Annotated in this window: 96 protein-coding genes (1 of these 96 running past the window's edge); 63 read left to right on the plus strand and 33 right to left on the minus strand. The window is 47.1% G+C overall.

From position 1 onward, the window contains the following. Positions 1 to 135 precede the first annotated feature (135 nt). On the minus strand, positions 136 to 1,095 hold the full coding sequence (locus HB364_RS27510; RefSeq protein ID WP_167291647.1) for a rhomboid family intramembrane serine protease: 960 nt from the start codon (positions 1,093 to 1,095) through the stop codon (positions 136 to 138). 74 nt (positions 1,096 to 1,169) lie between these two features. Next, a complete protein-coding gene (locus HB364_RS27515) occupies positions 1,170 to 1,718 on the minus strand; it encodes a GNAT family N-acetyltransferase (protein ID WP_208420118.1) in 549 nt (182 codons plus the stop codon). Positions 1,719 to 1,778: 60 nt separating this feature from the next. Here HB364_RS27515 and HB364_RS27520 point away from each other — a divergent pair, with 60 nt between their 5' ends. From HB364_RS27520 to HB364_RS27540, 5 genes are all read left to right on the plus strand, one after another. Continuing rightward, entirely contained in the window at positions 1,779 to 2,762 is a 984-nt protein-coding gene (locus tag HB364_RS27520) for an aldo/keto reductase (protein WP_167291648.1), read from the plus strand. Between the two features lie 35 nt (positions 2,763 to 2,797). Beyond that, positions 2,798 to 3,904: a calcium:proton antiporter gene (locus tag HB364_RS27525; RefSeq protein WP_167291649.1), complete on the plus strand. Its 1,107-nt coding sequence runs from the start codon at positions 2,798 to 2,800 to the stop codon at positions 3,902 to 3,904. A gap of 196 nt (positions 3,905 to 4,100) precedes the next feature. After that, entirely contained in the window at positions 4,101 to 4,592 is a 492-nt protein-coding gene (locus HB364_RS27530) for a hypothetical protein (RefSeq protein ID WP_167291650.1), read from the plus strand. Positions 4,593 to 4,608: 16 nt separating this feature from the next. Then, on the plus strand, positions 4,609 to 7,680 hold the full coding sequence (locus HB364_RS27535) for a sensor histidine kinase (protein ID WP_167291651.1): 3,072 nt from the start codon (positions 4,609 to 4,611) through the stop codon (positions 7,678 to 7,680). Positions 7,681 to 7,682: 2 nt separating this feature from the next. After that, the gene (locus HB364_RS27540; RefSeq protein WP_167291652.1) at positions 7,683 to 8,432 is read left to right on the plus strand and encodes a LytR/AlgR family response regulator transcription factor; all 750 of its coding nucleotides are present in this window, start codon (positions 7,683 to 7,685) and stop codon (positions 8,430 to 8,432) included. 30 nt (positions 8,433 to 8,462) lie between these two features. Here HB364_RS27540 and HB364_RS27545 read toward each other — a convergent pair whose 3' ends face one another. After that, positions 8,463 to 8,786: a PQ-loop domain-containing transporter gene (locus HB364_RS27545; protein WP_167291653.1), complete on the minus strand. Its 324-nt coding sequence runs from the start codon at positions 8,784 to 8,786 to the stop codon at positions 8,463 to 8,465. Positions 8,787 to 8,885: 99 nt separating this feature from the next. Here HB364_RS27545 and HB364_RS27550 point away from each other — a divergent pair, with 99 nt between their 5' ends. After that, complete coding sequence (locus HB364_RS27550; protein WP_167291654.1) at positions 8,886 to 9,701, plus strand: helix-turn-helix domain-containing protein; 816 nt, start codon at positions 8,886 to 8,888, stop codon at positions 9,699 to 9,701. 75 nt (positions 9,702 to 9,776) lie between these two features. Here HB364_RS27550 and HB364_RS27555 read toward each other — a convergent pair whose 3' ends face one another. The 6 genes from HB364_RS27555 to HB364_RS27580 all read right to left on the minus strand — a co-directional run bounded on the left by HB364_RS27555 (position 9,777) and on the right by HB364_RS27580 (position 21,327). After that, positions 9,777 to 10,961, minus strand: coding sequence for a DUF3179 domain-containing (seleno)protein (locus HB364_RS27555; RefSeq protein WP_167291655.1), 1,185 nt, complete (start codon positions 10,959 to 10,961; stop codon positions 9,777 to 9,779). Between the two features lie 49 nt (positions 10,962 to 11,010). Then, positions 11,011 to 13,242, minus strand: coding sequence for a CRTAC1 family protein (locus HB364_RS27560; protein WP_167291656.1), 2,232 nt, complete (start codon positions 13,240 to 13,242; stop codon positions 11,011 to 11,013). Positions 13,243 to 13,325: 83 nt separating this feature from the next. Continuing rightward, positions 13,326 to 13,862: a hypothetical protein gene (locus HB364_RS27565; protein ID WP_167291657.1), complete on the minus strand. Its 537-nt coding sequence runs from the start codon at positions 13,860 to 13,862 to the stop codon at positions 13,326 to 13,328. A gap of 161 nt (positions 13,863 to 14,023) precedes the next feature. Continuing rightward, positions 14,024 to 16,387: an ABC transporter permease gene (locus HB364_RS27570; RefSeq protein WP_167291658.1), complete on the minus strand. Its 2,364-nt coding sequence runs from the start codon at positions 16,385 to 16,387 to the stop codon at positions 14,024 to 14,026. A gap of 137 nt (positions 16,388 to 16,524) precedes the next feature. Then, a complete protein-coding gene (locus HB364_RS27575) occupies positions 16,525 to 19,461 on the minus strand; it encodes a golvesin C-terminal-like domain-containing protein (RefSeq protein WP_167291659.1) in 2,937 nt (978 codons plus the stop codon). Positions 19,462 to 19,782: 321 nt separating this feature from the next. Further along, complete coding sequence (locus HB364_RS27580; protein WP_167291660.1) at positions 19,783 to 21,327, minus strand: TlpA family protein disulfide reductase; 1,545 nt, start codon at positions 21,325 to 21,327, stop codon at positions 19,783 to 19,785. Positions 21,328 to 21,493: 166 nt separating this feature from the next. On the opposite strand from HB364_RS27580, the gene HB364_RS27585 reads away from it, so the two are divergent. Beyond that, positions 21,494 to 23,107 (plus strand): Na+/H+ antiporter, encoded by a 1,614-nt coding sequence (locus HB364_RS27585; RefSeq protein WP_167291661.1) that lies wholly within the window; start codon positions 21,494 to 21,496, stop codon positions 23,105 to 23,107. 343 nt (positions 23,108 to 23,450) lie between these two features. Here the strand turns inward: HB364_RS27585 and HB364_RS27590 are convergent, their stop codons facing one another. Further along, positions 23,451 to 23,909, minus strand: a complete 459-nt coding sequence (locus HB364_RS27590) for an ABC transporter permease (RefSeq protein ID WP_208420119.1) — start codon at positions 23,907 to 23,909, stop codon at positions 23,451 to 23,453. Between the two features lie 93 nt (positions 23,910 to 24,002). Between HB364_RS27590 and HB364_RS27595 the strand changes: the two genes are divergently transcribed. Together HB364_RS27595 and HB364_RS27600 are read left to right on the plus strand one after the other, a co-directional pair. Beyond that, positions 24,003 to 24,461, plus strand: coding sequence for a DUF6934 family protein (locus tag HB364_RS27595; RefSeq protein ID WP_167291662.1), 459 nt, complete (start codon positions 24,003 to 24,005; stop codon positions 24,459 to 24,461). A gap of 9 nt (positions 24,462 to 24,470) precedes the next feature. Continuing rightward, positions 24,471 to 24,626, plus strand: a complete 156-nt coding sequence (locus tag HB364_RS27600; RefSeq protein ID WP_167291646.1) for a hypothetical protein — start codon at positions 24,471 to 24,473, stop codon at positions 24,624 to 24,626. Positions 24,627 to 24,699: 73 nt separating this feature from the next. Here the strand turns inward: HB364_RS27600 and HB364_RS27605 are convergent, their stop codons facing one another. The 4 genes from HB364_RS27605 to HB364_RS27620 all read right to left on the minus strand — a co-directional run bounded on the left by HB364_RS27605 (position 24,700) and on the right by HB364_RS27620 (position 29,270). Beyond that, positions 24,700 to 25,365 carry a 3-keto-disaccharide hydrolase gene (locus tag HB364_RS27605; protein WP_167291663.1) on the minus strand — a complete coding sequence of 222 codons (666 nt, stop codon included), beginning with the start codon at positions 25,363 to 25,365 and terminating at the stop codon, positions 24,700 to 24,702. A gap of 391 nt (positions 25,366 to 25,756) precedes the next feature. Further along, complete coding sequence (locus HB364_RS27610) at positions 25,757 to 26,974, minus strand: T9SS type A sorting domain-containing protein (RefSeq protein ID WP_167291664.1); 1,218 nt, start codon at positions 26,972 to 26,974, stop codon at positions 25,757 to 25,759. Between the two features lie 17 nt (positions 26,975 to 26,991). After that, a complete protein-coding gene (locus tag HB364_RS27615) occupies positions 26,992 to 28,755 on the minus strand; it encodes a glycoside hydrolase family 88/105 protein (RefSeq protein WP_167291665.1) in 1,764 nt (587 codons plus the stop codon). A gap of 281 nt (positions 28,756 to 29,036) precedes the next feature. Continuing rightward, a complete protein-coding gene (locus tag HB364_RS27620; RefSeq protein ID WP_167291666.1) occupies positions 29,037 to 29,270 on the minus strand; it encodes a T9SS type A sorting domain-containing protein in 234 nt (77 codons plus the stop codon). A gap of 240 nt (positions 29,271 to 29,510) precedes the next feature. Between HB364_RS27620 and HB364_RS27625 the strand changes: the two genes are divergently transcribed. Beyond that, on the plus strand, positions 29,511 to 29,936 hold the full coding sequence (locus tag HB364_RS27625) for a DUF6157 family protein (RefSeq protein ID WP_167291667.1): 426 nt from the start codon (positions 29,511 to 29,513) through the stop codon (positions 29,934 to 29,936). Positions 29,937 to 29,949: 13 nt separating this feature from the next. Here the strand turns inward: HB364_RS27625 and HB364_RS27630 are convergent, their stop codons facing one another. Both HB364_RS27630 and HB364_RS27635 read right to left on the minus strand, forming a co-directional pair. Beyond that, positions 29,950 to 30,861 carry a TolB-like translocation protein gene (locus tag HB364_RS27630; RefSeq protein ID WP_167291668.1) on the minus strand — a complete coding sequence of 304 codons (912 nt, stop codon included), beginning with the start codon at positions 30,859 to 30,861 and terminating at the stop codon, positions 29,950 to 29,952. Positions 30,862 to 30,884: 23 nt separating this feature from the next. Further along, on the minus strand, positions 30,885 to 31,700 hold the full coding sequence (locus HB364_RS27635; RefSeq protein ID WP_167291669.1) for a hypothetical protein: 816 nt from the start codon (positions 31,698 to 31,700) through the stop codon (positions 30,885 to 30,887). A gap of 1,326 nt (positions 31,701 to 33,026) precedes the next feature. Between HB364_RS27635 and HB364_RS27640 the strand changes: the two genes are divergently transcribed. The 8 genes from HB364_RS27640 (at position 33,027) to HB364_RS27675 (ending at position 45,683) form a co-directional block, all read left to right on the plus strand. Continuing rightward, positions 33,027 to 36,377, plus strand: a complete 3,351-nt coding sequence (locus tag HB364_RS27640; RefSeq protein WP_167291670.1) for an RHS repeat domain-containing protein — start codon at positions 33,027 to 33,029, stop codon at positions 36,375 to 36,377. A gap of 17 nt (positions 36,378 to 36,394) precedes the next feature. Continuing rightward, complete coding sequence (locus HB364_RS27645; protein WP_167291671.1) at positions 36,395 to 40,846, plus strand: DUF6443 domain-containing protein; 4,452 nt, start codon at positions 36,395 to 36,397, stop codon at positions 40,844 to 40,846. 8 nt (positions 40,847 to 40,854) lie between these two features. Then, positions 40,855 to 41,532: a hypothetical protein gene (locus tag HB364_RS27650; RefSeq protein WP_167291672.1), complete on the plus strand. Its 678-nt coding sequence runs from the start codon at positions 40,855 to 40,857 to the stop codon at positions 41,530 to 41,532. An 8-nt stretch (positions 41,533 to 41,540) separates the two neighbouring features. Next, complete coding sequence (locus tag HB364_RS27655) at positions 41,541 to 42,038, plus strand: hypothetical protein (protein WP_167291673.1); 498 nt, start codon at positions 41,541 to 41,543, stop codon at positions 42,036 to 42,038. Positions 42,039 to 42,067: 29 nt separating this feature from the next. Then, on the plus strand, positions 42,068 to 42,577 hold the full coding sequence (locus HB364_RS27660; RefSeq protein WP_167291674.1) for a hypothetical protein: 510 nt from the start codon (positions 42,068 to 42,070) through the stop codon (positions 42,575 to 42,577). Between the two features lie 785 nt (positions 42,578 to 43,362). Then, a complete protein-coding gene (locus tag HB364_RS27665) occupies positions 43,363 to 44,049 on the plus strand; it encodes a hypothetical protein (protein WP_167291675.1) in 687 nt (228 codons plus the stop codon). Positions 44,050 to 44,800: 751 nt separating this feature from the next. Next, positions 44,801 to 45,160, plus strand: a complete 360-nt coding sequence (locus tag HB364_RS27670; RefSeq protein ID WP_167291676.1) for a hypothetical protein — start codon at positions 44,801 to 44,803, stop codon at positions 45,158 to 45,160. After that, on the plus strand, positions 45,111 to 45,683 hold the full coding sequence (locus HB364_RS27675) for a hypothetical protein (protein WP_167291677.1): 573 nt from the start codon (positions 45,111 to 45,113) through the stop codon (positions 45,681 to 45,683). Before HB364_RS27670 ends, HB364_RS27675 begins: the two co-directional genes overlap by 50 nt. Positions 45,684 to 45,768: 85 nt before the next feature. Here HB364_RS27675 and HB364_RS27680 read toward each other — a convergent pair whose 3' ends face one another. Next, the gene (locus HB364_RS27680) at positions 45,769 to 46,317 is read right to left on the minus strand and encodes a hypothetical protein (protein WP_167291678.1); all 549 of its coding nucleotides are present in this window, start codon (positions 46,315 to 46,317) and stop codon (positions 45,769 to 45,771) included. Between the two features lie 555 nt (positions 46,318 to 46,872). Between HB364_RS27680 and HB364_RS27685 the strand changes: the two genes are divergently transcribed. The 19 genes from HB364_RS27685 to HB364_RS27775 all read left to right on the plus strand — a co-directional run bounded on the left by HB364_RS27685 (position 46,873) and on the right by HB364_RS27775 (position 70,414). Beyond that, complete coding sequence (locus HB364_RS27685; protein WP_167291679.1) at positions 46,873 to 50,013, plus strand: SusC/RagA family TonB-linked outer membrane protein; 3,141 nt, start codon at positions 46,873 to 46,875, stop codon at positions 50,011 to 50,013. A gap of 23 nt (positions 50,014 to 50,036) precedes the next feature. Then, positions 50,037 to 51,638 carry a RagB/SusD family nutrient uptake outer membrane protein gene (locus tag HB364_RS27690; RefSeq protein WP_167291680.1) on the plus strand — a complete coding sequence of 534 codons (1,602 nt, stop codon included), beginning with the start codon at positions 50,037 to 50,039 and terminating at the stop codon, positions 51,636 to 51,638. A gap of 29 nt (positions 51,639 to 51,667) precedes the next feature. Next, positions 51,668 to 52,357 carry a hypothetical protein gene (locus tag HB364_RS27695; RefSeq protein ID WP_167291681.1) on the plus strand — a complete coding sequence of 230 codons (690 nt, stop codon included), beginning with the start codon at positions 51,668 to 51,670 and terminating at the stop codon, positions 52,355 to 52,357. A gap of 44 nt (positions 52,358 to 52,401) precedes the next feature. Then, positions 52,402 to 53,385, plus strand: coding sequence for a DUF5007 domain-containing protein (locus tag HB364_RS27700; RefSeq protein ID WP_167291682.1), 984 nt, complete (start codon positions 52,402 to 52,404; stop codon positions 53,383 to 53,385). A 528-nt stretch (positions 53,386 to 53,913) separates the two neighbouring features. Next, the gene (locus HB364_RS27705; RefSeq protein WP_167291683.1) at positions 53,914 to 54,723 is read left to right on the plus strand and encodes a polysaccharide biosynthesis/export family protein; all 810 of its coding nucleotides are present in this window, start codon (positions 53,914 to 53,916) and stop codon (positions 54,721 to 54,723) included. Positions 54,724 to 54,730: 7 nt separating this feature from the next. Beyond that, positions 54,731 to 57,130: a GumC family protein gene (locus HB364_RS27710; protein WP_167291684.1), complete on the plus strand. Its 2,400-nt coding sequence runs from the start codon at positions 54,731 to 54,733 to the stop codon at positions 57,128 to 57,130. A gap of 76 nt (positions 57,131 to 57,206) precedes the next feature. Further along, positions 57,207 to 58,262 carry an NAD-dependent epimerase gene (locus HB364_RS27715; RefSeq protein WP_167291685.1) on the plus strand — a complete coding sequence of 352 codons (1,056 nt, stop codon included), beginning with the start codon at positions 57,207 to 57,209 and terminating at the stop codon, positions 58,260 to 58,262. 28 nt (positions 58,263 to 58,290) lie between these two features. Continuing rightward, a complete protein-coding gene (locus tag HB364_RS27720) occupies positions 58,291 to 59,535 on the plus strand; it encodes a UDP-N-acetylglucosamine 1-carboxyvinyltransferase (protein ID WP_167291686.1) in 1,245 nt (414 codons plus the stop codon). Positions 59,536 to 59,538: 3 nt separating this feature from the next. Beyond that, entirely contained in the window at positions 59,539 to 60,063 is a 525-nt protein-coding gene (locus HB364_RS27725) for a serine O-acetyltransferase (protein WP_167291687.1), read from the plus strand. 11 nt (positions 60,064 to 60,074) lie between these two features. Then, positions 60,075 to 61,379 carry an oligosaccharide flippase family protein gene (locus HB364_RS27730; RefSeq protein WP_167291688.1) on the plus strand — a complete coding sequence of 435 codons (1,305 nt, stop codon included), beginning with the start codon at positions 60,075 to 60,077 and terminating at the stop codon, positions 61,377 to 61,379. Continuing rightward, positions 61,376 to 62,233, plus strand: a complete 858-nt coding sequence (gene murB / locus HB364_RS27735) for a UDP-N-acetylmuramate dehydrogenase (protein ID WP_167291689.1) — start codon at positions 61,376 to 61,378, stop codon at positions 62,231 to 62,233. Before HB364_RS27730 ends, murB begins: the two co-directional genes overlap by 4 nt. Before the next feature lie 27 nt (positions 62,234 to 62,260). Then, on the plus strand, positions 62,261 to 63,439 hold the full coding sequence (locus HB364_RS27740) for a glycosyltransferase family 4 protein (RefSeq protein ID WP_167291690.1): 1,179 nt from the start codon (positions 62,261 to 62,263) through the stop codon (positions 63,437 to 63,439). 5 nt (positions 63,440 to 63,444) lie between these two features. After that, positions 63,445 to 64,725 (plus strand): hypothetical protein, encoded by a 1,281-nt coding sequence (locus HB364_RS27745; protein ID WP_167291691.1) that lies wholly within the window; start codon positions 63,445 to 63,447, stop codon positions 64,723 to 64,725. Further along, positions 64,725 to 65,780 (plus strand): glycosyltransferase family 4 protein, encoded by a 1,056-nt coding sequence (locus HB364_RS27750; protein ID WP_167291692.1) that lies wholly within the window; start codon positions 64,725 to 64,727, stop codon positions 65,778 to 65,780. The genes HB364_RS27745 and HB364_RS27750 overlap by 1 nt, the downstream gene beginning before the upstream one ends. 25 nt (positions 65,781 to 65,805) lie before the next feature. Further along, positions 65,806 to 66,951, plus strand: a complete 1,146-nt coding sequence (locus HB364_RS27755; RefSeq protein ID WP_167291693.1) for a prenyltransferase/squalene oxidase repeat-containing protein — start codon at positions 65,806 to 65,808, stop codon at positions 66,949 to 66,951. Next, positions 66,938 to 67,447, plus strand: a complete 510-nt coding sequence (locus tag HB364_RS27760; RefSeq protein WP_167291694.1) for an acyltransferase — start codon at positions 66,938 to 66,940, stop codon at positions 67,445 to 67,447. The genes HB364_RS27755 and HB364_RS27760 overlap by 14 nt, the downstream gene beginning before the upstream one ends. A 1-nt stretch (position 67,448) precedes the next feature. After that, the gene (locus HB364_RS27765) at positions 67,449 to 68,027 is read left to right on the plus strand and encodes an acyltransferase (protein ID WP_167291695.1); all 579 of its coding nucleotides are present in this window, start codon (positions 67,449 to 67,451) and stop codon (positions 68,025 to 68,027) included. A gap of 30 nt (positions 68,028 to 68,057) precedes the next feature. Then, positions 68,058 to 69,101, plus strand: coding sequence for a DUF354 domain-containing protein (locus HB364_RS27770; RefSeq protein WP_167291696.1), 1,044 nt, complete (start codon positions 68,058 to 68,060; stop codon positions 69,099 to 69,101). A gap of 8 nt (positions 69,102 to 69,109) precedes the next feature. Continuing rightward, complete coding sequence (locus tag HB364_RS27775) at positions 69,110 to 70,414, plus strand: UDP-glucose dehydrogenase family protein (RefSeq protein ID WP_167291697.1); 1,305 nt, start codon at positions 69,110 to 69,112, stop codon at positions 70,412 to 70,414. 120 nt (positions 70,415 to 70,534) lie between these two features. On the opposite strand, the gene HB364_RS27780 is transcribed toward HB364_RS27775, so the two are convergent. Beyond that, positions 70,535 to 71,080 carry a hypothetical protein gene (locus HB364_RS27780; RefSeq protein WP_167291698.1) on the minus strand — a complete coding sequence of 182 codons (546 nt, stop codon included), beginning with the start codon at positions 71,078 to 71,080 and terminating at the stop codon, positions 70,535 to 70,537. 322 nt (positions 71,081 to 71,402) lie between these two features. Here HB364_RS27780 and HB364_RS27785 point away from each other — a divergent pair, with 322 nt between their 5' ends. The 10 genes from HB364_RS27785 to HB364_RS27830 all read left to right on the plus strand — a co-directional run bounded on the left by HB364_RS27785 (position 71,403) and on the right by HB364_RS27830 (position 80,964). Continuing rightward, on the plus strand, positions 71,403 to 72,785 hold the full coding sequence (locus HB364_RS27785) for an undecaprenyl-phosphate glucose phosphotransferase (protein WP_167291699.1): 1,383 nt from the start codon (positions 71,403 to 71,405) through the stop codon (positions 72,783 to 72,785). 167 nt (positions 72,786 to 72,952) lie between these two features. Then, on the plus strand, positions 72,953 to 74,218 hold the full coding sequence (locus tag HB364_RS27790) for a dihydroorotase (RefSeq protein WP_167291700.1): 1,266 nt from the start codon (positions 72,953 to 72,955) through the stop codon (positions 74,216 to 74,218). A gap of 10 nt (positions 74,219 to 74,228) precedes the next feature. After that, positions 74,229 to 74,777: a DUF4199 domain-containing protein gene (locus HB364_RS27795; RefSeq protein ID WP_167291701.1), complete on the plus strand. Its 549-nt coding sequence runs from the start codon at positions 74,229 to 74,231 to the stop codon at positions 74,775 to 74,777. Next, positions 74,755 to 75,723, plus strand: a complete 969-nt coding sequence (locus HB364_RS27800) for a glycosyltransferase family 2 protein (RefSeq protein ID WP_246228638.1) — start codon at positions 74,755 to 74,757, stop codon at positions 75,721 to 75,723. The genes HB364_RS27795 and HB364_RS27800 overlap by 23 nt, the downstream gene beginning before the upstream one ends. Further along, on the plus strand, positions 75,723 to 76,874 hold the full coding sequence (locus tag HB364_RS27805) for a glycosyltransferase (protein ID WP_167291702.1): 1,152 nt from the start codon (positions 75,723 to 75,725) through the stop codon (positions 76,872 to 76,874). The genes HB364_RS27800 and HB364_RS27805 overlap by 1 nt, the downstream gene beginning before the upstream one ends. A gap of 11 nt (positions 76,875 to 76,885) precedes the next feature. Then, entirely contained in the window at positions 76,886 to 77,905 is a 1,020-nt protein-coding gene (locus tag HB364_RS27810) for a GHMP family kinase ATP-binding protein (RefSeq protein WP_167291703.1), read from the plus strand. Positions 77,906 to 77,928: 23 nt separating this feature from the next. Next, a complete protein-coding gene (locus HB364_RS27815) occupies positions 77,929 to 78,504 on the plus strand; it encodes a D-sedoheptulose-7-phosphate isomerase (RefSeq protein ID WP_167291704.1) in 576 nt (191 codons plus the stop codon). 20 nt (positions 78,505 to 78,524) lie between these two features. Then, the gene (locus HB364_RS27820; protein WP_208420121.1) at positions 78,525 to 79,238 is read left to right on the plus strand and encodes a nucleotidyltransferase family protein; all 714 of its coding nucleotides are present in this window, start codon (positions 78,525 to 78,527) and stop codon (positions 79,236 to 79,238) included. Between the two features lie 74 nt (positions 79,239 to 79,312). After that, positions 79,313 to 79,870 carry a D-glycero-alpha-D-manno-heptose-1,7-bisphosphate 7-phosphatase gene (locus tag HB364_RS27825; RefSeq protein ID WP_167291705.1) on the plus strand — a complete coding sequence of 186 codons (558 nt, stop codon included), beginning with the start codon at positions 79,313 to 79,315 and terminating at the stop codon, positions 79,868 to 79,870. A gap of 83 nt (positions 79,871 to 79,953) precedes the next feature. After that, positions 79,954 to 80,964 (plus strand): hypothetical protein, encoded by a 1,011-nt coding sequence (locus tag HB364_RS27830; protein ID WP_167291706.1) that lies wholly within the window; start codon positions 79,954 to 79,956, stop codon positions 80,962 to 80,964. Positions 80,965 to 81,128: 164 nt separating this feature from the next. Here the strand turns inward: HB364_RS27830 and HB364_RS27835 are convergent, their stop codons facing one another. The 4 genes from HB364_RS27835 to HB364_RS27850 all read right to left on the minus strand — a co-directional run bounded on the left by HB364_RS27835 (position 81,129) and on the right by HB364_RS27850 (position 85,394). Beyond that, complete coding sequence (locus HB364_RS27835; RefSeq protein WP_167291932.1) at positions 81,129 to 81,776, minus strand: PH domain-containing protein; 648 nt, start codon at positions 81,774 to 81,776, stop codon at positions 81,129 to 81,131. A gap of 103 nt (positions 81,777 to 81,879) precedes the next feature. Beyond that, positions 81,880 to 82,950 (minus strand): hypothetical protein, encoded by a 1,071-nt coding sequence (locus HB364_RS27840; protein ID WP_167291707.1) that lies wholly within the window; start codon positions 82,948 to 82,950, stop codon positions 81,880 to 81,882. A 33-nt stretch (positions 82,951 to 82,983) separates the two neighbouring features. Then, entirely contained in the window at positions 82,984 to 84,777 is a 1,794-nt protein-coding gene (lepA, locus tag HB364_RS27845; RefSeq protein ID WP_167291708.1) for a translation elongation factor 4, read from the minus strand. A gap of 116 nt (positions 84,778 to 84,893) precedes the next feature. Further along, positions 84,894 to 85,394, minus strand: a complete 501-nt coding sequence (locus HB364_RS27850) for a hypothetical protein (protein ID WP_167291709.1) — start codon at positions 85,392 to 85,394, stop codon at positions 84,894 to 84,896. 316 nt (positions 85,395 to 85,710) lie between these two features. Between HB364_RS27850 and HB364_RS27855 the strand changes: the two genes are divergently transcribed. The 4 genes from HB364_RS27855 (at position 85,711) to HB364_RS27870 (ending at position 88,697) form a co-directional block, all read left to right on the plus strand. Then, complete coding sequence (locus tag HB364_RS27855) at positions 85,711 to 86,922, plus strand: T9SS type A sorting domain-containing protein (protein ID WP_167291710.1); 1,212 nt, start codon at positions 85,711 to 85,713, stop codon at positions 86,920 to 86,922. 114 nt (positions 86,923 to 87,036) lie between these two features. Further along, positions 87,037 to 87,294 (plus strand): acyl-CoA-binding protein, encoded by a 258-nt coding sequence (locus HB364_RS27860; RefSeq protein ID WP_208420122.1) that lies wholly within the window; start codon positions 87,037 to 87,039, stop codon positions 87,292 to 87,294. Positions 87,295 to 87,306: 12 nt separating this feature from the next. Beyond that, entirely contained in the window at positions 87,307 to 87,855 is a 549-nt protein-coding gene (locus HB364_RS27865) for a hypothetical protein (RefSeq protein WP_167291711.1), read from the plus strand. Continuing rightward, positions 87,840 to 88,697, plus strand: a complete 858-nt coding sequence (locus tag HB364_RS27870) for a hypothetical protein (RefSeq protein ID WP_167291712.1) — start codon at positions 87,840 to 87,842, stop codon at positions 88,695 to 88,697. The genes HB364_RS27865 and HB364_RS27870 overlap by 16 nt, the downstream gene beginning before the upstream one ends. Here the strand turns inward: HB364_RS27870 and HB364_RS27875 are convergent. Continuing rightward, complete coding sequence (locus tag HB364_RS27875) at positions 88,629 to 89,693, minus strand: hypothetical protein (protein ID WP_167291713.1); 1,065 nt, start codon at positions 89,691 to 89,693, stop codon at positions 88,629 to 88,631. The two genes, HB364_RS27870 and HB364_RS27875, sit on opposite strands and share 69 nt — an antisense overlap. A gap of 15 nt (positions 89,694 to 89,708) precedes the next feature. Beyond that, positions 89,709 to 91,169 (minus strand): oligosaccharide flippase family protein, encoded by a 1,461-nt coding sequence (locus HB364_RS27880; protein WP_167291714.1) that lies wholly within the window; start codon positions 91,167 to 91,169, stop codon positions 89,709 to 89,711. A gap of 62 nt (positions 91,170 to 91,231) precedes the next feature. Here HB364_RS27880 and HB364_RS27885 point away from each other — a divergent pair, with 62 nt between their 5' ends. The 9 genes from HB364_RS27885 (at position 91,232) to HB364_RS27925 (ending at position 100,051) form a co-directional block, all read left to right on the plus strand. Further along, on the plus strand, positions 91,232 to 92,335 hold the full coding sequence (locus HB364_RS27885) for a methyltransferase domain-containing protein (RefSeq protein WP_167291715.1): 1,104 nt from the start codon (positions 91,232 to 91,234) through the stop codon (positions 92,333 to 92,335). Beyond that, positions 92,316 to 93,449 carry a glycosyltransferase family 4 protein gene (locus tag HB364_RS27890; RefSeq protein ID WP_167291716.1) on the plus strand — a complete coding sequence of 378 codons (1,134 nt, stop codon included), beginning with the start codon at positions 92,316 to 92,318 and terminating at the stop codon, positions 93,447 to 93,449. The genes HB364_RS27885 and HB364_RS27890 overlap by 20 nt, the downstream gene beginning before the upstream one ends. 115 nt (positions 93,450 to 93,564) lie before the next feature. Beyond that, positions 93,565 to 94,170, plus strand: coding sequence for a hypothetical protein (locus tag HB364_RS27895; protein WP_167291717.1), 606 nt, complete (start codon positions 93,565 to 93,567; stop codon positions 94,168 to 94,170). A gap of 41 nt (positions 94,171 to 94,211) precedes the next feature. Continuing rightward, positions 94,212 to 95,513, plus strand: coding sequence for a radical SAM protein (locus tag HB364_RS27900; protein ID WP_167291718.1), 1,302 nt, complete (start codon positions 94,212 to 94,214; stop codon positions 95,511 to 95,513). A 108-nt stretch (positions 95,514 to 95,621) separates the two neighbouring features. Continuing rightward, positions 95,622 to 96,521 carry a DMT family transporter gene (locus tag HB364_RS27905; RefSeq protein ID WP_167291719.1) on the plus strand — a complete coding sequence of 300 codons (900 nt, stop codon included), beginning with the start codon at positions 95,622 to 95,624 and terminating at the stop codon, positions 96,519 to 96,521. Next, the gene (locus HB364_RS27910; protein WP_167291720.1) at positions 96,518 to 97,282 is read left to right on the plus strand and encodes a sulfite exporter TauE/SafE family protein; all 765 of its coding nucleotides are present in this window, start codon (positions 96,518 to 96,520) and stop codon (positions 97,280 to 97,282) included. The genes HB364_RS27905 and HB364_RS27910 overlap by 4 nt, the downstream gene beginning before the upstream one ends. A gap of 37 nt (positions 97,283 to 97,319) precedes the next feature. Further along, complete coding sequence (locus HB364_RS27915; RefSeq protein ID WP_167291721.1) at positions 97,320 to 97,712, plus strand: hypothetical protein; 393 nt, start codon at positions 97,320 to 97,322, stop codon at positions 97,710 to 97,712. A gap of 93 nt (positions 97,713 to 97,805) precedes the next feature. Further along, on the plus strand, positions 97,806 to 98,672 hold the full coding sequence (locus tag HB364_RS27920; protein ID WP_167291722.1) for a hypothetical protein: 867 nt from the start codon (positions 97,806 to 97,808) through the stop codon (positions 98,670 to 98,672). Positions 98,673 to 98,761: 89 nt separating this feature from the next. Further along, positions 98,762 to 100,051 carry a bifunctional folylpolyglutamate synthase/dihydrofolate synthase gene (locus HB364_RS27925; protein ID WP_167291723.1) on the plus strand — a complete coding sequence of 430 codons (1,290 nt, stop codon included), beginning with the start codon at positions 98,762 to 98,764 and terminating at the stop codon, positions 100,049 to 100,051. Positions 100,052 to 100,142: 91 nt separating this feature from the next. Here HB364_RS27925 and HB364_RS27930 read toward each other — a convergent pair whose 3' ends face one another. From HB364_RS27930 to glgB, 7 genes are all read right to left on the minus strand, one after another. After that, positions 100,143 to 100,706, minus strand: coding sequence for an NUDIX hydrolase (locus HB364_RS27930; RefSeq protein WP_167291724.1), 564 nt, complete (start codon positions 100,704 to 100,706; stop codon positions 100,143 to 100,145). A 121-nt stretch (positions 100,707 to 100,827) separates the two neighbouring features. Then, positions 100,828 to 101,547: a (Fe-S)-binding protein gene (locus HB364_RS27935; protein WP_167291725.1), complete on the minus strand. Its 720-nt coding sequence runs from the start codon at positions 101,545 to 101,547 to the stop codon at positions 100,828 to 100,830. A 54-nt stretch (positions 101,548 to 101,601) separates the two neighbouring features. After that, entirely contained in the window at positions 101,602 to 102,102 is a 501-nt protein-coding gene (gene ribH, locus HB364_RS27940) for a 6,7-dimethyl-8-ribityllumazine synthase (RefSeq protein ID WP_167291726.1), read from the minus strand. Between the two features lie 14 nt (positions 102,103 to 102,116). Further along, positions 102,117 to 102,827 (minus strand): tetratricopeptide repeat protein, encoded by a 711-nt coding sequence (locus HB364_RS27945; RefSeq protein ID WP_167291727.1) that lies wholly within the window; start codon positions 102,825 to 102,827, stop codon positions 102,117 to 102,119. Between the two features lie 39 nt (positions 102,828 to 102,866). Then, on the minus strand, positions 102,867 to 103,814 hold the full coding sequence (pdhA, locus tag HB364_RS27950) for a pyruvate dehydrogenase (acetyl-transferring) E1 component subunit alpha (protein WP_208420130.1): 948 nt from the start codon (positions 103,812 to 103,814) through the stop codon (positions 102,867 to 102,869). Between the two features lie 584 nt (positions 103,815 to 104,398). Next, entirely contained in the window at positions 104,399 to 105,439 is a 1,041-nt protein-coding gene (locus tag HB364_RS27955) for a tetratricopeptide repeat protein (RefSeq protein WP_167291729.1), read from the minus strand. 35 nt (positions 105,440 to 105,474) lie between these two features. Continuing rightward, the gene (gene glgB, locus HB364_RS27960; RefSeq protein WP_317170726.1) at positions 105,475 to 107,424 is read right to left on the minus strand and encodes a 1,4-alpha-glucan branching protein GlgB; all 1,950 of its coding nucleotides are present in this window, start codon (positions 107,422 to 107,424) and stop codon (positions 105,475 to 105,477) included. 368 nt (positions 107,425 to 107,792) lie between these two features. Here glgB and HB364_RS27965 point away from each other — a divergent pair, with 368 nt between their 5' ends. Both HB364_RS27965 and HB364_RS27970 read left to right on the plus strand, forming a co-directional pair. Next, positions 107,793 to 110,585 carry a TonB-dependent receptor gene (locus tag HB364_RS27965; RefSeq protein WP_167291730.1) on the plus strand — a complete coding sequence of 931 codons (2,793 nt, stop codon included), beginning with the start codon at positions 107,793 to 107,795 and terminating at the stop codon, positions 110,583 to 110,585. A 93-nt stretch (positions 110,586 to 110,678) separates the two neighbouring features. Further along, the gene (locus tag HB364_RS27970) at positions 110,679 to 111,419 is read left to right on the plus strand and encodes a GLPGLI family protein (RefSeq protein ID WP_167291731.1); all 741 of its coding nucleotides are present in this window, start codon (positions 110,679 to 110,681) and stop codon (positions 111,417 to 111,419) included. 93 nt (positions 111,420 to 111,512) lie between these two features. Here the strand turns inward: HB364_RS27970 and HB364_RS27975 are convergent, their stop codons facing one another. Both HB364_RS27975 and HB364_RS27980 read right to left on the minus strand, forming a co-directional pair. Further along, positions 111,513 to 113,378 carry an alpha-amylase family glycosyl hydrolase gene (locus HB364_RS27975; protein WP_167291732.1) on the minus strand — a complete coding sequence of 622 codons (1,866 nt, stop codon included), beginning with the start codon at positions 113,376 to 113,378 and terminating at the stop codon, positions 111,513 to 111,515. 67 nt (positions 113,379 to 113,445) lie between these two features. Next, entirely contained in the window at positions 113,446 to 114,828 is a 1,383-nt protein-coding gene (locus tag HB364_RS27980) for an MFS transporter (RefSeq protein WP_167291733.1), read from the minus strand. 202 nt (positions 114,829 to 115,030) lie between these two features. On the opposite strand from HB364_RS27980, the gene HB364_RS27985 reads away from it, so the two are divergent. After that, positions 115,031 to 115,343: the 5' portion of a hypothetical protein gene (locus HB364_RS27985; RefSeq protein WP_167291734.1), read on the plus strand. It continues 3,023 nt past the right edge of the window; 313 of the gene's 3,336 nt are visible here — the first part of the coding sequence; it begins with the start codon at positions 115,031 to 115,033; its stop codon lies beyond the right edge, outside the window.

Below are 115,343 nucleotides of genomic sequence, written 5' to 3' on the forward strand. Positions count from 1 at the left end.
CTGCTTCAAAAAACTTCCATCCTTAGTTATTCCCCCAGAATTTTATTCTTCCAGGAGCTTCCTTCTATTACACACCATATATCGTCCTAAAATGAAAAAAGACCGTCTCATTCTTTTGAGACGGCCTCTTCGCTTTTATTGAGCGGGCAGTATTTCTAACATTTCCCTTGCCCATGTATTATTGGCATCTTTGATTATTATCTGTTCACAAATGGCACGAGCCTCTTTCAATTGCCCTTTTTTCTGAAGCTCATGCGCTTGCTCCTCTAATTTATGTACTTCAAGTTGTTTCAGGTTGACTTTAGCAAATTCATTGTTGGCATCTCTTTCAAGAATTACTTTATACAGCCTGACGGCTTCATCGAGTTTTTGCTCCTGGTGCAGGTTGTAAGCCCTATAAGCAAGCCAGGAAGTGGAAAATGGGCTCCAGAAAACGGTGGAGGTGAGCACAACTATCAAGCTTATTGCCAGCGCCCATTGGGTTAATTTGTTGTACTTTGACAGATACGCCAGCGCCATACCCCATAACAAACCGCCTATAAGCATTCCGGTAGCTAAATTCCAGGTGTTTGTTCTTGCAAGGACAAAACAAAGAATTATCCAGCCAAAAAGAGTAATAACGGCCACCCGGTTAAGGTAATCTTTATATTCCGGGGTAAGTTTACCCTTAATGTAGATATATCCGAACAAAGCATAATCAACGCCTGCGAGACCTATACCTGGTGAGTCGGAAAAGGAAAGCTGTACTACTGAGCCAACAAAAGCAGCGGTCACGATCAGTAGTATATAAAAGGGCTTACCGCTCTCAAATTCAATTTTCTTTCCCAATACCCAAAACCAATAGAGGTTAAACCCTATCTGCCAGACTTCAAGGTGTAAAAAAGCGGAAGTAAAAAGTGACCATATACCTCCGTTAAAAATGTCAGCAGAAGATAGCGCGCCCCATTTCCCGTATGCTTCCCAGGTGTTTTTATTTTCTTCGAAATTAATACCAACATAAAGAATAACACATAGCAAACAGCAGGCAGCGGTAACAAGCGGGAAATACTTCCTGAATGGATTCGTATCCGGTATTACATCAAAGGTTTCTATCATGTTCAGGGGTTATTGCCCGTAAATATACACAAGCCGGCCGTTACTGCAATATGCCCGTTACATAGGAAGATAACTTAACAGGCGGCGGCACCAATCCGTTTCCAGTAAATGATCGTGCCGGTAAGGCCGCCATGCGGCTTCAGGGCGAAGTCGGGGATCACACCCGTTCTTTGGAAACCTAATTTGTCATAGAGCCCGGCAGCCCCTTCCTCTTCTGCTGTATCCAGCGTCAGCAGCGTTCGGCCATTGTCAATGGCCAACTGTTCGGCCACCTCCATCAGTGAGCGGGCAATGCCCCTGCCACGATAGCTTACCCGGGTCATCATCTTTGCAATCTCTCCACGGTGCGGCTGATTGGGCGGACAGTCGAGCAATAAGGTAACGGTTCCCACCAGCAGGTCGCCATCAAAAGCGCCCAGCACAATACGTTCACCACGGTCGGCTGCCGCCAGGGAAGCTGTCCAGAAGGCAGTGGCTGCCTCCGGCGCCAGTGGGTGCATAAAACTCACAGAGCCACCATGGGCCACTGTTTCAATGATCAGTTCGGCCAGCGCAGCAACAACAGGCGGTTGATTAGTAAGACGTATAATATTAAACTTTGGAGGCATATAGTTATTTCTCATAATAAAGATAGTACCGGATGTGGAAAAGAAGGGTTTATATTTACAAGCTAAAAATCAGTAATGAACTATAGAACATTCAAAGAGGCACAGGTAGCTGAGGTTGGACTGGGCACCTGGCAATTGGGCAGCGCCGACTGGGGAACGATCAACGAAGCTGAGGCCTTCAGCATTTTACAAGCCTATACCGATGCAGGCGGTAATTTTATTGATACGGCCGATGTATATGGTATGGGGGTGAGTGAGACCATTATTGGCAAATTCCTGAAAACAGTTAAGAAAGATATCTATGTAGCCACCAAGTTGGGCCGCCGCGGCGATGCACCCAATGGCTGGCCGCAGAACTTCAGCTACGATGCCATGAAACGGCATGCAGAGGATTCCTTACAGCATTTGGGCGTGTCGCAATTGTTCTGCGAACAACTGCATTGCATACCTACGGAGGAAATGCGCAGCGGCAAGGTATTTGACCACCTGCGTAAGTTGCAGCAGCAAGGATTGATCCGGCATTTCGGCGCCAGCGTGGAGACCTCAGAAGAAGCGCTGATCTGCCTGGAGCAGGAAGGCCTGGCATCCCTGCAGATCATCTTCAACCTGTTCAGGCAGCATGTGGCCGATGAAGTGTTTGCCCGGGCACAGGAAAAAGGCGTAGCCATCATTGTACGCGTACCTTTGGCCAGTGGCCTGTTAAGCGGCCGGTTCACCACTGATGCTACTTTCCCTGGTAAAGACCATCGCAACTACAATGCCAATGGTGAATCCTTCAATGCCGGCGAGACCTTCTCGGGCGTTGAATTTAAAGAAGGTGTACGCCTGGCCAATGAAATGAAGGGTATGCTACCGGACGATCGCATGGCCCAATGGGCTATCCGCTGGATATTGGACCATCCCGGCGTCACTACGGTCATTCCCGGCGCTTCCAAAACCAGCCAGGTACACAGCAATGTAGCCGCTTCCGCCCTATCACCTTTATCAGCCTCTACCCACCAGCAATTAAGAAAACTGTATGATGAACAGATCCGGCAGCAGATAAGAGGACATTTTTAAAATACGGCCGCAATAATCTATTAAAACGGGAACTTATGGCGCACCCAAAGTATTTACATCCCCGCCTGAAGATTGCATTGCCTTTATGGACTGCTATTTGTCCAATCATCGGGTTGGTGTTATTACTTCTTCTCAGGGAAGAACATGCTGGTATTGTTGATGCGCTGATGGGTATAGCGCTCATCAGTGTAGTATTGTCGGCCGTGCACCATGCGGAAGTGGTGGCCCATAAAGTAGGAGAACCTTATGGAACGCTCATTCTTGCATTGGCCATTACTGTGATCGAGGTTTCGTTGATCGTCACCATCATGTTATCCGAAGGGGAGCAAGGGTCTACATTAGCCCGGGACACGGTTTTTGCCGCCATCATGCTTATTCTTACCGGCATCATTGGTTTATGCCTGCTACTGGGAGGCTTTCGCTACAAGGAACAATTATTTGTGAAGCAAGGGGTCAGCGCTTCGCTGGTAACGCTCTCTGCCATCTCTATATTAACCCTGGTATTGCCCAATTACACCACCAGTGTATTGGGCCCTGTTTATTCTACCAGCCAACTCCTGTTTGTGGCACTTGTTTCTTTGGTTTTGTATTTGAGCTTCGTTATGATACAGGCTGTTCGTCACCGGGACTATTTTCTCCCGGAAGATAATTCCGGTGAAGAGGACATCCATGCTGAGCCACCATCCAATCTTACCGCCATTACCAGTTTGGCATTACTGCTCCTGGCCCTGGCAGTAGTAGTGATCTTGTCGAAAAAACTGTCGCCTGCCCTGGAAAAAATTGTATTGGGCCTGGGCGCTCCCAAAAGCCTGGTTGGCGTTATCATCGCTACCGTGATCCTGTTGCCGGAAGGATTAGCCGCCATCCGGGCTGCCCGGAAAAACAGGCTACAAACAAGTTTGAACCTGGCCCTGGGCTCGGCGCTGGCCAGCATCGGCTTAACCATCCCTGCCGTTGCTGTTGTAGGATACTTTACCGGTTTTACGATTACCCTGGGCATTGATACCAAATCCACCTTATTATTGGTGCTTTCCCTGTTCACCATCAGCATTTCATTTGGCGCCGGCCGCACCAATATTTTACAGGGCATCGTATTACTGGTGATCCTTGCTACTTATTTATTCACGACAGTGGTTCCTTAACAGCAGATCAGGAGGCATTTTTGATTCACCCCCCCCTTGCAGATATACAGGAAAAACTGCAGTTATCCGTTAAATCAGGCAGCTAATAAATGGGACAGCAACGAATCGCTGTCCCCTCCTTGTTTATTTATTTTTACGGATGTCAATGACAGGGTATACCTGTTACCAACAGTCCTTAAACTAATAAACATTGTACATGAAAAAGCTGCATTTTACCATTTCCTTTTTTTGCTTTCTGATTATTACCGCTCTTTCCTGTAAGAAAGAGTGCCCTGCCCCACCAACGCCCCCGGCGCCTGTTATTAAAACAGTAGAAGAATTGTTGACAGCTAAAAGCTGGCAACTACAGGAAGCGCGGTTTCTCCAGGATAACAGTCTCACCTACTACAAACGGGGTGAAACAAGCAATGGAAATATTTATGATGTTGATTCCATACGCTTCAATGCCAATAACACAGGCTGGTATCGTAATAGCGGCGGCACCAGTACCTTCAATTGGAACTTCCTGGATCCGCAGAAAACAAAGTTGCGTCTTTTCTATTCAGCCGCCAATTTCACGGTAAACTGGGAAAATGTGCACGTAACGGATTCCACGTTCAGGTATGCGGAATATTACACCATACCCGGATCATCCACTATAAGCATGGGAGCATTCTACCGTATACCAAGGCAGGGAAACGGACAATAATTGCTATTTTGCGATGATGCGCAGGCAATGTCTTTTTCCCCTTTCTTTTTACAGGCAGGTTACTACCCTGGCCAGGAGGGCCGGATACAGGTTATGTACAGGCTGGTTATTAATACCGGTACTCCTGGCTGGGTGGAAGCCTGTTTTTTCCCAGGAGCTTGCTTATAAGCAATACACAACCAAAGACGGTCTGCCAGGGTCTGCTGTATACCAGGCGCTGCAGGATAAGGAAGGATTCCTTTGGTTTGCCACCAACCAGGGAGTAGGCCGGTTCGATGGGAGCTTATTCAAATATTTTTCGAAAGAAGATGGCTTGCCCGATAATGAAGTGATTAAACTGTATGCAGATAAGCATAACAATATCTGGTTTATTAGCCTGTCTGGAATACCTGCTGTTTTTTACCAGGGAAAGATCAGGCAGATAAACTGCAAAGGAGTCGTGGCCATTGCAGAAGATCCATTTACAGATACTATTTACCTCATCAGTGTCCGGAATGAAAAACAGGCCTCTTCGTATGGCTATTACCAGTCGGCCAACACCCCCGGCAACTGGCATTTTACCGGTACTTTCCGGGAAGCGCCCAATAACAAACCAGTAGAAGGTTGGCCTATTCTGAGGGCCTCCTTACCTTCCGGAACAGCTTATTATTTTTCCTATATTGATGGCTTCACCAACCGGCTGACCATCAGGAATTCCACATCAGCAACCTCCTTTTTATTTACCAATAAAGGCAACAGCAGTGGTCTCTTTCCATTCATAAGCTATGCTTTTTCCTGTCCGGCAGCCAATAAGAAAGGGATCATTTTTGCCAGTGCAGATTCTTTGTATTTCGCTGGCGGGAATTATATACAAGGGCTTCTTTCGCTGCAAAGCCTCGGTTTGAACCTTCAAAAGGATGATGATATCAGTTCCCTGTTTTGCGAAAACGACAGTACGTTGTGGCTGTGTACCAGGCACCGGGGACTGATCAAAATCAACCATTTCATGGAATCACGGCGAACCATGGAATACCTTTTTCCGCAGGCTTATTGTACCAGCATCGTAAAAGATGCAGAGGAAGGATATTGGGTCACCACCATGAATGATGGTGTTTATTACCTGCCCAACCAGGATTTTTTCAACCTGAATAATATACCCGCTATCAATAGGAAAGACATTAAATGCATCAGGAACCTGCAAGACAAACGATTGGCCATTGGATCGGGCGACGGCACGATTGCCACTATTACACCTGCCTCCCTGCAAATAAAGGTGGCAACAGCCTGGTCAAAACAACATAAAAACAATCGCATCCTGGACCTATGGCCTTTCGGGCATTCCCTGTTGGCCGGTAGCGATAAAGGGCTTTTCCGCATACAGGAAAGAGCATGGCAGGAGTTTAGCAGCATCGGTATACGTGGTGGAATTAAAGGGCTGCATCCTGTATCGGACGGCAATGTACTGGTAAGCCATGCATCAGGCGCTACGCTGATCAATTGGGACGCCCAAAAGGCAACCCGCCTTTTTGCTTCCCGGACTACTTGTGTAGCTGTAGTCAACAACCAATATTACTGGGGTACCCAGCATGGCTTATATACCTGGGCCAACAATTCAACCATATCGCTGGGAGAATGCTATCCCTCCTTATCAGGCATCATCAACCATATTGATATAGCACCAGATACCGCACTCTGGCTATCCACACAGGAAGGCATTGTCATCCTGAAAAACAATCATATTCAAACCATAAAAAAAGAGCAGGGATTATTGAGCCATATGTGCAGGCAGGTACTGTTCAATGATACAACGGCCTGGGTGGCTACCGACAAAGGCATTACACGGATAGACTATCAATGGCGCGGGCCTGCATTTGATTACATCATTTCCAATATTACGGAAGAAGACGGGCTTGTTTCCAATGATGTAAACCAAACAGCCATCGAAGGCAACTATGTATGGGCCGCCACTGCTAAAGGCATTTCCTTTTTTTCCAAAGATTATGTGAGCCGGTCTTTTTCTCCGCCTCATATCTATGTAAACAGCATGGAAGCAGGCAACAAAACAATTCCCGTTTCTGACACGGTGATCATGGAGTATCCTGACAACAACTTACAGATAGAGGTATCAGCCATTTCATTTCGCAGTGGCAAAAATATACAGTATGAGTACCGGTTGAACGGGCAAGACAGCAACTGGCGAAAGACCACGAACAATATGATCGAGTTTGCCGCTTTGCCATTTGGAGAGCTGATATTTGAAGTACGCTCTATTAACCGGTGGGGAGATAAGAACATCCATCCCAGGCGGATTCTGATCATCAAAAACCCACCATTCTGGAAAACCGGGAGGTTCCTTGTTTCCCTGTATATCCTGAGTATTACCCTGTCAGGCGCCGGCTTCTACCTCTTTTACCGCAACCGGCAGCGCAAAAAAGAACAGCTATTCCAATTAACTAAAAAGATGCATGAGCTGGAGATGCAGTCCCTGCGGTCGCAAATGAATCCCCATTTTATCTTTAACTGTCTCAGTTCCATTCAACGTTATATCCTGCAATCAGATACAGCCAATGCGAATCTTTATTTGCATAAATTCTCGGCCCTGATCCGGAAAATACTGCATTACAGCAGCGTCAGCACCATATCACTGGAACAGGAAATAAAGATGCTGGAACTATATCTTTCACTGGAAAAAATGAGGATAGGCGATAAGATGGATTACCAGATCATATTGTCGGATGAGCTACAGTATGATAACCTGTATATTCCGTGTATGATCATTCAACCCTATGTTGAAAATGCTGTAAAACATGGCATTTCTCCTCTATACAACCAAAAAGGAATGGTAACCATCCGTTTCAGACAAACACCAGGAACAGTGGAATGTATTATCGAAGATAATGGTCCGGGCATGGAGACCTCGCCAGGCAAAAAAACTCCCCTTACCGGAGAATATTCTTCTAAAGGCACCAGCATTACGGAAAACCGGATTAATGCTATTAACAGCCTTCAACCGGATAAAATAATACTGAACATTGTCAATAAAAGCCAACTCGATCCCTCCACCACCGGGACCATTATTCAATTATCATTTCCTGTTATAACAGATTAACCATGCCTATTAAGACCATTATTATTGAAGATGAAGAAAGCAGCCTGGTAGTACTGACCGATTTCATTCAACGGTTTGCCAGCGACCTGCAGGTATTGGGAACCGCCGGGCATGTAAATGAAGCCATCGAATTATTAGAAAACAACAGCGCCGACCTCGTTTTCATGGATGTGCGCCTGGCAAATGGCACCAGCTTTGAAGTGCTCAGAAAGTTATCTTCCCGGAACTTTACCCTGATCATGATTACTGCTTATGATAATTATGCGCTGGAAGCCTTTAAATATGCCGCTATAGATTACCTGTTGAAGCCTATTGGCATACCTGAATTTGAAGAGGCTATAGCAAGGGCCAGAAAAAACCTTTCACAGAAAATTGACACTAACACCATTGACACCCTGCTTTATAACCTGGGACAGCAAAACAAACAGGACAAAAGGATAGGGATTGCCACTATTAACGGTTTTGAGTTTATAGACGCAAAAGATATTACCTGGTGTAAATCGGAAGGCAATTATACCGTTTTTCATTTGACCAATAGATCTAAAATAACCTCTTCAAAAAGCCTGGGCTTCTATGATGAAATATTAAATGCCAGCCATTTCTGCCGCATCCATCATGGCACCATTATTAACCTGCAGATGGTTAAAAGCTATATAAAGGGTAAAAGCGGGCATGTGGTTATGACAGACGGTACCAGGCTGGAAATCTCCCAACGCCGCAAAAGCGACTTTTTAGACAAGTTCCATTACTGAATCCCGGTCATAACCACTATACCGGCATGCTTATCTCCTCCATCCCATCATGTACAGGAAATAGCCCCATTTCCTGGAATAGGTGCGGTAGGGTGTTTGTAAATGATAGGGAGAATTGACAAATAGAATGAGTGTAAAGACAGTCAACAGGATATTCATTACACTATAACCGAATATGAGGCGTTGCTGATCGAGCCAGCCGAATACGCACCAGCATAAGGTAACCGACAAGATTAGGATCAATAATACCAGGGATAAATTACGCGCCTTCTTTTTCCGGGCAAGGCGGATCATTTGGGGTACTAACAAGAGGCAGATGAGCGAATTGGCCATAATGGCAAACACGGTGTCCATAGTTATTGGTTGTTTAGGGGGTGTATAAAGGGCTAAGGTCTAATTCTTCTATTCCGTAATTCTTTGTAACTTCATCCTGTACCGGAACCATTAAACGCCATGCAATACAAACAAATACCAGCGCCGGAACACCTGAAAGCGTATGTCCGTTATTTCTGGACGCTGGAAGCGCCTCCTGAAAGCAACGCTCCCCAATCTTTCCGCACTATTGCCGATGGCTCTCCGGGACTTATTTTCCACCAGGTAGAACAGGGCTCCTTTTATCAAAATGAAAAGCTATTGCCCGACATCTTTTTGTATGGACAGGCTACTACCCATGCTGAGATCCGTGCTACCGGAAAACTGCGCGCGGTAGGCATTTTCTTCCATCCCAATGCGTTGAAATCCGTATTTGGACTGAATGCAGGTGAGCTTACCGACACCTGTGTGGATGTTAATATCCTGACTGCCCCTGATGGCATTTCCCTTTCTGAACAACTGGTGAATACGCCATCCATCAACCACCAGATTGATCTGCTGTCCTCCTGGTTGCATACCCAGGCCGGCAGAAATTATACCCGGAATAACGATATCATGCAATATGCCGTATCGGCTATTGCCCGGTCGAAAGGAAACATTTCATTGAAAAAGGTACAGATGGAGTTGCTATTAACCGAAAGAAGCTTTGAACGTAAATTCAAAGAATATATTGGGATCTCTCCTAAGTTATTTTCCAGGATCTGTCGTTTCCAGGCTTCTTTGCAGCAGCTAAAGAGTAACGATTACCAGAAGCTGTCAGATATTGCTTTTGAAAATGAGTACTCCGATCAGTCTCATTTCATCAGGGCTTTTAAAGAATTTGCAGGATTCTCCCCTTTTCAATACCAGAAACAGGTGGCTGAGGTGTTCGAAAATTTAACCGCTCCTATAAAATGAGTAAATACCCCTTTTTATTGTAGACCAGGTCATTAAGAACCCCAGGGTCTGACTATAATCATACAAGCTTCCCCGTTATTGGTACCGTTCTGTTCCGGGATGAAAGGTGGACCAGGAGTGCCAGAATTCCTGGTATGACTGAACAGGCAATAGTTGCTGGCCCTTTAGCGGCCCTTCTATACATACCCCGTTCATGTTCCAGGCGGACTGTGTATTCAAATCCCGGAAAATGTCTTCCCCCCTGCCCTTCACAAATTGCAGGTACTGCCCATCCAAACGCCGGTTCCATATATGAAAAGTAGTCGTATCGCTTTCCAGCAGCAACAATACCGGTAAGCCCGGCAGGGAATCCTGGATCACTTCTTTACGCACCAGGTCATTCCAGTCATACGCTTTCGCCCACTTGCCATGTACAATGCCCACCACCCAGGACTTGAATTGCCAGGAACCCGAATCCCTTTTTTCCAGGTGATTGTCAATGGTGCCTTTATCAAAATCAGCCAGGTGTTCATATTGCAGCTTAAAAGAAGTGTCGGGCTGCAAAACTCCGGAGTTGGGATAAGCGGCCATCCAGGCAGCCAGGGTGGCCTGTGTAGAGGGGATTTCAGCTAGTTTCCTGCCTTTTAACGGCCCTGCTATAGCTTCTCCGCTAACCTGCCGCCACCAGCTTTTAGTAGTGGCATCTTCAAATAGCGCATTAAAATGATCCATCCCCACCAAACGGAACGTTTCTTTTTGTCCATTGACAACCGGGCTAAAAACCCGCCCCGTTCGGCAAACCGTACAATAGGTCACCATAATGGGCGTATTACCCAGGGAATCCTGCACCTGGTGATGATAACCGATAAGCTGGATGGGATAAGCTTTTGATTCGCCATTGACCGTAACACCGATCACCAGCTTATCACCAGGTATATTGTTGGCTGCAGCACGGGCAAAGGTGATATCGGTAGGCTGATAAAACATTTTATCGGCCAGGAACCGGAAATTAAAAAAGTAAAAGATCACGGCATACAAGGCCAGGCCACTCACCAGCAATACCTTTTTCCAGGTCTTCGCCTGTTTGAATATATGTATTACCGGGTATACAATCAGCAATAGACCAACAATCCGCAACCAGCCTATATTGTTATGAAGCCAGTAGGCGATACCAATGGTATTGCTTTGCTGACTTCCCGGAAAAGGCATGATCAAATAAACCCGTACTATTTCGGTGGAAAACAGCAACAGTAATCCCACTGCTAAAAGAAGTTGTTTCATGCAGTAATGCTTATAAGTGATGTTAAGGACCGTTTATAGGATCAGGTTATTAAAAGCTGCTTGTAGGAGCACAGCCAACTGCATTGGCGCCACCAAGGGTAAAATCCACTTTGGTCAGAGTAGTCTTCACCAACGTATTACTGCCTTGCCTGATACGGATGTTGCCATTGGCCGCTATATCCCTGAACACCTGCACCGTTTGACTACCCGGCCATTTGATCTCAATGCTCTGGATACTGGTAGCTGTGCCAATGCCAATATGCTGCATCAGGGGATTAGCGCCAAAGCTGCCGCCGGAATTAACATCCCGGTAAACAGACCGCACCACGCCCTGCTCACTAAACGTAACCTTTATTTTGGCGCCTATGGCTGCCCGGTTGCACTGCACTCCTTCCAATGAGATATTGATCCAGCGATTATCATTTTGCCCGGGATTTACATAGAGAGAATTCTGGTAAGCATCCCCCGCAAAAGCGCCCCCCATATCAATATAAATATCCTGGTCGCCATCATTGTCAAGATCGGCAAAAGCAACGCCATGGCCTTTTTGCAGGTTGCCCACCCGCGCAGCCGTGGTAACATCCACAAACCCGCGCCCCTGTATATTTTTAAACAGCTTGTTAGGCACCAGCGACTGGTAATCGGGATTGCCCGTTCCAAAGTACATATCCAGGTAACCATCATTGTCTATATCCCCAAAATTACAGCCCATGGCAAACACTACTTTTTGCACGCCTGCCTTCTCTGATACATCTTCAAACGTTCCGTCGTGCTTATTCCTGTACAGGAGGAGCTTCCCGGAATTACCAACAGGCATCCCCAACGCTTCACCGGCAGCATACCAGGCCAGCGACCGGTCAAACTCATAGCCTGATACCAACAGGTCGAGCCAGCCATCATTGTCATAGTCCCAGAACCAGGTGGGAAAGGTACGCGTGGTATTGCCGGCCAGACCTGCCTGCGCCGTTACATCGGTAAACGATACGGTCTTATCTTTTACTCCCTCATTCTTCAGCAACGCTTTCCGGCCACTCAGGCAGGAAATGAAAATATCCGTCAGCCCATCATTATTATAATCGCCCGACGTGACACCCTTCACAAAATCAATCATCTTACAACCGGCTTTCTCCGCCACTTCTGTAAAAGTACCGTTCCCGTTATTCATATACAGCTCACAGGGATTGGGATCTTTTTTATCCGATGTTTCGTTGCCAATGAATACATCCAGCCAGCCATCATTGTTAAAATCGGCCCAGGTCGCTGTTTGGGTAGGATGAAAGGAAAGCAGGCCGCTTGCTTTGGTAACATCGGTAAAAGTACCATCGCCATTATTCTTCAGCAGGGAATTGGGCTCCTTGCCAAATTTCCCTTTCCAGGCGCCCCGCAATACAAAAATATCTTTGAGACCGTCATTGTTGTAATCAGTTTGCATAATATTCAGGCCGCCTGTAAATGCTTTCAGGCCCGATACTTCAGAAATATCGGTGAAGGAACCATTGCTGTTGTTGCGGCAATAATGCATCCCCTGGTCCAACGACCAACTGCTGGTGACGATATCGAGGTAACCATCATTATTGAAGTCATCTACAATATTGCCGCCGGCCATATTGTTCGTATTAAGTCCCATTTGTACCGCCACATCAACAAAGGGTTTTACGCCGGCGGAGGCGCCGGTATCCAATCCCTTGATCAGCCAGGCAGCCGGAACGTTATCCGGGTAGCCTCCGGTGGTCATATAAGCAATATTGAGCAGCCACCTGGATTCGAGGTCGTTGGGATCATATTGCAGCAGGCGCTCAAACTGTTCAATGGCTTTTTCCGATCCCCATTTATCACCATGAACGCCTTTACCGGCGATGGGGAATACACAGGATTCACCTGAGTGATCTTTAACACAATTCCGGCGCTCTCCTATCCGCATACTGGTAATGGCGAGCTGCTTCATCACGGCCACTTGCGGGCCCTGTCCATGGTTGGATAGCTTGTTCAATACATTCTTACTGATCTCCATGGCTGTGTCCTCTTTACCCAGCTCCAGCATGGCATTGGCCTTCAGGTATTCCACGTAAACGGCTTCCCGCAAACTGGGCGCTGTAGCCAGCATGGAGTCGTAAAAGTGCAATTTGGCCTCCGGGCAAAAATTATTGTAGGGCGAATAGGCAGATTGTGCAACAGTGGATAGCAGGCTGATCATTTCTTTATTGGAAGAAACACTGTTACCGCAGGAATTCAGCAGCAGGAATACGGCAACCATGGTTGCCATCTTGGATAAGGCATGCATAACATACGTTTTATTGCTAACACGAATTTCTTCGCAGGGTCTCCCAGCGGGGACCCTGCGGCATGAGTTCACACATTAAGCACTCAGGCTCTCGGAGGCTTGTAATTATCAGCAATAAAGGAGTTGATCAGGGAAGCAACGATACAACCTGAGCGGTGTGTTGCCGGCGAGGCAGGTAATGTAAAATAATAACCGGTTACAGGTTGCTGGTACTCGTTGATGATATTGACCTTCTTGATCAGGGAGCGGTCATTGTTATCGCCGGAAGGAATACCATTTACCTGTTTGGCATATTCATTCCGGGCGGTATAAAACTGTGTCTTGTTGGTATTGGGCAGGCATAGCAGGTACAACGTGTCACCACACATCTTCCTTTTCACGTAACTATAATAAATACCGTTGAGTTCCATTTCACCATCTACCCGCTCATAATCATTCCAGGTAGCCGCATACGGCAAGGGTAAATGCACCTTTACTTCTATCAGTTCATCATCGCGGTATTGCCGGGCATCTAATTGCTGTACGATGCGCTTATCGGATTGGACGACCAAATACTCAAATAAGAGGGAATACCCTGCCAGATTGAACAGGTGTACCGTAAGCAGTAGGATGGCCAGCAATTGTTTCAGGAGAAAAGTTTATTGAATATAGCAAAAAATAAGCATATAGCCTGATTTTTACCCCGGTCGTCTCCATACAAATAACCCCGGGGGCTACCCGGGGTTGGCTAAATTCTAACCTATAAACGGACAAACAAAAAGACGCACGATATAACAGGCTACTACTCAGTGCGCAGGCTCTTGACCGGGTTGGCCAGTGCGGCCCTGATGGCCTGGTAGCTTACCGTAGCAAGGGCGATCAATACGGATAATAATCCCGCCAGGGCAAATACCCACCACTGAATCGTGATCCGGTAAGGATAATCACTGAGCCAGGCATGCATGGCCCACCAGGCCACAGGTACGGCGAGGAGGAAAGATATCAGTACCAGCATCAGGAAATCTTTAGACAAAAGGGCTGCCAGGCCGGACACGGAAGCGCCCAGCACCTTACGCACACCAATCTCTTTCACCCTGCTTTCGGCCATATAGATGGCAAGGCCAAATAAACCAAGGCAGGAGATAAAAATGGTAAGACCGGCAAATAGTCCCGCCAGGGTGCCTATGCGCTGTTCATCTTCAAATTTTTGGGCATACTCTTCATCCACGAACTTATATTCAAAAGGATATTCCACATTGTATTTCCTGAAAATGCTTTCGGCTGTTTTTAAATTCTTTTCAGTGGTGTTATTGGAATTAAGCCGGATGAGGATGGTAAAGAACCAGGCCTTGCCACCCGCGATCAACATAGGCCGGGTAGGCTGATAAGGATCAGTTAAAATAAAATCCTTGATCACGCCTACAATATGCCATTCCTGCCCATTGTCCTTTACGATCTTGCCAATGGGGTTCTTAAACTTCATCACCTTCAGGGATGATTCATTAATGATCATACCGGTTGAGTCGGTAGGGAACTTTCGCAGGTCAAAATCACGGCCCTGCACAAACTGCAGTCCGGCTGTTTTGCCCAGGTCCTGGTCGGCATTATACCGGTAAAAATCTGTTTTATCATTGGGGTCTTTTCCCTCCCACTCCTGCCCCCATCCATCACTCCAGCTTTGCGTAATGGGAGCACTGGTCTTGGTAACAGAAGAGGCTGCACCGGTAGACAGCAATTCATTCCTGATGAGCTCGAAGTTCTTTTCAATATCGCCGGTAAAAACATGGTAAATGAGGCTGTTCTTATTATAGCCCGTATGCCTGTTCTGCGCATAATCAATTTGCTGCTTTACAATAATGGTGCAAATGATGAGTATAATGGCAAAAGTGAACTGCAATACCACCAGTACTTTACGGGGAGCCACCAGCGCCTGTGTCTTTTTGAAGGTGCCTTTCAACACCTTTACAGGTTTAAAAGAAGACAGGAAAAAAGCCGGGTAACTGCCCGCCAGCAAACCCGTAAACAATACGAAACCGAGACCGACCAGCCAGAACCAGGGACTGCCATAAGGTACATAAAGCTCTTTATCGGTGAGCTTATTAAAGCCGCCCAGGCTGAGCTGTACCACAATAATGGCAAAGAATCCGGCGATCAATGACAGCAGCAGGGATTCCCCTATGAACTGACCGATCAAAGAGATCTTCTGCGCGCCTACCACTTTGCGGATACCTACTTCCTTGGCCCGCTTTTCACTGCGGGCAGTACTGAGGTTCATAAAATTGATGCAGGCGATCAGCAGAATAAAAGCAGCGACAATGCCAAACAGGCGCACAAAGGTGATGCGGCCACCGCCATCTTCCTTGCCATTGGTGAAGCTGGAATACAGCCTCCACTTGCTCATGGGATACAGGAACATTTCCCATTTGGGTTCATCCTTTGCATAACGTTGCTTCATCACTTTGACTTTGGGCGCCGCGGAAGCCAGGGTTGCATTCGGCTTCAGCAATACATAGGTGCGGGTGCTGTTATTGCCCCAGTTCTCGTCATCATCACCCGTAAAACGCTTATAGGCCCAGGGCACCAGGTATTCAAACCTGAACCGGGTATTATTGGGCAGGTCTTCTAAAATACCGGTTACAGTAAAGTTCTCCTTATTGTCAATTTTGATGATCTTGCCCATGGCATCTTCCTTGCCAAACAGCTTCTTCGCCAGCTTTTCCGTCAGTACAATCGAATGCATATCCTTGAGCACTACCGTGGGGTTACCTTTCAGCAGGGGGAAGCTAAAGATCTGCAGGAAGTTAGAATCCACCATCGTGCCCCGTACGGTCAACTTCTTATCGCCTACCGTAAATAAAAAATTGCTGCCCCAGTCTACCCTTGCCGCCATTTCTACTTCCGGCAGGTCTTTCTCCAAAGTCCGGGCCAGCACCTTGGGGGTGGTATTCCAGCAGTTCAGTTCCCCGCTGAACTCGGCCCGGTTCCAGGCTTCATAAATGCGGTCTTTCTTTTCATGAAACTGGTCATAGCTCACCTCATTTTGTATCCACAATAAAATGAGGATGGCGCTGGCCATGCCCACTACCAGTCCGGCTATATTAATACTGGAAAACCCTTTGCTGCGCATCATATTACGCCAGGCGATACGGAAGAAGCTTTTTATCATAATCCAGGTTGGCTTTTTTGTATGGACGCATGGGGAGGGGAAATGTTACAGGCAGGGCGCCTCTTTTTTTAACTTTTAATGCCAAAAGCCTTTGGCGATGAACCAAAGGCTTTTGACTTTAATGAGTTATTCTTTATTTACCTCAACAACACCTTAAACGTCTGCACATTCCCCGATTGGGGATATACCGACAGCCAATACATGCCTTTACCCAATCCGGTAGCAGGGATCTTTACTTCCCCTGCCTGCGCAGCAGCATGATGGGAACGATATATTACCTGCCCCTGTCCGTTTGAAAGGATCACATTATAGGCAGGCGCATTGGCCACCCGCAACCGTATCGTGGATATTGCGGGGTTTTCCAGTACATAGAACATACGGGGTTTCTCTATAACAGCAGGCTTGCTGGTCAACAGGGCGGCATTGCTTTGCAGGTACGTGACCGACTGACAAATGAGGTTATTCCTTACCGTCTCATTGGTAATGGCCTCAATAGGAAAACCGAAATACAACACCTTGAAAGCGCCCTGGTAACCAATACCGGCACCGGCGCCGCCGGAATAATTCAATACGATTTCCGATCCGCCATTGATATTGAGCACATCGGCATAATCCACATCATAATAGCCATTCACTCCATTGCCAAAAGTGCCGGAACCGCCGGTCAGCAGGTTGGCCGTGCCGGCAAAATTATAAGTAGCTGCATCGTCACTTACATACACAGCTTTCAGGTAATTGTTATAAAAATCAAGGTCTACGTTGGGAGAAGCCGCACGGCCAATATCCCAGCCAATCTCAGCACCGGAGATCAACAGGCGGCCACCGGCATTGAGGTAATTTTTGATCAGTTGTTTTTCGGTGGCATTCAGTGTTTGTTCTATCGTGCTTTCTTCACCAGCAAACCAGTCAACCCCGGTATAATTGGCAAGCGTCACGGAGCCTGCTGACACGGCATCGCTCTGTACACCATCGAAGGCAATACCACAACTGGTAAACCCATTGCCATGCTCCACCATATAACTGTAATTGTTCATCTTATCCAATACCATCCTGCGCACATTGCCCAATGCCGCGCTTTCGTATTTTAACAGCATCGCAGCGGCATCCAGGCGACTGAAGCCATCTACGAGCAGATACTTATCTGTGGCCCCTCCTGTGGGCGTACGGGCTGCTACCACACCGGAAGGGAAAGATTCTCCACCGGCATTGAAGGCCGTTATTTTAAAGTAATAAGTTTTACCCGCCACACCACTAAATGTATAGGAGGTGGTAGTTACTTCCACCGGGTTGTCGAAACCACGGCCATTTTCGCTGATGTATACGCGGTAACCCGTGGCGGCGTGTCCATAAATACCACCTGTTACAGGCGCTGTCCAGTTGAGCTGTATTTGTGCGGAGCTTGTATTTTTTGCCATTACACGGGTGGGCTCTTCCGGCAGGAATACCAGTGGTATGCCATCCTCATAGCGGAAATATTTAACGATGCCTTTATACATAGCGCGGGCAGCTATCCGGCGGAATTCAGGGGCCCGGAGATCAGTAGCATCAGCCGCCAGGTCATGAAAGGCCAGTTCCACCAGCGTGCCGGGTATCTCATACAGCTCCCGCAGCTCACCAAAGTTGGCTGTTTTTACGCCGCGGTCTGTCCAGGTAGACCGCCATCCGGCCCGCAGGTCGGTGATGATCTGTTTATGGATGCTGTCGCGCAATTGGGTGCTTCCCGCTGTAATGGTAGGATTTGATCCTGCTCCGTTATAACGATAAGTCTCCGTACCGGTGCCACCACCGGCATTGGTATGCAAAGCCACGTATACCGCATCATTTACTTCTGTTGACACGCCTTTGCTCACTTCCCACTCCGCATACGTTGGCCGTACGGTTACATCTTCCCGGCAAACGGGATTGCCCTGGAATTGTGCATACTGACGGGCTGATTCCTCAAACCTAGGCCTGCCGCTGGCAGAACCTCCATTCAGGCAATCCGGGTCGCCACCAACACCTCCTCCCAGCCGCACGGCATCGGCGATAACAGCCTGGCCCGCATCGGCCGATTGGTTGCTGATGGTGATATTATAATTGCCGCCGGCAAAAAAGTAAAACTGTCCCAGGTATATCCAGGTATCGCCATGCACTTCCTCATTCACGGTATAAGTAGCAGTACCGCCTGCATGGGTAACGGAATAACGCGCATCCGTAACACGGTTGGCGCCACTGATAAAACGTACCGATACCCAGTATAAGCCACTCGTTGTAACAGTAGGTTTGAAGATAGCGGTGGCTGTGGAAGTAGCAGCGGCTGTACTGAAACGATAAGTACCGCCATAACCGGCGATGGAACCGTTGGACCAGGTGCCTGTTTCGGTATAGGCCGGAGATCCCTGGTCGTTATTCACGATGATCTCATTGGTGTTCACATCCCGTTCCCGCACGCTCCATACATGGGCGCCTGCATTCATCAGGTAATGTAACAGGTAATAGTCCACAGTTTCGGCTGTGATAAAATCCTCCACTACCTGGTTGGTAGTGCCCCGTTGTGTAATAAAACCAGTGCCGGTATTATGCCATCCGTGGCCGGGACTAAGCCATACCGTTTTGCCGGTTAAAGCGCCGGTAACGCCGGGTTTACCGCCGCCGGGGAATACCCGGGCAAGGGGACTTGTCACCTTGCCTGCCTTATCTGGGAATGGATCATAATTCTTTACGGCCCTGTACTTTTGTAGCGGCGGCGCCTCTACAAAATAATCCAGCGCTTTCCAGGTACCGGATGTTTTTTCTCTGGCCAGTAATTGAATGTTTTCTGTATTGGTCTCTGTGGTCAGGTGAGCCAGTAGTTCTATTAATGCTTCTGACTCCGTTTCTCCCAACCCTCCCCTGCGCAGGGAACTGTCTGTATTAAAATAGATCTGCAGTGTGCCTGCCTTTTTAACAACACTATCGGCCCGCAGGTGAATAGCGTGCTCACTCCTGATGAGCTTGTTGATCTGTAAGGCAATGGTAGTGTCGCGTTGCGCGTAGGTGGTAATAGCCTGTAATACGAGGAATACAGGTAAAAGCAAAGGATAATGTTTTCTCATGAGTGTGACTGTTAGTTTATACTTAAACTTACTAAAAACAACCACATGATCATGCGCAGGATTCTGCGTTTAAAAGGGCGTAGCCATGCAGGCCCAAAGAGCCAAATGAAGTAGGCTGGCAGCTTATCACAAGCGCTATCAGTCTTCCTGTGATACCGAAACATTGGGAATGAGTGCCATTAGTTCCTACATCCGCTGCAGTAAATACTATGCGTTTTTCTGCGGGCAAGCGCGACGAATAGGTATAAGCTGAAGAAAAAATTCATATTTATTTATCCACAACTGGTCTTAGTACGGCAGACCAATAAAGATGGATAGAAACTACTTAAAAGGATCGCTCATTAAAAGGGAGTATAGATCTCCCGCCTGTGCATCCCTGATCGTACCATCCGGATTAATGATCACATAGCGGGGAACATAACGGATATTATATTGCTGCGCAAACGCACTACGCCATCCCTCACCAGCCCTTCCATTGATGCCAGCGGGTTTATAACGTTGTACTGACTTGCGCCACAGCTTATCGTCCTCATCTAAGGAAATATACAGTAATACAATATCCCTGCCTGCATATTTATCAGCCACGGCCTGACTATACTGTTTAATATTATAGATGCAGGGAGCGCACCAGGAATCCCAGAAGTTAACATAAATATATTTCCCCCGGTAAGCTTCCAGGGAGGCAACTTTATTCTTTTGATCAAGGAAAGGTATGGCCGGAGCCGGAACACCAGGCCGCAGCGTATAGTACAATTTATAAATCGCCATCAGCTCCTGCCACATGCCTTTGTCGTTAATAAAAGCCAGTTGCTTTTCCAGTTCCTGCGCAGCCAAGCGGCTGCCAGCTACCATAAGGTTGTATTGCACCTTTCCTGCTACCATCCAGTCAATGATCCTATCTTCCGCGATGATACTTTGCAGCCAGGTATGGTAAGCGCCTACATCATCGATTATATTTTTTCCCAATCGCCGGTTATGAATACCAGCGGCCAGGTTATTAAGGTATGAATACAGGAATGTTCTGTAAGCATAACTGGACCGGAATGCACTGGTATCGATTATGGCGTAAGTGGACCAGAAGAGGTTGCCAGTCTCTCTTTCACTGATCGAGGCAGCAAAGGAAGAATCAGCAGCAGTACTTACCCCCTTCAATTTATCGATATAACTACGCTGTTGTAGCCGGTCCACTCTTTTATCATAACGTACAATGGGAGGAAAATTAACTAAATAGGAAAGATCAGCAAACTTGTAATCGTTAAAAAAAGGCGATCTTACAAGCAGGCCCAGGTTCCGGTAAAAAATATCGTTGGCACATTGCTGATACTGCAGGCTGTCCAACTGCTGACCTTCTTTTCTAAGAAACTGGTATTCCAGGTGATTCAAAACTTTTAGTACACGGTTAAAGGAGATCAGGCTGGCACAGGTATCCAGTATCCCCCCTACGCTATCACGAACAGGTTGGAGTTCCTGCTGGAACTTCAACAGGAAACTATTAAGTTTATCAGTGTCCTGACCGATGCGTATGGACGTGAAAAATGCATTGGCATTCCATACCAAATGCATAGAATCAACATTGCCCAGGTAGAGCTCCACCCCATTGTCTTCTCCATAATTAAGCATAATATGGCCCGTATGGCTGGCAGGCAATGATAGCCATTTTTGAAAATGGCCTGAGGGGAGTATGGCAACCGTATCGTTATTCCCAAGGATCAATCCATTGTCGGAAAATACGGTAAATGACGACATCCTGTTATTACCGGTTATTTTCCCTTTCAATAAAACATGCCGGACAGGCAGGCCCTGGGCTTTGGCAGACTGGATAAAGAATATAAGAACAAGGGGTATAGCGTAAAGGAGTTTCATCATGCCTGCAGAATATTATTTAATGATCACCAAATTATTAAATAAATGCTCCCGCTACAAACGACAGCCGGCTTTTAACCTTCTTTTATAGCAATACTGGCAAGAACATTTTTAGCAACATAGATCAATAGTTCTTTATTTTTACCCCCAATACCAAAGCTATTGACTGATGCACGGCCTGTTTATCTTCTATATCATATTGGTGCTGGTGATCCTTTTACTGGTGATGCTGGCCCAAAAGCTCAAAGTGTCCTATCCCATCCTGCTGGTAGTAGCAGGGCTGTTCATCAGCTTCATACCCGGATTACCCGCCGTTGAAATAGACCCGGACCTCATCTTTGTCATCTTCCTGCCGCCCCTGCTCTATGAAGCTGCCTGGAAAACTTCCTGGAAGGAATTCTGGCGGTGGCGACGGGTAATTGCCAGCTTTGCCTTTCTCATTGTGATCCTGACTTCCTGTGTGGTGGCGGTCGTGTCCAACTGGCTGATCCCCGGCTTTACGCTGGCGCTTGGCTTTTTGCTGGGTGGTATCATTTCGCCGCCCGATGCGGTTTCGGCTTCCGCCATCCTGCAAAGTGTAAAAGTGCCCAGAAGGCTGATCTCTATCGTAGAAGGGGAAAGCCTGCTCAATGATGCCGCCAGCCTTGTTGTATTCCGGTTTGCCTTAGTGGCTGTCAATACCGGCACTTTTGTCTTCCATGAAGCAGCACTGAACTTCCTGCTGGTGATTACCATGGGTATTCTTACCGGTATCGTGATAGCGCTTGTATTTTATGCCCTGCACCGCTGGCTGCCCACTACCCCACCTATCAACATTGTACTCTCTTTCATTGCTCCCTATACCATGTACATTGTAGCAGAGCAATTCCACTTTTCAGGTGTACTGGCAGTGGTAAGCGGCGGCCTTTTTCTTTCGGTGCGCAGTCACCGGTTCCTGGATCACCGTAGCCGCATACAGGGCTGGAATGTATGGGAAACCATCAGCTTCGTGTTGAATGGACTGGTATTCATGCTTATCGGGCTGGAGCTGCCGGTAGTGATCAAAGACCTGGGCGATGCCAGTTTGCGCACTGCTATCTGGTATGGAGCTGTGATCTCCGCACTCATCATCGTATTGCGCATCGCCTGTACATTAGGCGCTTCTGCTTTCACTGTTTGGATAAGCCGCTACATTACCACGGCCGATAACCGGCCCGGCTGGCGTGGCCCACTGTTGCTTGGCTGGGCGGGTATGCGGGGAGTCGTTTCGCTGGCTGCCGCCTTGTCTATCCCGGTGTACCTGGATAATGGCACGCGCTTTCCGGAGCGCAGCATGATCCTGTTCATTACTTTTTCTGTTATACTGGTCACGCTGGTCTTGCAGGGCCTTACACTGCCGGCTTTAATACGCTGGGTGAAAATGGAAGATCCCGATGCCACCATGCCGGAAGAAAAGCAGGATACTATGGTGCGTAAAAAAATGTCGCAGGCTGCCCTGCGCGTATTAAAGGAGCAACATGCTGATAAACTGGAGAACAATGCGCTGCTGCAAAGCCTGCATCACCGGCTGGAAGTTGAAATAAACACGCTCCAGGCAGTGGCAGATACTACTATTGAATATACCGACACCTTCTATCCACATTACCGGCAGGTATACCTCGAGCTACTCGATGAGCAAAGACAGTTGTTGCATACCCTGAACCGGAAGCAGGAAGTGGATGAAGGCATCATCCGCAAATACCTCTCTCTCCTCGATATTGAAGAAGAGAAGCTGCATGTACAGTTCAATAGTCATTCCCATTAGCATAAAAAAAGGTGAGTCGCCCTTTTGGAGCGACCCATCTTTTTACAGAATCTTTTGGACGTGATCAGGAAAACTTAACCATTGGCTTTTCAGGATACTGGATTCGGATAAGGCTTAGTGTTCATTGAATCATACTGTTTCCCTTTGGTTTTTCGGATATTGGCATCCCTATTTAAGACTGGTTTTTCATGGATATAAGGACTGTCGGAAACCGTATCATTGAATCAACAATACAAAGCTACTCATCAGCGGCAGCCGTTGCAAGCGCAAAACCGCCCTTTCATCGGCCTGCACCATCTACGGCTCATACCGTAAAACTACGGGTACCATCATAGGAAATTATTTACTCCGATCTCAGGGACTTCACAGGGTTTATTACTGCCGCTTTAATAGCTTGAAAACTAACGGTAATCAGTGCTATTGAAGCCACTATGATGCCTGCCCGCACAAATATCCACCAGTGCATAGGTACCCGGTAGGCAAAATTCTGCAACCAGTTATGCATAGCATAATATCCTATGGGTACAGCGATGAATATGGCCAGCAATACCGGCTTCAACAGATCTTTGGAAAGCAGTACCACAATACCGTTAACAGAAGAGCCCAGAACCTTCCTCACCCCGATCTCTTTGGTGCGTTTGGCCGCTGTAAAGGATGCCAGACCAAATAGTCCCAGACAGGCAATGAAGATGGCGAGTCCGGAGAATATACTCAGGATGGTTTGCTGCCTGATATCTGCTTTATACTGTTTGTCAAACTGCTGGTCGAGAAAGCTGTACTCAAACGGGTATTCAGCCGCCACGCCCTCGTTTAAAATGGCTTTTAAGTTCTGAATAAATGTCGATATATAACAAATTAATATATAATATTGCTGGGAAAATTTTGCTAAGCCAATATGAACTATGAAAGATATGAACCCCTCTTAATTTCAGGAGATGCACTTGAATTCAAGTTTAACAGCATAGGGCCTAAAGGGGAAATTTCAATTGTTGTACAGTTTGCAGAAACAGATGACCCAGGCATTTATAATTTAGCTTTTGGCAACCTTTTGCCTGACGGTTGTATTGATGATCATGTTAAAAACGACAACAGAGATAGGAACAAAATCTTAGCAACTGTTGCAGCAGCTATCTACGAATTCTCTTTCAGGCGTCCCGAAAAGCTTATTTTCTTTACTGGAAGTACATCCGCCCGGACAAGACTATACCGCATGGCAATTACCAATAACCTAATTGAATTAAGTATTGATTTTGAGATATATGGTGTAAACCTGATCAACAACACTTTTTGGGCAGAAACATTCGAAAAAGCTAAAGAGTATTATGGCTTTGTTATTAAGAGGAAAAACAATTAAATTTGTAATATGAAGACAAAGAAAAAATTGAAGGGTGCGGCTTCTCTTGGAATTAAGCTAAAGAGAGATAAATCACTGGATAAGCTCTCCGGTAAGGTCTTATTCCCTGAAAAATTAAAAGAGGCCAATAAAGTTGTTGGCAAGCTGAAGTGGTCAACACAATAACACTTTCAATACCTCATGCTTAAAAATATACACTGCCGCCAAACCAAGGCGGCTTTTTCATTTTTAGTGAAGCTTACTTCAAAGGCTTTATTATTATATTCCTGAAATCAATTGGTGAACCTTCATACTGTAGCAGGATCCGGCCGCTTTGGGAGGAAGCGTTGGTACCCTCATTGACCAGTACGCCATTGAGGTATTGGGAGCATTTGCCTTTGACAGACCTGATCAGGATGGTATTCCATTCGCCTAATGGTTTATCCTGTTCACTGAGGCGGGGCACCGCTACACTCTTGCCGGGCGCTTTGGTTTCGCCCCGCACCGTAAGCGTTACATTTTCCAGTAAGATAAAATCGCCGGTAGCGCCTTCCTTTACCTGGAATTGTATGCCGGCAGGCCACAACACATCCCTCGCTGTGTCGGGCACATTGTACATCACCCCGCTATTCCTTTTACCGGTCCCCCGCTGGTAAGCAGGCTCTATATTCCACCGGTATTGCAGCGTGAGTTCAACATCCCCATAAGATTTTTTAGACATCAGGTAGCCCACCTTATCGCCATGCAGGCGGACCATACTATCCGTGAAGCTGTACACCTCAGCGGCATTGTCATACTTATGGTCTTTTACATAGGCATACCAGCCTGCGGCGGCATCATTATTCGATACTTTGGTGGTATGTATTTTAGGACTGCACCCATGTAAGGCAAGAGCGATCAGAGAGGCCCATAACAATTTGTTCATCTATCCGGGGGTTGAAGCTGCAAAAGGAGGAAGTTACAGAAAAAGAGAAAGCCCTGAGAAATCAGGGCTTCATTAACTTTTTTGGACGGTCATCAGGAAAATAAATCACACAGTTTTTCCCGGATAATTGGATATGGAACATTGGATTTTTAAACGGTCGTTAACTGATATTGTTTCCCGGTTTTTTGGATATTGGTGCTATCAGAGCCTTGGTTTTTCGGATATTCGGTACTGAGTACCTTTGGATTTTTGGAAACCGTATCAACTAATCAACAATACAAAAATAGTTATCAACAGATGTGAATACAAGAGCAAAACTGCCCGATCTCATAACTGCATCAACTACGGAGCAGATCGTAAATCTACGAACACTAATATAGCATCTTGATAACTACCATTTAATAAACTGTAAAGGGACGGTGGCCTGGTGGGCAACAGACACCAGTCGTATTACATACGTGCCTTTGGGCAAGCTTGAAATATTGAGCGACTGTCTGCCCTGCGTTACCATACCTGTATATACCAGCCTGCCCAACCTGTCAAAGATCTGCGCCTGGTGGTTAACTGTATATCCCCCGCTATAAATATAAAGAACATCTTTGGCGGGATTAGGCCCTGCGTATAAGGTATGGCTTCCATTTGTACCGCCGGGATTAACAGGATGCGTGCTTTTTTTATCCCGGGCGGCCAGTATATTCAGCGGATAACTACAGGACGTTAAGTCCCCTCCATAGTCATTGGGCAATTTGCCTATTGAATCCAGTACACCTGCTGAAGTAAGTCTGTAAAGATTATTATGGGCTGGTGTCGGAACACCTGTTGTTCCTCCTGTTGACAAGTACGGTACGCCTGCCGCATTAAAAGCCAGGCCCGTAATACTTACACCACCGCCGGAAGGCGTTGCTGTTACAGGGACCACAACATGGGCCGTGATCGTAACCAGGCCGCTGGTGGGCACCGGCGCATTCACCCTATACAATGCATACTGGCTGTTGCTCGAAGCCAGTATCCACAGGTTGCCATTACCATCAAATGCCATATCGCCCGAATTAAGTGTCCTCAGGGTAGTATTCAGGGAGTTGCCCAATCCATCTACCCAATCCTCCGCAATGGTGGTCCAGGTATTGGAAGCTATATCAAAGAAATATAAGGAGGGCCTGGGCGTACCTGCCGTACCCACTGCAGGATTAATGGTATAATATCCGCTGCCCAGGTTATTTATACAACCGGACCTTATTTTCTGAGCAGTGGTGAAAGTGGCCGGCGGATCTGCCAATATCTGCGTGATACCTGTAGACGGATTAAATGATACAAACTGGATGGTATCTCCCAATACATTTGTATTACAGCGGTTAAAAAAATAGAACTTTCCGTCCAGGCTGCTAAAACCAAGCCCATTTGAATTAAGGCCGCTGCCTGTACTTCCCAACATGGCTCCGGGACTCGCATTATTAACATTGAGCGGATATAATTGACCTGCAAGGTCCATCCCATAGATCGTGTCCGACGGGTTCTGGCAGATCTGTGCCTGCAATCCGGTAAACACCAAAAGCAGGCTCATGATTCCTGTTAAGGAAACTATTTTCATCAGGTACAATAGGGGTTTCATAAATGTGACTGTTTATATTAATTGGCCAGGACACACCTGGTAATAACCATATCTCCGGCTTTCAGCCATACATAATACAAACCATGCGGGGCTGTTGCCGGCAATGGTATGGTTTGGGGAGTACCGTCGCCCTTCACCTGTATCTTTTTTACTGTGATTGACCTGCCAATATGATCAACGACCGACAGGGTATATTCACCAGGGATAATATGTTGAAATAATACAGAAATAACGCCGCCTTTTACAGGGTTGGGCGCCACCAGCATTGATGATTCAACCTCTTTTAGCTTCACCACGCGCACAGGGCTGTAATACACAGCACCGTTGGTACTAACTGCCTGTATCCTGTAATAAATAATGTTGCCGGCTACCTGGTTATCTGTCCGGTCATAATAAGAAACTCCTGTGGCTTTCAGTTTATCAATCGTATTAAAATCAATCCCATTGGCCGATCGTTGTACATGATAATAATCAACTTCATGACCATCATCCGGGTTTTTCCATTGCAACAGCACCTTGTCACCGGAAGGCCTGGCCGTAAAGCTGGTAAACCTTACCGGCAAGGTTACTGCCAACGGGAATTCCATGACAGAAGCAGCCATTAGTATAGCAGCATATCCGTGCGGGTGTTGGGTGCCACTGGCCGTAGGACAATCAACCGGTGCAATAGCAGGCGATGTATAAGCAGCATAACTGCTTTGTACGCTCATGGCAGGGGCAAAATCATTGATGGCAGGCCTGCCATCGGTATAGGTAGAGATCTTTGCCTGCAAGCCTGCCCACGCGCTTTGCGCTACCGTTAAATAAGAAGCATTGATCCACCCACTGTCAACCGCTGTTTTAATAGCATATACAAACATAGCGCTGCCGGAAGTCTCCGTGAAGTTTCCCGACATACCTGCTTTATCCATCACCTGGTACCATAAACCAGTTACAGGGTCCTGTGTACTTTGTATCCCGATGACAAGGTTGGCCAGCAAATCTTTTATATCCGCATACCTGGTATGAGAGGGGGGTAAATACTTCAGTACATCTGCGAGCGCCATTACCAGCCATCCCATCCCCCTTGACCATACTTCTCTTGAAACGCCCGCGGTAGAAGCATCTGCCCACCCATAAGTAGTGACATCATAATTCCAGGCATGTTTAAAAAGGTGGGTGGTATTATCATACAAATGGGAGGCGAGTAATAATATTTGTGCCGTAGCGGTATCATAACAAACAGGATCACTAAATAAATAACCGTACTTAACCAGGAAGGGATGTGCCATGTACATGCCATCTGCCATCATCACATTATTGTAGGCGCCCCCGGTTTTATGCCAGTAGCCGCCCGCCCCGTTTTTAGGATATACAGACGCGGGTCCTATTAAATAATCCCTGATATTTTTTGCGGCGTTCCTATACCGGGCAGAATCGGCAGTATTGCTTTTCAACTTCTCATATAAAAAAAGGCACAATATGCCCGGATGTATCTTATCAACGCTGGTGGTGAGGCCTGTTACATTACCACTGGCATCAACATACGCATCAACATAACTCCTGATATAATTGAGGTAACTGACGGAATCCGGTACATGATTAAACACTTTTTCCATGCCGTGTAAAATAGTACTGTTGGAATACTCCCAGCCTTTACTGGTCATGGCATTGATGGTTGGCGTGTACCTGACACGCATGGCAGTGGAGAATTTGACCGACCAGGTATCAGCAGCAGACTGGCCGAATGACAGGCTGGCAAAGAAGAACAGCAAAAGGAATAAGGGCAACAGGGGTTTCATGGGTTATTGATTGGGTACTGTAACAATACAATAGCAGCAGCATTGGATGGAACAGGAACAAACAATAACTCAATGAACAAAAAACGATCGCCTCACTTACTGTTGTCCGGTGTACAATTGTTGGTTAAACACTTAAAACCGGACACAAGAAAAAAAATATTTATATCATTTGCAACTATATATCGCTTATTTTAATATAATACAAATTGCGATTGTTTATATACCCTGGCAGGTAATCGTTTAGAAGAAAAGCATCTGTTTAGCGGTAACCCTGTAATAACTCAATTTTTGATCAGTTGCACACTCTTCACCATCTTATTATCGTACAGCACTTGTAATATATAGGCAGCCCTTGTCAGCGCCCGCATATCTATTTCCTGTGTGGTATGTGTGGTGATAACATTGGCGACTACCTTTCCGGCCGCATCTATCAGGCATAGGTGACTGCCGGGCGCCAGGCCGGCTACGGTGAGTATATCATCAACGGGATTGGGACGAACTTTGATGGTAAACATAGGAATAGTATTAACTTTTAAAATAGGAAACATCATTAAAGACGCAGCAACTACCAGATCAAAGCAGGCAGTTACCAGTAAAAAGCAGACTTGTACAATGGGGGGAAATCAAATCGGGTGTATCAGTAAGGTTATCCCAAATATAAGGGAAAAAACAAATAATCCCGGATAAAATAAGCAACAGAAATTTTGCTAACTTGTACGGTACGCCGTTAGCCATTTATCAATAGCCTTTATGCCATGAAGGGATCCAAACTACACACGACCAATTACATCAATACTTTCATTGAAGTAGCGCCGGACTGTCCGGTGAAAATAGGAGAAGTACCTCCCCAGAAAAAAGATACCAGGACAGCCGCCAACAGCCAGTTTGAGCTGATAGCGCACAATCCGTATAAGTATACATCGGATGATGTGCTCTTCCAGGTTTTTGCCGAAAAGAACAATATCAGCCGGCAGGCGCAGGCAGCAGAACGGGAACAATTCTTCTCCAAAGGACAGCCCTGTCTGCGGTCCTCTCCCCTGGCCAAACGCTATGGCTGGGGCGTTCACAGCAATGCCGAAGGGAAAGTAGCCATCTATGCGGTAGACTCGCCCGAATACAGCCGGTTCGTCAAAGACAAAAGCCTGCAGCATGTAAAGGCTATGCGCTCCAAGCGGTCCTGATGACAATAGGCTATTACCTGCATCGCCTGTCAATATCCTCCATCACATAAGCAGCCTTTATCCATTTCACATCGTAATCGCTGCTGAAAAAAAGATACCGGCCATCCGGTGAAAAGGAGGAGCAATATTCATAGGTAGGCGTATTAACACGGGCCCCCAGATTAAAGGAAGTGCACCAGTTACCGTTAACCTTTTTAGAGCCATACAGATCTGCCTGGCCCAATGTATCGACCCTTTCCCCGGCTGTAAATACCAGGTAATCCTCCTGTGGGCTAATACAGGGATCATGCTCAGTGCCTGGGGAATTGATCGCAGGACCCAGGTTCACAGGGGTGGTATATTGCCCATTGGTCCATTTACTCATATACAGGTCCAGACCGCCTTGTCCGCCGGGCCGGTCAGATGCAAAATAAAGATTGCCATTGGCGGCAAAGGAAACATAATATTCCGTGCTGCCGGTATTAACGGCCTTTACATTTTCCAGCTCCCCCCAGCTTCCGTTGGCCAGTAAACGCCGGCGCCATATATCGAACCCGCGCAGGGTATCGGCTGCATGGCGTGGCCGGTTGGAGATAAAATACACGCTGCCGTCGGGGGCAAAAGCAGGGTCGGCTTCTGAATACAACGTATCTGTAAAAGGGGCTGGCGCCGGTTTGCTCCAATGCTGCCCGTCATACCGGGTTTCCAGCATCACCCACTTGCCGCGTATTGATCTCGAAAAATAAAAGGTTTGTCCATCGGCAGCAAAGGCCGCATTGAAATCCAGCGAATCCATGCTTACAATACCGGGCAGGAATGCTACAGCAACCGAATCAGGCGCTGGCAATGGATAGGGAATATTTAATGATGGCTTTGTGCGGCAATGAATAGACAGGCTAATAACAAGCAGGAAGGCGCCTGACAGGAGACAACGAATAAGGCTCATGGCGGAATGCTTTATTGTTAAAGTTAAGCCACGCTATGCGGAGTTATCCTTATTATTTTAAGCGCGCCGGTAAAGGGGACGATGTCATTTGTGCCCATCCGTTTACGTATTTTTTGTCTTTTTCGCTGACTTATTGCATTGCGGGGGATATTATCCAGTTTGCCAGCGAACCTGATACCGAATACCAGGAATTCCATCGCCCCTTCCAGTGGTTCGATGGAAAGTTTGAAGTGAAGGTTTTCTGTAACAGACTGGCTCAGGGGCATACTGATGGTCTCTCCCGCTGCCGTTTTGAAATGCCCCTTATCGAAGTTGATGCTTGCTCTTGCCGCTATGAATTGAAAGTGGGTGGCGTATTCCGGTGCTGCCACTTTGTTTTCAATGGCAAAACCGGGAATACTGATGTAGTATTCATTAGTTGCTTTGTTGCGGGCGGTTATATAGTCGCCTTTAAAGGCAAGATCCAATGCCAGGTTGTTATTGAATTCAAAGTGGAGGAGCATAAGCGGATCCCCCATTTCGAGCTTTCGTTCCCCGGACCGGGCGTAGTGTGCCTGTATTGCCTGCAACAAGATAGCGCACATACGGCTGCTGAGCTTACCATCGGCCACCGGGAAAAGTATACTGCACAATGCATTGCGCATTAAGTGGCCTGCATAGATGGCATCGCTGAATTCCTTATTGCAAGCAACAAAATAGCTGTAAGCCGGATCTTTGAAAATCCTCTCTTTCGTAATGGAGGATTTTGTGCGTGCCAGATAGCCATCATCGGGGTGATAGTAGAAGGTAAGCTGATCAATCGTTCCTTTGATGGGAAGTTGTCCCATTTGCCTTGCCATATAACAGGTTGCGGGGTTTTAGGTTAAAAGGCCTACAGTATGGGATTTACGGATAGGCGGGTATTTCCGATGTAGAAGTTATTAAAATTCTTCCTAATAATTCTTAAACCTTCTTGTTTACTGCCATTTTTGCAGTAAATTAGCCTTATCAAAATTGGTTTGCTGATGAACCTGTCTAACTTCCAGTATGTTTTTTCCCACCTTACTCTCCGAAGGAGTCCTGCGGACCGAAAGGAGTCCTTTGGACCGGCCTCTACTCCCGGGTTGCTCTCAGCGAGGCCTTAAAAAAGTGGTCCGCTCAGCGTTGGTTCAGCGTAAGTCCGGCATTGGTTTAGCATAAAGTAACTTTAAAGTAGCTTCATCCCGCCTTTATCTATGCAGCATCCCCGGTACAAGCCAGGCTTTAAGATGGTGGAATATGGTGGTGAGTGATAGTAGGAACAAACTGGCTCCTTTACAGTGCCGCCAAAATGACACTTCTCCCCTTTTTTTCCAGGAGGCATAAAAAAAAGCCCCCGCTGGGCGGGGGCTTAAAATCTTTTGGACGAGATCAGAAAAACATTAACCATGAAGATTTTCCGGGATAATTGGATATGATACTGGAATTTTAAGGGTTGTTAAAAGACATTGTTTCCGTTGGTTTTTTGGATGTTGGATGCTTGGTTTTTCCTGGATATTAGCGGTCTTTCAGGATGTTTGGATTTTTTCGGAAACCGTATCATTTATCAACACCATAAAAGTAATTTTAAAACTCTTTTAACACAAGAGTGAAACTGCTTGATTATTAAGGTTCAGTAATTACAGGAGGGTTAGTAAAAATACGAAGCCCTACACTCGAATCTTTACGTGTCGCCTGCACACTTATAGTCCCAAACTGCACAGTTAGCCGTTAAAACTGCACACTTATTGGTTTGTCCTTTGCCGTTTGGTTATTTACTCTTTATTTCATGGCAGAAAAGATTTACCACTTTGTGGTATTGTTGTTATCTAGGTAAGTGTTTTCCTTTGCCCGACACCCCAACAAAACCCCTAACTGTCATGAGAAAGCCATGGTTGGTTATCCTGCCAATAAATCTTATTAGCCTGCACAATGCTGCAGCACAGGAATATTTATCCGCTCAGCCCGAAGCTCGTACCTCACGGGGCATCCAAAGGCAATCTACTTAACCTCCCTTCCTGTTTTAAAACTCACATTCAAAAGAAAAAATGCTGGAAGCCCGGCTCACCGCTCTTCCACTACGCGGAGGCCAAGAGCAATCCCTGGCAGCAGAGTGGCCTGCAATGATATGTCCATTCTCTTGTTTTAGTTCTTCAAATTTTATAGATATGATTGAAAGGATTTTTTTAACTTCTATTCCTTGCTTAGTCTCCTTAAAACTACGTATTGGCCTGGTGGTTTTGGCACTTCATTTCGTAACCTGGCTATCAGCCCAGACAGGAGGGCATGGGAAGTTCCAGATCTTTGCCCCCAATACGTTTGAGTTTGCCAGATATGGTGACGTTCCTGTAGACCTTTCTTCCGGAGTAACCAACATCAACGTACCTTTGACCACACTGGTTGATAAGGATATTAGCCTTGACATTTCTTTGTCATACAATGCTTCGGGAATAAAGGTTGACCAGGAAGCCACCTGGGTAGGGCTTGGGTGGGTTTTAAACTGTGGCGGCGTAATTACCCGTGAGGTAAGGGGAATAGCTGATGGATTCAATAGCTCCGGAGTATTCATCTCCCGAACATCCATACCGGATCATGATCCTAATAGCGGTATGACTGCGGCTTATTATGCCGATAACATAGCATATGGACCATTGCATAATGCTGCCAATAATGTAACAGACAATGGCGCCGATATATTCTATTATAATTTTAATGGCAGGTCCGGTAAGTTCTTTTTGGATAACGACAAAAAAGCGGTGTTTACAAAATACGAAGATCTAAAGGTCTCGTTCGAGCCTGTTTTACCAGGTGGATATTTTACAAGCTCCTATTTCGTTATAACGGATGAGCGCGGCTTTAAATATGAGTTTAAAGACGAAGAAATTACTTCTTCAGTTACTGGTGGTCCTACTTATACCAGCGCCTGGTATCTGTCAAAAATTACAAGCCCGGCTGGCGGTTCTATTACTATCCAATATGTCGGTGGTGGCATGTCAACGTATCAATTTCAAAAGCGTTGTTTTGATGCTGCCTGGGTGGGGACGGCTGCAGGGATCGGCGAGCATCTTTTGCCCCAGCAATATACGACGGCCTGTATTACCTACGAGGCAGGCATTAATGGAATAGTGCCCCAAAAAATAACTACCTCCGCCGGAAACTCGCTTGAGCTTGTTACCGCAACAGCGCTTAGGTTGGACAGTGAACCATTGAACAACAACCAATTGAATTCTCTAATAGTAAGAGATTATTTGAATAACGAAGTGCGCCGTTTTAATTTTAGTTATGGTTATTTTGAAGCTAATGATAGCCGAAAGTTTCCAGTAGTCTCGTCAAGCGATAACAGGAAGTTCCTGGACTACCGGCTTCGCCTCGATACGTTGTGGGAAGTATCGCCCACGGGAGTTCGGAATGCACCTTATATCTTCGGCTACTACGGCGACAATAATCCTCAAACAAATGATGTATATACATTACCCTATCGCCTATCGCCCAGCCAGGATCACTGGGGTTATTACAATGGAAGTAATAATCAAACAATCTTCCCATATAATCCCCCTGGCAAGTCTTTCCATATAGATGAAGTATACCGCCAGACCCTGCCGGGTAATACGATGGGAGGTTGGGCTCCGGGATGGAGCTATTGGGTGTCCAATGGGGGAAATCGGGAGCCGGATGGCGAAGCTATTAAAGCAGGTTCATTAAAGAAGGTTACTTATCCTACAGGAGGCTATACTGAATTCACCTTTGAAGGACACAATTTCAGTATCGACAATTATTGGCCAATTGCAGGAGGGCTTCGAATTGCACAAATAGAGACAAACCCAGGTTACGGCCCTTCGACCATTAAGCAGTATTCATATTTGAATTATTTGTCCAGTGAAAAATGTATTAACCTGGGTAATCCATATTATACCTACTATTGGAACAGAGATATTGTTGCTGAACCATCTCCAGATGGAGATAAGAATGTTTCATTTGGTGTTCCCGCAAGCCTGGCTTATACAAATACCTATGCTATCCGCGCGGAAGGGAGTTCTCAATTGGTGCTTGGATCAGGAAGTAATGCCGTTTATACAACTGTCAAAGAATCAACTATAGGCAATGGGTATACCATTTATGAGTTTAGTTTTGCGATAGACGGCGAATCCGGTACTGGTGGAGGGGATGCGTCGGAAGACATACTATTCCCAGGGCTTTTCTATGGTGCTTATGTAGATGTGTATAATTCAGGTGGTTGGGACATGAATCGAGTGCTTACTTTTAGCATGACTTCATGTATGTATCCATACCCAAAGTTCTTTAATAACGATTGGAGGAGGGGACATCTTAAGATGAAAGAAATTTATGCTGAAAATGGCGATTTGCTTGAAAGAGATTCCATTGTATATCAGATTCAGGCGCTAAAAGGTGTTCCAGGTTATGTAGTATTCGAATGGCTCAATGGTAGAGGGTATAACTATGCGCGGTACTACAATGTTGGTGGCCTGGTAAAGCCTATAAAAGAAGTGACCAGAATATTTCAGGAGGATGGATCCTCCCTGCAGTCAGTTAAAGAACTTGAATATAATTCAACTGCCCATAAGCAACTAACAAAAACCCGACAGTACAGCAGCAAAGACGAGCCAATTACCACACAGTATTATTATCCAACTGAATATGGAAGTGCATTTACGTTGCTGAAAGACAAGAATATTCTCTCTTCCATAGATACCCGGACTTACAGGGGCAGCAGGTTAATTACTGGCACTCAAACTGAATATAATGATAATGGGCAACCTTTAAAAGTACGTAAAGCAGAAAACGCTTCGGTTGATATTCCTTTTAATAATCAGACCCCTTATACATTTACAGAAGAGTCTGTCATTAGTTACAATAGTAACCATCTGTTGGAAAGTGTAAAAGACAAATCCGGTATTTACAAAGGTTACATCTGGGGATACAATAATACCTATCCAATAGCAGAAGTAATAAATGCCGCTTCAAATGAAATAGCTTACTCAGTGACTTTTGAATCACCCTGGGGTTTCCCAATAGATCCAGACTTAACAGTCGAATCTGATGCGCCTTTAAGCAGACCATGTATGGATATGACATCCCAAATTGGAGTGATGGAAACAGAGATCCTCAACTTAAGCAGCAATAAAGAATATATAATTACCTATTGGGAAAAAAACTGCGAGTTGACTGTAAGTTCCGGAACTATTCTTTCCAATAAAATTTTACAAACGAAAGGGAGTTGGCATTTGCGTGAGATTAGGTTTACCGGTGTTTCCGGAAATGTCATGTTGCTTTTTGATCCTGCCGGATTCATCCAGGAATTAAGGCTTTATCCTGCCAAAGCCCAGATGACCACTTATACCTACGATCCGCTGATAGGTATGACCAGCCAGTGCGATGCCAATAACCGTATGGTCTACTATGAATACGACAGCTTTGGCCGGCTGAAATTAATACGGGATCAGGACCGGAATGTTCTGAAAACCTTCGACTACCAATACAAACAAGCCCTTAACCAATAACCCTTATCTGCTAAACCATGAGCAAGCATACAACTAACTGTCAGCAAACAGTCCGCCGGTACCTGGCAATAGGGTTATTGTTCCTGCAGGGCATCGTACGGGCTCAGGCACCTGCCGCTTTACCCGCCACCTATAACAGCAATATCAAAGTCAACTATGTCCGTACCTGGAATGCCAAAGCACCAGATACAGGCAGTGCTAGCCTGGTCACCCGTGTCCTTAAAGACGTTCAGCAAACTACCGCTTACTTCGATGGCCTGGGCCGTCCCCTGCAAACCGTCGTAAAGCAAGGTTCACTGACTACCGGCAGCAGCCCGGTTGATCTCGTCAGCCCGGTGATCTATGATGAATTTGGAAGAGAAAAGTATAAATACCTGCCCTTTGCTGCCAACAATGCCGGCAGCAATGGTTCCATCAGTGATGGTCTTTTCAAGCTCAATCCTTTCCAGCAACAGGTGCAGTTTTACAATGCGCAGCTAACCGGTCAATCCGGTGAAACCAACGTAGGAAGTAACAGTCTCAACTGGGCCTATAGCCAAACCGCCTTCGAAGCTTCCCCGCTCAACCGGGTACAGGAATCCTTTGCGCCCGGCAGCAGTTGGGTGGGTTCAACTGCACGGTCCGCTGAAAACGACCGGCGTTCGGTAAAAGCCAAATACCTGATCAATACGATTGCCGACAGTGTGCGGGTCTGGACAGTTACTGATGTGGCTAATGACTGGGGCACCTATGCCACCGCTGCCATCTATACGGCAGGAGAACTCTATAAAAACATTACGGTGGATGAGCATAGCAAACAGATAGTGGAATTCAAAGACAAAGAAGGCCAAGTCATCTTGAAAAAAGTACAGCTCACTGCCACAGCCGACAATGGCAGCGGTAGCGGGCATACCGGTTGGCTCTGTACCTACTACCTTTATGATGATCTTAACCGGCTGCGTCTGGTTATCCAGCCGCGTGGTGTGGAGTACCTGCTGGCAGCAGCCTGGAGCAACAGTTCCCTGATCAATCAGGCATTGCCCAACCTTTCCTTCCGGTATGAATATGATCAACGCGGCCGCATGGTCCGCAAGAAAGTACCCGATGCCGGCGAGGTTTGGATGGTCTACGATGCCCGCGATCGTCTGGTGCTTAGCCAGACCGCTCAAATGCGCAGCCGCAAGCAATGGCTCTATACCCAATACGATGAACTCAACCGGCAAATAGCCACCGGCCTCATTCCCGATAATACCAACTATAATAACTACACTTATCACCAGGTCCGGGCTGATACCAGCACCAGCTATCCCAACCTGAACAATTATACCGAAGAAGAGCTTACCCGCAACTTCTATGATGACTATACCTGGCGCAGCAGTTATAGCAATCCACTTAGTGACACCTACAATACTTCCTACAATACCTACCTGCAAACTGCCTCCAATACTACCTGGCCCTACCCGCAAGCCAATGTGCAAACGAGCCTTACCAAAGGCCTGCTTACCGGTACCCGGGCCAAGATCGTGGGTAGCAGCAATACCTATCTCTACACGGTGAACATCTATGATGAAAAAGGACGTGTGATACAAACGCTGGCCACCAACATGGCCAGCGGAGAAGAACATTCCACTACCCAGTACACTTTCAGTGGTCAGCCCCTGGTCATTGTACTCAGAACACGCAAGGCAGGTTCCAACAACCCGCAAACCCATGTGGTAGCTACCACGATGACCTATGATGACCTGGGCCGCGTATTGACCATCAAAAAAGACCTGCATTCCTTCTTTAACAATACCAATCAGCATCTCTACAAACCGCAGCAGGTCATTGTCCAACATGAATACGATGCCCAGGGGCAATTGAAAACAAAAAAACTCCTGCCCACCGGTGGCAGTGGTGGCGGGCCCCTGGAAACCCTTTCCTATGATTACAACATCCGGGGCTGGATGCTGGGCACCAACCGGAGCTATGCCAAAGACACCAACAGCACCACCAGCCATTTTGGCTTTGAGCTGGCTTATGATAAAAATGCCCTTGCTGTCAATAACCTTACCGACAACTATGCCGATACGCTCTTCAACGGCAATATTGCCGGTATGCTCTGGAAAAGCGCCGGTGACAGCCGTGTACGCCGCTACGACTTCACTTATGATGCCGTGAACCGACTTACCAATGCTTATTTCAAACAATTCACCGGCAGCGGTTTTAACCTCAATGCCGGCGTAGACTTCAGTGCTACTGGCCTCAGCTATGATGTCAACGGCAATATTCTCAGCATGAACCAGCGGGGATTAAAAGCCAATAAATCGGAGACTATTGACAGCCTTGTTTATAATTATCTGGACTATTCCAACAGGCTGAAAAACGTCATAGACCACTTCAATGACACGGCTACCACGCTCGGCGACTTCCGCGCATCGGCCAAATATGTGAATGACCTGGGGGCTCCCAAAAACACCAATACCACCGATTATGGATACGACGTGGATGGCAGCCTGGTCAAAGACCTCAACAAAAACCTGGGCGATGCCAGCAATAATGGCATCGTGTACAATCACCTGAACCTGCCTGCTTCCATCCTTGTCAAAAAAGCAGGGGGAGGCAATAAAGGCCTCATCCAATATTACTACGACGCTTTTGGCATTAAACTCCGTAAAGTGGTTTCGGACAGCAGCGTCAATCCGGTTAAAGTCACCACCACTACCTACCTCGGCGGCTGCGTGTATGAGAATGACACCCTGCAATTCATCGGTTATGAAGAAGGGCGGTTGCGCTATGTAAAAAGGCGTTTCCTGAGTGGGGACACTGCCTACCAGTTCCAGTACGACTTCTTCCTTAAAGACCACCTGGGCAATATACGCATGGTGCTTACGGAGCAAACCGACACCGCGCATTACATAGCTACCCTGGAAGCAGCTTACCGGGCCAAGGAAAATCAACTGTTTTACAACATTCCGCAAACCAACTATTCCAAAGCATTGGTGCCGGGTGGTTATCCAACAGATAATACGACTGTACCCAATGACTCACTGGCCCGTACCAATGGCAGCAACAATAAAATAGGTCCGGCCATTGTGCTGAAGGTCATGAGTGGTGATAAAGTAGATATTGCTGTGAAAAGCTTTTACCTGGGCAGCGGCGCCGGCAGTGGCACCAATGATCCCATAGCCGACATCCTCACCTCGCTGGCCACCGGTATAGTAGGAATGGCCGGTGAAAGCAAGGGTACTCTTTCAGCATTGGGCAACAGCGGCAGTAGTCCGCTGCTGGGAGCTTTAAACAGCTTCCGCAATGAGGAAAATGCCACACCTTCAAACAAACCCAAAGCCTACCTGAACTGGATATTGCTCGATGAGCAGTTACAATACGTATCTGCCAGCAGCGGCGCTGATCTGATAAAAGACACCGGTAATATCTACGCCCTCACCAGCGGCGGACTGGTCACTATGACCAGGAACGGATTTTTGTATATTTACGTCAGCAATGAAACCCAAAACCGGGATGTGTTCTTTGATAACCTGAGCGTACAACATTACACTGGCCCTATTACCGAGGAAACCCACTATTATCCGTTTGGGCTTACCATGGCAGGGATATCATCAAAAGCCTTAAAGCCAAGCTACGTTGAAAATGATAAAAAGTATAATGGAATAGAGTTTGAGGGCGATATGGGATTGGAGGTATATGATGCTCAACTCCGGGAGTTAGATCCCCAAATGGGACGTTGGTGGCAAATAGACCCGAAGACAGAAAATATGGAGATGTGGTCTCCGTATGCTTCTAACTATGATAACCCCATTAGATATAGTGATCTGCTGGGAGATGAAGGTGAAGAATGTTGTCGTGGTCTTAGATTGGCTCTGGCTTCAGGCGCAGGTGCTTTGAACGGTCTTCTCAATGGCTTGACGTTTGGTGCATGGTCTACTAAACCTATTAGTTCTACACAGTATACTGATGAAGAACTGGCGTATTACAATAAAGCAGTGCAAGTAGGTCAACTATCAACTCTACCCACGTCAATGATGATAAACCCGCTATCCCCTCTATCACTTTCGACGGAAGGGTCTGCTGTTTCATTAACTCCAACAATACCTTTATTTTCCCCTGCTACCCCTGGTGATAGGGTTAATAGCAGCTCTAGTGAAGACCCTGCAGAGAGTAGTTCAAATAGCGCAAGTGAAAAGTCCCCTTACGATATAGGTAAGGAAGGAATGGACGCTACTGGACTTAAACAAAATACGACAAGAATACCTTCTGCTACAGAAACTGCTCAGTATCGTGTTCCTGATGTATTGACAGATAATACAATTGCCGAAGTAAAAAATGTTAAAAAGCTTTCATTGTCCAATCAAATCAAAGATTATATAGCGTATAGCCAAGAAAAAGGATTGATACTGGACTTGCATGTACGACCTACTACTGTTCTAAGCAAACCATTGCAACAGAAGATAGTTGATGGTAGTATAAATTTAAAAATTTTACCAAAATAGTTTTCAATATGAAAGCAAATGATTTAATAAAACAGCTTGAGCAAAATCCTGAATATATAAAAAAACAGAAAGAACAAGAAGCGCATTTAAAGGAAAGGTTTGCTCAAATAAGTCAAATAGAAGCATCATGTATTATGGATATACAGGCTAATGGCTTTACTGATATTAGTACACTTTCGGATTTACTGCAGTTAAAACAAGCAAACAAAAAGCTTATAGGATTATTACTTAAGTGGTTGCCTGAAATAAACAACCAATATAATTCCCAGGAAATGATTGTAAGAGGATTAGCAATGACTAAGGAGTCTTTTGACGGGGCTGTATTGGTGAAATTGTTTGATAATAGTGGCAGTTCATTTAACTTGAAATGGGCTATCGGCAATACTATTGCAAGTGCCAAAGTCGAGAATATTACACAATGGCTTGAAAATAAACTAACAGATGGAGAACAACCAAAGGAAAATGAGATGTTAGTCTATGCGGCTATTAGATATTTCCCTTATAGCAAGTCAAATATTCTTTTAAGGAAGTTGTTTTCTTGTTTTCCTTTGCAGGTCGCAGATGCATTTACTTATATTGGCACAAATGATGACTTGACTTTTTTGAAAGAACAACAAGAAAAATATAAAGGTGTTGTAAGGACTCGAATTGGAGCTGCGATTAAGAAACTGAGTAAAAAAATATAAGTTATAAGATGAGCGGCAAATCGCTTGCATTACTGTTAGTGCCCCTATTACTGGCGGTAAAGGGAGCCGCGCAGGAGCCTGAAGTGAGGTATCAACAGGTTATTAGTTACCTGAAAAATAACCTGGGTGACACCTCATTTAATGTGAGCCCGATCATTCAGCCGCTGGGAGTAGGACTTTTTCAAGATGAGCCCGACAGCGATTCTTGTCTCCGCTCTATAGTAGATTCCTATTTTGTGGATAAGAGCCGCAGGCATCAATTATACTTTCAGCCCTACAAAGTTGAAAGCATAGTTAAATATGCTGAGAACGCAGGTGTTAAAGAAAGATATGTCACTTTCTCCAGGCCAGAAAGTAATTTTTTGGTTATAGAAATGAGAACCGGAAATATGAATTGGACCGGCTTAAATACCCCTTACTTTGGTGAGGCTTTGGTTTACCTGTTCCTGTTCAGTAATAAAAATAAAATATTAAAAGTATATACCAGTAAAGCTATTTACAATTAAGTGATATAGCAGGGAAAATACAACACAGAATGAAATTATTGAACTTATTTTCCAAACGAACCACAAAAGATTTATCCGAAGCTGCACTATCGCCACATTTTCGTGACCAGGTAAGAAAAGCAATCCAGCTTTTGGGCCAAAGTGAAGGTTCTTTAGACAATAAAGAGGTTTTACAATTATTCAATGACAACAGTATGACGAGCCAGGAAGCAGAGGAAATTATGTTGTTTTTACCGATCGCTTTCGTTAGAAAGATGTTGCCCAATATGAAATGGCCTGAAACTTATATTGAGCTCATAGGTCAAAAGCGAAGTAATGAAGAAAAAAAATATTCTGGGACAAAGTCTTTTGTAATTATCTGGGAAGAAACGAATGATTATTATAACAATGCACCCGAAAAGAATACTGTACTCAAAATTGCTGGACGAAGTGCTGAATTCCACGTTATCAACAAATTACTTTTGGGCAACCCTGGCATGAAAGCAGAAGAAATAAAGTTAAGTAAAGCCTCAATAATACGGTCCCCAACTGGCTCCTAACTATCTAAGCATACAGATTACTTAGATACTGTCTGTCGATTTTGTTATCTTGTGTCGCCGCAATTTCCTGCCCCTGTGCACAACCCAATAGGCAGAATCTGCGGGGAATAAAATAATACATTGTAATGGTAAGATTTATTGTTTTATACTTTATAGGCATTTTCTTTATGTGGTTTGCCTTATCCCGCTTTCTGGTTTTTGCAATACCTAACTTGTTTGATATAAATTTGGCAGTAATGCAATCCAATGATTATATTAAGTATACTGTTAGACTACTATTGGCATTTACGTTTGGCTTTTTCTATATTAATTTTAAGATGAAGCAAGATGACCATACGGGGTTTTCAAAAAGAATAATTATATGTAATATTATTTCAGTTATAGCAATAGTTATTACCATCTTTTGTGAGGCTTCATATCAACACTTTGTTGACCAAAAGCAGACAATCTATTTCTCATCTCTTTCAAAACTCTGGATAGTTTTTCCATTGCAAATTATAAGCATAAGCATATTACGGAAATATGGCTTCCGGAATCAGCAGGTAAAATGGTTCTAAAGCCCTGCAGAAGACCGTTACCTGTACTATCCCTTATTATGGCAAAGGCAATTACTTAGATACTGCCTGTTGATTTTGTTATCTTGTGATACTGCAGCGTCCTGCCTCTACACACAAGCCCGGCGCAGGCAGAGACACGGGAAAAATAAACGCTGTCATCCAAGTGGTAGAATCAGTTTATTTCGATGCATTTGGTCGCATACATTACTCTCAATAATAATAACAATAATGGTAAGCAGGAATATAATAATGATTATACTAGTTCTACAGGCATGTATTTCTGAGAACAAAAAGAAGTTGATTAAACATGATATAACAACGAAAAGTGAAGACTATTTGGATATCAATTTATTTACTTTAGATGGCATAAAAAAGATTGATAATCCTCAAGGATATCCCTATATTAAAATAGCGAACATTAGTGATTCAGAAATAAACATAACATATCACGCATCTGATAGTATACGTTTTATCCGTAAATACTCAAAGGAATTCGATTATTGGACAGGGAATTATGATATTGAAGGAGACACGACTAACTATAAAATGTATGAGTATATAAAGAATGATCGGATAATTAAGCTAATATCTGAAATTATACCGGGCAAAGATCAGGTCATAGTCAATATATCTGTATTACAGAATAACAAAGAAATAAGTTATGAATACTATAGTGGTATTAATAAAAAGCCTAGTATTGATGTAGCAGACATAATGCATGAAAACAAACCTCAAAGAATAATAACCAAGGAGATATACAATGAGAAAGGAATACTTAAAATTGTTGAAAAATGCACCTTTAACCAAACCAATACACCATTTAACGTGAACGAAGTATGTTATAAAATTGGTGATCGGTCTTATTTTTGGTGGTGTTATTTTGGTTCTCCTGATTATAAAATCAATTGCCCATAAGGTTCATTATCTTGCAATGTCGCAGCATCCTGCCCTATGCACAAGGCCAATAGGCAGAGGCACTTCGGAAATGAATACACCTATGTTCAAATTATCATCTTTCATAAAGTTAATAGCAGGCTTCTGTTGTGTATATTGTTTATCTTGTAATGATCATGACAGGCCTGATAATACAGCTATTACCAAAGACGATAAGCAATTGCATATCGTCATTAACAGCCCGTATTCATGCTATAATGAGATTAATTTGGACAACACTGGTGCAGGAATAAGTATATTCGGGTTTCGTAACTCAAATCACCCTGATAGAATAAAAAGTAAGAAAGATTTCTTGATCAGTTCAGAAAACGATAAAAAAAGAATTAATGAAATAATCAATAACATATCCTCCCGATCGCCTATAAGTTCGCCCTATATGGATGACGGGTATCGTTTTATTCTAACAATAAATGATAAGCAATATATTGATGTGTATGGAGAAGATAGTTTACTAAATCATGCCTTGAAAATTTTAGCTCCCTACATTCAGAATGATGCAAATAACGAGTGTGATTTTTTTACCTTATTCAAGCGAACTCTATAATAAAACCGGCGGAGATACCCCATTTTTGGTGGAGCTATTTTGGTTCTCCTGATTATAAAATCAATTGCCCATAAGGTTTCATTATCTTGTACTATCGCAGCGTCCTGCCCCTACACACAAGCCCGGCAGGCAGAGACACTGCGGGGAATAAAAGGTGCGCAATTTAACATGTACAACGACTTTTTTCCCGGCACGGGTGATCAGTTCGATAGATGGAGTACCGGCGGAGGATCGGCCCAGGCTACTGCTGCCGACGGTAGTGTTATCACGGTTGGAACAGATGTTTATACAGGTGCAAGATTGCCCAATGAACCAGGACAGACAACCAGTCCTACCACTTCTGACGGCATATATTTTGAACAGGAACCTTATCAAATGGCATTGAATAACGGACAAACGAATAGCAAAACAACAGGGCCGACAGGGTTTAACGCGGTCTCAACCGGAAAACAAAACATGTATTCACAAAACAGTATTCATGATCTTAGAAAAGAAGCAAGGTTTCTGTCTTTGGCCATTGGCCTGTAAGTATGGGATCGCTATATTGCTATTTTGCAGTTGCTCGTCGGTAAAATACACTAAAATGATCCCTGGGCAACCGCTTCCCTACTATTATAGTTTAAGTCGTGAAGAGGATAAGCAACCGCTCATCAATATTGATACCAACGTTATTTACGTATATGAAGCAGACCTTTTCAGGAACTATCAAAGCGGCAAAGCTGAACTCGTACACACGTATAAGTTTATCAAGTTTGAGGGAAGCAGGATTGGATTCTACAGCAGTAGCAGCCGGGAGCCAATATCCTCAATCAATCTTGAAAACATCGGAGGTAGTTATTGTTATTTCAAAGTCAGCGGCGATGAACTGGAACTCGAAATCTATGATGCAATGGCAAAAAAGTTTTTGATCTGGTATGGGAAGATATACGCAGACAGAATCCATTTTTACAGGGAGAAATTAAAAGTCTTTACCGGAGGCACTGGCGAATTGGATATCACTTATTACAAGAAGCCAATTAAATATCCCCGGCGATTGGTTTGGCCGGAATGATCATAGTAAAGGCGCATTTCACTAAATCCCCAACTGGCGCAAAGAGATACAGCCACGGTCATGTGCCTGGTGTCCTTGTGCCCCATCACGTCATCACATACTCTCCCCAGGGATAACCAGTAATCGTTTCATTATATCGTCGCCGGTATTCCTTTTCCCGTTCTCGCCAGTCAAGCAGGTGGCGTGACAGCTTTTTTACCGGTTTTGCTTCCAGCAGATCCCGTAAGGTACTCCTGATGCGCCGTGAGCGACGGCGGTGAGGTGCTTTCAGGACTGTTATTGCAGGCTCCTGCACCGGTATTGCTGTGCCAGTATATTGTTTGGTAAGATAAGCGATGATGTCTTCTTCCTTCCATTGGTACTTCAGCCAGGTCATGGCTTCCCCGGTGAGTTTGCGGTACAGGCTGTGTTGCTTCCTGTCGGCCGGCACCAGCGCATACACCGCAGAACCGATGCGGGAAGCTTTGGCCAGCAGGGCGGCATATTGCATGGTCTTGCGGAAAGCCGGGTCTTTCTTCACCCTTTCACCAGTGAGCGAGCTACGGGAACGCAAAAAGTACCGCCCATACATCTTATAGATGCAGAAGGTATCAAAGGTACCCGTTACCGGTGGTATGGTGTCGTAGCGCGCCATGCAATACATTATGCCTAAAATTAATAAATAAGGGCCTACCGGGGAATACCCTGAAGTAGGTAAAAATGCCTTTTGGTGAACGCAGAGTCCCCTTCGGGAGACTCTGCTGGGAAGTCATGGGCATCCAGTAAGCCTTGCCATCCTTGTGTGAACCTTGTGTCATCCTGGTAGGTTAAAGCGCACTCACCACATAGCTGGTACAAGGTTTACAGAACTTTTGCAGAAGGATAAGGCCAGCATAATCAATTAATCAGCCACATTAAAAGAGCATACTAACCTGACACTAAGGTCCATTTATAAAAGCATCGAGCCCCTCCCAAGCTAAGCGTATGCAATACACACTAAGTCCTTCACCCACCTCTCCCTCCTAATCCTTAAAGCCTAAATAGTTCAGGCTCAGGCTATGCAAACGGTTGCAACAGCTATCTTAACCAACTCTCCTATGCTAAATGGTTTTAGTAAGGGTAAAATATGTTAAGAACCAGTCAACATCGGAGTAAGATTATCTAGTAGGTACTACTACCTTTAGGGCAAAACCAAATAAAACTGCTAATGATGAAAAAGCTCTTTTTATCATGTGCATTACTATGCTTGTTTTTGCTAATGCAAGGACAGGAAGTAATGATCACCGGCATCATCACCGATGCCAAGAACGAACCGCTGCAAGGTGTCAGTATCAAGATCAAAGGCACCGACAAGGGAGTCACGACCAACGACAGGGGCTTCTTCTCTATTCCCACCAAAATCAATGCAACGCTTGAGATCTCTTCAGTGGGTTACGCGCCTCAAACTATCAAGATTACCAACGAAAAGCCGCTTTCCATTAAGCTGGCTGAATCCAACAGCGCCCTCGCCGAAACAGTGGTCATCGGTTACCAGAAAGTAACGCGTAAGAAAAACACGGCTGCCATTTCCAGTATCACAGGGAAGGAATTGGCCAACCTACCGGCTTCCAGCTTTGATCAGTTGTTGCAGGGACGGTTATCCGGTGTGAATGTGCAGAATTTCAGTGGTGCACCCGGCGCTACTCCCTCTGTAAGCGTGCGGGGAAGCTCTCTCATTACCACCTCTTATGACGAAAATACTGTGTTGAATAGTCCTTTATATGTAGTAGACGGTGTACCCCAACCTACCGAAACCTATGTTGGTCCCGGTACCGGTACCGGCCTCAACTACCTCGGTGGTGTAAACCCTAATGATATTGAGTCTATTGACGTATTAAAAGATGCGTCCGCCGCTGCCATCTATGGTTCACGCGCCGCCAATGGCGTTATCCTCATCACCACCAAAAAAGGCCGCACAGGCGCTCCCAAAGCAGTGGTATCAGGTTATTTCGGTATTGTGCAACGTCCCAAACTGCGTGATGTAACCCTGGGCACTGAAGAAAGAAGGGCCAAGCTGAGGATCCTGCAGAAACAACTGGACTATAACCAGCAAAGAGGATTGCCCTACTTACTCACCGATAGTCTCAACCCGGCTTTCAATGGCAATACCGACTGGCAGGACATGTTCTACCAATCCGGTAATGTTAAAAGCGCTGATCTCAGCCTGAGCGGCGCCAGCGAAGGCGGTACCAACTACCGCTTCAGCACCAGCTATTATGATGAAAAAGGTATCATCAAAGCCACCGGTTTTAAAAGGTATACCATGCGCCTGAACCTGGGCGCACGCACCCTCGGCGGCAGGCTGGAGATCAATCCCATCATCAACTATTCCCGTACCGATAAAGCACGCGGCAACGGTGATGGCAACAGTCCCATCAGCCTCGGAGCCGGCAATATGCCTTCTTCCCTCTTCAACCTGGACCCCAATAAGAAAGCATTCCTGTTGGGCCAATATGAGGATAACCTCGACAAAAACGTCGCCAACCAACTCAACTTTACATTAAACCTGTCTCTCGCCATCAACAGCCATTTAAGGCTCACTTCGCTCACTTCCTACATCTACAAAAACTCCCGGCGCGATTACAACCGCACCAATGAGTTGCAAAATGGTAACGGCAACTATTCCTACACATTCACCGATAATGAGGTGAACATCCTTACCTCCAACTACCTCAGCTATGTAAACTCCTTTGGCAAGCACAACCTTAGTGTGGTGGCCGGCCAGGAAATGACCTATGATCAATACCAGAACACCCAGGCATCCGGTTATGGCGGCGCCTCTGACCAGATACAGGTAGTGCAGGGCTTCCAGCAACTGAAAATAGGTGCATATTCCGACTACCAGGCTTATGGACTCTTGTCCTACTATGGCCGCATGGCGTATGATTTTAATGGCAAATACCTGTTTTCCGGTAGTGTACGTACAGATGGCTCCTCCCGCTTTGGTGAAAATAACAAATGGGGCTTCTTCCCATCCGCATCAGCAGCCTGGATATTGACTGAAGAACCCTGGATGAAAAACATAGCCAATACTTTCTCCATGATCAAGCTGCGCGCCAGCCTTGGTACTTCCGGCGCTCTGCCCACTGAGAACTACCTCCAGTACAACCTGTACGATGTGAACTCCGTTCCCTTTAATGGCAATGGCAGCGGAGGTACCTACAACTCCATCACAGCCGTTATCCCCAACTTCTATAATGGCGCCGCCCAGAAAGGATTGAGCTGGGAAAAGTCAAAACAATGGAATATAGGTACCGATATAGAAGTGATGAATGGAAAATACTCAGCATCGATTGACCTCTATAATAAAGAAAACTCTTTCGGGTTATTTTCAGTACTGCTTCCCGTAACGTCGGGCTATGATGTAGCGAAGACCAATTCCATCGGCGTAAGGAACTACGGTATAGAGCTGACCCTCGCCGCCAACCTGCTGCCCCAAAAGAGTGAGCTCAAATGGTTCAGCCGCCTCAACATTGCCTACAACAGGAACAAGATCATGAACCTGCCTAATGGTGGCCGTGACCTGATATTGAGCGGTGACCGCTTTGATAAATCCCATATCCTTTCCGTAGGCAGTCCGATCAACGCCTTCTACCTGTACAAAACGCTGGGAGTATATGCTACCGATGCAGATGTTCCCGTGAATCCCTATACAGGCGCCCGCTTCAGAAGCGCCAATGGTGAGTATAAAGCCGGTGACTTCCAGTTTGCTGACCTCGATGGCGATTACCTCATTGATCTCTTCAATGATGGCCTCAACCCGGATAAAGTACCTGTAGGAGATCCCAATCCGAAGATCACAGGCGGCTTTACCAACAACTTCACCTGGAGAAACTTCTCGCTCGGTGTGTTCTGTACCTTCACCTTCGACAGGGATGTATTGAACCTCTTTAAATCGGATCGTTTTGCCAACTCACAGGATGGAGATCCTTATAACAACTTTGTAAGATTTTCTATTCCAGATCTCAATAAGCTTAATATCTGGCGCGAACCGGGCGATAAAGCAGAATACGCCAAATATGACCTGGGTACTTATCGCTATTATTATACCAGCGCCCAAACTTTCTTCCTGGAAAAAGGTGATTATTTCAGGATCAAAAGCGTGATACTGGGTTATGAACTTCCCCGCAACCTCCTGAGCAGGTTTAAAATTGACCGCTTCAAAGTCTTTGGCGTGATAGACAATGTGGCCATGTTCCAGCGCTCAAAAGACCTGCCCGATGCCGAGGCTGTAAACTCCTATGGCGAATATAATGGGGCCGGCTATCCTATCCCCAAAAAATTCACGCTCGGTCTGGAAGTTCAATTTTAATCTAAACGCATAAAAAGAAAAGCATGAAACGCAACTTATCAATATATAGCATCCTGCTCCTGTTTGTATGTATCCTGACAGGCAGTTCGTGCAAAAAGATACTGGAACAAACACCCAGGAACGCTCCCTATGACGAAGTGTTCTGGCAAACGGGCCGTGATTATTCAAGCGCCATCGCAGGCAATTATGCCCTTTTAAGGAAAACCCTTACCGATAAAAACAACCGTTACTATATGTACGGTGATGCCATTGCCAAGAATTACTTTACCATTGATTATACCGGCGATGGACTGGAAGGCATCCAGAATGGAGACTTCACCTTTAAATACAATGTGACCAGTCTGGCCGACTGGACACTGTTTTACAAGACCATCACCATGAGCAATCTTATCCTTGCTAAGCTCAATAAGTCGACCGATGCAGACTTCAGTGATGTGGACGGAGATATCCAGAAGTTTAAGAACAAAATAAAAGGACAAGCGCTCTTTATCCGGGCCCTTACCTACTTTCAAATGACAAAAGTATGGGGCGACGTACCCCTGGTGATCGAATCTTATTCCGATCCCCTTACAGCGCCTCACCTTCCCCGCACACCGGCAGCAGACGTACTGAAGCAGATAGAAAAAGATGGTAAAGAAGCAGCCGCATTGCTAGACTGGGGCTACACTGAAAAATCAGAAAGAGCCGTAACCGCCAACAGGGGCTCTGTTTACGCCCTGCTCACCCACCTGTACCTGTGGCGCGCCACCATGACCAATGTCAACTCCAATATCCCCAATGCAGAGGACGTGAACAGTGCAGATACCACGCTTACTAAGTTACTGGCGCAGGGAGGTTATTCCTACACCGATACATCCAATTATTACATGACCTTTATCGGTCGCAACAATACCACCACCTCTTCCGAAGGCATCTTCCAATTGTATATGGACGACAGAACACAGGAAGGCTCTAACGCGCATATTGGCCTGGAGTTTCTGCGTGGTGAAGAATATGTAGCCTATTTTGGTAACAATGCCCGTTTTTGGGTACCCACTGCCTATTTCAATAATAATTACAGGTTTTGGTATTGGAATCCCAATGCAGGTACTTCGGGCGAATGGCAACAGGTTGTAGACACCTTAGATTTACGCTACCGTAAAAATTTTGATTACGTTCACAGCAATGAGCCCATGTGCCGCAAGTATAGCAATGTGGTGTACCGCAATCCCGGCCAGCACCTCGATGCGTACCTCAGCAATGACATGGTCATTTTCCGCTACTCAGATATGAAATTATTACAGGCTGAAATAGCCCTTTATAAAAATGACCTTGCTACTGCTATACAGGTGATCAACGATTTCCGTGACAGGAATGGCGCCGATCCTTATGTTTATAACCGGGTGGATAACAGCTATACCCGTGATGACCTGATGTATGAATATATAAAGGAAAGAGGAAAGGAATTATATGTGGAAGGCCATATCTTCTACGACCTGCTCAGGACAAGGCAATATCCCAACTTTGTTGACTGGCTTACAGAAGACAGGTTTGCCAAGAAAGGTTTTTACTGGCCGATAAACCCTGGCCTCTTCAAAGAAAACAGGTTCCTCGTACAAACATCTTATTGGCTCGGCAAGATCTAAACCGGTATTTAACTCAATAATTACTTATTATGAAACATATTACAATATCACTACTCATACTTGTTATCGCCGGCAGCCTGGTATCCTGCAACAAGAATGACTACAAGGTAGATGGAGGTACGCATAATGCCAAGGTCAATATGACCACTTATGATTACCTGAAATCAAAGCCCCAGTTCTCTTCCCTGGTACACCTGATAGACAGGGCAGGATTAAAAGACGCTGTTAATGGCAATATTACCTTCTTTGCCTGCACCAATTACAGCGTGGATGAATTTGTAAAGGCCCGCTACAACCGGAGGGCTATAGAGCTGAATGATGAAAACATTATTTACACGCTCGACAGCCTGCCCCTGCAGGAAATAAAAGACTCCCTGAAAATGTATATGTTCACCGGCGACCTGGGCCGGGATAAACTGACCATTGAGGGGAAGTACTACCAAAACCTGCTGGGCACCATTCCCAATGTATCCTTTTACATCAAGCTCAGAAGGACCCAGGATTATGGCTCTTATCTTGACCATGTGGATTATATCAACTTTACCAAAGTCATTGGAACCCGGGATGCGACAGTGGCCGACCCCACTACCATCCCCGATCAGGAAAAGGATATGAGCTACGACTGCCAAACTACCGGTATTATTACCACTACCGGTATCATTCATGTCATGAGTGATTGGCACCGTTTGTTCTTTAACACGGAAAAACTACCTAGTTAATAGCACAAAATATTATTATCACTTTCTTATACAAGCATATTATCATGAGAAAAATAATAACCTCACTACTGGTCGCTATCATTATCATCGCCGGTTGTAAAAAAATACAGGAAGGCTTCCTCAGCGATACCATGCGCTATATTGACAAAAACGTCTACTGCCTGCGTGGCATGCCCCTGGTTCAATCCCAGCCCATCAACATTGATGGCTCCACCCCACCCATCACCTTTGAAATGCAAAACCTGCGCACTGAAAGCGACGGCAAACCTGCACCAAAGGAATTTTTTGAGAAATATGATGTGCTGATGTTCAAACCAGGTATGACATTTGACATCAATACAGATACTACAGTAGCCGAACTCGACAAAAAGCGGGAATGGAGAAAGGTTCCTCCGATGGAGTTTAATACCGTTAGCGGACAGATCAGCTTCAACCGCGGATCTGTGAATATCCCCCAGGGTAAATATACTTTTGACCTGAAGGCCACCAATGTAAAAGGTACCAAAGTATTCCCGGCATTCGCTACGATCAATATTGTAAACCCCCTTCCGGAAGACATCTTTGTGCAGGAAGACAATGTAGCCAATGCCTTTCACGATGTAACCGGTGCAGTAACGGCCCAGAAAAACCCCAAGCTCACCTTCACCAAGGTATCCAATGACGGCGCCAGGATCATCCTGAAGCTGACCGACAAGAACGGCAAGCCTTTCAATCCCAAAGCTGGCGAGATCATCAGGCGCGGCGACCGCCCCACTTTTGAGAACTATGCCCGTTTTAATCCCGTTGTCTTTACCGATACCGCCATGATCTGTGATTTTGAGGTAGCGCCTTTCCCGCTGGCCAGGTATGTAACACCTACTACCGACTGGGGGCACCTGATCTATTACCGCATTCCCAGCCAGTTTGTCAACATAGATGGTTTTACACCGGCCATGTATTCCGTTAACCCCCGTTTTGCTTTTTCCCTGAAAATGGAAGGCACTTATATCATAGAGCTGCGGTTCACCGATGTGACCAAAACCAATTAACGACGTTATAGATTACGCAATGATCTATTGAACATCCATGCCCTAACACTACTGTATCCATGTTCCCCGTAAATGCATCCCGCTTAGGTGGGATGCATTTTTTTTGCTATACAGAACCTGCACAGTATTAATTTACCGTTATCACATGCAGGCTACTTATTATATGATGACATCTTGTTTAAATATTTAAAAATTAAATAGGTACGTTTATAATAAACACCAATTTATTCCCGTTTAGAGATAAGAAAGTCCAATATTGGGAACCAAATAATCAATAACCATGTTACAATTCAACACTGCATCCCGGGAAAAATCACTGCCATCTCACCTATCCTATCAACCGGTGGCTGCGCCATAACCTTATCCTCTGCGTCACAGAGCGTCCCTGTTATCACCGCACCCAACATTCCGAAAACTCACGTTTGCTTGTCATCATCTCTTTTAGTCAGTCATTGCATCAGGTAATTATTACCAGGTGTTAGTGACAGATCAAAATATTTAAGTAAAATCTAATATCGGATAAAACCCATGACCCGGTTAAGTCTATCCTATCCTTTAGTACTATTATTATGTACCATCATGCTGGCCAGCTCCTGTGGCACGAATAAGAATATCCCCTACTTTAAGGACATTCCGGATTCCCTGTACGGGTCGCCCAAAAGCATTCCCAGTTTTGCTTTTAAAGATCCGCTCATCCAGGCCAATGATATCCTGCAGATCTCTATACTAACCCTCGATCCGCAGGTCAACAATATCCTCACTGCCGCCAACAGTACTTCCTATGCCGTACAGCCCGGCAGCGCCAACCTGCCGGCCACAGCCAGTGCTGTAACCGGCTTCCTCGTAGATAAGAACGGCATGGTAGAACTTCCTGTCATTGGGAAGATCCAGGTAGCAGGCCTTACCACCGCCGTCGCCAGGGATACTATTCACAACAAAGTGGCTGCCTTCTATAAAGACCCGGTGGTGAATGTGCGCTTTGCCAATTTCAACATCACGGTACTGGGTGAAGTAGCCCGGCCGGCCACTTACGTAGTGCCCAGCGAAAAAGTAAGCATCCTCGATGCCATCGGCATGGCAGGCGACCTCACCATCTTCGGAAAAAGGGAAAATGTTTTATTGATCCGGGATTCCATGGGCGCCAAACAGGTAGTGCGTTTTGACCTCAACTCTTCTTCCACCCTCTTATCGCCTTACTTCTACCTGCGGCAGGGCGATGTAGTATATGTGGAACCCAATAAATCAAAAGTGGCTTCTACCGATGCAGTAAGAACAAGGAACCTGACACTGGCCGCTTCCGGTATTTCATTATTGATCGTTATCCTCACCCGTTTATAAGTAACCCATGCAAACGACCTTACCATATAAACCTATCAATAACGAAGAGCAGGAAGCCGAACAAGGCACCCTCTTTTTCAGGAAGATCGTCACCAAATTCTTTGGCCTGTGGCCCTGGATGATCATATCGGTAGCGGTGTGCGTGGGACTTGCTTTTGTATACCTGAAACTATCTTTCCCCGCCTACCGTATACACGCTTCTGTACTGGTGCAGGACGATAAAAAGAGCACCAACTTCGGAGAAGCCGGCCTGCTGGAAGATTTTGGCCTGTTGGGCAAAAGCACCGTAGACAATGAAGCAGAAATATTCAAAAGCAGGGCGCTCATGGAAGAAGTGGTCAAAAAGCTGCAACTGAATACCAAATACTTTGTATCCGGGAAAGTAAAAACCACAGAGATCTACCATACCAGCCCGGTGACCCTCCGGTTCCTTAAAGTCCTGCAGGATACCTCATTCGCTCCCGCGCAATACCAGTTGAGGTTCAGCAAAAGTAGCGTTACCAATTTCACCTTGTCTGCCGGGGAACAAAAATATACAGGCCGCCTGGGCGATACCCTGCACCTTCCGGAAGGAGATGCTGTCGTAACACCAGGCCCCGGTTTTGCCAAATGGCAGGCCGACCTGCCGCTGACCATTACCATCACGCCCCTCGATAATGTAGTACAGCAGTACATGGCCGCTATGAAAGTAGAGATCCCCAACAAGCAGGTAAGCGTGATCTACCTTACCCTCAACAGCAGCATACCCAATAAAGGGGAAGCCATTCTCAATGCCCTCATCAGCGCCTACATGCAGGCCAATGTGAATGATAAGAACAGGATTGCCGACAGTACCATGAAGTTTATTGCCGACCGGTTAAGACTGGTTACCGGTGAACTATCGGGTATTGAAAAGGACATCGAAAGATTTAAAACAGATAATAAACTCACCGACCTCGCTGCACAATCCAACCTGCTGCTGCAGAATACCAGTGAATATGCCCGCCAGCAAACAACCCAGGAAGTACAGCTATCCGTGGTGCAGGCACTGGAACAGTTCCTCAGCAACAACATGAACAATGAGCGGGTGGTGCCTTCTTCGCTCGTTATGCAGGATGCCAACTTCATTGCATTGGTACAACGGTACAATGAAATGCAGTTGCAACGCGATAAAACCTTAATGAGCCTTACCCCTAACCACCCTACCGTAGTGACCATGAACGAGCAGTTGCGCAACCTGCGTACTGAACTGCTCAGTAGCATTTCATCTGTAAGAAAAGGTATTGAGATCAGTGTGGCCGAATTGCAAAAACGTACTTCGGGATTTGAAGGACAGATCAGCAAGGTACCGGCCAAAGAACGGGCCTTCCTCGATTTCTCCCGCCAGCAGGCTATCAAGCAGGAACTGTATTTATTCCTGCTGAAGAAAATGGAGGAAACCGCCATTTCCAAATCAGCCACCATCGCCAATGCCCGGATCATTGATGAGGCCAAGGCCGATGGTTCCCCCTTCAGTCCCAAGCGGGGGCTTATTGCCTTATCGGGATTATTGGCCGGTCTCATATTACCTTTCCTGTTCAGCTTTGGAAAAGACCTGCTGAACAATAAAGTAGATACTACGGAAAGCATCAGCGCCCTTACCCATGCACCCATACTGGGAGAAATAGGGCACAACAGTGAAAAGTCGGCAGTGGTCATCTCCATGAAATCCCGGCAGCTCATTGCAGAGCAGTTCCGCTCTTTGCGTACCAATATCAAATTCCTGCTGCCCTCCCCTAACCAGAAAACCATCCTGGTCACTTCCAGCATGAGTGGTGAGGGCAAATCATTCCTGTCTATCAACCTCTGTGCTACCCTGGCGCTGGCCGGCAAGAAAGTGATCCTGCTGGAGCTTGACCTGCGCAAACCCAAGATCACCGAAAACCTGCACCTGCAAAAGCAGGGCTTCACCAACTATATGATCGCGGCCGATGATGACTGGCGCCCATGGATCCAGCCTTCCGGCACAGCGGAAAATTTTGATGTATTGTCATCAGGCCCCTTACCTCCTAACCCAACTGAATTGCTCATGTTGCCGAGGATGACCTCCTTCTTCAATGAGCTCAAGGAATGCTATGATTACATCGTCATTGATAGTCCGCCTGCCGGCATGGTAACCGATGCAGAGATCATGGCCTCCTTTGCCGATGCGACCTTCTATATCGTACGGCACAGGCTTACTTATAAACAACAGATCTCCCTCATTGAAAAATTCTACCGGAAAAATTCAATGCCGAAGATCAACATCATTATCAATGACGTACAATATAAGAAAACGGCGTATGGATACGGGTACGGCTATGGATATGGCTATGGGTACGGTTTATATGAAGAAACCCCGGCCAAAAAGAATGGGAAGAAGATCCACCATCGTTTAATGAAAAAATAATACTGTTATAATAAAAACGCAGGTAAAACTGCGTTATCACAGGAGCTGAAGTAATTAACATCCAATAACCCGAACCATGAAAATCCTTGTTACCGGTAGCGCAGGTTTTATAGGCTATCATTTGACCAATGTACTATTGAAAAAAGGCATTGAGGTAGTAGGCATAGACAATATCAATGATTATTATGACCCTGCCTTGAAATATGCCCGGCTGGAATCCGCCGGCATTCATCCGCCTGCTATCGAATGGCATAAGCCGGTGGTAAGCCGCACACAAAAAGGGTATTCATTCATCCGGATGAACCTGGAAGACAAGGAGCAACTGATGCAGTTGTGCAAGGACCAGCAGTTTGATGCGCTGGTTAACCTGGCTGCCCAGGCCGGTGTTCGCTATTCCATCCAAAATCCCGACGCTTACGTTCAATCCAATATTGTAGGTTTCCTCAACGTACTGGAAGCCTGCCGCCATCACCGCATCAATCACCTGGTATATGCCAGTTCGTCCAGCGTGTATGGCCTGAATGAATCCATGCCTTTCTCCGTACGGCACAATGTAGACCATCCCGTATCATTGTATGCCGCCAGCAAAAAAGCCAATGAGCTGATGGCGCATACCTATAGCCATTTATACAATATACCCACCACGGGCCTGCGCTTCTTTACGGTGTATGGCCCCTGGGGGCGGCCCGACATGGCCTATTTCCTCTTTGCAGATGCCATCAAAAAAGGTCATCCCATTAAAGTCTTCAATCATGGTAAAATGAAGCGCGACTTTACCTATGTGGATGATATTGTAAACGGCATCGTGGGCGTGATCAACCGTCCCGCTTCGGCCAATGACAACTGGACCGGCAAAAAACCAGATCCCTCTACTTCCTCTGCTCCCTACCGTGTATTCAACATTGGCAATAACAACCCGGTAGAGCTCATGTCGTTCATCAATGAAATAGAAAAGAACATGGGCAGGGAAGCCATCAAGGAAATGATTGATATACAGGACGGCGATGTACCGGCTACCTGGGCCGATGTGGACGACCTCACGCAGTATTGCAACTATCAGCCCAGTACGCCTATTGACAAAGGCATCCGCACTTTTATAGAATGGCACAAAGCATACTACCAACACGTTTAAAACAATCACCAGGCAACAATATCCTTTTATGAAGCACAATGAAGTATTAAAAGTTAAGAAAGCTACCCTGAATGGTAAAGTACGTATTAGCGGCGCCAAGAACAGTGCACTGCGGTTACTGGCAGCCTCTCTTCTTACCGATGAAACAATAGAACTGTTCAACTTCCCCAATGGTTTGTTGGATATCAAAGTACACCTGGAAATGCTGAAAGTGCTGGGCAAAGAATACCAGGCCAGCGGTGATTATGTAAGGATCACAGAGAATGATTCCGCCACTACTACTACCCTCAAATGGGACGAACGTTCCATCCGCAATACATTGCTCATCCTGGGCGCGCTCACTGCCCGCTTTGGCGAAGGCCGCGTGCCTTTACCCGGTGGTTGCAAACTGGGCGAAAGGAAATATGACCTGCACGTGATGCTGCTGGAAAGGCTGGGCGCCAAGGTATGGGAAGAAGAAGGTTACCTCTGCGCCAAATCACCCGGCCGGTTAAAGGGTAACGATATCTTTTTACCCATGCGTTCTACCGGCGCTACAGAGAACAGCATTATTGCCGGCAGCCTGGCCGAAGGCACTACTACGGTATGGAATCCCCATATCCGCCCGGAGATCCTTGACCTCATTAACATGCTGGGCAAAATGGGCGCAAAGATCAAAGTATACGGTCAGAAATGCATTGTTATAGAAGGCGCCAAAAAATTGAATGGCGTAAGCCACTCCGTGATACCCGATAATATGGAAGCCCTTACCTGGGCCATCGGCTCTGTTATCACCCATGGCGATGTGGAAATACAGAACTTCCCGCTGGAACACCTGGAAGTACCCCTGATCTTCCTGAAAGAAAGCGGCATGAAGATATTCCAGGGCGCCGACTCCATCATTGTAAAGGATGGCCAGGCCTACCCGGTGGAGATCAGTACAGGTCCCTATCCCGGCATCAACTCCGATATGCAACCACTGTTTGCTGTATACGGCGCCCGGTCAAGAGGCGAATCAAAGATCGTTGACCTTCGTTTTCCAGGCCGCTATGGCTATGCGGAAGAGCTGCAGAAAATGGGCCTCAACTACACCGTAGAAGGCGATATGCTGGTGATCAATGGCGGGCAAAGCTTTACAGGCGCTACCGTCAACGCGCTCGACCTGCGCGCAGGCATTGCCCTCCTGCTCGCCGGATTGACAGCAGAAGAAGGGGAAACTATTATAGAAAACTCCTGGCAAATAGAAAGAGGTTATGAGAACCTGCATACCAAACTTAAAGGACTGATAGGATAGACCATGCGTTTTGCAGAACTGATACATATCATTAAGGCCGATCTCAGGCACCACGGCGCCCGCTCTTTGTTGAAAAGTGTGGACGTGTACCTGTTCAACCCTTCTTTCCGGCTGGTGCTTAACTACCGGGTAGGCAGGTATCTCTACCTGGGCAACAAGCTCTTCAAATTCCTGTCGCGGTACTATGCTTACCGGCAGGTGACCAAAAGAGGTTGCCAGATATCTTTCCGGTCTGTCATCGGCAACAATATCTACTTCCCCCATCCCATCGGTATTGTGATTGGTGACCATGTGGTGATCGGCAACCAGGTAAAGATATGGCAGCAGGTAACACTGGGCTCCCATGGCCGGGAAGGAGAACCCTTAAGCTATCCTGTTATTAAAGATGAGGTGAAGCTGTTTGCCGGCGCCAAAATATTTGGTTCCATCGTACTGGAAAGCAAAGCCGTGGTAGGCGCCAATGCAGTCGTTAATAAAGATGTACCGGCCGGAAGGATCGCAGTAGGCATTCCGGCTGTCATAAAATAAAAAATAACAAGGTGAGCGCATTTGTAAAAGATCTGTTCAGTGTGTTGAAAAGCAGGGTAACGGTTATCGCTGCGGGTATCATCACCAGCATCATTACCGCCCGTTACCTGGGCCCGGTAGGTGATGGGATCATCGCCATCCTTACCGTGTATCCCGACCTGCTGCTGGGTGTAGGCTCGCTTGGTATCCGCCAGTCTACCACCTACTTCATTGGTCAGAAAAAGTATGATGAGAAAAGCATTGTGGCCTCTATCCTTTATATCTGGATGTTCAGCACCGCTTTTTGCGTTATCCTTTGTTACATCCTGTTAAAATACTTTACCAAGGGCGATTACAGCAACTGGCTCATCTTCCTGGCTATTATTGCGATTCCCTTTTCCCTGTTCAATACCTATGCCTCCGGCGTATTCCTGGGCAAAAACAATATCCGCGACTTTAACCAGGTGAACTGGGTGCCCAATGTAGTAAAGCTCATCGGCACCTATGCGCTTATTGCTTTAATTCCCATGAGTGTGCAGGGCGCGATGATCGGTATTGTGGCGGGTTACTTCTTCCTCAGCTTCCTGGTATTCCGCAAGCTGGGTAAAATGGTGCCCTTGCAGCTCAGCTATCATGCGCCCATCGTCAAGGGGTTGCTGAAGCTGGGCATCATCTATGCCGTTTCTTTCCTTATCATCAGCCTCAACTACAAAATAGATGTAATGCTGCTGCGGCAGTTCTCCACCGAATATGAAGTAGGGATCTATACCAAAGGGGTTTCTGTCGTGCAATACCTCTGGGAAATACCTACCCTCTTAAGCACCATCATCTTTGCCCGGAGCGCTACGGCGCAAGACCCGAAGGAGTTTTCCCACAAAGTGGCCATGCTCCTGCGCATTTGTGCCGTGGTGATCCTGGTGTTCTCGGTAGTCTTCTACTTCCTGTCGTCCTTTATCATGGTCACCCTGTATGGAGAATCGTTCTATCCCAGTTCCATTGTACAGAAACTGCTGTTGCCCGGCATCCTCCTGCTCACCGTATTCAAAGTGCTGAACATGGACCTGGCCGGCAAGGGAAAACCCTGGATCGCTATCAAGGCCATGATCCCTTCGCTGATATTGAATATCATTCTCAACTGTTTGCTCAATGCGCAATATGGGTCTAATGGCGCTGCCTTCGCCACCACTGTCAGTTATGCATTAAGCGCCGTGTTATTCCTGCATTTCTATTCCAAGGAAGTAGGCATACCGGTAAAAGAAATACTGGGTTATAAAAAAGAAGATATAGCCATCCTTACCGGGCAGTTCAATAAACTTATCAAACGGGCATCGTTATGAAAACCTTTACCAATTTCGACCTTACCAACTATAATTCCTACCGGGTAAAAGCTACCTGCGCCATTGCGTATTTCCCGGAAAGTGATAACGACCTCCAGGTATTGTACCAGGACAAAAAGCAGGAGGAAAAGATACTGCTGGGCAGTGGCCACAACGTCATTATGTCGAAAAAGCATTATGAGGAGTCCTTCGTCATCTTCTCCGGCAATTATGATAAGGTGACGGTGAATGGTACTACCATAGAAGCACAGGCCGGCACTACCATGCTGCACCTCAGTGAGCTGGCCTGGCAGCACGGACTGGCGGGACTGGAGATATTCTATGACATTCCCAGTTCACTGGGTGGCGCTGTAGTCATGAATGCAGGCGCCAGCGGCGAAGAGATCAAAGACCTGCTGGTATCTGTAAAATACTATGACCCTGCTGCCAACGAATTCCATGAGATCAGCAAAGCCGATATCAGCTTTGAATACCGCAATAGCTTCTTCCAGCGCAATCCCCACCTCATTGTGCTTAGCGCCAAACTGGTACTGAAACCCGGTGAGCAGGCCGCCATCAAACAAAAGATGGAAGACATTAAAGCCTCACGCTGGCAAAAGCAGCCCAAAGACTTCCCCAATGCAGGCAGTGTATTCAAGCGCCCTCCCGGCCACTTTGTAGGACCCATAATGGAACAACTGGGCCTGAAAGGCTATGCGGTAGGCGATGCGCAGATCTCTAAAAAACACGGCGGCTTTATCGTCAACACAGGCAATGCCACCGGTAAAGACATCATCCAGTTAATTACGGATGTACAGGAGAAGGTAAAAACGGCCTTTAACCTGCACCTGGAAATAGAACAAAGAATATTATAACTAAGAAAATACAGCGTACAGCGGGACATGAGCAAGAAGAATGTACTATATGGGGTCAGCAACTTTGGCGGCGATATGGGAGGCCACCTGAGAAGTCTTAAGTCTATCCTGCAGGAAATGGCGGCGGAGAACAAGGTCAACATCTACCTGGTATTGTTCAGCCTCAAAACACCGAAAGAAGGCACTTACAGCTTCCCTACCCCGCACTTTCATATTGTTTCCAATAACCTTTCCGGTTTGCGTTCCGTACGGCGCATGCGAAAAGACCTGCACCATTTATTTGCGCAGCAGCCCTTCGACATCATCCATGCATTTGATTCCAACGCGTACTACTTTCTGAAATCGCTCTCTGATAAGCGGAAGGTACCCATCGTACTGACCAAGTGTGGCGGCAACCCTGCGCCCAAATGGAAATACCCTTCCTGCAAGCACATGACCCTCTTCTCCGTGGAAGACCTGGTCAACTTCAAAAGCCAGGCGCGCTTTCAACAATCCAACTTTCACCTGATCCCCAACAGGGTAAAAGCTCCTGTACAGGACCAGGCCCTTATAGCACAATTAAAAGCAAAATACAACGGCGGCTTCGACTTCCTCCGGATCTCCCGCTTTGCCCGGCTGCATGAACACAGCCTGATGCAAAGCGTAGACCTTGTTAAATACCTGCGTGCGCAGGGTATTCACAAACGCCTGCTCATACTGGGCGGCGTGGAAGATGAAGAGGTGTACAATAAAGTAAAAGCATCGCTGGAAGACGGTATGTTCCTGGAAACAGAAGAAGCATTCTGTAAGGAAGCCAGTAAGATCATTGAAGTGGCTGATATCGTGATCGGCTCAGGCCGCGGGCTCATGGAAGCTGCTGCCCTTGGAAAAGTATTGCTGGCGCCCAATAAGAACCTGAACCTGCCGGTACTGGTGGAAGAAAAGAGCTTTGACAATCTCTTTCACCACAACTTCTCCGGCCGTACAAAGTTTGATGCCCAATATGCCGCAGAGAATGAGCGTAACCTGGTGGCACTGGCCAGTGGGAAAGACAAGGAACGCTTTGCGGGCTTCTCCCGGCAAATGTTTGCCGATCATTTCGATATTAAGAATGGCATACCCAAATACCTCTCGGTCTATGACTCGGCAGCGTATGAACGGCAGCCTGATCTCATCGGCAGTATGGCGCACGCGATTGTCATCACCAAACGATTCCTTAAAAAATAACAGCCATGAAGCAAGGTCAATTCAGTTTCAGGTTGTTCTTATTTACCATACCGGTAAATTTTATATTTGACTACCTGTACTACTTTGGCGGTTCCCAATCGCTCACTTCTGTATTGAGGATTGGCTGGAACCTGTTTGTAGTGCTGTATTGCCTGCTCAACAATAAGAAACTGCTTTCTCCCAAGTTCAACCTGCTGTATTTCTTACTGAGCTATTGGGCGCTGCTCATCCTTTTCTCTTCCAATATAGTAGGCTCGGCCATGGAATACCTGAAGGTAGCCGTATCGCTTATGTTCTTTCCCATCGCATCTACACTGGTCAACAGTCATGAGCGCTTTGTGAAATTCCAGCGGTTTACCCTGTACTGTCTTGTCATCTATGCCTTCTTTGTATTGTTCTCCAACGTATTCGGCGGAGGCGATATCTCCTATGAAGGAGATGATGAAGAGGTATTCAAAACAGCCCTGGGCGATGCCAAGCTATATCCCCCGGCCTTCCTGGTAGGGCTCATCCCCTTCTTCCTCAAACAAAAGATCGTTACCAAAAAATACCTGTGGATCATCATAGCATTTATCAACTTCTCCCTGTTGCTATTGTCCCTCCGCAGGACCACGCTCATCATCATTGCCGTGCTCATCACCCTGTTCTTCCTGTTTTCGGGCAAGATTGGCAGGCTCGTTGGTATCGTAGTGCTGGCCTGCATCCTGCTGGCCACCACCTTCCCGTTGTATGAGGAAGCGTTCATGAAACGTATAGAAGCCAGGAGCAACGTATATTCCGAAGACTACTCCGTAACCCAGGAAGGACGTTATATGGAACTGGGCTATGTGCTGGACGATTTTGAGCGCAACCGCTATGCACCGGTACCGCATATCTTTGGCAAAGAAGCCTTCAACACCATCAACAACTATGGCTTTTATAAACCCCGGCCCATTCACGTAGATTATACCTATATCTTCTTTAGCTCGGGATTGCTGGGGCTATTCCTCTACCTCCTGTTTGTATTCCGCATCCGCCAGATGGGCATGTTCTACCGCTCCCGGATAAAACAATATGTACCGGAAGATTACTTTGCGGCCTTCCAGGCCATTTTCATCGTATTCCTGCTGGTAGGCCTGTCGGGCAACGTATGGGCCATGACCTACCGCATATACATATTCAGCCTGATGGGATCTTTCATCGGCTACTTTAAAATGCATTACCAGGCTAAGCAGTTTTATGAACAACAGCCGGCTGAACCAATCGATAACCCTACATTCATTCATAACCCTCAACTGAGTTACTGATGTACCCGTTAAAAAATATGTTGATCCTGGCTCCTTCTTTCCGTTCTTCCGGCGGTGTATCCACTTATGTACAGGCCCTAAAAGGCAACTGGTCGGTGGCAGAGCAATACTTCTTCCGTGGCAGTGGCAATTCCGGCAAGCTCATGAGGCCCCTGATGATGTTGAAAGAATACTTTGCATTCCTCTTCAAATGCATGACGGGCAATAAAACAGTGCTGGTCAATACCTCTATGGACCGCAAAGCCCATATCAGGGACAGTATTTTTATCCTCATTGCCTTTCTTTTCCGCAAAAGGATCTTCGTTTTCATTCATGGCTGGGACCAGGAGTATTATGGTTCCCGGGTACAAAGCCAGCTATCCCTGCTGTTCAAAGCCCGGAAAATATTTGTACTCTCCAATGAGTTCAAGCGGGAACTGCTGAGAAGAGGTTATAAAGGGAATGTGATCGTGGAAACCACGGTGGTGGAAAATGAATTCATGGATTATTACCCTACGCCCAAATATGCCACCGGCCCCAACAAGCGTTTTCTCTACCTGGCCCGCCTGGAAAAAGAGAAAGGGGTGTTACTGGCCATCGAAGCATTTCAGCAACTGGCTGCCCGGTACAAAAATATCCAGCTCGATATTGCCGGTTTTGGTTCACAGGAAGAAGCGGTGAAGGCTGCCATTGCAGCAACAGGCCTGAAGCAGATCAACTACCATGGCCTGGTAAAAGGCAACAGGAAGGCCGAGCTGTTCCGGCAGTCCGATATCTACCTGCTGCCCACTTCGCATGGTGAAGGCATGCCCATCAGCGTGCTGGAAGCTATGGCGGCAGGACTGGCTGTGATCACCACTTCCGCCGGAGCGCTCAATGATTTCTTTAAAGATGGAGAAATGGGCTATAAGATAGCAACAGCCAGCACGGAAAGCCTGGTGCAGAAAATGGAAGAAGCCATTAAGCCAGGTAATAAAGTGGAACAGATAGGCGCCTTTAACCATGCTTATGCCCGTAACCACTTTACTGTAGCGAAGGTGATCAGCAGACTGGAAAAAGAAATACTGCATTCATAAAAACAGGCGTGTAAAATACCGGAATATGAAGACTTATCAAACCGAAGCCGTTTTAGGATCCATCATCACACAGGCCGATGCCGTGCAATTCAGGGGCATTGATCCCTATGACTTTGCCAGCTCCAACCTAAAGCTGCCCAAAGCACTATTGCCCAAGGTGTCCTTCATGAACAAAGTGTCGCCGGTTAACTTCAGGCCGTTCCTGGGCATCAAACCTTCGGAAAACTCCAAGTCCAATGCCCTCTTCATGCATGCCATGGTGAACGCGGATTACAAAGCCTACCAAAAGCAGGTAGAATACCTGTTTAACTGGTTTAAAAATAACCGGAGCAAGGAGTTTGAAGAATTCTCTGTGGGCTTTGCTTTTGAAATGACGCTCTCCCGCTACCAGTCGGGCCCCGGCAAAACATCCCTCATCATTACCCTTTTCACTTTATATGCCTTCATAGAATACTATCAGCAATCAGGCAACCGGGAAGCGCTGGAAGCCATTCTTTCTTTTGAAAGCCTGCTGGACAAGCACTGGCTCAAGTATGAAACAGACAACGAACTGTGGTACTCATACCTGCCCACGCAAAAGGATGAGGTATACAATGCCACTGCCAAAGTAGGCAGGTTCTATGCCCTGCTGTATGGCATACAAAAAGAGCAACGCTATGCCGATAAGGTCCGTAAAATGCTCACTTACCTGGCCAGGGTACAGAACGCAGATGGCACCTGGGGTTACTCCACCAAGGCCGCGTATGTAGACAATTTCCATACGGCCTTTGTACTGGAGTCCATCTTTGAAATGAATAAAGTAAGCCCCTCGCCTGCTGCTGAAAAAATGTTCCGGGACGGGCTGGCCACTTATGAAGCACATTGCTTTGAAGGCAACCGGGCGCTCCATTTTCACAAGGCCCACCAGCCCAAAGATATCCGCAGCAATATCCTGCGCACCGAGATCCGCGATGCGGCCAATGCCATCATCCTGTTCTCCAAGCTGGGTAAGCGCGAAAAGGCAGCCGGCATCCTCGACTGGGCCATGCAGCACTTTTACCATGAACGTAAAAAGCACTTTTACTTTTTTGACAACAGGCTGTTCAAATCGAGGATCAACTTCATCCGCTGGCAGTCATGGATGGCGCTGGCTATATCAGAATATTTAAAGACGGACCATGAAAAAAATTAAACTCCTGTTCTATTACCTGTTCTTCTCCAAACTGCCCAATTCATGGTGGCCGGGCGGCAAATTATTCAACCGGCTGCGGGTAAGTTGCGTGAAAAGCATCCTACCGGTAGGCAAAAACACTAAAATCCAACGTTCTGTATATATAGGAAGTGGCAATAATGTCGTTATTGGTAGCAATTGCCAGGTAAACGAACTCGTTCGCCTGGACAATGTCAATATTGGCAACAATGTGATGATAGCCCGGGAATGTATCATACTGGGCAAAATGCATGAAAGCGCCGACATCCATACGCCCATGAATGAACAGGGCGTAAAGGACGTACAACAAACCTGTATTGAAGATGATGTATGGCTGGGATTGCGGGTAGTGGTAATGCCCGGCATACATATACGCAAAGGCACCATCATAGCAGCCGGCGCTGTGGTCACCAAAGACACAGAAGCTTATGGCGTATATGGCGGCGTTCCGGCCAAACTAATTAAACAGCGGCAATAAAATGAGCAAAGGCGCACTGACATACGGCACCCCAACGAGAAGCGTTGTTGACTATTTCCATTTTTTCTACCTGGGACTGGCCAATCATTTCTTCAATAAAATACCCAGCTATTTTATACGGAAGATGATCTACCGCCACCTGTACCGCATGAAGATCGGCAGGCACACCAATATACAAATGGGAGTAAGGGTGTATGCGCCCTGGAAAATAGCCATTGGCAATAATTGCTCCATTGGTCATGACAGCCTGCTGGATGGAAGAAGGGGCATTAAGATCGGCAACAGTGTAGACATTGCAGGGCATGTAAAGATCTTCACCCTGGGGCACGACCTGAATGATCCTTCCTACAAAACAACCGGCGCTACGGTGACCATCGAAGATGAGGCCAGTGTATTTACCGGGGCGTATGTATTACCGGGCCGTACCATCAAAAGAGGATCGGTCATAGCATTGGGATCGGTGGTGACCAGGGATACAGAAGAATGGACCGTGTATGGGGGCAACCCGGCCAGGAAGATCAATGTGCGCAGGATTGACCATTTAACTTATCAACGTAACTATAAGAGATATTTTCATTAATCAGTTTTACCTGTCGAAAAATTGAACCCCGTGAAAAACCAGCAAACCAAACCTGCCAAGATCCTGATAGACATTAAGCACCCGGCCCAGCTCAACCTCTTCAAGGGGTTGTCCAAAGACCTGGTAGCGAATGGCTGGGATGTGACCATCAGTTATCTTGGCCGTGGCAAACTGCCAAAGATCATTGACAAGGAGTACGGTGAATTCAACAGAATACAGATTGGCCAGAGCCGTGGCAGCAAATGGTCCATCTTCTGGGAAGGCAACGTCATGCGTACCGTCAACTTCTTTAAGCTCATCTTCCGGCATAAATACAATATCTGTATATCGGCCAGCAGTATTCCCCTCGCCTATGCGGGTTACTTTACGGCTACGCCTGTTATCCAGTTCTATGACGATCCGGAAAGAAAAGGCGTTAACCGCATCAATGCCTTCTTCAGCAACAAGCTCTTCTTTCCCCCGATCGTGGAGCCTTCCAAAAAGGTAGGCATCTTCAACTGCCTGAAAGAATGGAGCTACCTCAGTCCCGACAGGTTTACCCCCTCTACCAAAATACTGGAGCAATATGGCCTGAAAGAACATGAATACATCTTTGTGCGGGAGGTAAGCAACAAGTCATTCAACTATATGAACCAGCAGGATGCGATCGTATGCTCTTTTGCCGGTCGTATTAAGCCGGGCATCAAAGTGGTCCTTTCCCTGGAAGATAAATCCATTGCCGATAAATATCCTGCCGACTGGATCATCCTGCAGGAGCCGGTGGGCGATATTCATTCCCTCATTTATTATTCCAAACTGGTGATCTCATCGGGCGACAGTATGGCGCGGGAAGGTGCTATGCTGGGCGTGCACAGCATTTATTGCGGTATCCGTGAGATGAAGGCCAACCAGTTGCTCATCAACGAAGGTATCCTGCGCCACCATCCCATTGATGCAGGTCTTGAGACCATCAATGAACTGGCCGCCAAACCTTTTGATGCAGCCGGGCAACAAGCCATCCGCCAGCGCCTGAAAGCGAAATGGGTGGACATGATCGATTTTATGAACACACAGATAAACCTCTTTAAAAAATAATCAATACTATGAAAATCTCGATTTTTGGACTGGGCTATGTAGGCTGCGTGAGCCTTGGCTGTTTAGCAAAGAACGGACATGATGTGATCGGCGTTGATGTACAACCGCTGAAAGTGGACCTGATCAATGAAGGGCTGGCTACTATTGTTGAAAAAGACATAGATGTCATCATCAAAGAGGAATTCCAAAAAAAGAAGATCCGGGCCACCCTCGACTTCCAGGAAGCGGTGCTGGACTCTGACCTGAGCATCATTTGCGTAGGTACGCCTTCCTCCAATACCGGCCACCTCAACCTCTCTTATATATACCGCACCGCCGAGCAGATCGGTGAAGCGCTGAAACGGAAAAATACTTTTCATACCGTAGTCATCAGGAGCACCGTATTACCCGGCACCAACCGGAAAGTAAGCGGTATCATTGAAGAACACTCCGGCAAAAAAAGGAATGAGGCCTTTGCCGTGATCTCCAATCCCGAGTTCCTGCGGGAAGGTTCGGCCGTAAAGGACTATTACAACCCTTCCGTAACCGTCATCGGCGGCGATAACCAACAAGCTATTGACCTCGTTACTTCTTTATACAAAGACCTCAAGGGCGCTATTGAAATTACCGACATAGAAGTAGCCGAGCTGATAAAATATGTCAACAACTCCTACCATGCTTTAAAGATCACCTTCGCCAATGAAGTGGGGAATATCTGCAAAGCATTGTCTATCGACTCGCATAAAGTGATGGGCCTTTTTTGTAAGGATACCCACCTCAACATATCACCGGCCTATTTCAAACCGGGCTTTGCTTATGGCGGTTCCTGCCTGCCCAAAGACCTGCGCGGCATGGTAACCCTGGCGCATGACAATTACATGCACACGCCCTTGCTAAAAAGCATTGATGACTCCAATGAACACCAGAAGGAGCTTGCCTTTAATATGATCGTAAAAACCGGCAAGAAGAAGATCTGTTTCATCGGGCTCAGCTTTAAGGAAGGTACCGATGACCTGCGTTACAGCCCTTCGGTAGACCTGGCAGAGAAACTCATCGGCAAAGGATACTCCCTTACCATCTATGATCAGAACGTGCATATCTCCAAGCTAGTGGGGGCCAATAAAGCCTTTATCAATGAACACCTGCCCCACCTCTCTGAACTGATCACCGACGACGTGGAGAAAGCTATCAGCAATGCCGACGTGATCCTCATCAACCACCGGACATTCGACATTGACAAACACATCCACCTGTTAAAAGATAAGATCGTGCTGGACCTGGTGAAGGTATCCTGGAATCACCCCAAGGAAAAGTATGAAGGCTTGTGCTGGTAATACACCGGCACACCGTCAAGTACATAAATAGTTAAAGGGCCAACGATAACGTTGGCCCTTTAACTATTTATAAGCTGGTTGATTGCTCCGCTATATTTTATAAAAACAATAGCCAGGTGATTACTCAGCACTTCTGGCAAAGTGGAAGTTATAAGCGATCATTAACCCGGCAACACCCGATTTGGCAGGCGTCTTAGTAGAAGTGGTTGTAAAATACCATACCGAAAAATCAATCTTGCTGTTGAGGGAATAACCTACAGATGGCATGTAAGAGAAACAGTTATAATCGGTCCCTACAAATGACCAGCCGATCTGTGGTTCCATAAAGAAGAAACTGTAAGAATCTTCTTTCCTGAAATCATACCGGTAGCCCACCATGGCAGATAAGATATCGCGCTCTTTCAGGTTCTTTCCATTAGCGCTTCCATTACAGCTCAGGGCATTCATAGAGAGCGTACAATAATCCTGCTGTCCCAGCGGAAGGGCAAACTTACCTACGCCTCCTGCGGCCCATGAATAAGGCTTGTATTCTTTGTTGAGCGGCATCCCGGCTTGTCCTCCTATACTTAAAAAAGGACCATCACTCCATTGGGAAAATGCGAAGTTGGAAACAGACAATAGTAATAATATCCCGACAATGCGGGCCTGGGTAGCGGTAGCTATCATAAGATACGAGTTTAGAGCAATCAAATTTGCGTCACAATATATAAACTGCTCTTCTTTAACGCAACAAAAAAGTCATTATTATTAATGTATAAAATTGATAATTAACTAAATCACAGTCCTATTTTTCCCTGTTTTGGAAAACCTGCATTAAAACTATAACACGTCCATCACTTATATATAAATACAAATAAATTATGATCGAACACTTTCATCTGCATCATATATCTTATAGTTTTACGTTTGAATAATTGGTTACACTTATTTCGTGATCAGTTTTGGTACAGCGATCCATATTCTTTAGAAAACTTAACCCATATCCTTTATGATCCGTTCAGATCGTCGGCTTACGTTACTATATGCCGCAGGAGACTTTCTTACGCTCGTCGCCGCCTTTGCAGGCGTAAACCTGTTCTACAGGCTGCAGAGCATCGCCAACCAGGATTATCTTTACCTGGTTACGCTCATCTTCATATGGATATTCATTACTTCCAAGAACAAGAACTACTTCCTCCATTTACACAATGGTTTAAAGTACAGGCTTAAGAACCACCTGAAGAGCCACTTTGAGATCATTGCCATACTTTGTTTGCTCTATCTTGTACTGGGTATACCACAGGGATATACGAAAAAGCAGTTCATTACTTTCCTGCTTGGCTTCCCGGCGGCGAACATGATCGTCAATTACCTGCTGTTCTCTATCGTACGCCTCATGCGCATGAAAGGCAAGAATGTACGCAAAGCATTGGTGATAGGCGCAGGCCGTGTAGGTGTACATATAGATAACTATTTCCGCCAGAACCCCGATTTCGGATACCAGATCATTGGCTTCCTGGACGACAATCCGGAGGACTCTGACCTGCAATACCAGATCATTGGCCGCATCAGTGAGATGGACAAAGTATTAAAGGAAAGAAAGGTAGATGAGGTCATCATCGCATTGCCTACCCACCTTGATGAAAAAATACAATACGTAGCTGATAAAGCCGATTATCATGGCATCCGGGTGAGGCTGGTGCCCGACTACTTTCGTTTGTTAGGCAGGAATTACAAGACCACCAGTTTTGGTGATATGCCCATCATCAATATCCGTGAAATATCGCTCGACAGGTTTCGCTTTGCATCCCTGAAGCGCGTATGTGATATTGCCTTTTCGGCCATGGCCTTGATCATGCTGACGCCTTTATTCCTGGTACTGGCTGTCCTCATCAAGTGGGAATCTGCCGGTCCCGTATTCTACTGCCCCATCCGTTTGGGACAGGGCGGACGCCAGTTCAAACTGTATAAGTTCAGGAGTATGTACCAGAATGATGCAGCCGTTGCCGGGAAAGCCTCTACCACAAAAGATGATCCCCGGGTTACTAAGATCGGTCGCGTGATACGTAAATACAGTCTTGATGAATTACCACAATTCATTAATGTGCTCATTGGCGATATGAGCGTGGTAGGCCCCCGCCCCCATCGTATCTTTCTCAATGAGGTGATGCAGCGGGAAGTGGATAACTACATGATCCGTCATTACCTGAAACCTGGCATTACCGGCTGGGCGCAGGTGAATGGATGGAGAGGCCCCACCGATACAGAAGAGCAACGCAATAACCGTACAGCACATGACCTGTGGTATGTGGAGAACTGGACGCCCGTGCTGGATATCAAGATCATATTCCTCACTGTATTCAGTGAGAAAACACATAAGGCCGCCTTTTAAACAGCTTTACCCCTTATACCGTAGAATAAAAACGGGGCATTTAGCGATAAATGCCCTGTTGCCTTTTATGCCCTACCCACCCATCCTTCTCCCTGGTAATCAACATTTTTTCAACGGGCCGGGGGGTATTACTGTTAATACCTTAACTTCGCTCAATTTTTTGAACAATGACCTTGCTCATACAACAGGCTTACATTACAGATCCATCCTCACCTTTTCATGAATCCAGGCAGGATATACTTATTGAATCAGGCATTATTAAAGACATTCAATCCCGTATTGATGTAAAGGCCGGGCAGGTGATCGCCGGAGAAGGGCTCAACGTGTCGCCGGGTTGGGTGGATGTATTTGCCCAGTTTGCCGACCCTGGTTATGAATACAAGGAAACGCTGGAAACAGGCGCTGCCGCAGCAGCAGCCGGCGGCTATACGGATGTATTGGTCATCCCGAATACCAAACCGGTCATCGACAATAAAATACAGGCCGAATATATAACGCAGAAGTCCAAAAGCCTGCCGGTGAACGTATACCCCATCGGCGCTGTATCGAAGGGCACGGAAGGAAAAGACCTGGCAGAAATGTATGATATGCGCGCCAGCGGCGCTATAGCCTTCAGTGATGGCCTCCACCCTATCCAGAGTGCCGGGCTGCTCATGAAAGCCCTGCAGTATGTGAAAGCATTTGACGGGGTCATCATCCAGATACCCGACGATAAAAGTGTAGGCGCCAATGGGCTCATGCATGAAGGGATCATCTCTACCCAACTGGGCCTGCCGGGCAAGCCCATGATGGCAGAGGAACTGCTGGTGGCCAGGGATATCAAGCTGGCCCGTTATACCGATTCTAAACTGCATTTTACGGGGGTTACTTCTCCCCGCTCGCTGGAATATATCAGAAGGGCCAAAGAAGCAGGACTGGCCGTTACCTGTTCTGTAACACCTTACCACCTCTTCTTTACCGATGCCGACCTGCAGGAATACGATACCAATCTGAAAGTATATCCGCCCTTGCGCACGGCCCATGAAGTGGGCAAGCTGAAAAATGCCATCCTCGACGGTACTATTGACTGTATTGCCACGCACCACATGCCACATGAATATGACAGCAAGGTGCTGGAATTTGAATATGCCAAGTATGGCATGACGGGCCTGGAAACAGCCTATGCTGTACTAAAGACTGCCATGCCCGATGTACCGGAAAGAAAATGGGTGGAGCTGTTGAGCACCAATCCCCGTAAGATCTTCGGGCTGGAGCCCGTTTCCCTGCAAAAAGGGGCCCGCGCCTGTATTACGGTGTATGAACCGGCCGGGAAAACTACTGTGGAAGAAAAAGGGTTCCTGTCCAGGTCAAAGAACTCCGCCTTTATCGGCAAAACACTCAATGGAAAAGTACGGGGTGTTATTAATGGTGAAAAAATAAGTGTGAGCAGGTAAAACTATGCGTATGGAAACGACATCCCGGAAAAGCGCTACAGGCCCCCTCTTTGGTTTAATTGCCGGGGTAGTGATGTGTGGCTTCATTTTTATCCTGTACAAAGGAGGCCTGCAGCTTTACATGAGCAATACCGCCCGTGCGGGTTATGTGGCCATCATTGCTATAGCAGTGATAGCAGGGCTGCGTGAAAAGAAACGGAATGGCGGCTACCTGTCGCTGAGTGAAGGACTGAAAGTAATATTCATGGTGTTTGCACTGGGATCGCTGTTACAAACGGTCTTTACGCACATACTGCTTTCTTATGTTGACGTGCCTTTTGGGGAAGCGAGCAAACAACTGAGCATAGAAAGATATGTAGCCTTCATGAAAAGCACAGGCGCCAGTGAAAGCCAGGTAGAAGACTATATCAAAAACGCCAATGATCCTAAAAACGATACCTTCATGGCCACCCTGTTATCTTACTGCATCTTTTGCATAGGGTACTTTGTGGTATCGCTCATCATTGCGGCCATCATCCGGAAAAAAAGACCACCATTTGAAAATTCCTTTAACCAATAATATGGACCTTTCTATCGTAGTGCCATTACTCAATGAAGAAGAATCCCTGCCGGAATTGTGCGCCTGGATAGAACGGGTAGTGAATGAACACCACTATACCTATGAGATCATACTGATTGATGATGGCAGTACCGACAATTCCTGGGAAGTAATAGAAACCTTGTGCCAGGGCAATCCACGCATCAGGGGCATCCGCTTCCAGCGCAATTATGGTAAATCCGCTGCCCTGAATGAAGGCTTTAAAGCGGTACAGGGCAATGTGGTGATCACCATGGATGCCGATATGCAGGATAGCCCGGATGAAATACCCGGACTGTACCGCCTCATTGCAGATGATGGCTATGATATGATCAGCGGCTGGAAGAAAAAAAGATACGATAATACACTCACCAAGAATATCCCTTCCCGCTTTTTTAACTGGAGCACCCGCCGCATCTCGAAGATCCCGTTGCACGACTTTAACTGCGGGCTGAAATCCTATAAGCGGAAAGTGGTGAAGTGCATTGAGGTATATGGCGAAATGCACCGCTATATCCCTGTATTGGCTAAATGGGCCGGCTTCCGGAAGATCGGGGAAAAAGTAGTGGAGCACCGCAAACGTAAATATGGCACCACCAAATTTGGCTGGGACCGCTTTGTAAATGGCTTCCTCGACCTGGCTTCCATCATGTTTGTGAGCAAATACGGGAAACGTCCCATGCACTTCTTTGGACTGATAGGCAGTATCTTCTTCTTCATCGGGTTTGTAATGATCGTGATCCTGGTGATAGGAAGGATCACCGAACCCGGCACAGGACTTAGCAATCGCCCGCCTTTCTATATATCTTTAACATCCATGATTATAGGTATACAACTCTTCATGTCGGGCTTTTTGGGAGAGCTTATTGCCAGGAATGCGCCCGGCAGAAATGCCTATCTTATTGAAAAGAAAATAGGCATTGAGTAATGTCGCAGAAAAAAGTCATTATTATTGGTCCCGGCCATCCTTTACGCGGAGGCTTAGCCACTTTCAACCAGCGTTTGTGCAAACAATTCCTGGATGAAGGACACTCCTGCTGTATCTATTCCTTTTCCCTGCAATACCCTTCCTTCTTTTTTCCCGGCACCACGCAGTATTCATCTGAGCCGGCGCCACCAGGCCTGGAAATCTATTCCGTGATCAATTCCATCCATCCGCTCAACTGGATGCAGGTGGGCAATGCCATCAGAAGAATAAAACCTGATATTATACTCGTACGATACTGGCTGCCGCTGATGGGACCTGCCCTGGGCACCATACTCCGGCGGGTAAAAAAGAATAAACATACCCGCATTATCGCGCTTACAGACAATGTGATCCCGCACGAAAAGCGGCCGGGCGATATTCCTTTCACCCGCTACTTCCTGAAGTCCTGCGATGCATTCATTACCATGAGCGAAAAGGTGATGCAGGACCTGCGGCAGTTTGAACAAAGCAAACCGGCCCGCCTGGTGAACCACCCCCTGTACGACAGCTTTGGCGATGCTATTCCCAAAGAAACCGCCCGCCGGCACCTGGGTATTCCACAAGAAGATAAAATACTCCTGTTCTTTGGGTTCATCCGTCAATACAAAGGGCTGGACCTGTTGCTGGAAGCAATGAAGCTCCTTAAAGACAAAACCGGGAAGTCAGGCCCACTCAAATTACTCGTAGCCGGTGAATTTTACGAAGATGAAAAACCTTATCGCGAACAGATACAACAACTGGGCATTGACAATATGCTCATCCTGCGTACCGATTTCATCCCGGATAGTGAAGTAAAATATTATCTGTGCGCAGCCGATTGTGTGGTGCAGCCTTATCGCAATGCCACGCAGAGCGGCGTTACGCCGCTGGCGTATCATTTTGAAAAGCCCATGATCGTTACCAATGTAGGCGCCTTGCCCGCCCTGGTGCCGCATGAGCAGGTGGGCCTGGTATGTGAGCCGGAACCTGCCTCACTGGCAGCCGCTATAGAACGTTATTTTGAATGGGGCGAACAACATTTTATACCGCAGTTGCGGCAGGAAAAAGAAAAGTATTCCTGGCACAACCTGTTAGCCACAATCCTGGAATTATCTGAGCAAAAAACAACCTAATTTCGCATACTATGTACCGGAGTAAAGCACCTTTAAGGATCGGATTAGCTGGCGGCGGCACAGATGTAAGCCCTTACTGCGATCTCTATGGCGGGGCCATCTTAAATGCTACAATATCCCTGTATGCGTATGCCAATATTGAGCCGCTCAATGAGAATACGATCATCCTGCAAACGATGGACAGGCAGGAAGAACAACGTTTTGAGCTTGCCCCTCAACTTCCGCTGGATGGTAAGCTGGACCTCTTAAAGGGCGTATACAACCGGCTGCAGCAGCAATATGCTTTTCCGCTTACCGGCTTCAGGCTCTCTACTTTTGTAGATGCACCCGCAGGATCGGGACTGGGCACCTCCTCTACCCTCGTAGTAGCCATCCTTGGCGCCTTTGCCGAAATGCTGCGGCTGCCATTGGGAGAATATGATGTGGCTCACCTGGCATATGAAATTGAACGCAAAGACCTCAATATGGCCGGCGGCCGGCAGGACCAATATGCCTGTACTTTTGGCGGCGTAAACTACATGGAGTTCTATGCCGATGATAAGGTGATCGTAAATCCGCTGCGTATCAAACAACAATACCTGTTTGAACTGGAGAATAACCTGGTGCTGTATTATACTTCCACCAGCCGTGAATCGGCAAAGATCATTGAAAAACAGAGCCAGAACGTAGTGAATAAACAGGAGAAGTCCATTGAGGCCATGCACCAGCTCAAATACCAGGCCCAGCTTATGAAAGAGGCCCTCTTAAAAGGAAGGGTGCATGAGATCGGAGAGATCCTTGACTTTGGTTTTCGCCAGAAGAAACAAATGGCCGAAGGCATTTCCAATACCCAGATTGATGACATCTATGAATCGGCCATCAAAGCAGGCGCCACAGGTGGCAAGATCTCCGGGGCCGGCGGCGGCGGCTTCATGACCTTTTACTGCCCCGGCAATACGAAATATACAGTTATTGAAACCCTGGCAAAGTTTGGAGGAGTAGTAAAACATTACCAGTTCACCAACCATGGCATGACCTCCTGGACTATTTAATAATAATAGCTTACTATTACGTTATGCAAGACAAAATAAAAAAGATCGTCAGCGAATCCATAGCCGTCAAAACCAGTGTACTGCAGGATGCCACCATCCTGAAGACAACAGAAGCCATAGTGGCTGCGATGGTAGCCGCCCTCAAAAACGGCAATCATATCTATTTCTGTGGCAATGGAGGCAGCGCCGCCGATGCACAGCACCTCGCGGCAGAATTCTCCGGCCGTTTTTATAAAGACCGGGAAGCATTGCCTGCAGAGGCCCTGCATTGCAATACCTCCTATTTAACAGCCGTGGCCAATGATTACAGCTATGATGTGATCTTTGCCCGCCTCATTAAAGGCATCGGTAAAAAAGGCGATTTCCTGGTGGGCCTTTCCACTTCCGGTAATTCCACCAACATCATGAAAGCATTTGAAGTAGCCCGGGAAAAGGGGATCATCACGGTGGGCTTTACCGGTGAAACCGGTGGCAAGATGAAAGACCTGAGCGATTACCTCCTCAATGTGCCTTCCAAAAATACGCCCCGTATCCAGGAGAGCCATATTATGCTGGGACATATCATTTGTGAACTGGTAGAAGAACAGTATTTCGGATAAAAGCTTATTGTTGCAGGCTTATGGCTGATCTCATCAAAGAATGCATTATCCTGGCCGGAGGGCTGGGTACCAGGCTGCGAAGCGCTGTGCCCGATCTGCCCAAATGCATGGCCCCTGTAGCAGGCAGGCCCTTTCTCTCTTATGTGATTGATTATTTCCATCAACAGGGTATTGAACGGTTCATCTTTTCGCTGGGGTACATGCACGAAGCAATAGAAACATTCCTGCATACACAGTACCCGGACCTTAACGTTGCCTGTACAATTGAAGAGGAACCACTGGGCACCGGCGGCGCCATTAAACTGGCCTGCAGTAAGGCACTGCAACGGGATGTATTGGTGCTGAACGGCGATACCATTTTCACCATACAGCTTGAGCAGTTGTCTGCTTTTCACTATAGCCATGCTGCCGATTGCACGCTTTCCCTGAAACCGATGCAGCAGTTTGACCGGTATGGCGTAGTAGAGCTGGCCACCGATCAGCACATCAGTAGCTTCCGGGAAAAGCAGTATTATGATGCCGGCTACATCAACGGAGGCGTATATGCCCTGCAGGTACCTTCCTTTTTGCAGGAAGGCCTGCCCGCAAAATTCTCCTTTGAAAAAGATTACCTGGAAAAGCTGTACGCCCAACGGAAAATATATGGCGTAGTACAGGATGAATATTTCATTGACATTGGCATACCTGCCGATTATGAAAAAGCAAACCGGGAATTTAAAGAACTGAAGTTCTGACAATGAATACAACAGTCATTGATCCGGAATTTCCGGCTCAGCATTCCCGATGCGCAACGTTGAACCATACAAACATGCTCGATCTCACACAAATAGACAAAAGCTGGACCCTCTTCCTCGACCGTGATGGCGTTATCAATCATGAAAAGTACCAGGATTACGTGTACAACTATGAGGAATTTATTTTTTATGAGGGGGTGCCGGAAGCCCTGAAAACGCTGGCCAGCCGTTTTGGCCGTATTGTTATCACCACCAACCAGCGGGGCATTGGCAAAGGGTTGATGACCGAAACCGACCTGCACCAGATACATGCCCGCATGCTGCAGGATATAGCAGCAACCGGCGGGCGCATTGACAAGATCTATTACTGCACCTCGCTGGATAATGACCATCCCAACCGGAAACCCAATCCCGGTATGGCCTGGGAAGCTATAAAAGACTTCCCGGAGATTAACCTGCAAAAATCCCTCATTGTTGGCAACAATATCAGCGACATGGAATTTGGCCGCAATGCCGGCATGCATACCGTATTTGTAAAAACCACCCACCCACAGCAGCCTTTACCCAACCCGGCGATTGATTTAGCCGTCAATGGTTTACCGGAATTTGCAAAAGCTTTGCAATTGACATAAAATTTTAACCAGGCTTTTGCGTTCCTTGAAGGGCACTGTTATACCTTTGCCCCTTTACCTATCACGTTGATTGTACTTATATTATGAATAACCGGATAATAAAATACTTATCTGCCGGCCTGCTTTTACTCGCTACCTTCACTGGTAGCAACCACCTGCAGGCACAAAAGATAGCGGCTGCCGACAAGGCTGTTTTGCAAAAAAAGGAAGACTCTTTACAACTATTTTCGGCCCGCATGGTATTCGACTCCATTACGGCCAACAGGTTCCGGGCCGACAGCTTATTTGTAAAAAGCTTTGTAAGGGCCCTGCTGGTAAAGAACTCCTTCTACTACCCTTTTGATTCATTGAACATCTCCAAACTGTATGCGCCTGACAGCAGTTTCCGCATTTTCACCTGGCAGATGAAGAAAGATGAATATATATACCACCAGAAAGGCGCTATACAGATGCAAACAAAGGATGGCTCCCTGAAATTATTCCCCTTGTTTGATGTGTCTATGTTCACCAGGAACCCGATGGACTCCGTGCGCACCCGCCTGAACTGGATTGGCGCCATTTACTACCGCATCATTCAGAAAGAGCACAATGGTAAAAAGTACTATACGTTGTTTGGCTTTGATGATTTCAGTGTCAACAGCAACAAAAAATGGATGGAAGTATTATCCTTTAATGAAAAGGGCGAGCCGGTCTTTGGGGGTCCCTTCTTCTCTTATAAGGATGATTCCGTCAAAAAACCGGTACAGCCAAGATTTAGTATTCAATACAAGAAAGAGGCAAGGACCTTCCTGAATTATGATCCGGAATTAGACGTCATACTCGTAGATCACCTCATCTCAGAAAGTGATGAACCGGAAAAGAAATGGACCTATATACCCGATGGCGATTATGAAGCCTTCAAATGGCAGAACGGTCAGTGGGTGCACGTCAACAAACTCTTCAACCAGATGAGGAAGGACGGCGATTTCCCGAAAGAAGCATTGATCTATGATGATGCCGGCAATGCCAATGAGCGCCAGTTGGAAGAAGCTTCCCAACGCAACCTGGAGAAAGCAAAGAAACAACCGGCGCCACCGAAGAAGAAAGGCAATTAGGTTACGGGTTTCGTGTTTAGTGTTCCGGGTTGCTACCGCAAATCGGGCAGACAGACAATTTCGTTACAACCTGATTTGGTAAAAAGCCGCAAACAGCAACTCTATCTTTTGTCAACAGCTTACACCTAAAGAACCCGAAACCCAAAACTCCAAACCCGAAACGCTTACTGCCCAAGTAATTTATTCTTAGCCTTGTTGTATTCTTCTTCAGTGAGTATCCCCTGCTGCTTAAGCTGGAACAGCTTTTCCAGTTCAGAAGCTATATTATGAGTGGGAGCGCCCACGGCTGCACTGGTAGCAGTGGTAGTGGTAGAAGCCCATCCCATGGCTGCCGCCATTTGTTTGGCCTGGCTGGTCAGTTGCAGGTTCTTGTATTCTGACTGGGCCAGTGTGATCGTATCTTTCAGCCGTTTGGGACTATGCACATTGTAGTAATCGGTGGCGCCTATTTCTGCAGCGGTCTGTATCTCCACATGACCGTAGTTAAAAATGCGCCCCCATATCGTCTGATCGTAGGATACATTATTGATCTTTTCCAGGGGGCTCTCCTTGGCATAGTGGTTCAGCAATCCTGTTTCATCAATCACCCGGTAATTGGTAACCACCCAGATATCCACTTTCCAGCTCCACCAGGCAAACAGGCAATACAAGGCGCCTGCCAGGGCAGCAATCCATCCCCAATACTGTACAAAGCCGATTAAAACAGACGCAGCAATACCTGTTACCAGCAGCAGTACCGGCACGATCAGTTGCAGCCAGCTTCTGTGGGTAACCAATAATATAGTTTCATCTTTCTGAAGGGGTGTCCGCATGGGAAATATTTAGATAATAAATGTAATACTTTCTATTATGTCAGGCTGAGCCCGTCGAAGCCTCTTTACAACTTTTAACCTTTTTACCTCGTTGCCTCTACACTTACCGGTAACAAGCCTGCCTCGCCAGCCATTCTTTTATCAATTTATTCCACTTATCCTGTATAGCATGGTTCATGCCATGACGGGTTTCTGTATCATACTGCTTTTGCAGGGCACTCATCTCCTGTTGCTTCTGAGCAGCGATCAGTTCCAGCGTTTCAAGGTAATTACTCTTTGTAAGCTTTTGCTGCCGCATGGTATCGGCCAGCTCACAGGCTTTAATAGCGGTAATATCAAAATGCCCCTGCTCATGCATGAGCACCTGCGCATTGTCGTGGTATTTTTTAAGGTACCAGGACTTCCTTTTATCAAAATAGGGCGTGATCAACACATGCACCCTGATCAGTCCGTTATCGAAATCCGTGGAATATCTTACTGCGATAGCGTCGGCCGTGCTGGCCGCTGCGCGGGAAAGTTCATCGGGCGTTGCCCTGAAATCATAGGGTGTTAAAAGCCGGGCCGGTGAATAACCCAGGAGGTTGGTGTCTTTGGGAGTAGGCTCAATCGTTACCGTGAGCGTAACCGGCGCATCGGATGAATAGATCAACTTATTCTTCCCCCACCAGTTGTCAAATTCCAGCAGGCTGTTCCGGAGGTTCTGGCGCACCAGGTCTTCTATATGCCTGAAAATATCGCCCATCGTTTGCACTTCTCCCCGACCTCTGTATTCAGTAATCTTTGTGCCTTTTACAAAGAAAGCAACGGTCGTAACCGCTTCTATTTTTGTTCTCAGGCCGCTGGCCAACTCCTGTATGTGCAGTTCAGTAATATGCAGTTCTACCGCAGTGGAGGTGGTATCCTGGCCAAAACTCTTGCGAATGAGCCCGCTGATGGCAGTGGCGGTTCCCTGTTCAAAACTAATAGCCGTATTCTTCTTCCCGAATACGCCTGTCCTGAGCTCACCGATCGTAGCCGTATCGGCCCGGTCGTCTGTAACGGTAACAACATGGTAATGCTGTAACCGCTGGCCGGGGTCTTCCTCCCTGAACCGGATATAGCGGGTATTCTGTTGGGCTAACAGTAAATGAGTTGATGACAACAATATCACCAACAGCCATAGCTTTCGATACATACTGCAGCAATATAAGAAAGAAGGGGCATTTCATCAATCGTCCAGCTTCAGTACGGCCAGGAAAGCTTCCTGGGGTACTTCCACGTTACCGATCTGGCGCATGCGCTTCTTACCTTCCTTCTGCTTTTCCAGCAGTTTACGCTTACGGCTGATATCACCGCCATAACACTTGGCGGTAACGTCCTTACGCATAGCGGAGATGGTTTCCCGCGCCAGTACTTTAGCGCCAACGGCCGCCTGGATGGCAATCTGGAATTGCTGACGTGGTAAAAGCTCCTTTAGCTTCTCGCAGAGCCTGCGGCCAAATTCCTGCGAACGGCCACGGTGGATCAGGGCGCTGAGGGCATCCACTTTGTCATTGTTGAGCAGGATATCCATTTTTACGATATCACTTTCGCGGTAACCAATGGGATGGTAGTCGAAAGAAGCATAGCCACGGGTTTGGCTCTTCAGCTTATCATAGAAGTCGAATACGATCTCTGTAAGTGGCATTTCAAACTGCAGTTCTACCCGTGTAGTGGTCAGGTAGCTCTGGTTGAGCAGTATACCCCGCTTGCCAAGGCAAAGGGTCATGATATTACCAATATACTCTGGCTTGGTAATGATCTGAGCCTTGATGAAAGGCTCTTCAATCCGGTCTGTTTTTACCGGATCGGGAAACTCAGTAGGGTTGTTCACGATCACCTTCTCTCCTTTTGTGGTGTAGGCGATAAAGCTTACGTTGGGAACAGTGGTGATCACCGTTTGGTCAAACTCCCTTTCCAGTCGCTCCTGGATGATCTCCATGTGCAGCATGCCGAGGAATCCGCAACGGAAACCAAAGCCAAGGGCCTGGGAAGTTTCCAGTTCATAGGTAAGAGAAGCGTCATTTAACTGCAGTTTATCCATGCAATCACGCAATTCCTCAAACTCATCTGTATTGACGGGGAAGATGCCCGCGAATACCATGGGTTTCACTTCCTGGAAACCTTTAATGATCTCCTGGGTGGGATTGGCGGAAAGCGTAATGGTGTCCCCTACTTTTACCTCTTTGGCATTCTTGATACCGGTAATGATGTATCCTACATCGCCGCAGGTAACTTCTTTTTTCTCCGTCATCTTCAGCTTCAGGATACCCACTTCATCTGCTTCATACTCCTGTCCGGTAGACACGAATTTTACCTTATCACCTTTCCGGATAGAACCATTGACAATACGGTAGTACACAATGATACCCCGGAAACTATTGAATACGCTGTCAAAGATCAGGGCCTGCAGGGGATCGTCGGGCTTGCCTTTGGGGGCAGGGATACGTTCTACAATGGCCTCTAAAATGCCATCCACACCTATACCGGTACGGCCACTGGCCAGCAGGATGTCTTCCGGTTTGCAGCCAATCAATTCAATGATCTGGTCCTGCACCTCTTCGATCATGGCCCCGTCCATATCAATTTTATTGATAACGGGTATGATTTCCAGGTCATTATCTATAGCCAGGTACAGGTTGCTGATCGTTTGCGCCTGGATACCCTGGGTAGCATCTACCAGCAGCAGGGCGCCTTCGCAGGCGGCCAGGGCGCGGCTCACTTCATAGCTGAAGTCAACGTGGCCGGGTGTATCAATCAGGTTCAGGATGTACTCCTGACCGTCTTTATGCTTGTAATTGATCTGGATTGCGTGGCTCTTGATGGTAATACCCTTCTCCCTTTCCAGGTCCATATCATCCAGCACCTGGTCCATCATTTCCCGCTCACTGATCGTGTTCGTGGTTTGTAACAGTCTGTCTGCCAGGGTACTCTTTCCGTGGTCAATATGGGCGATAATACAAAAATTGCGGATATTCTTCATGTACGTTGCTTCCTCTGTTTAGGAGGTGCAAAAGTAGTTGATTTTGGGGAGTCTAAGCATAAAAAAGTCTCCCACACCCGGTGCGGAAGACTGTCAATATCTTGTTGGGAGAGCTATTAATTCTTATCGTATACAAACGTGTTCTTCGTTTCACCGCGTGGTGAAACGGAAGTCACATCGAGGGAGAGCGCTTTACCGCCTTCCAGCAGCTTCCAGATCTCTGTTGTTTTTATTTCAAAAGTATTGCCGTCGCGCTCAAAATTGATCGTGGAATTAATCGTCAGCTCTTCTCCGCCGGCGCTCCAGGTGGAAGTGGATACTTTTTTGGAGTTGCCAAATACCGTGCTTTCTGTGGGCTTGCCATCAAACGTGACCTTTTCAGAAGTGGTTCTTGCTTCCCCATTGGGCGTATTGGAAGTACGCTCTATCACAAGGGCATCACCATCGGCGGTGACTTTGATCTTTTGGGCATTCATCCGGAAACGTCCTTCACTGAGCTTGCTTTTCTTCTCATTGAAAGTCCATTCCCCTTTAAAATCGGCATTAACGATAAGGCTGGCAGCACTGCCCATGATAGCAATGCCCACCAATAAAATGGCGGCGAATCGGGTCTTCATAAACCTGGTTTTGAGTGTGTTAAAAGGAAAGAAAGTTAGGATTTATCTTTTAATCTCCGCTGCATATAATTTTTATTAATTTGTACGTTAATAACCCTTTCGCAAACACTATTTTCCTGCAGACCACCTCCTGCTTATCCCATTAAGGGAAATCAATAACACCATTGGGAAACATTATCAAAACCTTGCCGGTATAACCTGTTTGTAGTCAACCTATGCCAGACAGGTATACGATTTGAAAAAAGAGATAGGTGTCAGGCTGAGCCTGTCGAAGCCCTTCGACAAGCTCAGGGTGACAATGCTGAATCCTGTACTTATGAACCCACTTGTACCCAACCGTAAACAGATCATTGTATCTACTGTAAGCGTGGCCTTTCCGGATTACTTCCTGAGAAGGCGCGTACTGATCACCCTGCTGTTATTGACAGCCTTCTACCTGCGCATCAACGCGCAGGCAGTATCAGAAGTCATCACCGATTATAATGGCTATTGGAAAAGCCGGCAGAACAGTATCAGCCCTGTAAAGCCCGATAACAGCCACAACATGCTGGCCTTTACCTTCAATGGCACCCGCTACTCCACCGGTGTGAACGATGCCCTGCTCACTTCCAGGGGCGATGTTTTTGTGCCGGGCGATTACCGGGCCTTACAGGTATACTCCATCGCCAACCCCACCAACGCGAATACCAAAATTGGTTTGGGCGCCTTGTATGATGGTGTACACAATGGCCCTTCCAACCCACGGCCTTCCAATAACATTGCCCAGTACCTGACAGATGGTATAAACGGGCTCAACCTCGGCACCGGTATAGCCAACCTGCCGGCCGGAGAAATTATGTTTGCTTTAACTGGTTTACAATCGCAATTCATTGGCGATGGCATTCCCGATCTGCTGGTAACACAGATAGCTGACCCTTCGAGTTCAGCAGACAGTTATGAATTTACAGATGCGAATGGCAACAGGATCGGCAATAAAGTAGATGTGGTGATCAATACGGTTCCGAGAGTAGGCGTATGGGTGGCCGACTTCTATGATGTCAATACAAACCCTATGGCCCTGATCGCCGGCTTTACGCAAACAGAAAGGAATATCCGTATATGGGGAGCTGATTTCAGCGCATTCGGCATCAACAGCAGCAACGTGCATGATGTGGTATACTTCAGGATACGGATCAGCGGCGATAGCGATGTAGCGTTTGTAGCTTACAACAACCAGGCGGTGAGTGTAGGTGGCCTCCTGCCCTATTACAATCAGCCTGGCAGGACAAACAATCCCAGCGAACCAACTACAAAGACCCAGGCTTATCCCAATCCCTTCACCAACAAACTGATCCTAAAACACCAGCCGGCTACCGGTGAGGAACAATACACCCTCTACAATATACAGGGTGTAGCCTTATTGCAGCATAGACCGGTAAAAGGCAGTGTGCAAAGCACTTTCGATACGCAGCAGCTTCCTGCAGACACTTACGTACTCGTATTATCCAACGGTAAAGAACAACATACTGAACTACTGGTGAAAAAATAGTGGTATACTTGTACTGCTGTTACAGGATATAATGGATCTTAGACCTGTCAGGTCTATAATTCGTATACGAGACTTCAGACTTTTCCTTACATTCGTGATAAACTTAATGTGATTATGGACCTGAAAACCCTTTTTGAACAAGCTGCTGAAGAGAGCAAAACATTATCCGACCGTCCGAGCAATGATACCCTGCTGCAACTGTACTCCCTGTACAAACAAGCTACTGAAGGCGATGTGAATGTAGACCCACCGGCTAATCCATTTGATTTTGTATCCAAAGCCAAGTTTGAAGCCTGGGCAGGTTTAAAGGGGAAAACCAAAGAAGCTGCCATGCAGGAATACATTAACCTGGTAGGAAAGTTAAAAGGCTAAGCTGCCCGCAGCATGAAAAAAACATTCCTTTACAAGGTTTGGCTCCATGACAAAAAACTGTTCTTCCTAATTACCGGCTTCACGCTGCTGACATTGCTCTTTAATCTGCTGGGTGATGAAGTAACGCCTTTCTTTGTGTGGGGCATGTACTCTGAAAAGGAACAGCCTGCCACGGAATATCAATTATTAAAGACCACCATTAATGACAGCCTCGTTGTAGATGGCTCCTCGGGATATGCTTCCCCCACCCTCTTCTACCTGGGCGCCCCACTGGCCTATTACAGGCGTATAAAGGGAAACAATAATACCGACCCCGTCATTCCTTTCCTGCAGTCAAAAACAGGCGCCGGTTACAAGTTCATCCAACCATTGGAGAAAAAGCTGTTCAATACCGGCCCGCAGCAGCAGGCCTTCCTCCACTGGTACCGCTGCTACCTGCAACAGGTAATGGGCATCAATATCCATCACCTGAAAATTGATATCCTAGAAGTTCATTACAACAATACGCAGCATATTATTACCGATACAGCTTATTTATTTGAAAAATGGGAACGATCCTGACCCGCGACAGGGAGTATACGTCATTGGAGAAAAAGCTGCTGTGCAGGATCACCTTCGCGGGTATCTTCGGCTCACTGGTTTATGCCCTCTTATCACATACCCTCACGCACCAGTTGTGTGCACCCGTATTGAAATACCCGTATGTAGACCTCACCTATTGGCTGCTGCACCTGCTGCAGATACCCGAATTCATTACGGGCCATTATATAGTCGCCTGCCTGTTCGATGGGGCGCTGTTTGCGTTTTGTATACTGTCTTTCGGGTATCCCGGCAAACGCCTGTTCATCGGGCTGTTCACCCTGCTCTATTTCATTTACTTCATCATCTTTAATACCTATGGCGCCCACCACACGGGTCCCAAAATAGGGTTCCTGCTCATACCGCTTCCCTTCCTGGTAGCCAATGAACGATCATTCAACTATCTGTGGCAATCGCTCCGGTATTTTTTATTATTCGCTTATAGCAGCGCTTTTGCCTGGAAACTCCTGCGCTTTAGCTGGCTGTACGAAGATCAGGGAGTGCTCATTATGAAAAAAAACCTGGCGGCTTATCTATACTTCAATCCCTCCACAACACAAGCTGAGGTCTATCGCTGGTTGCTGCAGCATCCGGCCATTGTAAACAGCCTGTTCATAACAGGGTTTATCATGGAGGGACTCTTTATCATTGGTTTCTTTACCAGGAAATACGATCGTTTCCTCTTACTCCTGTCTGTTTTACTGCCGCTTGGGTTTTATTTTATGGCTGATGCGGCATTCTTTGAACTGCTCCTATTAAGCCTTACACTGGTCAACTTTCACCGGCTTCATTTTTTCCAGGATCAGGTGCAGCGCGCCACTTGAGCAGGCGCCTGTTGCAATCTTCCTTGCCAGCACGAGGGTATTATCACACATTTGCCGGTATTCGGCTGCTGACAGCGCTCTTAATTTCTCCTCTATTTCAAACAGGCTGCGAATGGTAAAGCCAATGCCATACCGTTTGATCAATTCGGCAGTGCCGGCTTCTTCATATACGATCAGCGGCATACGGCAAAGGATGTACAGCGAAGTTTTATGGTGGGAGATGTATTGCATATAATGCCCCATACTGCCTGCAGGTTCTTCCACGCCTTCCCCGTCCCATATCAATCCAAAGGCGCCTTCCAGTACCTGCGGCAGCAAATAAGGTTCTACAATACCCTTATAGCGCAAGTTGGCGCAGGCCTGCATCGCCGGCGTTACATGAGGACCATATAAATTAAACGATACGGAGGGGCACCTGCTGGCAACCGCATCCATCTTTTCCAGGAAGGGGCTCTTTTCAAGGTTACCGGCAAATGCGACAGACATCGCGGGCTCCCTTTTCACATCGGATGTTATCGTCAGAAAGTCGAAGAACTCTATCAGCGCAGCTTCATGCTGTGGCACCTGCTTACGCAGCCATTGCTCCATAGCATTATTATGCAGTATAAAATACCGGTATTGGCGGAATTGTTTAATCTCCTGCTGAAGTACGGCCTCATCCCCATGCTTTAGCCCGTTAATATCGGCAATGAAACACACAATGGTGATGCTTTTCCTGTAGCGCAGCAGTTTGATCAGCAATTTATTCATACCCGCATACATCGGATGCTGAAAGAATACGACGGCTCCACGGGGAAGCGTAAAGAAGAACTTAAACAGGTAAGCCAGCCGGCCCAGCTTTGCCCATAGGGAGAAATTATAATGAAAAGGAAAACGGACCGGCTCCAGGCCATTCGCCAGGAATACCTGTTCTACATCCATATTGCCTACACTGCCATGAAAAATGGTCTCCGGCTTATTCTCCTGTATAAAAAAGCATCGCTTACCGCCAACCATAGGAAGGATGTGATATTAATAATGATAGATTTTCTGCAGGCTCTTGCGCTTGATGGCCTCCCAGACCACAAGGGCAAAGGCATTGCGCATCACCAGCAACTGCACCAGGCTATACAACAAGATACACCCGGCAACAGACAACAACAATACCATACCGTGTGAGTCCGCTACCTTGCTGATGCCATATACCACCGGGATAAACAGCAGGGCGCTCCCCAGGGCATGCAGGAAACCTTTGGCGTCAAATAAAGACAGACCGGCCGCTACCTTCCTGGCATAATAATAATTGATCACCAGGGTAATGGCCTCCGACCCTACAATGGCCCAGCAGGCGCCCACATCGGCAAAATAATACGATAGCAGCAACGACAAGGCCATAAAGCAAAGACCACCCACCAACAGCCCGCGCAGGTATAACTTTTCCTGATCATAAGCGATCAGTATCTGCTTACTGAGAAACAGGTTGTACGTTCTTAAAAAAGGAAACAAGGTAAGTATCCGCACATCCGTTACGGCCGCCATGAACTGGTTGCCCAGGAAAGTAACGATCAATTGTTCGGCCAGCAGGAAAATGCCTATGCTCAGTGGCACCGCAAAAAAGACCATCAACTGGATATTGCGCGCCACCACCGCCTGTAACTGTGCTTTGTTGCCTTCCCTTACCAGGGCCACGATCCGCGGGAAAAAGACCAGCAGGGAATCTGTCAGCAACACGGTAGCAGCCTTCACCACCTTCATCGAAAAAGCATAATAACCTACAGCAGCGGCCGTGCTCACCAATTGTAAAAATACATTGTCCAGCAACAAAGTGATCCCATAGGTAAGACTGATCAACCAGGTAAATTTGGTATAAGCAATATGCTGCTTCCAGTTGATCCCTTTAAAACGAATGGGTACCTCTTTAAAAAGGTAATAGTTGTTCCATAAGCTGTTAAGGATGGCAGCAGTTACAACGATACCATAGTATAAATAATAATCTTCCGGTCCTTTAACCAGTATAAAAATAGAAACAAGTCCCAGCAACCGGGTCGCGAGCGACCGCAGGGTAATATACCTGAACTGTTCCATGCCCAGGAAATACCATTCGCAGGCAAAAAAATTAACCAGCAGGTAGGATACAGAAAATAACAACAGGCGTATATCCTGTATATGCTTCCAGGCAAGCACAACAGCAATAGCGTACAATAACAAGGCTATCCCGGATGTGACCACATGCAAGGCCAGCAGTTCAGCTACCAGCTTGCCCCGCGCTATCCTGTCATCTCTTTGCCGTGCAATGGCACGCATGCCGTATACCACAATACCAAACTCGGCTATGGAAATGAAATAATACGTAAAAGAATCGATAAAGCTTACCCGGCCAATACCATCGGGTGTTAATATGCGTGACAGGTAAGGAATGGATATGATGGGCAATAAAACCTGGCTGGCAGACAGTATATAATTATAGACCAGGTTCTTTTTTAAGCTCGCCAATAGAAATGATTTTAAACAGCAGAAATAGCATCACATGCCACAAACATAAGTATATTTACCTTATGCAAGAATCTTTACTGACCTTGTTGCGTTGTCCTGTATCCAAAAGCACCTTACAGTTGCAGGTCATATCCCGGTCGCTCAAAAAATACAACGGAGTGGACCAGGAAATCATCGAAGAAGGCATCCTGTTTGCCAGGGAAGATTGGTTTTATCCCATCATAAAAGGGATCCCCCGCCTGATCGTAGAGGCTTATGCAGACTATGAACCTTTCCTGCGAAAGCACCTACCCGATTATGCAGCACGCCGGCAACACCTCGAAAATAAATACCACGCCCTCACCCGCTATGTTATCAAAAAGAACAGGCGCACCAAAAAGAGCTTTGAACAGGAATGGAACCTTTTTAATTATGATAAAGACAAGACCTGGGATGCAGACCCTGCCGGTATGTTCCAGCGCTTCCTGGATGAGATTGCAGAAACCCGGGAAGCCTTACCCCGATACCTCATCTTCGATGCAGGCTGCGGCAATGGCTTACTCAACCAGTTGATCGCACAGCAGGGCGCTACTGTTCTTGGTATGGACTTCAGCCTCAGCATTGAACAGGCCTACCTGCGCAACGCAGAAGCCAAAGCCCTGTTCATACAGGGAGATGTGCAGTTTCCCCCGGTGGCCTTTGAGCAGTTTGACATTGTACATTGCAGCGGCGTATTGATACATACCAATAACCCGGAACTGTCTTTTTCCTGCCTCGACCCCCATGTAAAACCCGGTGGTAAATTGAGTGTATGGCTATACCATCCCAGAAAGGACTTCATTCATAACGTGTTTAATGGTATACGCCGCTTTACCTCCAGGCTTCCCTTGCGCCTGCAATATTACCTGTATGCAGTAACCCTGCTGCCGGTTAGTTTTATCATCAAGCGGATCAAAGGCAACAAACAGAATGGGCGGGAAATGATGATAGACATCCTCGACTGGTTCACTCCCGAATTCCGCCACCAGTTTGAACAGGCCGAAGCCGCCACCTGGTTCTATAAGCGCAGGTACTCATCTGTCACCACTACCACGACCTCCCTTTTTGGATACAATATGATCGGTATAAAACAAAAAGCAGCTTCCACGCAACCCAACAGGCCATTTCATGAGAATAGCCATATTTGACACAGAGCATTTCGAAGTATCCTACACCGTCATCCGGTTATTTGATAACGGGGTGAACCAGATCACCGTTTTTACCGATGCCGCCACCTTCCGGCAGTTCGAATACCTTTTTGGCAAAGACCTGCACCGGTATCAATGGGTGATACAGGGAGCGCAGGAATCCAAATACCGTTTCCTGCTTACTATGTATAAACAGGTGCGGCAGCAACGCATGGAGCTGTTATACCTCAATACCATCAGCAACAACTTCATTGTGTATGCAGGCATCATTGCCCTTTTAAAGAAAACACGGACCATTGTCACCCTGCATGCCATCAACAACCATTTCCGGTTCAAACCTGCCCTGAGCTTCCGCAGGTGGGTACGTCATACCGGCAAGCGGGCCCTCATAGCCGTAACACGGGAGTTCAATGTTATATCCGGTACCATGGTCAGCCACCTGAAAAACAAGCTGCCTGCCCACAAGCAGGTCCACAACCTGCCCGGCGCTGTTTTCGACCAGCAGCAACACGTCCATCCTCCATTGGCTATCCATGACAGCATCCACATCGTGGTGCCCGGCACGGTAGATCCCCGCCGGAGAAACTATGATACCGTACTGGAGCTGCTGGAACAAAGCCGGCACCTGCCGGTAAGGATAACGCTGTTGGGAGCATTTGCCCAACCTTATGGCAATGCCATCCGGTCAACCTGCAGCCGGTATGCCGCCACCCATAACAACCTTGTATTTTATAATACAGCTACCGTAGACCAATCCGAATTTGACCGGGTAATGCAGGAGGCACACCTGGTGTTGATGCCATCTGTTATTGATACGGTGCTGGTGGATGATATTCCCGAAACCTATGGCATCAGTATTTGCTCGGGCAATGTGGCCGATGTGATCAAACATGCCAAACCTTTCCTGGCTCCTGCAGGACTTACCCTGCCCGGCAACCTTGCCGGCAGCGCTGTTACTTATAACAACGTAGGGGATATGGTCCGGTTCCTGGAGTTACTCAGACAATCACCCGCCCGCTACGGGGAACTTGTACAGCAAGCCCTCAATAATTCGGGCCACTATACCATTGAAAAAGTACGCGCTCAACATCCCACGCTCTTCCCGCTCCTATAAAACTTTGCCTTAATATGTGATAAAAGGCAGTAATAATATGGCTACCAGGGAACATTTTCCATAGGTGTTTATGGAATTATCATGATATTGCATCTATTCCCTAAACTACTGCGGCATGAATTCGTTATCATTACCCGTTGTACACCCATCCTTTCAGAAATTAAAGCATGCCGGCCGTCTGTTGCATCTTACAGCAGGAGGCCTCATATTGGTGCATGCTATATCGCATTTCAACCAGCCCCAGTCGAGCCCCGTTTACCTGGGCTGCCTGTTGCTTATGGCACTGGATATTTTCATCCTGGTATTTGCCGGCAAGAATATCCTCATACACATGCCCAAAGTGAATCTCTTCTTCCGGCTGGCAGAGATCCTTTTCTTCCTGGGCATCGGGATCACGCTTTTCATCGAATCAAAATGGTTCATGGGCAGTCTGCACCTGGTCCTGGCCCTGGTGTACAGTTACCTGTTCTATTGCGAAAAGAATGTCAATTCCGAAGAATATGTGGCCATCCACCATACCGGCATCAGTATCCCCTCCCTGCCGGACAATAAATTCTTCCTGTGGTCGCACATTAACGGGGTGGAAGCCCAATACGACTGTATTACCATCAACACCTCTACTGATAAATCTTACCAGTTCGACCTCCGTAAAAATCTTGCATTCGAAGAACTCGATCAAATTCACGAATTTTGCAGACATTATTTAGGTGTCAGCCATTAGCAGTTAGCTTTAGCGGCGGCCACCTTACTGAAAACTGAATCATGTCTGTATTAAAGCAATCGCCGTACTTATTGTATTCTGACGGAAAAGGCAACATATTTGAAGATACAACCCTCTATGCCACAGGGCGTGCAGGCTGGGATGCCTTTGAGGTGCCTGTGGAGGACTGGATAGCACTGCCCGATGGGGGCTCCATGTATGAACTGCCCGGCCGCCGGGGCATCGGCATTGACGTAAAGACCGGCGAAATGCGCCTTTGTGAAAAAGGATGGGCCGTAGCCGCCTTTATTCCTCCCGCCCATACCGGCCTGTTCCTGGCCGCTTATGAAACCGGGCACGATGCGCCTACCCTGCCCCTGTTTTGCTATACGGCCGCCGGCTGGTACAATGAACAGTTCTATGTGCCTGCTGTGCGTATTGAGCAGGATATCCGGCAGGAATGCGCCGGTTTTAACCAGGATACTGTACAGGCCGGTGTGCATCAATTCCTGCAGGCCTACCCCCATAACAGGCTGGTAAAGCACCTGGCCGAAAATTGCGCCCTTACTTATCATTGCCCCGCTGCCCGTAATTACTTCATGGGCCGCTGGGAATGCCCCATACCCAGCTCCCCGGCCTGTAATGCCAATTGCATCGGCTGCATTTCTTTTCAGCCGGCAGATGAAGAGATCGTCTCTACCCAGGACCGCCTGAACTTTAAGCCTACGGCCGAGGAAATTGTAGAGTTTACCGTACCACACCTGGAAACGGCTCCTTATCCCATTGTGAGCTTTGGACAGGGCTGCGAGGGCGAACCCCTCCTGATGTGGGAAACCATCCGGCAGTCTATCCTGGAGATCCGCAAGCATACCCCAAAGGGAAGTATCAATATCAACACCAATGGTTCCAAACCTGCCGCGGTGGATGCCCTCTGCCAGGCCGGACTGAACTCCATACGGGTGAGCACCAACTCGGCCCAGAAGTACATTTATGAGGCCTATTACCGGCCCAATAACTATGAGTTCGAGGACATCGTGGAGAGCCTGAAAGTGGTGCGCAGGTATGGCGGCTGGGCCAGCATCAACTACTTTGTATTCCCCGGCGTGACCGACAGTGAGGCTGAATATGAGGCGCTGCGCAAGCTGATCCGGGATACTGACCTGACAATGATCCAATGGCGGAATTTCAACATTGACCCCGATTGGTACCTCGGAAAGATCAACTTATACGAAGCAGGTGATTTGCTGGGTGTCAAACAATTACAAGAGTTGATAAAAGAAGAATTTCCGGCTGTGAAGTTTGGTTATTTCAACCCGCCGATGGAAAGGATCAAGGGGAATTATGAACTGGATTTCGCGCATTGATAACGCCGTAAAGGCGAGTCGCTCATTGCTGATAATCATCTATTTACGTCGCCTGATTAATAAAAATAGTTAAGGTAGAAAGGACTACTTTGCGCACCGGTAACCAAAATGAGCACTTCGAGAAAGGAACTATATACAGGCATCGGATTAGCCATATTGGCCACCATCATCTGGTCGGGCAACTTTGTAGTAGCAAGAGGAGTGATCAAACAAATACCGCCTGTAGGGCTGGCCTTTTACCGGTGGGCTACCGCTTCACTCATCATGCTGCCCCTGGCCTGGAACCGGTTCCGGGAAGAAAAAGCCATCCTCCTTCAACACCGTTCTTATTTCTTCTGGACAGCCCTTACCGGCGTATCCCTTTTCAATACCCTGGTGTATATAGCCGGGCATCATTCACCGGCCATTAACCTGGCATTGATCGGCACTACTTCCTCCCCCGTTTTTGCCATCATACTGGCGGCCATTTTCCTGCGGGAGCCCATCCGCCCCTTGCGTATTGTTGGCCTGCTATTGTGCCTCGGCGGCATCGTATTCCTGCTGTCGCAGGGAAGCTGGGAACGGTTAAAGGCCTTCCATTTCTCTGCCGGCGATGGCTGGGTATTGCTGGGCGCCCTGTCTTTTGCCATCTACAATATCTTTGTCCGCCGCAAACCGGCAGGCATCCATCCACTTAATTTTTTATTTACAGTATTCACCATAGGAACGTTGATAATCTTACCGTTCTACCTAATTGAATTAAGCCATTCGGCCCCGATCAACTGGACGATCAACCTGGTATTGATCATCCTGTACCTGGGGGCAGGCGCCTCGGTGATTGCCTTCCTGTGCTGGAATATGGCCATCGCCCGGCTGGGCGCTGCCCGTACCGCCCTGTTTGGTAACCTGATCCCTATTTTCAGTGTACTGGAAGCGGTCATGATCCTGGGGGAAGAAATTACAATGGTGCATGTACTGAGCGGCATCCTGGTGATTGCCGGTGTGGTGATCGCAAATCTGAAAAAATGACAACTGACCTTATCTTCCTTTGCATTGCCGCTTTCCTGGCCGGATTTGTAGACGCCATTGTAGGGGGCGGCGGCCTGATACAAACACCTGTAGGATTAGTCCTATTACCTCAATATCCCGTAGCGACCGTACTGGGTACTTTGAAAATACCGGCCTTCAGCGGTACCAGCTTTGCGGCTATTCAGTATGCCCGTATGGTGAAGCTGGATTATAAACGGCTGGCAGCGATGACGACCATCGCTTTTTGTGCTGCTGTTGCCGGTTCCCGGCTGCTGACCATTGTCAGCAGTAGTTTTATGAAGCCCGTACTGCTCCTTATTCTTATTGGCGTAGCCATTTATACCTATACCAAAAAGAACTTTGGCGTGCATACTGAGAAAGATCATAGCGACAGTCAGCAATGGTGGTATGCCGCAGGCATCAGCCTGGTAATAGGCTTTTATGATGGGTTCATTGGTCCGGGGGCAGGCAGTTTTCTCATACTGGCCTTTGTCACCCTGCTGGGGTTCGACTTCCTCAAGGCCAGCGCCCATGCCAAGTTTGTGAACCTGGCCACCAACCTCGGGTCTATTATCTTCTTTGCCATCAGCGGCAAGATCATTTATGCCATCGCATTGCCCATGGCGTTATGCAATGCCCTGGGTGGATTTGCCGGCGCCCGGTTTGCCATCCTGAAAGGCAATGCCTTCATCCGCATCCTGTTCCTGGTAGTGGTTTGCGGCACCATCCTGCGTTTTGCGTATGATATCTTTTTTAAGTAACCGGCTTTTTGTATATTGGGTACTACAATCACCCCATATGCAAAGGAATACCTTTCACTTATCCAACCTGGTCCCCTTTTTACCTTACCTGTACTTCATAGGTCTTTCGCTTTGGATGTTCCTGAGCCAAATGGACAACAATGCAAACGTAAGTCACCTCAAACTATTGATATTGGCCGTCCCTTTTACCGTTCAACTTATCTTTTCCTTTAAATACGTTGACCTGGTATTGGGTATACTCACTTTTGCGCTGGCCCTATACCTTACACTGGCCTATGCAAGCGATGTGGCGAAGATCACAGACTATACCGCACGGGCCATTAGCTTTATTGCCGTTTGTGGCCTGATGGTGATACTCAACTTTGTGATGTCTATCCTGCTGTTCAGAAATGAACGCCTGCGCATCCGGCAGACAGCAGCCTCTTTTTAACAGTTTGCATACAGTTACCCATGCAATTAGCATATTCTTTGTAGCGTTTTACCGTAAAACATTGGTAAATTCGTGTAATCGAATCCCTTGTATATGGAAGACAATTTTGAATCAAAGAAGAATGCAAAAGCAGGCGGCTATACCGCGCTGGTATGTGGTCTGCTGCTGATCATTTTCTTTTTTGTGCGCTGGTCTCTACCTCCCTTACCAGAGCCTCCTGTGGAGGAAGGTATTGAAGTGAACCTCGGCAGCAGTGATGCAGGCCTGGGCGATGACCAGCCATTTGAACCCGGCTCTCCTGCCCCGGCAGAGCAACAGGCCTATACACCGCCCGCACCTGCACCAGTACAGGCAGAACCAGCCAAAGAGATGGTAGAGGACAATGAGCCGGATGCCCCAGTGATTAAAAAACCGGAAGTCACCAAACCGGATGCTACCAAAACACCCGAAAAGGATGTAGTGAAAAGTAAGCCGGTGAAGAAACCGGTGGAAGCTCCCCCTACTCCCCCTGTGGCCAAACCCAAAGCAGTATTCAAAGGCGTGAATGGAACCGGTACCGGCGGCAATGAAGCCGATACCTACAAGAAAGGCGGCAACCAGGGTATAGCCGGCGGACAAGGTGATCAGGGCCGTCCCGGCGGCAATCCCAACTCGGATAATTATACCGGTGGTGGAAGAGGTAACGGGGCAGTAGCCATTTCAAGAGGTTTGCAGGGACGCCGCATTACCGGCACCCCTTCTTTCACAGATGAGTTCAACGAAAATGCCAAAGTATCCATAGACATCCGGGTAGATGCTACCGGCAAAGTGATCTCTGCTGTATACCAACCGCGTGGCTCTACTACTTCCGATGCAGGCATGATAGAGATCGCCAAGCGAAAAGCTTTCCAGGTAAAATTCAATCCCGGTGATGATGAATCTGCCGGTACACTTCAGTTCAACTTTAAGCTTAGGAACTAACCAACAGTTACTAATCCTTCGATATATACAACGCCATGGTTTTGGAACCGTGGCGTTGCTTTTATAGCTTTGCTCTCCCAACAACGATGATGAATTACGCAGAAACGCTCCATTACCTGTTTACCCGCCTGCCCATGTTCAGCCGCATTGGCGCGGCCGCGTATAAAAAGGACCTCACCAATACGGTGCAGCTTTGTGAATACCTGGGCAATCCCCAGCACCGGTTCAAAACCATTCATATTGCCGGCACCAATGGCAAAGGCTCCACCAGCCATATGCTGGCAGCCATCCTGCAAACGGCCGGTTATAAAACAGGTCTCTATACCTCCCCGCACCTGCGCGATTTCAGGGAACGTTTCCGCATCAATGGCGCCATGATCGAAGAGTCGTTTGTGGTGGATTTCACCCGGCGCATACAACCTGCTATAGATGCCATTGAACCTTCTTTCTTCGAGATCACGGTAGCGATGACCTTTGACTATTTTGCCCAAAATAATGTTGACATCGCCGTCATTGAAACCGGCCTCGGCGGACGGCTGGACAGCACAAATATCATTACGCCTGAACTATCCATTATCACCAATATAGGCTGGGACCATATGAACCTGCTGGGTGATACCCTGGAAGCCATCGCTTTTGAAAAAGCAGGTATTATTAAGCCACGCATACCCGCTGTTATTGGAGAAACAGCAACTGCCACCCGGCAGGTGTTTGAGCGGGTGGCACAGGAAACACAATCGCCCCTGTTCTTTGCCGACCAGTTGCGCTATGTGGCCGACTGGAAGTATGAGCACCACGCCCTGCAGGTGCAGGTAACTCCTACCGGAACCGATGAACGCATTGCCTACACACTTGACCTGCCGGGTTATTACCAAACCAAGAACCTCATTACCGTACTGGAAGCAGTACACCAGTTACAACAGCAGGGCTGGCATATCCCAACAGCCACGGTGCAGCAGGCCCTGCAGCAGGTAAAGTCGCTCACCGGCCTGCATGGCCGCTGGGAAGTGATCCACCGCAACCCGGCTGTTGTATTGGATGTAGGACATAATGAAGATGGCATCAAACAAATACTTTCCCAGATAGAGCTCACCAACCACCATCACCTGCACATCGTTATTGGCATGGTGAAAGACAAAGACGTGGAGAAAGTATTGTTGCAACTGCCCAAAGAAGCCACGTATTATTTTACCAAAGCACAGATCCCGCGCGCCTTACCCGAAGATCAACTGGCCACCCAGGCAGCCACCCACGATTTGCACGGTCACACCTATGCCGATGTGAACACCGCCCTGAAAGCAGCACTGCATCGTGCCCACAAGGATGACCTGATCGTAGTGTGTGGAAGTGTGTTTGTAGTGGGGGAAGTGAATTTGTGAAGCAAGTGGTAAATAGCTAGTGGCCAGTAGGCTTTATGTGCAACTGATTAACTAAGCAGCAGCTTGTCAGTGGTGGCAATTCCACCACTCACTACTTACCACTCGCTTTCCCTTCCAGTTTCTTCAACGCATAATAAATAGCCGTTACATGCATGCTCTGGATGATCTCGTTGTTATCCAGTAACTGCTTCAATTCATCTATGGTGAAGAGGTGTATTTCAATATCCTCGTTATCATCCAGTGCTTGTTCCTTCACCAGTTTACCGCCGGTAGCGAGGTACATGTGCATCCAGTTGTTGTTGGTAGAAGGATTGGAGCTGGTTTTACCGAGGTATTCATATTTTGAGAAAGTATAACCGGTTTCTTCCAGCAGTTCGCGGGCGATGGCATCCTGGAAACTGGCATCGGTATCATCCACGCAGCCGCCGGGTATTTCATAGTGCGTCTCCCCCAGCCCATGACGGTACTGGCGTTCCAGGATCACCTTTCCATCTTCCGTTAAGGCCAGTGCAGTAACCCAGGTGGGGAACTCATATACATAGTAGGGAGTAACGATCCTGCCATCAGGACGTTCGCAGGTATCCTGCCGCACCGTAAACCAAAGGTCTTTGAATAAGTATTCCGATTTGAGGGTTTTCCATTCCAGGTTACGCATACATTATGATTTCGGGTTTCGAATTTCGGGTTTCGGGTTGCTGCCGCACGCTGGAATTCCTTGCCGGACTCCGGTCTCTGGCCCTGAGCTTCCAACCAGCCACCAGCAACCAGTAACCAGCTTACCATCCACTGGCCAGCACATCGGCAATGTGCATGGTTTGCAGGGGTAGTTGCTTATACCGTATGTAGCCATCGAGGTGCATGAGGCAGGAATGATCGGTAGAGATAATGCATTCAGCGCCTGTTTGCCGGGCATTCGTTACTTTCTGATCGGCCATACCGATAGAGATGGGCTCAAATTTCACGGCAAAGGTGCCACCGAAACCACAGCAGGTTTCCACATCATTCATCTCCACCAGTTCAAGCCCTTTCACGTGCGACAATAAAGCTCTTGGCGCTTCCTTGATCTTACATTCCCGTAAGGCGGCGCAGGAATCGTGGTAAGTAGCTTTCGTATGCAGGGAAGCGCCTACATCTTCCACTTTCAGTACATTAACCAGGAAGTCTGAAAACTCAAAAGCCCGTTTCTGCAATTCCTTTACTTCATTATGATGGGAAGAGTTATCAAATAACTGCGGATAGTAATTGCGCACAAAACCGGTACAGGAAGCGCTGGGCGCTACAATATAATCGGAGCCGCTGAAATCTTTCAGGAATTTCGTGCACACTTCCTTGGCCTCCCGCTGAAAACCGGCATTGAAAGCCGGCTGTCCGCAACAGGTTTGTTCCGTGTTGTATTGCACGGTACAACCTGCCTTCTCCAGCACCTTCACCATATTGAAGGCTGTTTGCGGGTAAAGCTGGTCAATAAAACAAGGTATAAAAAGTTGTACGTTCATGCTCCCTGCCCGCCCTGCCCCTAAAGGGGAAAAGTCCCCTGAAGAAGAAGAGACTTATTTTTTATACGAGTTAGCTAATGCGATCATCTTGATAGCAGTAATGGCGGCTTCTTCGCCTTTATGGCCATGCTTGCCACCAATACGTTCGTCGGCCTGTTGCTGGTTATCTACGGTAAGTACCCCAAAGATGGTGGGTACGGGAAGGGAGAGATTGAGTTGCAGTACGCCCTGGGTAACGCCCTGGCATACATAATCAAAATGAGGGGTATCGCCACGCAACACACAGCCCAGCGCAATAAAGGCGTCAGGACGGTCGTCCCTGTATTTATTGATGTCCCAGAAATTTTTTATACCAAAAGGTATCTCAAAGGCGCCAGGCACATTCACAATACGGATATGGCTTATGCCATGTTGCTCCAATATCCTTACACAGCCCTTTTCCAGTTCATCAATAATGCCGGCATTCCATTCGGTGCGCACAATAACAACACAGGCATCCTTCTTGGGAATGCCTGTATTTATTTGTAATAGTTTACTATTGCTTACTTCAGCCATAATTGATGTAAGAGTTATTTCGTATCGCCCAGCTTACCCAGGTATTTATCAACATCCTGTCCGCCCTGTGCCTCTGGCATTACGCTGCGGGGATAATCGTTCTTTACCTGGCGAAGGAGTTCAATGGCTTCCTGGTTCTTACCAAGGTCCTGCAGCAGCATGGCCGCACGGAACAGGTATTCAGGAGCATTCACCTGGTCTTCAGGAAGCAAAGTACCCGCTTTCTTATAATAAGGGACCGCTTCTTCTTTTTTACCCAGTGCGGAGTAAGCGTCGCCCAATAGGCCATTGGCGCGCATCTCAGCCACGATCTCATCGGAAGAGAAATCCTTCAGGTATTTAATAGCGTTATTGAAATCTTCCAGTTGCAGGTAGCAGGCGCCGGCATAGAATTTAGCCCTGTTGCCGGTTTTGGTACCGCCATATTTGGAGATCACTTTCAGGAATCCCTGGTTAATGCCGTCACCGTTCAGCGCCAGCTTTACAGAGTCGTTCCTGAAATATTCTTCAGCTTTCCAGATAGCTTCAGCAGCTTTTAATTCCTGCGGGCCTTTGTACAAGCTATTATAGGCAAAATAACCGCCTACCAGCAATACTACAACTGTCAGCGCAATACCAATCAGCTTGCTGTTTTTGCTCCAGAATTGTTGGGCGCCCGCCACTACTCTTTCTTCAGAAGTCTTTTCCACGGGAGCTTGCCCGGTTGGCTGAATCTCAGTAGCCATGTTGTCGTTTGTTTTAATGTTGGATTGTTAGGGTTAAGCTTAGTCTACAATGAACGGATAGTTCGCGTCCATGGCAACATCCTTCAACACTTCATCATCTGCCGGCCAGGGTGATTCTTCAGCGAACTTCACCGAAGCCACTACCGCATCATTCACACGTTTATCAATCGCAGCGATCTCGTCTTTGGTAGCGTATTTATTTTTCAGGATGGTATTCAATACCAGTTGAATGGGGTCGCGTTGTTTATACTCTTCCACTTCTTCCTTGGTACGGTATTTCTGTGGGTCGGAAATAGAGTGACCTTTATAACGGTAGGTCTTTATTTCCAGTAAGGTAGGACCATCTCCCTCACGGGCTCTTTTCACGGCACGGGAAATAGCCTCATGAACAGCTTCTGCGCTCATACCGTCTACCGTATCGCCCGGCATTTCGTAAGCGTCGGCCAGTTTATAAATATCCACTACGTTACTGGTACGCTCTACAGAGGTACCCATCGCATAGTTGTTGTTCTCGCAAATGAATACTACGGGCAATTTCCAGGTCATGGCCATGTTAAAGGTCTCATGCAGCATACCCTGACGGGCAGCGCCATCACCAAAGAAAGTGAGGGCCACGTTATCGGTACCCTTGTATTTTTCAGCAAAGGCTAGTCCGGCGCCGGTGCCTATCTGGGCGCCTACGATACCATGACCGCCAAAGAAATAAACATCTTTACCAAAGAAGTGCATACTGCCGCCTTTACCCTTGGCAGCACCGGTAGCCTTACCATATAACTCGGCCATACAGGCATCGGGGGAAACGCCTTTCGCCAGGGCCAGACCGTGGTCACGATAAGCGGTTACAAAGGGATCTTCCAGGCGGGTAGCGGTCATACAACCAGCGGCAATGGCTTCCTGTCCTATGTAGGCGTGGAAAAATCCGCGGATCTTACCGTCCATCTTATACTTTTCTTCTGCCATAAGCTCAAACTGACGGATTAGCTGCATCAGTTCGTACCAATACAAATAAGTCTCTTTACTGAATTTGGTTGCGGCCACTATACTTGATTTGAGGTTATCTGCCTTACAATCATTTCCTCACCCCGGGTACAGCCGGAAGGAAAAGGCGGGGGCAAAGATAAGGGGGAATCGGGGAATTTCTATGCATGAGATAAATTTAGATTTTGACTGTTAAGCCGTTGGAAGCGAAAAGCTTCCTGTCTTGCAGTTCCCCAATGATAGACTGGTCTCCGGGATCTCAGGGCCAGCCTATCCATATCGTAAGCCTGCCTGATTCTTCGGCTGCTTCCTGATTTTCCCCGTATTAATCCCTTAGTACATTCATCTTAGGCCGTATCTAACTTATCATTTATTTTATACATATTAAATAGTTATTATTCAAATATTCCAGAGATATTCCAGACCTATTGGGAGTGGTATATCTCTGAAATATCTCTGCTTTATATGTGGAGTATCTCTGGATTATCCTACTGCTTACTGACGGTATGGTTAGGCTATACTACCGGCCGGCCCGGGCATGAAAAAAGCCCCAGGAAGGGGCTTTCTGTATTATTAGTCAGGTAAAATAGTAATTACATACCGCCTGGCATCTTCCGCTCCTGGCGGAGTTCTTTCAGCGAAGGGTCCATCCCAATGGCCTGATTACAAAGCTGTTCCCCCTTTTGTTTATCGCCTTTCTTCTGGTAGGCCATGCCAATCATATAGAGCGCATTGGAATTCTTCTTGTCAATGACCAGTATCTGGTCCCAGGTATCAATGGCATCCTGGTATTTACCGCTGCGGTAATAAGCATCCCCTACATTGTACAAGAGTTCCACATCCTGGGGTTTGTGCTCCAGCACGGCTTTCAGGAGGGGCAGCCCCTTGTCGTATTCCTTCAGGTTAAGGTAGGCATTGGCGAGGTTTTCGAGGTAAACGTCGGTCCGTTTATACCCTTTTTCTCCTGCCATCTCAAACCAATACACCGCTTTTTTATCGTCGGGAATGGCATAGGCCACCATGCCGGCCTCGAACATCCAGTTCGCATTATTGGGATCACGGGCAATGGCCTGCTGGTAGCAGCCTTCGGCCCTTTTGTAGTTGCTCATTTCCACAAAGCAGCGGGCGGCGATGTAGGGCACTTCTGCCTTGGTAGAGTCATCGCGGAAAGCTTTTTCGCAGTATTTGAGGGCCTCGCCAAAGTTGTCCATCTCATAATAACTTTTGGCAATAACAAAGTTCAGCGGTTTGTTACCGATCTTCTTTTCCTGCATTTTCTGGGCATATCTTATCGCATCGGCCCATTTGCGTACGTTGAGGGATAAAGTAGCCAGGTTTTCAATCACCACCGGGTTATCCGGCTCTTTGGCCTCTGCTTTCAGGAATTTCTCACGCGCTTCCATATAGCGGTTCTGGGCTGTCAGCACATTTCCCCATTCGATGAGTGTGACGGCGGTATTGGGAGCAAACTGATCGGCTTTGGCAAAATTTTTCTCCGCTTCGCGATAGCGGCGGGCCTGTTGTTCGGCAACGCCCTTTTGGTGGTAAAAAGCAGCACTGTCGGCATTCTGGGCTATGCTCAGGGTCGACACACAGGTACACAACACAAGCCATACGAATGGGTACTTTCGCATAGTATACGGGATTTGTTAGGTTTCGTTCTGTAAGCTTATTTCAATACTATCATCCCCAACGGTGGCAAGTGTACATTTATTTCGTAGTGGTTTTGCTTTTTGTCAATAAGGGTCGTTAAAATTTGCGGATTATACACATCGCCCGTCCCCCCATACTTAGGGAGGTCGGTGTTGAAGATTTCCTTCCACACTTCTTTACCTCCTGCGTATACTTTCCAGTCGCGCCGCACCACCGGGGTGAGGTTCAGCACCACCAGCAGGTCATTGGCCGGGTCCTTCCCCTTACGGCGGTAGACCATCACACATTCCGGGCGGTGGGAAAGGTCCACCCATTCGAAGCCGGCCGGGCTGAACTGGTTTTCATACAAAGCAGGCTCGTTGCGCAGCAGGAAGTTAAGGTCACGGACACAACTTTGGAGCCCGGTATGGCTTTCATATTGCAGGAGATGCCAGGGCAACTCTGATTTATAGTTCCACTCCACATTGGCCCCAAATTCATCCCCCATAAACAGGAGCTTGCCCCCGGGGTGGGTAAACATGTAACCGTACAGGGCGCGCAGGTTGGCAAACTTCTGCCAGTCATCGCCCGGCATTTTATACAACATGGGGCTTTTACCGTGTACCACTTCGTCATGGCTGAGGGGCAGCATGAAGTTCTCATCATAATAATACATCATGCTGAATGTAAATTTATTCTGATGGTACTGCCTTTCAAGGGGGTCCAGCTTAAAGTAGCCGAGGGTATCATGCATCCATCCCATCATCCATTTCATGCCGAAACCCAGGCCATCCATAAAGGTAGGCCGGGATACGCCGGGCCAGTCGGTGGCTTCTTCTGCAATGGTTTGTACATGGGGGAAATCGCGGTAAATGGTTTCATTGAGGTCTTTGATAAAGGCAATGGCCTCCAGGTTGCCATCGCCGCCAAACTCGTTGGGCTCCCACTCCCCTTCCTCCCGGGAATAGTTGAGCTTCAGCATGGAGCTTACCGCATCCACGCGCATGCCATCAATATGGAATTTATCGAACCAGAAACGGGCGCTGCTGATCAGGAATGATTTTACCTCGCCGCGTTTATAATTAAATATATAACTGTTCCAGTCCGGGTGAAAGCCTTTGCGCATATCCGCATATTCATAGGTATGGGTACCATCGAACATAAAAAGGCCGTGCGCGTCGTAGGGAAAATGAGAGGGCACCCAGTCGAGTATCACCCCTATACCAGCCTGGTGTAAAGCATCTACCAGGTGCATGAATCCCTGGGGATCGCCATACCGGGAGCTGGGCGCAAAGAAACCGGTACCCTGGTAGCCCCAACTGCCATCAAAAGGGTGTTCCATCACCGGCATCAGTTCCACATGTGTAAATCCCATTTCCTTTACATAATTCACCAGGCGGTGACTGAAAAAGTCATAGGTGTTGTAGCGTTCCTCATCATTGGGATCAGGGCGCATCCAACTGGCCAGGTGTACTTCATATACGCTCCAGGGCGCTTTAGTACTGTTGTGGGCTTCGCGCTGATCTATCCATTCACGGTCGTTCCAGTGAAATCCGAGGTCCCAGGTAATGGAAGCGGTATCGGGACGGCGCTCCCAGAAGTTGGCAAAAGGATCGCCTTTATCCATTTTACGTCCTCTGAAGCCATGAATATGGTATTTGTATATTTCTCCTTTGGGCAGGTGCGGGATAAAGCCTTCCCAGATACCGGAATTATCTAACCGCACGAAGAGTGGATGTGACTGGGTATTCCAGTTGTTGAAGTTGCCGGTAACGGAAACCCAGGTGGCATTGGGCGCCCAAACCGCAAAGTAATACCCTCTTTTGCCCAGTACGGTGATCTCACGCGAACCAAACAGCTCATAGAGACGGTAATGGGTACCCCGCTGAAAATTGTCAATATCTTCCTGGGTAAACAGTGAATAGTTCCATACGGGACGGGTACTGTCTACAAAATGGATATCCTCGTACTTCTTCGTTTGTGCCACGCTTATATTTTTTTGATCTACTTTATGGATTCTTTAACGTCTTGCATCATACTATGTCCGTTGAACCGTGCGTTTGACCGGTGGTCAATCAAAACTGTTAAAACAGTTTAAAACTAATTAATCTAAAGGTGATTATCCGGATTTTTGCGGCCGGAAAGCCGGAAAAGCTTCCCAACCTTTTACCGACGTCTTTACGTCCTTATTATAGATTCGCCTGTTTGCAGATGTACGTCCCCGACTTGCAGATTTTGATTTGAAACAAGTGCCCCTGCAGCTAAGTTTACAAGGTTCAGCGTATAGCGTTCATATTAATTTAACACTGATCGAAAAACTCAGCTAATCATACAATTTAACCCAGCAAAGAACCGATGCAAAAACTAACGTTGATCTTCGGGATACTCCTTGTATCTGTCATGTCCGCATTTGCCCAACAAGCTACTCTTAAAGGTACAGTAATTGACACCAGCGAGAAGAAAAATCTTACCAATAGTGCAGTAGTACTATTGCGAAAATCCGACTCGGTAATGGTCACCTTTTCCCGGACTGATAAATCGGGCCAGTTCACGCTCCCACGCGTTACGCCCGGCAAATTTGTTTTGCTGATAACCCACCCGGCTTATGCCGATTACATGGATGAGGTGGAAGTAAAGGATGCATCTCCTGTAAACCTGGGCAATGTAGCCATGATCCTGAAAAGCCAGTTACTACAGGAAGTGGTGGTATCGCATAAGCTGGGTGCTATCCGTATTAAAGGCGACACGACAGAATACAAAGCCGACAGCTTTTATATGAAGGCCGGCTCCTCGGTGGAGGACCTGTTGAAAAAATTACCCGGTATTACGGTAGACAAGAATGGTAAGATCACTGCCCAGGGCGAAGCTGTACAGAAGGTACTGGTAGATGGGGAAGAATTTTTCAGTGATGATCCTACCATTGCCACCCGTGGCTTGCTATCGGATGCAGTAGATAAGGTACAGGTGTTTGACAAGAAGAGCGACCAGGCCACTTTTACCGGCATTGATGACGGGCAAAAGATCAAAACGATCGACCTGAAATTAAAGGAAGATAAGAAGAAAGGTCTCTTCGGAAAGCTGGAACTGGGCAGCAATGGCGACAAATACTGGAATAATAGCGGAATGCTCAACGCCTTCAAGGGCAAACGCAAGTTCTCGGCCTTCGGTATCATGAGCAGCACCGGTAAAACGGGTCTCGACTGGCAGGAGAATATGAACTATGGCGGCGCAGGTGGCAACATGGATATGGGCATGAGCGAAGATGGCGGCATGTATATTACCTCGGGCGGCGGCGGGGATGATGGTTTCGGCGGCGGCAGCTACTGGGGTGAAGGCTTCCCCAAAGGATGGGCCGGCGGCCTGCACTATTCCAATAAGTGGAATGGCGACAAGCTTCACTTGAATGGCAACTATAAGTTCAACAAACTGAATACCGAGGCCAGCGGCAACACCAGGAGCCAGTATATATTAAAAGATTCCCTGTATTATGTAAATGAAGAAGGCAATAATTACAACAGCAAGGAACGGCACCGCATTGATGGTATTTATGATATAACGCTCGACTCCTCTTCCAGCCTGAAGATCACAGTCGGTGGCTGGAAAGGAAAAAGCAATACACTGAATGCTTCCAAAAGCGAGTGGCTGGATGAGAATGGCGATCCCGTGCGTAAGATAAAACAGAGCACCAGTTCGCTGGGCGATAACCAGGCGCTTACCTCCAACATTGCCTACCGTAAGAAGTTCAAAAAGGCTGGCAGAACGATCTCGGCCACTTTCAACCAGGATTACCGGGAAACGATGTCGGAAGGGTTCCTGTACGCGGAGAATACTTTTTTCAGCAATGGCGACAGCACCCTGCAGATAGTAGATCAGAAAAAGATCAATGATAATATTACAGCCAATGTAAATGGCCGCTTATCCTACACCGAACCTTTATCGAAAAGATCGGTGCTGGAATTCAATTACGGCATCAGCAACAGCCACCGCCAGTCGCGCAGGACAGCCCTGGAAAGCTCTACACCCAACGGGCCTAAGTATGATGAGGTGGTAGACTCACTGACGAACGATTATGCCTTCAACGTATTGAACAACTCAGCCGGTATTAATTACCGCTATGCCAAACCCAAGAAGATCAACTTCTCCTTTGGCGCCAATGTATCGCGTGCCGACTTTACCCGCAAAGACCTGAAGACCGGCGCCGATACCCGGTACAGCTTTACCAATTTCTTCCCGCAGGCGAATGTTGGCTGGACAATAGGACAGGGCGGCAACCTGCGTTTCAATTATTTCGGCAGTACCCAGGCTCCTTCGATCGACCAGATCCAGCCGGTGACCGATAACTCGGACCAATCGAATATCCGCATTGGTAATCCCGACCTGAAGCAGGCTTTCCGCAACCGCTTCAACCTGAATTATAACAGCTATAAGATATTATCTGAAAGCGGTATCTGGGCAAGTATTAATTTCTCTACTGTTCAGAACGACTTCAGCTCAAGGACGTCCATCAAAGACGCGAAGCGGGTGACCCAGCCGGTAAACGTAAACGGCAATTATAACCTGAGCGGCTGGTTTGATTATGACAGGAAGATCAAAAAACTGAAGTTGTACGTAGGGCCAGCCCTGAACTTCAATGTCGGCCGCAATGTGAACTTCATTGATAGCCTGGAGAATACCAACAATAACCGGAGCCTGGGTGGCGGCATACGTCTCCGGTACGAGATCGAGAAGAAATTCTCCATCACGGTTCGCTCCGGTATCAACTTAGTCAAATCCAAATCTTCCCTGCGCCCGGATGTGGTGACCGAATACTGGACCCAGGAGCATGAAGTGTGGGCCAATGTTTCCCTGCCCTGGAAGATCGACCTGAATACGGAATGCGAGTTCAACTTCCGCCAGAAGACCGACGTCTTCGACAGGAATACAAATGCCATCCGCTGGAATGCCAATATCGAAAAGAAGATACTGAAAGGCGATGTGGGCCGCATCCGGTTCTCGGCTTTTGATATCCTCGACCAGAATATCGGCTTCAACCGGAGCGTCAACAGCAACTTTATCAATGAACGGACCTATGATACTTTCCGCCGTTACTTTATGCTGTCCCTGATCTGGAACTTCAGTAAGAATGGTGCGAAACCCATGGGCTGGTAACAGCAGGAAGTCTGAAGTCGGAAGTATAAAGTCCGACCCTCAGCCTCATTGCCAACTACCGACTGCCGATTCACGAAATAACAAACTTATTATATGCAACTAAGATCATTTATAGTAACCTGCTTAGTACTGACAGCCTCTATGATTGCACAGGCGCAGCAGCAATTCATTACGCACGGGAAAATTGAATATGAGCGGAAAGTAAATCAACATTCCATGCTGGAAGAAGGCAGTATATGGAATGATGTGATGAAGAAGAACACGCCGAAGTTCCATACCGCTTATTATGACCTTTATTTTAAGGATGGACTGTCATTGTATAAAACCGGCCGGGAGCCGGAAGTAAGGCAGAATAAGGTATGGACCGTATTTATAGCAGAGAATACGATACAAACGAATTTAGACAGCAGCAAGACTACCACCCTGAAGGATATTCAGAATGACCTGTACCTGCTTACCGATTCTGTACGGAAGATAGACTGGAAGATCGGTACAGAGATCCGCAAGATTGCCGGATTTGATTGCCGCAAAGCAGTAGGCAGGATCATGGATTCGATTGTAGTGATCGCTTTTTATGCTGAGGAGGTATTACCTTCCGGTGGCCCTGAATCATTCAACGGTCTGCCCGGCATGATACTCGGACTTGCCATTCCCCGCCTGCATACCACCTGGTACGCCACCAAGCTGGAACTGATTGAGGTGACCGACAAAGACCTGGCAGCGCCCAAAAAAGGCAAGAAATATACAAATGCCGCTTTTCAAACACAGCTCAGGGATATTATGAAGGATTGGGGCGATGAAGGGAAGAGATTGATACCGCAGATATTGTTGTGAGTGGTCAATAGTGAGTGGTGAGTGCCTTTGCTTCGATGGCCAGACAAGCCACTATGCCCGTAACAAACGCACTCACCACTGACAACTCACAACTCACGGTTTCAATTCCAGCACCAGTTGTGTCTTCGCTGGTATTTTCATCTTGTCGCTTATTGAAGTCGTTTGGCCGGTAATCACATCCTTCGCCCTGGTAAAGCCTTTCAGCCTTTCTACAAAGCGGGCAGTGGCCAGTTCCATATCCTTGTCATTGGGATTCATGATGCACATAACTGTTTGCTTTGTATCGTACCGGAAGTATACATATACCCCATCTTCGGGCACATATTGCATGAGCTTGCCGGTCTTGATGGCTGATGATCGTTTGCGGAATTGCGCCAGTGTACGGGTATAATTAAATAAACTGTCTTCTGATGGGGTGCGGCCTGCGGAGGTGAATTTATTCGCGCTATCCCCTGCCCAGCCACCGGGAAAATCGAGACGCACCAGTCCATCCGGATTGGCAAAGTTTTTCATCATCACCTCGGTACCATAATACAATTGCGGCACGCCACGGAAGGTGAGCAGCCAGGCCAGCCCTATCTTCAGCTTTTGTACGTCCTCTCCTACTACCGATAAAAAACGGCTTAGGTCATGATTATCGAGAAAGATCACCTGCTTCATCGGGTCTTTGTATACAAAATCATTGGTGGCCGTAAGGTATAAACGGTTTACGCCTTCTGTCCAGCCAAAAGGCTGGTTCAGCGCCGGTACGATGCCATAGAGGTTCAACTGGAAATCGGTAACAGCAGGCAGGTTACTCTTATAAGGGAGCTGGTATATATTCTGTGTAAAGAAGCTTTGATTGGGAATGCCATGCACCCAGGTCTCCCCGAAAATATGCAACTGCGGGTATTCATCCAGCAACGCTTTGTTACAGCGGTTCATAAAGGCGAGGTCATTGTAAGCATAAGTATCTATGCGCCATCCATCCAGGCCAAATTTTTCCGTACACCAAAGGGCATGCTGAATGAGGAAGTTGGCCACATAAGGATTGTGCTGGTTCAGGTCGGGCATGGAAGGAACGAACCATCCATCACTCATTTTCTTTTTATCAATCGCCGCCGCATAGGGGTCCATCAATACCTGGTCTTTATAAGTAGTATTTGTATAGGTAGGCCAGAAATGGAACCAGGTGCTGTCGGGCAGGTCACGGAACAGGAAATGTTCAATGCCTACATGGTTATATACCGCATCCTGGATCAACTTCATCCCTCTTTTGTGCAAGGCATTGGCAAGGGAATGATAGGCAGCAGCGCCGCCGAGACGTGGTTCAATGGTATAATGATCCGTAGCGGCATAACCATGCTCTGTGCGTTGGGGCATATCATTTAGCAGTACGGGATTAAGCCAGAGGGCCGTCACGCCCAGGTCCTGCAGGTAATCCAGGTGGTTTTCTATTCCTTGCAGGTCACCGCCATGACGATCAAATATCTCATTCCGGTTAAGGCTTTGGTCTTTCAGTCCGGCCATGCGGTCATTGGAGGGATCGCCATTGCTGAAGCGGTCGGGCATGATGAGATAAATGAGGTCTTCACTGGAGATGCCCCGTATCCTTGATTTACCGTTTTCGGGATTACGGGCTTTCAGTTCATACTGAATGATCACCTGTTCGCTGCGGATCATATTGGCTATGCGTATCTCCTTCCTGCCGGGTTTGGCATTAGCAGCAATCTCTATATCCAGGAAGAGATAATGATGGTTAGCGGGCCGGTAGGTTTTTATCACCTTAAAATCGCTGTTGAGTGAATAAGCCGAAAAAGTCGTAGAAGTAAGTCCCGATGACCTGTACACCATCAGTTGCAGCTTCCTGTTCTTCATGCCTGTCCACCAATGCGTGGGATACACTTTTACCTCCGTTTGTGCAAAAGCACTGTCCTGCAAAAACAGGAAACAGGCAATGGTCAATACTATGATCCGCATAATTTGTATAATTCGTCTGAAATTTGTGATTTACCCGTTGCCCTCCTTGTTTGTTGTCTCGTTTTCTTTACAATAGATCTTCTTTCATCTTATCCTTCACGATCAGGGCGCATACGAAGCCGGCCAATACCAGCAGGCATCCGCCTATCTGCACAGCCAGTAACCGGTCATTACCCAGGTAGTTTTCCATGATCTTGCCGAAGAAGAGGGAGGCAATGATTTCGGGCAGCACGATGAAGAAGTTGAAGATGCCCATGTAGATGCCGATCTTATCTTCGGGCAGGTGCCCCGCCAGCATGGAATAAGGCATGGACAGGATGGAAGCCCAGGCAATACCCACCATGCTCATCGAAAGATATAACATGGCAGGATCGGTAATATAGTTTACGCTGATGAGCCCTACCCCGCCTATGAGCAAACAAAAAGTATGCGTCATCTTACGGCCAAACTTGCCTACCCAGAAAGGAAGGCTAAAAGAAAAGAAGCAGGTAACGAGATTGAGAATAGAGGAAGTAGCATTGGCATGTTCCAGCCCTTGTGTAAATAATTGGCTCACGGCCGCGTCGGTAGAAGTAGCATCTCCTTTAAAGATATCGCGGGCCACACCGGTAGAATAATAAAACCACATGAGGAACAAGCCGGGCCAGGTAAGGAATTGTACCAGGGCCAGCCGCTTCATTTGTTGCGGCATGTGGGTAACAGAATGAAATATTTCTTTCACAGCGCCGCTGAAACCACTGCCGTGCTGTGCATTGAGCTTTTGTTTCCAGTTGGGATCGCGCGGCGGGTATTCCCTGCTGCGCAGTACGGTATAGAGCACAGCCCCGATGAACATAATGCCGCCAATGTAGAACGACCACATGATGTTTTGCGGAATGCCTCCGGCCACTTTATCCCGTGAAATGTTCAGCCACTTGACAAGATAGGAAGGCAGGAAACCTGCAATGAAAGCCGCCGCCCCGATAAACATGCTTTGCATGGCATAGCCAAATGCCCGTTGTTTATCGCTGAGGTTATCGGCCACAAAGGCCCGGAAGGGTTCCATGCTGATGTTGATGCAGGAATCCAGTATCCACAGGGTGCCGGCGGCAATCCATACCGTGGGTGAATTGGGCATTACAAATAAGGCCAGGGAACTGAGGATAGCACCGATGAGAAAATAGGGCCGGCGCCGGCCCCAGCGGGGATGCCAGGTCCTGTCGCTCAGGTAGCCAATAATGGGCTGGACGATCAGGCCGGTCATAGGGGCTGCCAGCCACAGGCCGGGGATATCTTCCGGCTTAGCGCCCAGGTACTCATAAATGGCGCTCATATTGTTCATCTGCAGGGTCCAGCCAAACTGGATACCGAAGAAACCAAAACACATATTCCAGATCTGCCAGAAGTTCGCACGGGGCTTCACTTGTATGGCTTTCTCCGTTTCCAGTGTGAGAGGGGTAATAGGCTCCATAAGCAATCGTTATTTGAATTGGCAGCGGAAAGATAGGAAGTTATTGTGTAAGTAGTACACATATGTAAGAAATACGCAAAGCCTTTGAGGCAACGAGGCATTGAGGCAGCAAGGCAACGAGGCCTCCTATTTATTGTTATCGTTTTTTGGTGCGGGTTATATTTTTTGGCTAACTTCCCCTCCCCTAATTCCTGGTTGATCCATGCGCCTGATAAAACAATGCTTTCTCTATTTTAAAGAAGGAAACTCTGACAAGGTTTATGAAATAGACCTGTGTGATGTAGGCAATGATAAGTATGTGGTGAATTTCCGTTATGGCCGCAGGGGCGGTACCCTGAAGGAAGGCAGTAAAACGCCCGTACCTGTATCCCTGTCTGATGCTGAAAAGATCTATGATGAAGTGGCCGATGAAAAGATCAGCAAGGGCTATACCACTTCCGAAAGCGGTCAGCCGCCTGCTCCAAGGGCCAGCGCTTTTACCCTGCATGTATCTCCTGGTGTTACTACCGACTGGA

Source organism: Paraflavitalea devenefica (assembly GCF_011759375.1).
GTDB classification, from domain to species: Bacteria; Bacteroidota; Bacteroidia; order Chitinophagales; family Chitinophagaceae; genus Paraflavitalea; species Paraflavitalea devenefica.

Excerpts from the sequence above, each read along its gene's own strand:
- HB364_RS27510 (WP_167291647.1), bottom strand. The coding sequence starts at position 1,095 with ATGATAGAAACCTTTGATGTAATACCGGATACGAATCCATTCAGGAAG.
- HB364_RS27515 (WP_208420118.1), bottom strand. The coding sequence starts at position 1,718 with ATGAGAAATAACTATATGCCTCCAAAGTTTAATATTATACGTCTTACT.
- HB364_RS27520 (WP_167291648.1), top strand. The coding sequence starts at position 1,779 with ATGAACTATAGAACATTCAAAGAGGCACAGGTAGCTGAGGTTGGACTG.
- HB364_RS27525 (WP_167291649.1), top strand. The coding sequence starts at position 2,798 with ATGGCGCACCCAAAGTATTTACATCCCCGCCTGAAGATTGCATTGCCT.
- HB364_RS27530 (WP_167291650.1), top strand. The coding sequence starts at position 4,101 with ATGAAAAAGCTGCATTTTACCATTTCCTTTTTTTGCTTTCTGATTATT.
- HB364_RS27535 (WP_167291651.1), top strand. The coding sequence starts at position 4,609 with ATGCGCAGGCAATGTCTTTTTCCCCTTTCTTTTTACAGGCAGGTTACT.
- HB364_RS27540 (WP_167291652.1), top strand. The coding sequence starts at position 7,683 with ATGCCTATTAAGACCATTATTATTGAAGATGAAGAAAGCAGCCTGGTA.
- HB364_RS27545 (WP_167291653.1), bottom strand. The coding sequence starts at position 8,786 with ATGGACACCGTGTTTGCCATTATGGCCAATTCGCTCATCTGCCTCTTG.
- HB364_RS27550 (WP_167291654.1), top strand. The coding sequence starts at position 8,886 with ATGCAATACAAACAAATACCAGCGCCGGAACACCTGAAAGCGTATGTC.
- HB364_RS27555 (WP_167291655.1), bottom strand. The coding sequence starts at position 10,961 with ATGAAACAACTTCTTTTAGCAGTGGGATTACTGTTGCTGTTTTCCACC.
- HB364_RS27560 (WP_167291656.1), bottom strand. The coding sequence starts at position 13,242 with ATGCATGCCTTATCCAAGATGGCAACCATGGTTGCCGTATTCCTGCTG.
- HB364_RS27570 (WP_167291658.1), bottom strand. The coding sequence starts at position 16,387 with ATGATAAAAAGCTTCTTCCGTATCGCCTGGCGTAATATGATGCGCAGC.
- HB364_RS27575 (WP_167291659.1), bottom strand. The coding sequence starts at position 19,461 with ATGAGAAAACATTATCCTTTGCTTTTACCTGTATTCCTCGTATTACAG.
- HB364_RS27580 (WP_167291660.1), bottom strand. The coding sequence starts at position 21,327 with ATGATGAAACTCCTTTACGCTATACCCCTTGTTCTTATATTCTTTATC.
- HB364_RS27585 (WP_167291661.1), top strand. The coding sequence starts at position 21,494 with ATGCACGGCCTGTTTATCTTCTATATCATATTGGTGCTGGTGATCCTT.
- HB364_RS27595 (WP_167291662.1), top strand. The coding sequence starts at position 24,003 with ATGAACTATGAAAGATATGAACCCCTCTTAATTTCAGGAGATGCACTT.
- HB364_RS27600 (WP_167291646.1), top strand. The coding sequence starts at position 24,471 with ATGAAGACAAAGAAAAAATTGAAGGGTGCGGCTTCTCTTGGAATTAAG.
- HB364_RS27605 (WP_167291663.1), bottom strand. The coding sequence starts at position 25,365 with ATGAACAAATTGTTATGGGCCTCTCTGATCGCTCTTGCCTTACATGGG.
- HB364_RS27610 (WP_167291664.1), bottom strand. The coding sequence starts at position 26,974 with ATGAAACCCCTATTGTACCTGATGAAAATAGTTTCCTTAACAGGAATC.
- HB364_RS27615 (WP_167291665.1), bottom strand. The coding sequence starts at position 28,755 with ATGAAACCCCTGTTGCCCTTATTCCTTTTGCTGTTCTTCTTTGCCAGC.
- HB364_RS27620 (WP_167291666.1), bottom strand. The coding sequence starts at position 29,270 with ATGTTTACCATCAAAGTTCGTCCCAATCCCGTTGATGATATACTCACC.
- HB364_RS27625 (WP_167291667.1), top strand. The coding sequence starts at position 29,511 with ATGAAGGGATCCAAACTACACACGACCAATTACATCAATACTTTCATT.
- HB364_RS27630 (WP_167291668.1), bottom strand. The coding sequence starts at position 30,861 with ATGAGCCTTATTCGTTGTCTCCTGTCAGGCGCCTTCCTGCTTGTTATT.
- HB364_RS27635 (WP_167291669.1), bottom strand. The coding sequence starts at position 31,700 with ATGGCAAGGCAAATGGGACAACTTCCCATCAAAGGAACGATTGATCAG.
- HB364_RS27640 (WP_167291670.1), top strand. The coding sequence starts at position 33,027 with ATGATTGAAAGGATTTTTTTAACTTCTATTCCTTGCTTAGTCTCCTTA.
- HB364_RS27645 (WP_167291671.1), top strand. The coding sequence starts at position 36,395 with ATGAGCAAGCATACAACTAACTGTCAGCAAACAGTCCGCCGGTACCTG.
- HB364_RS27650 (WP_167291672.1), top strand. The coding sequence starts at position 40,855 with ATGAAAGCAAATGATTTAATAAAACAGCTTGAGCAAAATCCTGAATAT.
- HB364_RS27655 (WP_167291673.1), top strand. The coding sequence starts at position 41,541 with ATGAGCGGCAAATCGCTTGCATTACTGTTAGTGCCCCTATTACTGGCG.
- HB364_RS27660 (WP_167291674.1), top strand. The coding sequence starts at position 42,068 with ATGAAATTATTGAACTTATTTTCCAAACGAACCACAAAAGATTTATCC.
- HB364_RS27665 (WP_167291675.1), top strand. The coding sequence starts at position 43,363 with ATGGTAAGCAGGAATATAATAATGATTATACTAGTTCTACAGGCATGT.
- HB364_RS27670 (WP_167291676.1), top strand. The coding sequence starts at position 44,801 with ATGTACAACGACTTTTTTCCCGGCACGGGTGATCAGTTCGATAGATGG.
- HB364_RS27675 (WP_167291677.1), top strand. The coding sequence starts at position 45,111 with ATGATCTTAGAAAAGAAGCAAGGTTTCTGTCTTTGGCCATTGGCCTGT.
- HB364_RS27680 (WP_167291678.1), bottom strand. The coding sequence starts at position 46,317 with ATGGCGCGCTACGACACCATACCACCGGTAACGGGTACCTTTGATACC.
- HB364_RS27685 (WP_167291679.1), top strand. The coding sequence starts at position 46,873 with ATGAAAAAGCTCTTTTTATCATGTGCATTACTATGCTTGTTTTTGCTA.
- HB364_RS27690 (WP_167291680.1), top strand. The coding sequence starts at position 50,037 with ATGAAACGCAACTTATCAATATATAGCATCCTGCTCCTGTTTGTATGT.
- HB364_RS27695 (WP_167291681.1), top strand. The coding sequence starts at position 51,668 with ATGAAACATATTACAATATCACTACTCATACTTGTTATCGCCGGCAGC.
- HB364_RS27700 (WP_167291682.1), top strand. The coding sequence starts at position 52,402 with ATGAGAAAAATAATAACCTCACTACTGGTCGCTATCATTATCATCGCC.
- HB364_RS27705 (WP_167291683.1), top strand. The coding sequence starts at position 53,914 with ATGACCCGGTTAAGTCTATCCTATCCTTTAGTACTATTATTATGTACC.
- HB364_RS27710 (WP_167291684.1), top strand. The coding sequence starts at position 54,731 with ATGCAAACGACCTTACCATATAAACCTATCAATAACGAAGAGCAGGAA.
- HB364_RS27715 (WP_167291685.1), top strand. The coding sequence starts at position 57,207 with ATGAAAATCCTTGTTACCGGTAGCGCAGGTTTTATAGGCTATCATTTG.
- HB364_RS27720 (WP_167291686.1), top strand. The coding sequence starts at position 58,291 with ATGAAGCACAATGAAGTATTAAAAGTTAAGAAAGCTACCCTGAATGGT.
- HB364_RS27725 (WP_167291687.1), top strand. The coding sequence starts at position 59,539 with ATGCGTTTTGCAGAACTGATACATATCATTAAGGCCGATCTCAGGCAC.
- murB (WP_167291689.1), top strand. The coding sequence starts at position 61,376 with ATGAAAACCTTTACCAATTTCGACCTTACCAACTATAATTCCTACCGG.
- HB364_RS27740 (WP_167291690.1), top strand. The coding sequence starts at position 62,261 with ATGAGCAAGAAGAATGTACTATATGGGGTCAGCAACTTTGGCGGCGAT.
- HB364_RS27745 (WP_167291691.1), top strand. The coding sequence starts at position 63,445 with ATGAAGCAAGGTCAATTCAGTTTCAGGTTGTTCTTATTTACCATACCG.
- HB364_RS27750 (WP_167291692.1), top strand. The coding sequence starts at position 64,725 with ATGTACCCGTTAAAAAATATGTTGATCCTGGCTCCTTCTTTCCGTTCT.
- HB364_RS27755 (WP_167291693.1), top strand. The coding sequence starts at position 65,806 with ATGAAGACTTATCAAACCGAAGCCGTTTTAGGATCCATCATCACACAG.
- HB364_RS27760 (WP_167291694.1), top strand. The coding sequence starts at position 66,938 with ATGAAAAAAATTAAACTCCTGTTCTATTACCTGTTCTTCTCCAAACTG.
- HB364_RS27765 (WP_167291695.1), top strand. The coding sequence starts at position 67,449 with ATGAGCAAAGGCGCACTGACATACGGCACCCCAACGAGAAGCGTTGTT.
- HB364_RS27775 (WP_167291697.1), top strand. The coding sequence starts at position 69,110 with ATGAAAATCTCGATTTTTGGACTGGGCTATGTAGGCTGCGTGAGCCTT.
- HB364_RS27780 (WP_167291698.1), bottom strand. The coding sequence starts at position 71,080 with ATGATAGCTACCGCTACCCAGGCCCGCATTGTCGGGATATTATTACTA.
- HB364_RS27785 (WP_167291699.1), top strand. The coding sequence starts at position 71,403 with ATGATCCGTTCAGATCGTCGGCTTACGTTACTATATGCCGCAGGAGAC.
- HB364_RS27790 (WP_167291700.1), top strand. The coding sequence starts at position 72,953 with ATGACCTTGCTCATACAACAGGCTTACATTACAGATCCATCCTCACCT.
- HB364_RS27795 (WP_167291701.1), top strand. The coding sequence starts at position 74,229 with ATGGAAACGACATCCCGGAAAAGCGCTACAGGCCCCCTCTTTGGTTTA.
- HB364_RS27805 (WP_167291702.1), top strand. The coding sequence starts at position 75,723 with ATGTCGCAGAAAAAAGTCATTATTATTGGTCCCGGCCATCCTTTACGC.
- HB364_RS27810 (WP_167291703.1), top strand. The coding sequence starts at position 76,886 with ATGTACCGGAGTAAAGCACCTTTAAGGATCGGATTAGCTGGCGGCGGC.
- HB364_RS27815 (WP_167291704.1), top strand. The coding sequence starts at position 77,929 with ATGCAAGACAAAATAAAAAAGATCGTCAGCGAATCCATAGCCGTCAAA.
- HB364_RS27820 (WP_208420121.1), top strand. The coding sequence starts at position 78,525 with ATGGCTGATCTCATCAAAGAATGCATTATCCTGGCCGGAGGGCTGGGT.
- HB364_RS27825 (WP_167291705.1), top strand. The coding sequence starts at position 79,313 with ATGCTCGATCTCACACAAATAGACAAAAGCTGGACCCTCTTCCTCGAC.
- HB364_RS27830 (WP_167291706.1), top strand. The coding sequence starts at position 79,954 with ATGAATAACCGGATAATAAAATACTTATCTGCCGGCCTGCTTTTACTC.
- HB364_RS27835 (WP_167291932.1), bottom strand. The coding sequence starts at position 81,776 with ATGCGGACACCCCTTCAGAAAGATGAAACTATATTATTGGTTACCCAC.
- HB364_RS27840 (WP_167291707.1), bottom strand. The coding sequence starts at position 82,950 with ATGTATCGAAAGCTATGGCTGTTGGTGATATTGTTGTCATCAACTCAT.
- lepA (WP_167291708.1), bottom strand. The coding sequence starts at position 84,777 with ATGAAGAATATCCGCAATTTTTGTATTATCGCCCATATTGACCACGGA.
- HB364_RS27850 (WP_167291709.1), bottom strand. The coding sequence starts at position 85,394 with ATGAAGACCCGATTCGCCGCCATTTTATTGGTGGGCATTGCTATCATG.
- HB364_RS27855 (WP_167291710.1), top strand. The coding sequence starts at position 85,711 with ATGAACCCACTTGTACCCAACCGTAAACAGATCATTGTATCTACTGTA.
- HB364_RS27860 (WP_208420122.1), top strand. The coding sequence starts at position 87,037 with ATGGACCTGAAAACCCTTTTTGAACAAGCTGCTGAAGAGAGCAAAACA.
- HB364_RS27865 (WP_167291711.1), top strand. The coding sequence starts at position 87,307 with ATGAAAAAAACATTCCTTTACAAGGTTTGGCTCCATGACAAAAAACTG.
- HB364_RS27870 (WP_167291712.1), top strand. The coding sequence starts at position 87,840 with ATGGGAACGATCCTGACCCGCGACAGGGAGTATACGTCATTGGAGAAA.
- HB364_RS27875 (WP_167291713.1), bottom strand. The coding sequence starts at position 89,693 with ATGGTTGGCGGTAAGCGATGCTTTTTTATACAGGAGAATAAGCCGGAG.
- HB364_RS27885 (WP_167291715.1), top strand. The coding sequence starts at position 91,232 with ATGCAAGAATCTTTACTGACCTTGTTGCGTTGTCCTGTATCCAAAAGC.
- HB364_RS27890 (WP_167291716.1), top strand. The coding sequence starts at position 92,316 with ATGAGAATAGCCATATTTGACACAGAGCATTTCGAAGTATCCTACACC.
- HB364_RS27895 (WP_167291717.1), top strand. The coding sequence starts at position 93,565 with ATGAATTCGTTATCATTACCCGTTGTACACCCATCCTTTCAGAAATTA.
- HB364_RS27900 (WP_167291718.1), top strand. The coding sequence starts at position 94,212 with ATGTCTGTATTAAAGCAATCGCCGTACTTATTGTATTCTGACGGAAAA.
- HB364_RS27905 (WP_167291719.1), top strand. The coding sequence starts at position 95,622 with ATGAGCACTTCGAGAAAGGAACTATATACAGGCATCGGATTAGCCATA.
- HB364_RS27910 (WP_167291720.1), top strand. The coding sequence starts at position 96,518 with ATGACAACTGACCTTATCTTCCTTTGCATTGCCGCTTTCCTGGCCGGA.
- HB364_RS27915 (WP_167291721.1), top strand. The coding sequence starts at position 97,320 with ATGCAAAGGAATACCTTTCACTTATCCAACCTGGTCCCCTTTTTACCT.
- HB364_RS27920 (WP_167291722.1), top strand. The coding sequence starts at position 97,806 with ATGGAAGACAATTTTGAATCAAAGAAGAATGCAAAAGCAGGCGGCTAT.
- HB364_RS27925 (WP_167291723.1), top strand. The coding sequence starts at position 98,762 with ATGAATTACGCAGAAACGCTCCATTACCTGTTTACCCGCCTGCCCATG.
- HB364_RS27930 (WP_167291724.1), bottom strand. The coding sequence starts at position 100,706 with ATGCGTAACCTGGAATGGAAAACCCTCAAATCGGAATACTTATTCAAA.
- HB364_RS27935 (WP_167291725.1), bottom strand. The coding sequence starts at position 101,547 with ATGAACGTACAACTTTTTATACCTTGTTTTATTGACCAGCTTTACCCG.
- ribH (WP_167291726.1), bottom strand. The coding sequence starts at position 102,102 with ATGGCTGAAGTAAGCAATAGTAAACTATTACAAATAAATACAGGCATT.
- HB364_RS27945 (WP_167291727.1), bottom strand. The coding sequence starts at position 102,827 with ATGGCTACTGAGATTCAGCCAACCGGGCAAGCTCCCGTGGAAAAGACT.
- pdhA (WP_208420130.1), bottom strand. The coding sequence starts at position 103,814 with ATGCAGCTAATCCGTCAGTTTGAGCTTATGGCAGAAGAAAAGTATAAG.
- HB364_RS27955 (WP_167291729.1), bottom strand. The coding sequence starts at position 105,439 with ATGCGAAAGTACCCATTCGTATGGCTTGTGTTGTGTACCTGTGTGTCG.
- HB364_RS27965 (WP_167291730.1), top strand. The coding sequence starts at position 107,793 with ATGCAAAAACTAACGTTGATCTTCGGGATACTCCTTGTATCTGTCATG.
- HB364_RS27970 (WP_167291731.1), top strand. The coding sequence starts at position 110,679 with ATGCAACTAAGATCATTTATAGTAACCTGCTTAGTACTGACAGCCTCT.
- HB364_RS27975 (WP_167291732.1), bottom strand. The coding sequence starts at position 113,378 with ATGCGGATCATAGTATTGACCATTGCCTGTTTCCTGTTTTTGCAGGAC.
- HB364_RS27980 (WP_167291733.1), bottom strand. The coding sequence starts at position 114,828 with ATGGAGCCTATTACCCCTCTCACACTGGAAACGGAGAAAGCCATACAA.